Genomic DNA, 115,343 nt, shown 5'->3' on the forward strand with positions numbered 1-115,343 from the left:
GGCCGGCTACTCGCACTCCATCGCCAACATCATGACCACCGCCGCCGCCCACACGGGATTGAAGGCCACCTTCGATGAAAAAACACAAGAAGTCATGGTCGGTGGAAAAGTGTTCAAATATTAAATCGCAAAAAGGAGTGGTCAGTGGTGAACGAGACTTCAGGCTGATCACTCTTTCTTCATAATAAACAGTACTGATCTGACAGCCTGCGTCATGTGCCGCAGCCTGGATCAGAACTAAAAAAAGATCATCATACAAAGACATTTGCCTGTAACCGGTTTTGCCTGCCGGAGAACGCTGTTCCCCACTCATTTTTAAACAAACGTTTCCATTCAAAAGAGATGAATGAAGTTCTTTCTCTTATCTAATTATTTATCAAAATTCCACACGTTCAAATTTGATCAAAACTAAAATGTTATGAAAAATTTCTTGCGCTTCCGAAAGCGAGATTTTACCCGGGATAAGTATGCCCAGGAACAGCCAAGAAGCCTTGGTTTTCTGCTGGTTTTCTTTTTAGCGCTTTGCCTGCCGTTTGGGTTATTGGCGCAGGTTTCGTCCATGACTGTTTCCGGTCAGATCACCGATATGGCAAACAGCCCGCTTTCCGGCGCCAGCGTTGTTTTAAAGGGAACCAAACGAGGTGTCACCACCAACAATGAAGGAAAGTTTACGATGCCCCAGGTGCCCGGCAACGGTGTGCTCGTCATCAGTTACAGTGGCTATACCTCCCAGGAAGTTGCGGTCAATGGGCGATCGTCGATAAACATCAGCCTGGAAGGAGGGACGTCCAATATGAACGAGGTGGTGGTGATTGGCTATGGCCAGGCACGAAAGAAAGACCTCACGGGGTCGATCACCCAAATCCGCCCCGACAAAATTGCGGATGAAAACCCAAAGACGGTGCAGGATCTTCTTCGCGGAACGCCTGGATTGAGCGTGGGCTTCGACCCTTCGGCAAAAGGAGGGGGTACCATCCGCATTCGCGGGCAGCGTTCGGTGTATACGGATGGCGGACACAACGACCCGCTGATCATCCTGGATGGCACCATCTTCTACGGAGAATTATCGGAAGTCAATCCCGATGATATTGAGCAGATCGATGTGCTCAAAGACGCTTCGGCTGCGGCCATTTACGGAGCGAAATCGGCTAATGGTGTTTTGATCATCACCACCAAAAAAGGGAAAAAAGGCAAGCCAAAGATCAACCTGACGTCCAATCTCGGTATTTCTACCATGGCGAGCAATCGTAAGGTTTTCGGGCCGGAAGGCTACATGCAATACCGGCAGGATTGGTACAAGGCTCCAACGTACGGAATCAATCCGGCGACCGGTAAGTACGAAGCCTATCAAACGCCTGTTTCGGCGACGCAAAATAAAAACCTGCCCGGCTTCTACGACAGGCCGACAGACGAAAACCTGGCCCAATATGGGATTACCGTTGACCAATGGAAAGCCTATACGGCTGCCACAAACGGTACGGCTTCTGCGGAGGAAATCTGGGCCAAGCGACTGCTGCTGCAGGCAACGTCTTTGACGAATTTTTTGAATGGCCAGACCTTCGATTGGTACAACCAGAGCTTTCAAACGGGCATCAGCCAGGATCACAACATCAGCGTGTCGGGAGCCACCGACCAGTTGAATTATTACATGTCACTCGGTTACCTGTCGAATGAAGGGGTGGCCCGGGGCAACACCTACAGTGCCGTTCGTTCAAACCTGAAACTGGATGCCAAAATCACCAAATGGCTGGACATCGGTGCGAACATCAATTTCCAAAACCGTACGGACGGTGACCTTGCCGTGGATTGGGGAGCGCAAATCTTACGCAACTCTCCCTATGCCGCGTACAAGGACGCCAACGGAAACCTGACGGTTCACCCGATGGGTGATGGTTCGGTCGCCAACTACGGTTACAATTACGCGTTTAACCGCCAGTACCTCGACCTGGACAAAGGCTACATGGTACTGAACACCATCCTGAACGCCAAAGTGAAACTGCCGTTCAATATCACCTATTCCTTCAATGCGTCGCCGCGTTACCAGTTCTTCCACGACCGTTACTGGGAATCCTCGCAGCATCCCGACTGGAAGGGAACCAACGGGCTGGTGAACCGCGAACAAACCCAGCGTTTCGACTGGTCGCTGAACAATACCATCAACTGGGAACAGACCTTTGCCCGCAAGCACCGTGTAAATGTTACCCTTGTGCAGGAGTCGGAAAAACGGCAACGCTGGCAGGATAGAATTGAAGCCCGCAACATTCTGCCGAGTGATGTGCTGGGTTTCCACGAAACGTTTTACGGGGATAAGAACAAGAGTACGTACAATACCGACGATATTTTGGAAACCGCCGATGGGATGCTGGCCCGCCTGTTCTATGCGTACGACAGCCGCTATATGCTGACGACTTCTGTTCGTCGCGATGGCTATTCGGCATTTGGTTCGTCCAATCCGAGGGCCACGTTTTTCTCTGCGGCGCTTGCCTGGACCTTTACCAACGAAAAGTTCTTCCACTGGCAACCGTTGAGCACCGGTAAGCTACGTTTGTCGTGGGGACAAAACGGTAACCGGGCACTGGCCAACCCTTACCTGGCGCTGGCCAACCTGGGTATCGGCGCCGGGGCTACCATGGGTTACCTGGATCCCAGCGGCAACCTGCTGCAGTACCGGTACCTTTTGATGGATCGCCTGGCCAACCCGGACCTGAGCTGGGAAAAATCAGAAGCCTTCAATGCCGGTCTGGATTTCGGTTTCCTGAACAACCGCATCACCGGAACGTTTGATTACTTCATCACGCCAACGGTAGATATGATCATGAACCGGTCACTGCCCGGCTTCTCCGGATTTGGCAGTATCACCACCAACCTGGGTAAAGTGGAGAACAGGGGCTTTGAGCTTTCGGTGATTTCCCAGAACATCCGCCAAAAGAATTTCAACTGGAATACCACCTTCGGTTTTTCGAAATACAAAAACACGATCAAGCATCTTTACTACGATTATGTTGATGTGCTGGATGCGCAGGGAAATGTGATTGGATCAAAAGAAAGAGATGACGTTGGCAATGGCTGGTTTATTGGGCAGCCCATCGGTGTGATCTGGGATTACCGGGTTACCGGCATCTGGCAGCCCAACGAAGCGGCAGAAGCCGCCAAGTATGGCCAACGTCCAGGCGATCCGAAGGTGGCCAATAACAATACCGCCAACGATGTGAAAAATCCCAACGGCACCATTACACCCGTGTATGATAACAACGACAAAGAATTCCTGGGTCAGACCAATCCGCCCATCATGTGGTCGCTCAGAAACGAGTTCAATTATAAAAACCTGGACTTCTCGTTCAATATGTATTCGTATTGGGGACATAAAAGCCTGAGTGGTTCTTACCTGAACCAGGACAACGGCACCTCGCAGGTCACCTACATGCAGAATACGTATGAAAAAACTTATTGGACACCGGAAAATCCAACCAACGAGGTTGCACGGCTGGACTCCAGGGGACCGTCAAACCTCAATTCGCCGGGTAAGCTTTACGACCGCTCGTTTATCCGACTGGACAATGTCACGCTTGGCTATGCACCGACGTTAGGCTTTCTTGCCAAACGCGGGATCGAAAAACTGAAGCTATACGCCTCCGTGCGCAACGTGGCTGTCTGGAAAAAAGACAAGACCTGGAAATACTGGGATATCGAAACCGGTGGACTTGCACCGAGAATCTACACGTTTGGATTGAACGTAAGTTTTTAAAGAAAAAGAGTCATGAAAAAATATTATTCTAAGCATAGAACCTCTCCTCTATCACTCACTTTCCTGCTTTTGGCGGGAATGGCAATGAGCTTTTCGAGCTGTAAAAAAGATTTTTTGAAACCAGAGCCGCAATCGTTTTTCGAGCCCGACGCCACCTTTTCAACGAAGAGCGGCCTGGATGCGGCAATGGCTATTTGCGATCGCCACCTGCGGGGGTACTGGACGAATACGTCCTCGCAGGACATTGGTCTTCCGATCAATTCGGAATACATGTTTTCTGACGTGGCGGTGGCCGGTAAAACCGATGATGGTGCCATATTCGCGGATATTGCCACCCGGTTGTCGCCCACCAGTTTGCCGGAACAACTGGGTCATTTTTGGACAGAGACCTATAACGGGGTCAAATATGCGAATACCATTCTTCGGTACGTTGGGTCGGTAGACGGACTGGACGAGGCCACGAAGAACCAATACCGGGGCCGGGCCCTCTTTCACCGGGCCTTCCGGTACATGGCGCTTTGTTTTCAGTTCAAAGACGTGCCCCTGGTCACGAAAATCCTTGAATCCCCGAAAGTGAATTATCGCACCACCAGGCGTGAAGCGATTTTGCAGAAAATGACGGAGGATATGGAGCAGGCGGTGCAATGGGTGCCCGACCAGTCACAAATGAATATGGTTGGATTGGTGAACAAAGGCGCCTGCCGCCAATTGCTGATCAAATGTTACCTGGCAACAGGACAATTCGAGAAAGCGATCAAACAAGCCGATACCCTGATCAACCTCTCGGGCTACTCCCTGATGACAAATAATTTCGGAACCTTCATCAGCCCTTACGCAGGAACCTGGCCGATTACCCGCAACGTAGTTTGGGACCTGCACCGCCCCGAAAACAAAGCCATCGGTGCGAATAAGGAAACCATCCTGGTCATGATCAACCGGAACAATACCGATATGGGGGTCAAGATGAACTCCATGCGTAACTGGCTTCCCTTCCTGGACAATGGTTCTACCAAAGCTCCCGATGGGAAACAGGCTGTTCGGTTTTACCCGACGTCAAATGCAAGCTTTCGGGCACAATACGATTACGTTCATGCCATTGGCCGCGGGATTGCCCATATCCGCCCGACTTACTTTGCCCAAAAATCCGTGTGGTATGTAAACGGTGTGGATGACCAGGGCGATCTGCGCCACAACAGCGCAGTCGGCAACTGGGCACGTATGGACTCCATCAAGTACAATGATCCCAGCAGCACGGCGTGGTTTGGCAAAAACCTTCGCCTTTACAGTGCTTCCGGTGCCCTTTTGTGTACTGATACCGTTCGCAACTGGTTCGACTGGCCCCATTACAAGTATTACATCGAAGACCCGACTGAAACTCAAAACCCCAATGAAGCGAACCACCGCGGTGGTGCTGGCGACTGGTATTGTTACCGCCTGGCGGAAACCTACCTGCTGCGTGCCGAAGCCAAATATTATAGCGGCGATATTGCCGGTGCAACGGCCGATGTAAACGTGGTCAGACAGCGTGCAAAATGTGCCCAACTGTTCACAACCGTAACGATCGGCGACATCATGGATGAGCGTGCCCGCGAACTGAACATGGAAGAATGGCGGTTTACTGAGCTTAGCCGCGTTTCGTATTGTCTTGCCCTAAGCGGCAAATCCGATGAGTGGGGCAATACCTATTCAGTAGACAACCTGTCTGAAAACAGTTACTGGTTCCAGCGCATCCAGCATTACAGCGATTTTTACAACAAGGGAAGAGTAACGGTGAAAAACCGTTCCTATACCATGGCGCCGCACAATATCAACTGGCCGATCCCCCAGTCCGCTATCGACGCCAATAGTGGAGCCCGCATCCATCAAAATCCGGGTTACAGTGGTTACGATGCCGGCACAGCGATGTGGGAAAAATGGCAGGATGCCGTAGCCGACGAAGACACGCATTAAAGCGCAGATCTTTCTAACATATAGCAATCGGGAAAGGCCGGAAGAACTTTTCTTCCGGCCTTTCCCGATTGCCTGCTGGCGGCCCGGTAATGCGATAATTTGTTGCAATGCATCTGTTCTTTGTTTTCAACGTTTTTCCCCGCTGCCTATTCTTTGCCGGGCAGAAAGACCCAGCCGTCATTGCAGTATTACAATGACTTAAAACCACCGCCAGCGACAAAATGATCAAACGAACAAACAGCAAACCGACCATGACAAAACTTTGTCCCCAATTCTTGACCCTTTGGCTTTTAGGAATTTTCTTTCCGGCCAATGCCCAGGTAAAACGGGCACTGGCTTACCCGCTGATCACGCACAATCCTTATTCCAGTATCAGGTCCAACACCGATGAACTGGCGGCCCCCTCGACCCGCCACTGGACAGGAAAAGTCCAGTCGCTCATGGGTTGGATCAACGTGGATGGCAACGTGTATCGCTTTTTAGGAAAAGACCCAGATCGTTACCGGCCCATTGCACCGACGTCCGATCTCGAGTCCTACACGGTACGCTACACCGAACTCCCCCACCCGGGTGCCGCTGAGCGACTGGCACGAGACAACCAACGGACGACAGGTAGGCTTCCAGGCAAGAAGTGGTGGGCGGTTATTTCACCAAACTGCTCGAGCAAAAACAAAAAAAATAGACGGAGAGGACGCAAGGTGCAGCTCACACCAGCTTGGACGGTTTGCGGCAGGTTGCCTGCGAAGGAGAACAGAGGGAGAAAGGCTGCCCGCCACAGAATGCATTTCCCTTTTTTGGGGTCATCAATTGATACAAAAACCTCCGGCTTGCTCATCCGGTTGTAACATTGTAAAACCTGTTTATTTTTTTTGTAGAAATAAGAATACGCAATGTCTTTTCGTTTAAGCCTAACATTTATTCCTTCTAACAAGTTCAGCCTTTCGACCTATGGAAAACTGTTTCCGGTCGTTTGTGCGATCTTCTTCCTGGTAGCCTGCCATTCCGGCGAGCAAAGAACCGATCAGGCTTCTGTGGATACCGCAGCGATTAAAAATTCCATCGCGAATGCACCGGTCCTTTCCCCGGAAGAGTCCATCAAAAAGATGCGAATGGAAGAGGGCTTTGCCATAAAGCTGGTGGCGGCAGAACCGCTGGTCAATTCACCGGTTGCGATGACCTTTGATGAAAAAGGGCGCATCTGGGTTTGTGAAATGCAAAGCTATATGCCGGATACGTCGGGCACAGGTGAAGAGCAGCCAACCGGTACGATCGCTATCCTCGAAGACACGAACAAAGACGGCGTTATGGACAGCCGGAAAGTCTTCCTGGACCACCTGGTTTTACCAAGGGCTTTGAGCCTGATCGAAAACGGGCTGCTGGTTGCCGAACCGCCCAATCTTTGGTTTGTTGAAAACAACAACGATCAACCCGGCCGGAAAACACTGGTGGATTCAACCTATGCAGCCGGCGGCAATCCCGAGCACCAGGCCAATGGGTTGTTTCGCGGTCTGGACAATTGGATTTACAGCGCCAACTGCACGAAGCGTTACCGAAAACAAGGTGCAAAGTGGCTGGTTGAACGGACACATTCCAGAGGCCAATGGGGGATCTCGCAGGATAATGATGGCCGGCTGTTTTACAACAACAACTCCGAGAATTTATTGGGTGATTATTACCTGCCGGGTTTTGGAGCGACCAATCCGGCTCAAAAAAACATCGCCGGGTTTGAAGAAAAAATTATCCCCGATAACCGGGTTTATCCCATCCGGCCTACACCGGGTGTGAACAGGGGGTATATGAAGGGTGTGCTGGATGACAGCCTGCGACTACGAAATTTTACGGCGGCCTCCGGGCCAGTCATCTACCGGGGCGGCCTGTTTGGCAATGATCACCAGTTGAATGCTTTTGTTGGGGAACCGGCCGCGAACCTGATCAAGCGAAACATCTTAGACGAAAGTGGGTTTCGGGTAACCGGCAAGCAGGCCTATGAAAAGAAAGAGTTTTTGGCCAGCCTGGACGAACGCTTCCGCCCTGTGACCTTGTACAACGGGCCTGATGGCGCCCTGTATATTGTCGATATGTACCGGGGCATCATCCAGCACGAAACCTATTTGACAGACTATCTCAAAGGCGAGATCAAAAGCCGAAAACTGACACAACCGCTGAATTGCGGAAGAATTTACAAAATCGTACCGAAGGGGAAGGCTATTGCCGCAACAAACGTTCTGCCCTCCAATCCCGACAGCCTTGCCCTGCTGCTCAACCATCCGAATGGATGGCTGAGGGACAAAGCACAGCAGTTCATCGTGGACAACAAGCTGACGCAGTTGGCTCCTTTGCTCAGGCAAAATTTGCGGCAGGTAAACAATGCGGTTCTGGTCAATCATTCCTTATGGACATTGGAAGGATTGGGCTTACTGCAGGAGGAAGATATCTTCCCGCTCCTGCAGCAGGCAAACCGCCAGCTTCGTGTGCAGGCCCTCGGTGCCATGGCATCTCTGATCAGCAACGGGAAGATGCACAAAACCGGCCTTCCCGTTCTGAAACAGCTTGCCGGGCAAAAAGATACGCTGCTGGCGCCATACCTGGCCTTTGTCGCCAATTCGATAATGCCGTCTAACGGAGTTGCAGCAAATCAGCTTTTGCTTCAATTGGTGCGCCTCTATCCAAACAATATTTATGTTGCCGATGCGGTGATCAGCGCTATGAAGGGAAGGGAAGAGGTGTTTGCAAAACAGGTGAAATCAGTGATCGCCGATACAGCAATGGTGATCAATAAACGGTTGGCAACCGTCATCAACAACCGTAAAAATGCCCAGGGAAAAAACCCAGACATATTGAAAAAAACCTTTCCCAAAGGATATCAGCTTTTCAATGCAGTCTGCCAGACCTGTCATGGTGAGGACGGCAACGGGATCAAATCACTTGCCCCGCCACTCAACAAATCAGAATGGGTGGTAGGCAGCAAGAACAGGCTTATTCCGATTGTTCTGTATGGATTGACCGGGCCTATAAAAGTGAACGACAAAGTGTATAAGGCACCGGAGATCAACGGCGAAATGCCGGGGATTGGGAATAATAAGAGTTTCACGGATGAGGACATCGCACAGGTGCTCAGTTTCATCCGCTCTTCGTGGAGCAACAAAGCCGGGGAGATCAAGCCGGCAGAAGTCATGGAAATTAGAAAGAAGTACGCCGGCAGGCAAGCTGTATTGACTCAAGCGGAGCTGGACAGGCTGAAATAGATTGTTGGGGAACGGCAGGTTGGCCGGGGTACCCGCTGACGTGCGGCTGATTCAAATTGACAACTGAACGTCAAAAAAGAAAGGTGTAAGACCATACCCGGGAAAGCCAAGCCCTCGCAAAGACCCGGGTAAACGGAGAATCTTATTTTTGCATGCTAAACTATTTACCTGTTGTTTATATCCTCTACCGGAAGTACCCCAGTGCAGTTAATCAACCAGCAGGATACGCTACTGCAAAGCCTGCAGGAACTGGGGCGCTGCGATACCCTCAGCTTTGACATTGAATTTGATAACAACAGTTATGGTTATGGTGTGACCCTTTGCCTGGTGCAGGTGGCAACGCCCCAGGTCTGTTTTGTGTTCGATGGATTGAATAGCCTTGACCTCAGCGGACTGTATGCCCTGTTTGAATCGCCAGACATTCAAAAGATCGTGCATGCTCCCGGCGAGGACCTCCGGCTGCTGCACAGCCTCGGGTGCTTTCCTAAAAACCTGTTTGATACCGAAGTGGCGGCCCGTCTCCTGAATTATGAGCCCACTTCGCTAACCGTATTGCTGCAGGATAAGCTGAACTTCCGGATGGATAAAAAGCAACAACGGAGCAACTGGCTCCGCCGGCCGCTTTCGCCGGCGCAGGTGCAGTATGCGGCTGAAGACGTGATCTGGCTGCACCCGCTGAAAGCCATCTTGGAAGCCGAGGCCGCGGAACGGGCTCTTCTGCCCTTTGTTCGAGAAGAGCAGGAGATGCTAAGCACCATCGTTTACCCGGCACCAGCCAAAACAAATTTTTTGAAGCCGTCTGACCTGTATACCCTGAGTCCGCGGGAGCAATACATTGCCAATGAGCTGTTCCGCTATCGCGATGAGTTGGCCCGGTACATGAACCGGCCGGCTTACCAGGTAATGAGCGAAGAACTGGTTAGAGACCTGGCTACCGGCACCCGCCAGCCGGAAAGCATTTTACGGGAACCGGGGGTGCATCCCCGGTTCAAAAACAGCCGCTTTACCACCCAACTCCTGAAGCAGCTGGAACAGGCCGGAAGAGCAGCTACCGCCCAAAACCTTTCTCCCCAAAAACAACACCGGCCGAAACCGACACCTGCCCAACAGGCAGCCATGCGAAAAGCTGCAGAGGACCGGGAAAAAATATTTGTCCCCATCAAGCAGGCATTGGAGCAGCAATATGGGAGCCATGCCGCCAAATTCATACTTAGTAATAAAATGGTGAATAGCCTGGTGAATGGTGTCATCACCCTGCAGGAATTGCCCTCCTACCGGCAGGCGCTGATCCGTAACTATGCCGCAGCAGCAGGTATCAACCTGGATCGCTATGCCACCGGGACAGGAATGGGTTGATGAAGTCCTTCACAACGGCAATGCATATGTACCTGCTGAAGGTGGCGTCTTTTCCTTTCCCTTTTTGCCGCCCCTTTTTTTGAACAAAATCTGCCGGGACAAACCGGCCCCCGGCACCGCATTGAAGGGGCTCGCAACGATCGCCACACAATGCCAGCGAAGGCCCTGGGCGAAGAGGACGGCAAGGGAAGTGGTTGATCACCTGGCGAAAGGCTTTCATCTCCAGCTAATCACCTGGGAAACCAGTTAGCTAAAATGCGGCGTGTTGATCTATGTGAGGCGGGGAGTTTACTAACTAGCAACAGCGGGGGAAAAACGCTCCCATTTGGCGCAAGGCAATAGTGAGAATAGCATCAACAAACTGATCTATTATCTTCCTGTCAAATAAGTAAAAATACTTATCGTCTACTACAATACTTTGTTTAAGGTTTGAAGTTTTTTGAGAAAGTTTGATTATACCGAGCCAACGGAATTGTTTTTGTGGCGGTTTCCTGCCATGCAAAAACCTGGTTCGTATTTCAACAATCGAACGGGAATGGATTGATCATCTCATAAAAGCAGAAGTCTTATGAAAAGGGTTTGTTTAAAGTTCGAGACCATTCTTCGCCTTAGAGAGTTTTTAGATGTTGTTGCCCTTACAAAATACCAGCTCGACAGGATCAGCAACCGGATCATTGCAGAATTGAGCATAACAGATATAGAACTGGCCCAACGATGTTATCATGCGAAGGTTGTTCACTTGCAGCTGGCTTAGGTGTTTTCCTGATGAAAAACGATGAGTAGTTGTTATAGCTAAGATCGCCGGTTTGTGTACCAAAGGATAACTTCCGCATTGCCGTGTAAGGGATTGCCTGGAAGTGAAACAACATGTGCGGATCCTGAGGGACTCGGGCCTTTTTAGCGAAGTCGTTATTAAGTAACGACTCATTTCGCCGCGTCTTGACCTGGTTCAGGAACGGCATCAAAAGCAAAGGACAATTTCATCTTGGAAGGCTGGTTCGTTTTCATCTGCAACCACCAAATATGTCGAACGGCCTGCGTAATTGAGAGTTGCGCCAGCTTTTGGAAATAATCGTCATCCAGAAAAAAATACCTATGTCTGTGCAAGTACAATCATGCGACAGCAATTTCATTTGCCGCAGGCAATCGTAGCAGGCAGTCCATTTTCTGCGACTGCAAAAGAACCAGACTTGTTGTAGTGGATTGTTCCTCTGCATAAACGCCGGGATGATAAACGCTGCACTTCATTAAACGTAAGCAGGCTTGTGCGATTTCTCCATGGATTTTAAAAGGAGGGGACATTCAAATTTGCAGGCTACTACTTGCCTTTATTTCGAGATTGTTTTCTCCACGTGGATCATCTTTCCTTCGGCATTGATGCCCTCCATAATCAAGCGAAACCGCCTAGTGATGTCGCTGTTGTAAAATTGAAAGCGAAGATGCTTTCGACCTTTGTCCATGTAAATGGCCGGGTTCCAGTACAAGGTGATGCGTGCATCATCTGCTGCATCCCTTTCACCTGGCATGGCATAATCGGGTGAGTAAAATTCTTTCACGGGAGAGTACCCCATCAACTGCACGGCATTCAATCCTTTTGCAGTGGTGCTAGGCTGCACGTCGCCACCCTTGCGGGTATAAATAGCAATGACACCACCGCCGCCGCCCGACACAATGCTTTCACCCGGCCGGAAGACCTTTATATAGGCAATGTCGTTGACCGGCATGGAAGCGATCATGCTGATGTCGGTTTGCATTTCATTAAAGTAAAGAACCGGGGTACCGCCGCGCCAGCTAAGAGAAGTGTTGCTGCCGTTGCCCGTAATTTGCAAGCCGGCCACCTTTCCCTGCAGGTATTGAAAAATGTCCATGTAAGCGCCGGCCAGGGGATCGTTCACCAGGTCAAAGCTGTTGGCATTACCGGAGAATAGTCCACTCACATATTTTTCATCCATCATTTCCTTGGGCGTCCTGGCTTTTGCCCTGACGGTAACGTTTTCCAGCATGCCTTTTTGCGCCAATTGCTGCCTTGCCTGAACTGCCAGTCTGTTGCTGCTTTGGTTGCCGGCAAGGGCTGTGGTACTCACCTCCGGCAGGTTTAGCAGGACAGCGGAATCAAGTGCTGCTTTTTTGTAGCTTTTGTACAAACCATTGTCCAATAGCAGCATGCTCTTGTCGAACGAAAGGGATTTCTTGTTGAAATTAAAATAAAGCCTGGCCTTGTCATAAAACACCAAACCTTCGGTAAAGACATTCCCCTTGCGATCAATTGGCAGGTTGATAATGGTCTTGGCAGAGTCGGCCGTTTCTAAAATCCCGGTTAGTTGCAGGTCGGGACTGTAGCTGCCCGGTGGCATGCCGGCAACCTGCCCTTTCAGACTCAGGTAGTTGCTTTCTTTCCATCGCGGTACGGGCAGCGTGGCGGCAAACACATTATCCCAGTTGTAGCGCCGCCAGCCATGAGTCATCATCACCAGGTCGAGGTAAACGGAAACGCTGTCGTCGTTGCTGTAGAAATAATAATAGGGATCGTTGATTTTTCCCCGTAGCTCACCAGTCAGCAGCATGCGGCTGATGATGTTGTCGTCGAGACGGTTGGTTTCGTGCAGGTCTGCGTCTGTGATAGACAGCGAAAGATTGGCCGGCAAGGTATCCGACATGATCACTTCCACGCGGTTCAACTGCCGGCGGGCCAAACCTTTTTGCGAAAGGAATACATCGCCGTCAAATTCATAATCGTGGTTGTTGACAAAACTGATTCGTTCTGCCAGTGGCTTGTTGTTGCTGTCGAAAAGCGTAATGACCAATATGCCCGATGACAGGTCTTTTGTGGGAAACACGCCGGAGGCTGCATCTTTATTCCGCAGGTCCACATTGGCCTGAAAGGCCAAACGCTGGTTTATCATTGCCACCAGGTGCAGTTGCTGTTTTGCTTCGGGCACTTGCGCCGTGCGCTGGATGGTGAAGCGCTTGCCCGCTGCCGCATCGGTGATCCGCAACGCCACGCCTTGTGGCTGGGCGGCCGGCAGCGGTGTTTGAAAGGTTTTTCCGTCACTGGTTTTCCAGGTGGCGGTATAGGTCTTCCCTTCCTGTGGCATGAGAACAAAGCGGCCCATGCCATCGTGCAGTGTTACTAATTCAGCCACTTTGATGCCGGTGTTATCTGCCACGCTTCCGGTAACAGTAACCGGCCCGCCCGCCTGGCTAGCGGCAATAAAGGCCACTACCGTGGGAAGACCATTGGTCAGGTCACCGCCCTCCGGCAAAAACCGCAGCACTGGCTTTGTTTGCGAAAGGGGCGTGTTTGTTGCCGCAGCTTTTGGCGAGAGCACTCGCAGGGCTTTTGTAAACAGGAAAGCGGTATCGCTGTTCAGTTCGGAAATGGTGTAGCCTCTGAAGTAAATGGCCGCTTTGCGAAAATTGGAGTCGAGGTCGAAGCTGCCAGCCGCTCCTGAAAACCGGATGGGAGCGACTTTTTGCTGTAGCACATTGCCTTGAAAATCGATCAGCTCCGCATAAAAATTCCTGCTGACATCGGCAGGCTCGTTGCCCGTGAAAAAATAGGCTTTGTACCAGATGGTTTCGCCGGGATTGTAATAACTCTTGTCGAACTGAACATACACTTTCTCCTGTGGGTCGGCTTTGTGTTGCAGGTCCACCAGAGAGTCGAGTGCTTGCGACGATGCACTGAAAAATACGGTGCTCAGAAAAAGGAGAAAAGCGAGTTGTTTTGCCATGGTAGCGGGAATCACTTGCTAAGTAAAGCGGTTTTCATCTTCGAAGAACGACATTAACAAGCTTTTTGTTTTGTTGTCGCGGTTGGTGTGCCGGCGGACACTTATACTGTGGCTAAACCGCCAATAAGGGCAGCAAACGTAAAATAACCTACATTTCGGCAGCATAAACACCCAACAAGAGCATTATTCACTTTCCTGGCTCCGCCTTTGTTTTTCCCTTTACTAAAAATCAATTGCATGCGTCTGCGACCTGTTGAAGATCGACCCAGTTGCAGAAAAACGTTGTCGTTTATTGTGAAAGAATGAAATGCCAGGACCTGGCACTTTGACCAACGATACAGCATAGGTGTTCTTCGAATTGCTCTTTTCTGTTTTAAACATTTATCGCAAATCCAGGCAAATCTGCTGGAGGCTGCCATTTTTAAGAATTTTGGGAAGTTGTTTTCGAAGATCCGTTGTTCTGCAGCTTTCCTTGCTTCTTCTTTCATAACCTTGTGTACCTAGTCGCATCCATCGCTTTGCAGAGTGGGTTGGCCGCCCTGGATTCCAGCCCGTTTAGCACTTGCTTGCTATCGTCCTGTTTAGGCAATTGGCCGGGTAATTGCTTGGTTTTTGCTGCAGCTTTTTGCTTTGGCTAAATGCAGCTAAATGACCGGTTTAGCAAGTTTCATTTCAACAAGGATTTGCGCTGCTGGTTGTCAATAGTGATCTTATTTTGTTCATACCTTCAACTAGAGGAACGGGAGCATCGGGATTGTCGGGGTAAAAAGCAAAGAGGCTGCTAGGAAGAACAAATCTGTTTGAAGCGGTTCACCCACTAAATAAACCAGACATGAAAAAACTTACCAGTATCCGGGTTTTACAAGTTGCACTTCTTTTTTCTGCCTTGCTGATCGCCGGTATGGCCGGTGCCCAATCGGCAAAAGACAAAAAATTGATCAAGGACGCAGCCGCCGGAAAAGAAGCCTTTCTCAGCTCTGATGCGTTGATGAAAAATCTCTTTAATGAGGCCTATGGTTATGCCATTTTTCCCAATATCGGAAAGGGAGGGATTGGCATAGGGGGCGCTGCCGGCAATGGCATTGTCTACGAAAAAGGAGCGATGATCGGGAAAGCAAGTATGCGACAGGTCAACATCGGCTTTCAATTCGGCGGCCAGGCCTACAGGGAAGTGATTTTTTTTGAAAACAAAGAGACGCTTGATCGGTTTAAAGAAAACAAAGTGGAATTGTCTGCACAGGTCTCGGCTATCGCGGTGAAAACCGGTGCTGCAGCAACAGCAAAATATGCAGAAGGTGTTATGATCTTTACCCAGCAGAAAGGCGGGTTGATGTACGAGGCGACTGTTGGCGGACAGAAATTCGAGTTCAGTCCCTTCTAAACGTTTTTCATTGTCTTTCGCAAGTTGCCAGGCAATCGATCGTCTCTGCGACTGCTACTGGTGAAGGAGCCGTTTTCCTGTTTGGTTCAAATGGGTTTCCCGCCGTGGTGTTGAGCCCCTGGCGATGAGCTCACCCGGAATAAACTGGTGGGTGCTTTTTACAATTTCTGTCGTTGATTTCAGTTGATCGAATAAAATGGTCATTGCCGTTTTTCCGATTCTTTCAATGGGCTGGCGGATGGCAGAAATCCCGGGGGGTAGAAGTCAAAAGGTTCGCGGTCGTCAAAACACAAAACAGCCAAGTCAACCGGTATTTGCATATGGAGTTTTTGAAGGCTTTCCAGGCCGTCGATGCATAAATAGTAGGTAAAAAAAAGCATCCAGCCAGGGTCGCGGGGGCTTCGATTATTTCTATCCTTCTCTTCAGCAAGTACTTACCGGCCATTCGCTGAACGTTGTTATCAAAAAATCGACGTTACATGAACATGCTTCTTTGCGGTGCAGAAAGTTGCTGGTCGCCGCCGGTTGAAATAGTAACTGATTTTCTCACATAGCATCAATCAATCGATCATACCTCTTGTTTCGACAAGGGTTTTTTTGTGCAAGTGACATGTACTACCGGGAGCAGGCAATTTGCGTTGAGTCGAAACATAAAAGACGGGGTAATCTACTCCCGGAAGGTTGGTGATTGCGAAACGCCAATTCCTTGGTGTAGATGGGATGGTCAAATTCACGGGTAATCAGAGATTTTTGGTTCAGCCTGTGAAATATAATTACAAGACCAAGTGTTCTGCAAAGGGAAACCTAAAAACGGAACCGTGGATTTGCTTCACAAAAGGGACTTTATTTTTGCCGCAAGGGGCGGGAAAAACAACGACATAAAATTCTATCCTCTGCATGCATGCAGCTGGCTGAAACCGTCCTAGTAAAAGAGCGGCCGAAGTTGTAAATTGAGCTATAAACCAAAATGCAACGGTACTAAAAGGCGAAAAAACAATGAATGCCACTTCATCGCAGGCCTCACTTTGTTGAACGGCATAATTGACAAGTCATCATTCGGAAATAAATTCCTGGACTAATTTTTACAACCATAAAATTGGCAACAATGAAAAGTAAAAAGGGTAAGGGCATATTTCTTCTTTTCTTTATTGTCGCTGTGTCATGTGCAAATGCGCAATCTCCAATCAAGATTACTTTATTGGGAACCGGTGCGCCGGTTCCATCCATCGAACGGTTTGGCCCCAGCATATTGGTTGAAGCAGGCGGACAAAAACTTTTATTTGATTGTGGACGCGGGGCAGCTCAACGACTTTGGCAATTGAAAATTCCTTTGGGGCAGATAGATGCCTTGTTCCTCACGCATCTTCATTCAGATCATATCGTTGGCATTCCCGATGTGTGGCTTACCGGGTGGATACCGGCAGTGTACGGAAGAAGAGTATCGCCGTTCCAGGTTTTCGGACCCGATGGCACAAGGACAATGATGGCAAATCTTGTAGAAGCATTTTCCTGGGATATCAACACTCGCAGTAAAGAAAAAAATAAGGCTGACAGTGGCGTTTTTGTGAATGCTACCGATATTAAAGAAGGGTTCATTTGGGAAAGCAAAGGAATTAAAGTAACACCTTTCACTGTTCGTCATTCCGACATCATTGATTCGGCACTCGGTTACCGAATAGACTATGGGGGTCATTCAGTCATTCTTTCCGGTGATACGCGATACAGTGAAAACTTAATTAAGCATGCAAAAGGAGCAGACGTCGTTATTCATGAAGTAGCGGCTGCGCAGGCAGATTCTGTACGTAATTCACCGTTGGTTAAACAAATTCTCGGCTTCCATACATCGCCGGAAGATGCAGGAAAAGTGTTTGCACAAATAAAACCCAGGCTTGCAGTTTATTCGCATATTGTCCTGTTAACGTCCGATCCTTCCATTCCTCCACCGGCCATTTCTGAATTGGCCGTGCGTACGCAAAAAACTTATGGCGGACCCTTACAGATTGGCGAAGATCTTTTGACCATTGAAATTGGTGACAAAGTAAAAGTTTCCAGGTATACACCGACAGGTAACAAAGGCTCGGAAGGTATCAGGTAAAAAGCAAAATGGCTCCGCACAACGGGATCATATGTAAGAGGGGCGGCTAAAATCAATCAATGAACAACTGTACATTTGCCCGGCATTGCTTCCCGGCTGGACAAACAATGAATGCAGCCGTAGCGTCAATGCTTACACGATAACGTAGTTCAATCCCTATCTCAAAAAGTGGAAATGACCATTCGACACAACTTCAGGGGAAAATATATTATAAAGGCAGTTCTGTTTTGTTTTGTTTTTACCGCACTTTTGGTCGTTTTTTCATTTGCAAAAAACTGGATTCCGAATGAATTTGAAAGACTGGCTCACGGAATTATTGGAACACTTGCCGCTTTTTTAGCGACAGTTCTGTTTTTAAAATTTGACAGAAAACGGTTTTCAGACGTCGGGTTAACGTTTGAGCGAAATACTATCGTGAAGTTCTTTGGAGGCGTTATGGTCGGTGTCTTATTAATGGGGCTTTTGGCAGGAGGTGTTTTGTACTTTACTAACATGGAAATTGCTGTTAATCCTGGAAGCAATCTGTTGCATTTTCTCCTTGTGACAGCGCCATTGCTTCCCCTTGCGTTTATGGAAGAACTGGGTTTTCGGGCTTATCCTCTCCAAATCCTAAAAGAAAAAACCGGAATACGACTGTCGATTATCATTACATCCGTACTCTTTGCCGTCTACCACATTGCTAACGGCTGGACAATTGCAAGCTCATTTTATGGACCTGCCGTTTGGGGATTGGTGTTTGGATTGGCTGCAATCTATTCCAAAGGTATTGCCATGCCAACGGGAATTCATTATGCCGCTAATTTGACGACTTCTGCATTGGGGGCAGCAAATAGCACTGTTAGTATATGGACTGTAAAGCAATCTGGCAGCACCGCAGCAAAACAAGAAGGAATTGATTGGATTACCATCCTTCCCGCCTTCACTCTTTTCGTTTTCGCAATCGTTTGCATAGAGGCGTACATGGGAGAAAAGAATACCGCTAACTGTAATTTGGGAAAACCAGGAATGTCGAGGGGAAATGAGCACTAGCTCGTTATCACCACCAGTTACCTGCTGGACTTTTTGACTCAGCGTTGAACGATCATTGTATATCAAAATTCGAATTAGCATTTGCCTCAGCAGGCAAACAAAAAACCCGACTTTAACCAATACTCCATCGTGAGCAACATCCTTCAAGATTGAACGGCTTTTCATTGTTGCCTTTTCGACATGTTTCTCTTGCCAGCTAGAAATCAAGTGACACTTTTTGTTTTTCATTTTAAGAGGAAGGATTATAAAAAGTCATTGAAGTCCTATTCTGACAAATTCACTTGCCAAAACCCGAATCAGAGCCATCTACTCAACCTGCGTAAGCTGTCTGCATTGTGAACCGGTGCAAACACATCGACATACGGCAACGCGGCCTGCATACCGGCGGTTTCCGGCCGGTAGCCGGTAAAGCCCGCCAGCGGGTTTAACCAAATGATTTTTCGCGAAAGAGCCTTTATCGTTTCCATGCTTTGGCGGAGCAGTTCTGCATTACCAGTATCCCAGCCATCGCTGAGGATGATGACAATGGTGCGTTTATTCAGCACGCGGGAAGCAAATTCTTTCACGAAGCTGTTCAGGCTTTCGCCAATCCGGGTACCGCTGCTCCAGCTCTCACCCGCAGCACTGACCTGGCGCATGGCCTGTTCAAAATTGTTTTGCTTTAAAAGCGGCGAGATGTATTGCAGCGACGTGCCAAACACGAAGGTCTCCATCCGGCTGTACACTTGCTGAAAGGAATACATGAATTGCAAAAGGAAGGTGGCATAGAGTTCCATCGATTTACTCACATCGCAAAGAACCACCAAACGGGTGCGGTTGCGTTTTGGTTTTCGAAAAGCAAGTTCCAGCAACTCGCCGCCGCGACGCATATTTAACCGTAACGTCCTGCGCAGGTCCGGCAAGCCAGTTTTATTGGTTTGTTTGTATCGCCTGTTGACCTGCGCAGCCAGGCGCTTGGAAATGGCTTTGATGGTTCGCATCAATTCTTCCAGTTCGTCGGCAGGGACCAGCGAAAAATCTTTTTGCGACAGGTTCTCGTGAAAGCTGTACAAAGCCGTTTGTTCCTCTTCCTTGTTTTGGTGCGTATTCAGCCACGATTTCAATGATCGAAAGGACGGTGCCTTGCTTGCCGGTTTTACTGTCGCCTCTTCGTTGCTTTTGACTTTCGAGTCAACGGCCTTCGCCAGTTCTTTCCAGTATTGATTGAACAAGGGCTCGAATGCCTCTACCTGTGCCCGCGAACGGCACAAAACGGCTTGGAGTGCCAAACGGAATACCTGGTTATTGCTATAATCAACGGCCTGCAACGCGTTGAGTGCGGCGAGTTCTTCTTCCGCACCAACGGTAAAATTTTGCTTCCGCAGGAAGCGGCAGAACTGCACAACATTTTTCGAGAGGGAAGTCTCGCGGAAGATCATACGTCTATTTTTGAAATGACGCCGGTTTTTTCAAACAACTCGCTCAGGGAAAGTTGCGCCTGGCGGGTGTCTCTCCAGTCTTTCAGCACCACGCCCAGTGTTTGCTCAACAACGGTTTTATCCAGATGGTCGATGTGCAACGCCGACAAGGCCGTTGCCCAGTCAAGTGTTTCGGCTATGCCGGGTGTTTTCTCCAGTTTCATGTTCCGCAGGTTTTGCATGAAGCGGCAGATCTGTTGCCCCAGCTTTGCATCCACGCCGGGTAGTTTACGGGCAACAATCAACCATTCTTTTTCAAAGTCGGGATAGTCGATGTACAAATACAAACAACGCCTGCGCAGGGCTTCCGACAGCTCTCTTGTGCGGTTGCTGGTTAAAATGACCTGCGGAATGTGTGTGGCGTTGATGGTGCCGATTTCGGGAATGGTGATCTGCCAGTCGCTCAATACTTCGAGCAAAAAGCTTTCAAATTCCTCGTCCGAACGATCCACTTCATCAATGAGGAGCACCGGCTTCTGGTGGTGCGTGATGGCTTGCAACAGCGGCCGTTTCAGGAGGAAACTGTCACTAAAGATTGTTTTTTCTTTTTCGTCAACGGACTGCTGGTTGTGTTCCACCATTTTCAGGTGCAGGAGTTGGCGCTGGTAATTCCATTCGTACAGGGCATGCGTGGCATCGAGGCCTTCGTAGCACTGCAGGCGGATCAGGTCTGTTTGCAGGGCCCTTGCCATGACTTTGGCGATCTCCGTTTTTCCCACACCCGCCGGGCCTTCTACCAGCAGGGGTTTGTCCAGTTTCAGGGAGAGAAAAACAGACATGGAAACCGCATCATCGGATATATAGCCCTGTTCTGCCAGCAGGGAGCGGATGTCGCTAAGTTGAAATTCGTTTGTGTTGTGGGTGGACATTTATTGCGATTGCGGAAGTGACCGTTTTGAAAACATTGCCTGGTGCAACAGAAAAGCGGTATTTCTACCGCCTTCCATATGAATTCACCTTCGTTCAGGCAAGGGCCTGCAAGGCTCTTTTCAAATACACTTTTGCCAGGTGCCTGCGGTATTCAGACGACGCAAAATGATCGCTCAAAACATCCACCTCGCCGATGGCCGCATCCACTGCAGTATCGATCGTTGCGGTGTCCCAAGACTTGCCGTCAAACACCGCCTCGGCCCCACGGTCCCTGAACGGGGCTTCCGATACACCGGTAAAGGCAATGTTCACCCTGCCATCGGCTTTTCGTAAAACGGCACAACCCACAATGGCAAAGCGGGAAGCCGGTTGTTCAAAGCTCAAATACACCGACCGGGCACCTTCCTGAACTGGAATGCGAATGGCCACAATGATTTCATCCGGCAGCAACTGCGTCGAGAAAAGCCCGGTAAAGAAATCCGTTGCAGGAATGCTTCTGCCGCCCCCCGTGCCTTTTACATCAATGATCGCCTCGGCTGCCAGTACGGGTGCTGGCCAGTCGGCAGCCGGGTCGGCGTGGGCCAGGCTGCCGCCGATTGTGCCCCTGTTGCGTACCTGCACGTCACCGATAATACCCGCAGCTTGCGTGAAAAAAGGCAGGCGGTTTTTGATGAGGTCATTTGTCAGGATCTCGTAGTGGGTGGTACCGGCATTGATGACAATTTCACCGTCTTCCTCCTTTATTCCTTTTAAGGACGGGATGCCGGAGATGTCAACCAGTTTTGACGGCTGCGTCAGGCGCATTTTCATGGCGGGGATCAGGCTGTAGCCACCGGCTAAAAGTTTGCTGTCGCCGTCTGAAAGGGCTGCAATAGCTTCTTCCACCGTTGCGGGTTTTGTATAGTCGAATGCAGTGGGTATCATGTTGGAGATTTTAAAATGAAAGTTGTTACGCTGTTTGCATGGCCCGCCATACTTTTTCAGATGTGATGGGCATCCGGAGGTCTTTTACGATGTGGCCACCACTCCAGAGCGCATCGATCACGGCATTGACAACCGCCGGTGTGGATCCGATGGTTCCGGCTTCACCGGCTCCTTTCACGCCAAGCGGATTGTGTGGGCAAGGCGTGACCTGCCCGGCCGTTTCGATCATGGGCAGGTTGTCGGCCCGGGGCATGCAGTAGTCCATGTACGTCCCGTTGGTTAATTGTCCGTTCTCGTCGTACTCGGCACCTTCGAAAAGCGCCTGCCCAACGCCCTGCACCACGCCGCCGTGTATCTGGCCTTCTACGATCATGGGGTTGATGACATTGCCCACATCGTCAACGGCAATGAAACGCCTGAGTGCCAGGGTCCCGGTTTCCTTGTCCACTTCCACAACGGCGATGTGACAACCGAAGGGATAGGTAAAGTTGGCGGGATCGTAAAAACTGCTGAAGTCCAGTCCCGGTTCCAGGTCTTTCGGGTACACGTGCGGCACATAGGCTGTCAACGCCACATCCGCAAACGAAACCGATTTGTTGGTACCCTTTACAGTAAACCTTCCGCCTGCAAACTCCAGGTCCTCTGCGTTGGCCTCCAGTTTATGGGCCGCGATTTTCTTTCCTTTTTCAATGATCTTTTCCACACTCTTCATGATCGCAGAGCCTCCCACGGCAATGCTCCGTGAGCCGCAGGTGCCCATCCCGAAAGCAACGCTGTCGCTATCGCCGTGAATGACTTCCACATCTTCAAACGCAATCCCCAGTTTGTCGGCTACCACCTGGGCAAAGGTTGTTTCATGTCCCTGGCCATGCGAATGCGTACCGGTAAAAACACTGACCTTACCGGTTGGCTGCACCCTGACCTGTCCCACTTCGTACAGGCCGGCCCTTGCGCCCAGGGCACCCACAACGGCCGACGGTGCAATGCCGCAGGCTTCGATGTAGGTGGAAAAGCCAACACCCAACAGTTTGCCGTTTTGCGCCGCTTCTTTTTGCCGCTTGCGGAAATCTTCATACCCCAGCATCTCCAGGCCTTTCTTTAGCACGCCTTCGTAGTTGCCGCTGTCGTATTGCAAGGCAACCTGCGTTTGGTAGCCGGGTTGGTTGACTCCATCGAAGGGCGGAATAAAATTTTTAAAGCGCAGTGCTGCCGGGTCGATCCCCATTTCATGCGCAGCCAGATCCATCAACCGTTCCAGCAGGTAGGTGGCTTCGGGGCGACCTGCACCGCGGTAGGCATCCACCGGTGTGGTGTTGGTGAAAACCGCTGTGACGTCAACGTTGATCTTGGGCGTGGTGTACAGGCCTTGTAGCAGGGTGCCGTGCAGGTAGGTCGGAACACAGGTGGAAAACGTAGACAGGTAAGCACCAAGGTTGGCAAAGGTTTTTACCCGCAGGGCCACCGCTTTCCCTTCCTTGTCGAAACCCATTTCGGCTTTGGTGATGTGGTCGCGGCCGTGTGCATCGGTTAAAAAACTCTCCCGGCGGTCGGCCGTCCATTTTACCGGCCGGTTGATCTTGTGCGAAGCCCAGGTAAGCAGGGCTTCTTCGGTGTAATGGAAAATCTTGCTGCCAAAACCGCCACCCACATCCGGACCCACCACCCGCACTTTGTGCTCCGGGATACCCAGGACAAAGGCACTCATCAGCAGGCGGATCAGGTGCGGATTTTGGGTACTGGTGTACAGCGTGTACCGGCCGTTGGCCGCGTCGTACGACGCATTGTAGCTGCGGGGCTCAATGGCATTGGGGATCATGCGCTGGTTCACAAATTCTAGCATGGTCACGTGGGCGGCGGTGGCCATCGCCTGGTCCACTTCGGCTTTCGGATTGCCCAGTTCCCAATCGTAACACATATTGTTTGGCGCTTCATCGTGCACCTGCGGGGCTCCGGGCTTTACGGCTTCTGCTGCATTGACCACCACCGGCAGTTCCTCGTATTCCACCTGCACGGCTTCCGCCGCATCGCAGGCCTGCTCCCGTGTTCCGGCAATCACAATGGCAACGGCTTCCCCGGTATAACGAACCTTGCCTACGGCAAGCAGCGGATGCTTGGGCTCTTTCATGGTGTCGCCGTTCTTGAAGTTGACCTGCCAGCCGCAGGGCACGCCATTGATGGCGGCAACATCGGCACCGGTGTAAATGGCCACTACGCCGGGCATGGCCAAAGCCGCTGCCGTATCAATGCTGCCAATCTTTGCATGTGCATACGGCGTTCGTACAAAGGCAGCATAGGTTTGCCCGGGAAGAATGATGTCGTCCGTATAGTTTCCCTTACCGGTAATGAATCGATTGTCCTCGACCCGCTTTACCGATTTCCCGATCAGTCCATTTGTCGTGCTCATACAACCACCTCCTCTTTCTTTTCTTTTGTGACTGGTTTGGATTCGCTCATTTTTTCTGCCGCCAATTGCACTGATTTGACAATATTCTGGTAACCCGTGCAGCGGCAAAAGTTCCCTTCCAGGGCAGTGCGTATCTCTTCTTCCGTCGGATGGGGATTTTGCTTTAGATAGTCAGCTGCCGTCATGATCACGCCGGGTGTGCAGAAGCCACATTGCAGGCCGTGCATTTCTTTGAAGCTTGTTTGCAAGGGGTGCAGTTCGCCGTTTTGTGCGAGGCCTTCAATGGTGGTGATTTCGCAGTTGTCTGCCTGAACGGCAAAGAGGGTGCAACTTTTGGCAGCCTTGCCATTGACGTGAACCGTGCAGGCGCCGCAAATGCTGGTTTCGCAGCCGATGTGTGTACCGGTCAGCCGCAGCACATCCCGCAGGTAATGCACGAGCAGGAGCCGCGGCTCCACATCATGCTTATATTCCACTCCGTTGACCTTAACGTGAATTTGCATAATCAGGAAGTTTGGGTTTATAAAATAATATTGACTGGTAACCGTGTTGTTCATTTTGCATTCCTTGCCGGAATGCGCAGGGCTTCTCTTTCATGGGGTTTCCGTAAACAGGTTGTCAGGCAGAAACCGGCTTTTCCAGTTCTTTTTCGAGGTTGTGAAAAAACTGCTTTGTCAGCGTGTTGGCCACGCCGCCAATCACACGCTGGCCCATGGAGGCCAGCAGCCCGGATAATTTTACATCACCATCGAAATCGAGTTCCGTTTGCGAGTCGCCAACCGGCACCAATCCGATTTTCACAACGGCGCTGGCATTGCCGATTTTGCTGTTTTGTTGAAGTTTGAGCAAATAACCTTTGTTCTCCGTGATGTCCTCCAGTTGCAGATTGCCGGTAAAAGAACCGCGTACAGGTCCCAGCTTGATATCAAAAACCGATTTAAAACGGTTGTCGCCGACTTTTTCCAGGTTGGTAATACCCGGAACAAGGCGCACCAGTGTATCGGGGTCCATCAACAAAGCCCAGATCTTTGGCGGCGCTGCAGGTAAGACTTGTTTGCCGGAGAGTTGCATACAACTGAAATTATGGTCTGCGTAGAGTAGCGGTTGAATGAGCAAGCTTTTCGGCGTGGTAGGAATTGTATAGTAAGATAATAAAAAAGAAGACATCAAATACGGCAATAACCTGATTCTCTTTTACCCGAAAAAGGGTCAGGAAAAATCCGGGAGAATTGTCCTAATTTGAATTTTGTTCAGGCCTGCGCCGGTTGCCAGCGCTGCTCTGGCTGACAATTTCCATCCGGTAAGGGCAAAACGATTGCAAAAAAAGCCTGCTGCTATGATAACCGCCATCTTCCCTGAATGGCAAAGAAACGTACCATCCATTTCAGAACTTTATTTTCGTGAAGAATGACAAAAGAAATCAATGACATTCTCGCTGCATACGAAGCAGCCAGGGAGGCGGGCCGGCAGACGGCTCTTGCCACCGTTGTACATGTGGAAGGCTCATCTTACCGGCGGCCCGGTGCCCGCATGCTGGTGGAAGACAACGGCAAAATGACGGGGGCCATCAGTGGCGGCTGCCTGGAAGGCGATGCCTTGCGAAAAGCGCTACTGGCCATCAACCAACAACAAAACAAGATTGTGACCTATGACACGCTGCACGAAGATGATATTGAGTTCGGCGTGCAGTTGGGCTGCAACGGTATTGTACACATTTTGTTTGAACCCATCGACCCGGGGCAGGCCAACAACCCGGTTGTATTGCTGGAGAAATCGCATGCGCAACGAAAGGACTGTGTGCTGGTGACCTTGTTTTCGCTAAAAAATTATCATGGTCATCAGCCGGGAACCTGTTTTTTGTATGACAGCGAAACGACGTACAATAAACTCGAAGACAAAAATCTCGAAGCCGAAGTAAAAAGTGATGCAGCAAACGTACTTGCCAACAAGGATTCTTTTTTAAAGCCCTATGGCGATAATGGACTCATGGGCTTTGTTGAGTTGTTGCGGCCTGCGGTTTCGTTGGTCCTCGTTGGCGCCGGCAATGATGTGCTACCAATTGTCGACATGGCAAGCATTTTAGGATGGCCAACAACAATTGTCGATGGTCGGTCAACACATGCTAACACGCACCGGTTTCCGAAAGCAACCAGGATTATCGTTGCGAAACCGCCAGAAGCCATGGAACAAATCCCTTTCGATGAGCAAACCGTATTTGTGCTGATGACCCACAATTACAATTATGACCTGGACATGCTGCGGCTTTTGTTAAATAAAGACTGCCGGTATATCGGTACGTTGGGACCAAAGAAAAGACTGGAACGGATGCTTGCTGAATTAAAGGAACAGGGGATTGACGTCACCGCGGAACAAAGAGCAAAGATCTATGGTCCTACAGGCCTGGACATCGGCGCAGAAGCAGCCGAAGAAATTGCCTTGTCCTTGTTGGCTGAAATAAAAGCCGTGTTGACAGGGCGCCAGGGCAGCTTTTTGCGGGACAGAGCTGAAGGAATTCATGCCCGCTCAGCACTTTCGGTCCACAGGCTATAGACAAAAACGAAATCTTTTCATTATCGCAATGAAGTACGGCAAATAGTTGCACGCTGGTTCTTTGTTTCGCAATACCATTCAAAGCGGCGTTTTGGCACCGGATCTACGATCCATCCTGGGTCCCGGTCTTCTTGATTCTGCCATAACTGTATAATGATGGAGGTGCGATGAGCGTTGATGTCGGCACTTAACAAATTGCCGGGCAAGTAAAGGGGCTATTTTTTACAATAATGCAAAACGATTTTGCGCAACCTGCTAAACAAGTGCGGCAAGCAGTGTTTTTAAACAGGGGTTAAAACATGTACTTTTAGCCAGATGTGCCTGCTTGTATGGGTTAGCATTACTTGCATTCCAATTTTCGGACAAGAACTGTTGTAAAGAAACTTTCTCCCCAAAATGAATTTTGACAAGAGATCCAAATGAAAAGAAAATCGACTAAAATCTGTAACATGAAAACACATCGCTTTGCCCTCTTTTTTGCCAGTCTGCTTGTTGTTTGTTTTTTACAAGCGCAGCCGGTAAAAAAATGGGGACAATTGCAAGTGAAAGGAACGCAGTTGTGTGATGCAAAAGGCAAACCTGTGGTGCTGCGGGGCATGAGCTTTGGCTGGCACAATTTCTGGCCGCGTTTTTTCAACGAAGCCGCCGTAAGCTGGTTGCACAAGGACTGGAATGCAACCGTTGTGCGGGCTGCCATGGGCGTGGAGCCCAAAGGCGGCTATGTGCACGACTCCGCAGGTGCGGTACAAAAAGTAAAGGCTGTTATTGACGGCGCCATCAAAGAGGGTATTTATGTGATCATCGACTGGCATAGCCACAATATTCGGTTGAATGAGGCAAAAACATTTTTTACCCAAATGGCAAAAGCGTACGGCAGCTATCCCAACGTGATCTACGAAATCTTTAACGAGCCCGAACGGCAAAGTTGGGCGGATGTGAAAGCGTATTCAGAAGAACTGGTCAACGTGATCCGGGCTTATGACCCGGATAATGTAATTCTTGTCGGCAGCCCTCATTGGGACCAGGATGTGCACCTTGCCGCCGACCTGCCTTTGCAGGGATTCAGCAACATCATGTACACCCTGCATTTTTATGCAGCCACGCACAAGCAGTCGTTGCGAGACAGGGGTACGTATGCATTGCAAAAGAGCCTGCCGATCTTTATCTCGGAGTCGGCCGGTATGGAAGCAAGTGGCGATGGTCCGCTGAACGAATTAGAGTGGCTGAAATGGATTGACTGGGCGGAGCAAAACAGGATTAGTTGGGTGACCTGGTCGGTGTCTGATAAGGACGAAACCTGCTCGGTACTAAAGCAAACAGCCGCTTCGGAAGGCGGATGGAAAGAGACGGATCTGAAAGAATCTGGTATCAAAACAAGAGCGCTGCTCAGGAAATACAACAAGGGGAAAAACAAATGAAAATTCAACCTCAGACATGAAAAGTGTAAAACAACCTACGTTTCGACTGCTTGCAGCAACTGTGCTTTCGCTGGCTATGTTGTGCACGGCATCAGTTTGCAATGCCCAGGCAACGCCCCGCCGATCCTTGCTTGCCCTGTCAAAAGCCAATCATACACTGGCGATTGTAGACCCTGTAAATTTAGCGGTTGTTGCCCGCATCCCTGTTGGTGAAGACCCGCACGAATTGGTGGCCTCTTCCGACGGGCGGATGGCCTATGTCTGTATTTATGGCGGCGGCAGCTTCCATGAACTGAACGTCATTGATCTTGTTGCACAAAAACCTTTGGCGAACATTGATACGAGACCGCTGTATGGACCGCACGACATAACCTTTGTGAACGGGAAGGCATGGTTTACGGCGGAAGGTTCCAAAGCAATTGGTCGATTTGATCCCGCAACCGGCAAACTTGACTGGAGCATGGGTACGGGGCAGGACCGGACACACATGCTCTACGTGTCTCCCGATGGCAAAAAGATCTACACCACAAACGTTTCTTCCGGCACCGTCAGTATTCTCGTGGACACGTTGCTGCAGCCGGGACCCATGGCACCTCCCGGTGCAAAACCCCGGCAAGAGTGGATCCAGCAGGTCATTCCAACGGCAAGGGGGGCAGAAGGATTCGATGTGTCGCCGGATGGTCACGAATTGTGGACCGCCGCCAGTGACGATGGAACCATCGCTGTCATTGATCTCGATGCAAAAAAACTGGCCGTGAAAATAGAGGCGAAGGCCCTCGGCGCCAACCGGTTGAAGTTTACTCCCGATGGCAGGCTGGTGTTCATTTCCAGTCTGCGAACCGGCGAACTGATTGTTTATGATGCACGATTGCGTACCGAAAGAAAGCGGTTGAAACTTGGCCGGGGCGCAGCCGGCATTCTTATGGACCCCGAAGGTTCCCGTGCATTCGTGGCTTGTTCAGCCGATAATTACGTGGCCATTGTCGATCTGAAAACCCTTGAAGTGACGGGCCGCCTCGACGTGGGTGGGGTGCCCGACGGTCTTGCATGGGCAATCCGGCCTTAGCGCTTTGGCCACTGGAGAACTGGCGTAAGGGGTGTATTCGTGCAAAGCCTTCTTCTTGCCTGAATGGCGCGAATCAATCAAGCCAGGAATCGTCGGTGAAGGGCTTTACCGGGATGAGTTCTATCATGTTTGCCCGCCTTTTAAATCATTGCAACGCCGCTAACAGGGAAGATACCTTTATGCAAATGCATGCTAATGAACCCCTCAATCAACAGGTTGGGTTTCTGGTCGGGACTTTTCGCATTTACAGCAACCCTGGCCTACTGCGTTGTCCAGCTATTGCAGCTTTACGGCGTGCTGGCATACCCGGCCGATGAACGGTTTATTTACGGCACATCCCTCCTGATTGTTCTTCCTTTTTTGCTGGAAATGCTTGCCCTCCATTACGCAACGCCAGGGAACAAGCGGTTCTGGAGCCATGCTGCCCTGCTCTTTTCGGTCTTGTACTCGGTGTTTGTTACAGCGAATTACGTGGTGCAGTTGGCCACGGTTATTCCTTTTACGCTGAAGGGGTCATTGAATGAAATTCGTGTGCTCAGGCAAACTCCGCATTCGATGTTCTGGGACTTCGATGCATTGGGCTACATCTTTATGGGGCTGGCAACTTTTGCTGCGATCCCCGCCTTTGAAAAGCGTGGCTTTCAACGATGGGTGAGAAGGTCGTTTATCGCCAATGCGTGTGTTACCCCCCTGATTTCCGTTGTTTATTTCTATCCCGATTACTCTGACAAACTGTTGCTGCTTGGTTTCCCCTGGGCGATAACCGCACCGCTCTTTATGTTGCTGCTTGCGCTCCGGTTTCGAAAGGATGAACATCGCATTAAAAAGGAGAGCGGGCATAGTCGACCACAGAAGAAAACCGTCTCTGTTCCGGGTGCTACACGATCGATTTAAAAGAGAGCAAGACAGCCGGGGAAAAGCTACAGCGGAAGCTTTTTGTCAGCATTCGGTAATCGACAACAGTCGAACCAAACTAAGTGGAAAACAGAACCGCCATTCGTTTACTTGTACCGCCGATTGTTGTAGCGGCTCATATGGTAACAATGGATATTTGCTTTGCAAAAAGTTCCGGGCTGTCTGGGTGCCTGTCTATTCGTAGTAAAATGGTTGCCACCTATGGAAAAGAAAACCTGTACATAAACCGAGGAAGCCTAAACCTGCAGGTTGTTGCATTTTTTGCAACATGATCGTGTCAATATCCCAGAAATGTTTTGAGTAAGGCCCTGTTGCGGATGGCTAACCGCTTGCCATCGACGCGGATCACCTCCTCGCCGGTGTATTCGTTCAGTACCCGGAAAACCGTTTCGTATGTGGCGCCGACAAAAGAGGCGAGATCCTGGCGGCTGAGGTGAATGTTCAGATAACCGTCCGCTGTTGTTCCGAACTTCTCTTCGAGGGTGAAAATGGCCTGTGCAATCCGCCCCTTGACCGGCATGTGTGCAAGGTTGCGCATATTGCGTTCGCTTTCTTTCAGCTCGCTGGCAAAAAATTGCATCAGCGCATAAAGAAAATCATGATTGACTTTCAGTGATGCCTGGAAAAACGCCAGTTCTACAAAACAAACTGTCGTTGGTTCAATCGCTGTTCCCGATACAGGGTACACCAGCTCCTTTCCGAGTCCGCGGTGGCCAATGATATCTCCCTTCTTCGCAAAGCGTAGGATCAGTTCTTTCTCCTCGCCCCAATGTTTGTGTACCTTGACAGTGCCGTCATAAACAAAAAAGATTCCCTTCACTTCGTCGTCTTCCCGAAAGATCCTTTCGCCTTTTTCAGCCTTGAAAGTGGAACGGTTTGGCGCTACGGCAGGGATCCATTCTTTTTGACACAGGCGGCAGAGCAGGCAGGTTTTTAAATCGCACCCGGCTTTTGTTTTTTTCATACTCTTGTTTTCGCAGCTGAGTAGTAGTAAGCAAAGCAGTTGGTCATGCTTTCTGTCTTTCGCTGCTGGGGATAATGGAAATTGCGTCGGCCAGTGCTGGAGACAGCTTCACCACATCGCCGACGACGATGATAGCGGGGTTGCCTAAACCGGCATACTGGGCTTTAAAAACGATGTCTCTTACAGTGCCGGTTACCATCTTCGCTTTTGGCGTGGTGCCATCCTGGATGATTGCCACCGGGGTTTCGCTTTTCCCATAGCTGGCGAAAACCTCCATGATCTCTTCCAGTTTGCTCATGGCCATCAGGATGACAACGGTTGCCGAAGACCGGGCGGCCAGCCGGATATCATCCGAAATCCGGCCCGACTGCGTTGTGCCGGTTGTCACCCAGAAACTTTCGTTGATCCCTCTCGCCGTTAACGGGATCATCATGGAAGCCGGGACCGCCACTGCGCTCGATATGCCGGGAATAACCTCTACGGCAATGCCCTGTTGTTTTGCGGCTTCTATTTCCTCCAGTGCCCGGCCGAAAACAAAGGGGTCTCCGCCTTTTAACCGCACAATACGCCGGTGCGAAGAAGCGTACTCGATGATCAGTTGATTGATTTCCTGCTGCGAAAGGGCATGGCAGCCATAACGTTTTCCAACGAATTGTTTTATGCACGTGGACCTGGCGTGCAAAAGCAGATCTTCGTTTGCCAATGCATCATACAAAATGACGTCCGCTGCGGCAATCGCTTTAAGCGCCTTTAGCGTGATCAGCTCCGGGTCTCCCGGGCCTGCACCAACCAGTTGAAGGACAGAATTCATAAATTATAAAAAATAATATTTGAAATTTAATTCGCGAATCAGGAATAAAATCAAATTATGAGTCTAAATTTATGATATAAATGATAAAAATATATCTAACTAAATGATGTTTGGCTTAGTTTTTATTAGATATAATAAATAATAATACGATTGCTTGCCAATAATTGGTCATCAAAAAACAAGACGATGAGAATTGTAATTATTGGTAATGGCATGGTCGGTTATAAATTTTGCGAAAAGCTGGTTGGAAAAACGGCACAGGGTTTTGCGATTACTGTTTTTGGTGAAGAAATGCGCCCCGCATACGACCGGGTTCATCTAAGCGATTATTTCGCCGGCAAGTCTGCGCAGGATCTTTTGCTTGCGCCGGCCGAGTGGTATAAAGACAACCATATTACCTTTTATCCCGGCGATCCCGTCCGGTCGATCGATCGGGAGTGCAAAACGGTTTATTCCCATAACGGCATTACGGCAGCGTATGACTACCTGATCCTGGCAACGGGTTCGGCCGCTTTTGTCCCGCCCATTCCCGGTACCGAAAAAGAAGGCGTCTTTCTTTACCGCACAATCGAGGATCTGGAACTGATGACTGCCTGGGCAAAAAGGGCGAAAAAAGGGGCGGTCATCGGCGGCGGGCTTTTAGGCCTGGAAGCCGCCAAGGCCATGCTCGACCTGGGTATTACAGACACCCAGGTTATTGAATTTGCGCCCCGCCTCATGCCCCGGCAAATCGATAGTGCCGGTTCGGAGATCCTGCAAAACAAGTTGCAACGTTTAGGACTGCAGATCCACACCTCTACCAATACCACGGAAATTATCGGTGAACAAAGCATCCGGGCCATGCGTTTTGCGGACGGCACCGAGTTGGATGTGGACATGCTGGTCATCTCCGCCGGTATCAAGCCGAGAGACGAGTTGGCAAAAGCCTGCGGACTGGACGTTGGTCCCCGCGGCGGTATCGTCGTGAACGACCTGTTGCAAACGTCCGACAGGGCCATTTTCGCCATAGGCGAATGTGCTTTACACAACGAAATGATCTATGGCCTGGTGGCGCCGGGCTACGAGATGGCCGATGTCGTTGCTGCCAATCTTACCGGTGGTTCCAAAACCTTTACCGGCTTCGACATGAGTACCAAGCTGAAACTGATTGGCGTGGACGTGGCCAGTTTTGGCGATCCTTTCCTGCAAACCAGGGAAACAAGAACAGTCGTTTTTGAAGACCGGCATAAGGGAATCTACAAGCGCATCAACGTCAGCGAGGACGGGAAATATCTCCTGGGCGGGATTCTTGTTGGCGAAGCCTCGGCGTACAACATGCTGCTGCAAACCTGCAAGAATAAGGTCGTGCTGCCGCCCAATCCCGAAGACCTGATCCTGGGTGCCCGAGGCGGTGAAAGCGACAGTGGCGCCGGGATGACGGGCCTGCCGGATGAAGCCATGATCTGCAGTTGCGAAAACGTAAGCAAAGGCGACATCTGCAACGCGGTGAACGACGGCTGCGAAACCGTTGATGCCATTAAAAAATGCACGAAAGCCGGTACCGGCTGCGGCGGTTGTGTGCCGATGCTGAAAGACCTGATGGTGCATACCATGAAGTCGCAGGGCAAATACATCCGCAATGTTTTGTGTGAACACTTTGATTATGCTCGCCAGGAACTGTTCGACCTCGTTAAAGTAAAAGAATTAAAATCCTTTGATGCCGTTTTGGACACATTGGGCCACGGCGATGGCTGCGAAATTTGCAAGCCGGCCATCGCCTCCATCCTGGCCAGCCTTTGGAACGAGATGATCCTGAAAAAAGGCAACGATGTGGCGCAGGACAGCAACGACCGTTACCTCGCCAACATCCAGAAAGGCGGAACGTATTCGGTGGTTCCCCGCATACCCGGCGGCGAGATTACACCCGAAAAGCTCATTGTCATTGGCCAGATCGCCCAGAAATACAACCTCTATACAAAGATCACCGGCGGGCAGCGCATCGATATGTTTGGTGCGCATGTCAACGACCTTCCACAAATCTGGGAGGAATTGATTGCAGCTGGGTTCGAAAGCGGCCATGCCTACGGCAAAGCCCTGCGTACCGTGAAAAGTTGCGTGGGATCTACCTGGTGCCGTTTTGGCCTGCACGACAGCGTTAGTTTCGCTATCCGCGTGGAAGAGCGGTATCGCGGACTTCGTGCCCCGCACAAAATCAAATCGGCGGTTTCGGGTTGCATCCGCGAATGTGCCGAAGCGCAAAGCAAGGATTTTGGCATTATCGCCTCCGAAAAAGGCTGGAACCTGTACGTGTGCGGAAACGGCGGCTCCAAACCGCAACATGCGCTTTTGCTGGCGCAGGACCTGGATGATGAAACCTGCATCCGCTACATCGACCGCTTCCTGATGTTTTACATCAAAACGGCTGATCCACTGGCGAGAACGGCCACCTGGTTGAACAAAATGGAAGGCGGGATCGATTATCTCCGCAACGTGGTGGTGAACGACAGCCTGGGACTCGCCGAAAACCTGGAAAGAGAAATGCAGTCGCTCGTGGACAATTATACATGCGAGTGGAAAGAGGTGGTGGAAAATCCCGAACTCCGCAAACGCTTTAACCATTTTGTCAATGCTCCCGAGGAAAAAGATCCTACCGTGACGTTTGAACAGCTGCGAGAACAGAAAAAAGCCAGGGAATGGAAATGAGGATGTGAAACGTCAAACGTCAAACGTGAAACCAGTCAGGCAATAAAAAGCATCGTTCACTACTGGTTCTGGTTTCACGGTTCACATTGGACGTGCATTCCCGCATAACGATTCCTTGCTCATAGCGATGATGGAACAATGAACAAACACAGGGACATGCGCCTGCTTGTCTCTTTTGCGTAACCAACAAAAATTCTATCAATATGAGCAACACGCTGATCGCAAACATGACCTGGTTCGCCGCCTGTAAAATTTCCGATGTTCCGCGCAACGGCGGCGTCTGCGTCAAGTACAAAGACGAACAAATTGCACTCTACTATTTTGCCCGGAGGGAAGAATGGTATGCGACGCAAAACCTGTGTCCGCACCGGCAGCAAATGGTGCTGAGCCGCGGTATGATTGGCTCGCAGACCGGTGAGCCGAAAGTGGCCTGTCCCTTTCACAAGAAAACATTTTCGCTGGTCGACGGGCATTGCATGAATGACGATGAATGCGAGAGCATCAAGACGTTTCCCGTGAAAGTGGAGAACAACATTGTGTTTATTGGCGTAGAGGAAGACGACGAATATACTGTCAATAAGTAGGCCCGGGAGATGGCAGTCTCCACGGGCCGTTAGGTTTCAAACGAAGGCGTTCACTTTAAAACCCTCTCAAATCTACATGAAAAAAAGGACCAAAACCTTTCCCCTCGTGCTGCTCGTTAGCAGTGTTTTTTCCCTGCAGGCAACAGCACAGGTGACACTCTCCGGGCAGGTGCGTACTCGCACCGAGTTAAGGGACGGACAAGGCGCCCCGCTGGCCATCGGCGCCAGCCCGGCATTCTTTACATCGCAGCGCACCAGGCTGTCATTTGGCTACAATGCCTACCGGCTGAAGTTTGGCGTAACGGCGCAGGATGTCCGCGTATGGGGACAGGATGTTTCAACCATCAACCGCACAACCACCGCAGACCTGAATGGTTTGATGCTTCACGAGGCCTGGGCTGAGCTGGGCCTGACCGACACCGTTGTAAAAAACAAATCCCTGTGTTTGAAAATCGGACGGCAGGAACTGGTTTACGATGACCAGCGGCTGTTGGGAAACCTCGACTGGCTGCAGCAGGGCCGGCGTCACGATGCAGCTCTGCTGAAGTTCGAGACCGTTCAGTGGATGCTGCACCTGGCTGCTGCATTCAACCAGAACAAAGAAGGCGCATCCGGCACGCTGTACAATAACACGCCGCCCGGCCCCTATGCAGCAACAACCAACGGTGGCAGCATGTACAAAAGCCTTGTGTTTCTGTATGCTGCCAAAAAACTCGAAAAAGGGCATGCTTCGTTTTTATTCCTGAACGATGCGTTTACCGGCTATCACAGCGACCCGGTTACATCCACGAAGGTGTATGACAGCACCACCTGGAGCCGCGCCACGACCGGTTTTTATTTCAACAATAAGTTTAACCGCTTGCTGCTGACCGCGGCGGCCTATTATCAATTCGGCCACACGGCTACGGGGCAAAAACTACAGGCGGAACTCTTTAGCCTGGCAGCCCAATATGCTTTCGGCAAAACGTTCAGCAGCGGTGCCGGTGTTGATTACTACAGCGGCGGCACCAGCGGTAGCACCAGCAATGCCTTCGACCCGTTGTATGGAACGCCGCACAAGTTTGCCGGACTGATTGACTATTTCTATGCGGCCAACGCTTTTGGCAAAAACGGGTTGGTGAATTATTCTCTCAAAAGCCGGTACAGGCCCACAGACAGGCTAACGGTCACGGCTGATCTTCACCAGTTCAACAGTGCGGCAGCCGTAACCGGTTTTGCTACGAAAAACCTGGGGCAGGAAATTGATCTGGTGGGCACCTACGCACTCACCAGGCAAATTGGTCTGGAAGGCGGTTATGCCCGCTATTTTACAACGCCGTTGCTAACATCAGCCGCCGTAAAAAATATTCCCGACGCGAAGCCTTCGGCCAATTGGGCTTACCTGATGATTTCGGTAAAGCCCGAATTCCTTTTCAAATAGAATGCTGCGAATGTTTGCTAGCTGACGATTGCCTTGCCCATTTTCAAATTTCAAAAACACTTTTCATGTCAGCAACAACAAAACCACTTACGCGGTTAACGATATTCTCGCTCCAGGGTGTACAGATGAAAACCTTTCATACCACCTGGCTGATGTTCTTTGTTTGCTTCTTTGGATGGTTTGGCCTGGCACCGCTGATGCCCACCATTCGTGAAGACCTGCACCTGACCAAGTCCCAGATCGGTAACCTGGTCATTGTGTCGGTTTCTTCCACCATCATTGCCCGTTTGGTGATTGGCAAACTGTGCGACACGTGGGGGCCGCGGATCACAGCGATTCGCCTGTTGCTGGTAGGGGCCATCCCGGTTTTTCTCGTTGGCCTCGCCAAAGACTATACGACATTTTTATTGTTTCGTGCCGCCATCGGTTTAATCGGGGCATCGTTTGTGGTGACGCAGTTTCATACCTCGATGATGTTCGCCAAAAACATCAAGGGAACAGCCAACGCCGTTGCCGGTGGCTGGGGCAACCTGGGTGGCGGGGTCACCAACATGGTGATGCCCCTGATATTTGCAACCATTGTCGGAATGGGTTACACCAAAAGTGAGGCATGGCGCTATGCGATGATCGTTCCCGGTGTGATGATGCTCGCCGTTGCTTTCCTTTATTACAAATTCACCAAAGACACACCGGCCGGCAACTACAAGGAAATTGGCCATACAGAGTCCACGCAGGAAAAAACAGATTACCGCATCCTCGCCGACTGGCGAATCTGGTCTCTTGCACTGGCCTACGCCATGTGTTTTGGGATGGAAATCACCTTCGACAACGTGGCGTCTTTGCACTTCGTCGATACGTTTGGCCTGTCGCAATCATCTGCCGGTTTTTGGGCGGGGGTGTTTGGCTTCATGAACATTTTTGCCCGTGCCCTGGGCGGCATCGTTTCAGACAAGGCCGGCAGTCGCTTCGGAATGAAGGGAAAGGGCTTGTTGCTTGGTTTGATGCTGCTGCTCGAAGGCGTCGGGATCGTGTTGTTTGCAAGGGCTGGATCGTTTCCGCTGGCCATTGCGAGCATGTTGACGTTTGCGCTTTTCCTGAAGATGGCCAACGGCGCAACCTACGGGATCGTGCCGTTTATCAACGAAAAAAATGTTGGTCTTGTCAGCGGGATCGTGGGCGCCGGCGGAAATCTCGGCGGGATGATGTTTGGCTTTCTCTTCAAAAGTAAAGCGCTGACCTACGTCGACGCATTTACCTATATCGGTTTTGCTGCCATGCTTGTTTCCGGTGTAGTGTTGATCACCCGGTTTAAAAAGAGCGAGGCAGCCGAACTGGTGTTGGCGGAAAAAGAAGTGGCAGTGGCTTGAATGTCTGAACCTGGATTGGGTGGATTGATAGGATTAAAATGGAAATGGAACCAGCTTATAGCAGCAAAAGTTTTTTCAAGCAGAAGAGATTTATCGTTTCCTTTTCATCCAGCCGAATCCAGGTTCAGGAGAATATCCTTCCCAAAAGAACCAGTGTGCGACGCAACAGAAGCCTGATTGCAGCAATGCAGTTCGGTTCATTAATAAAAAAAGAAAGGAATGGCAGACGGAACAAATAAGGAACACACAAGTCCCGGCTCCCGCACAGGAGCGCAGGGGTTCAGGACCACCTGTTGTTATTGTGGTGTGGGATGCGGGATCATCGTGCACAAGGACCGCGACGGGAAACTGCGTGTCGAAGGTGACAAAGAACACCCGGTGAACAAGGGGATGCTGTGCAGCAAGGGAATGAACCTGCACTATACGGTCATGGATAAAAGCGACCGGCTGTGGTATCCCGAAATGCGCCTGAACAAAGGGCTGCAACGGCAACGGGTAAGCTGGGAACAAGCGCTGGACAGGACCGTTGCTGTTTTTAAAACGCTGATTGAAAAATACGGTCCGGAGAGTGTTGCCTTTTATGCATCGGGGCAATGCCTTACGGAAGAATACTATGTGCTGAACAAGCTGGTAAAAGGCTTTCTTGGAAGCAACAACATCGATACCAACTCCCGCCTGTGTATGAGCAGTGCCGTGGCGGCCTACAAAATGAGCCTCGGCGAAGACAGCGTGCCGGTTTGTTACGACGACGTGGAGTTGGCCGATTGCATTTTTGTGGCCGGTGCCAACCCTGCCTGGTGCCACCCGGTTATCTGGCGGCGTGTGGAAGCGGCAAGGGCTGCAAATCCAAACCTGAAAATTATCGTCAGCGACCCGCGCCGAACACAAACGGCATCGTATGCCAACGTCCATTTGCAGCTCAGGCCGGGAACCGACATCGTGCTGCACCATGCCATCGGACGGGTGTTGCTGGAAAATGGCGATATCGACGTAGAGTTCATCACCAACCACACCGAAGGTTTTGAAGCTTACCGAAAAAAACTCCTGCAACGCACCGTTGCGGAAGCCGCATCGATTTGCGCTGTGCCGGAAAAAAGCATTCGTGATGCTGCCGCCTATATTGGCGCGGCCAAGGGCTTTCTGACCCTCTGGACGATGGGACTGAACCAAAGCGTGGTGGGTGTCAACAAAAATCTTAGCCTGATCAACCTGAATTTGATTACGGGACAAATCGGTAAACCCGGGAGCGGGCCGTTCTCCCTGACCGGCCAGCCCAATGCGATGGGAGGAAGGGAAGTTGGCGGGCTGGCCAACCTGCTGCCGGCACACCGGAACCTGGCCAGCGAAGAAGACCGGAAATTCGTGCAGCAGTTTTGGAGCAGCCCGCCGATCTCCGAAAAGCCCGGCTACACGGCAACGGAAATGTTCGATGCCCTGCATGATGGCCGGTTAAAAGCCATCTGGATCATCGGCACAAACCCGCTGGTGAGTCTGCCCGATGTGCGCAAGGCGGAAGCAGCCTTGCAGAAAGCAAAATTCATCGTGGTGCAGGACGTCAGCAACAAGCCTGAAACAATGGCCTATGCCGATGTTGTTTTTCCGGCTGCGGCATGGGCCGAAAAAGAAGGAACGATGACGAATGCCGAACGTCGCATTACCCACCTTTCCAGGATCGTGGAGGCGCCGGGCGAAGCGTTACCCGATGCCGAAATTCTTTGTCGTTTTGCAAAGAAAATGGGATTTGCAGGTTTTGATTTCGAATCTCCTTCGGGTATTTATGCCGAGCATTGTGCGTTGACGAAGGGGACAAGCCTCGACATCAGCGGCTTGCACTACGATGCCTTGAAAAAGCGAAGAAGTGTGCAATGGCCCCTGTCGAAGGAAGGGAACGGCACGGCAAGATTGTTTACGGACGGCCTGTTTTACACGCCTTCGAAAAAGGCCATCATTCATGCGGTGGATGACGAGAATTTATCCGAGCCTACGACAGATGATCTGCCGCTCATTTTGACCACTGGCCGCATCCGCGACCACTGGCACACCATGACCAAAACAGGCAAGGTGAGTAAACTGAAACAGCACATCGCCAACGCCTTCCTGGAGTTGCACCCGGATGATGCGCGGGAAAGAGGCATTGCTGAAAACGACCTGGTCGAAGTTGGCAACGGGAGAGGCAGCGTCCGCGTCAGGGCGAAGGTTTCGGCCGACATCAAACAGGGTGTTGTGTTCCTGCCCATGCATTGGGGTAAGATTATAAACAGTGATTTAAACAGGGCCAATAACCTCACCAGCAATGTTGTTGATCCCACTTCCAAAGAACCGGATTTTAAGTTTTCGGCCGTTGACGTGAAGCGGTACGAAAAACCAGGGCAAAAAATTGTGGTGATTGGTGCCGGTGCCGGTGCGTTTGGTTTTGTCAAATCTTACCGTGCGCTCAATACGGAAGACGAGATCGTGGTATTCAGCAAAGAAAACTTCCCGTTTTACAACCGGGTGATGTTGCCCGATTATATCAGCGGCGTGCAGGAGTGGGGCAAGTTGGTAAAGATGAAAGATGAAGAAGAGCGGAGCTTCAACATCACGCTTCACCGTGGCGTCAGCATTGAGCACATCGACCGGGAGAAGAAGGTGGTGACGGACAGCCATGGCAGGCAACATCCCTACGACGTCCTGCTCCTTGCAACCGGGAGCCGTCCGTTTATGCTGAAAGATATTCCCGACCTCCGCGGCATTTTTACCATGCGCAGCCGGACGGATGCCGACAGCTTTAAACACCATGTCGATCCTGCGAAGGGAAAGGTGGTAATCGTTGGTGGCGGTTTGCTGGGCATCGAGCTGGCCGCGTCGCTGCGCGAAGTTGGTGTAGAAGTGTGCATCGTGCAACGCATTTCCCGGTTAATGGACAGGCAGCTCGATGTGCTTGGCAGCCAACTGCTGCACGAAGAACTGGAAGAGAAAGGCGTTGATATTTATTACAACGATGAACTCGAACGGTTTCTCGGGGTTGAAAATGTGACTGGCGTTAAACTGAAAAGTGGTTTGCAGGTCGACTGCCAGGCCATTGTCATTGCCATCGGTACGTTACCGAACATCGAACTGGCAAAGGCCTGCGGATTGGAGCACAAACGCGGCGTGGCGGTGAACGAATACCTGCTGACTTCTGATCCGGCTATTTATGCGGTGGGGGAAATCGCGGAGTTCCGTGGCTTTTTGTATGGGATCACCGCCGCCGCAGAACAACAGGCCGAGATTGTTGCCCGGCATCTCAGTGGCGACATTGCTTCTGTTTATGAAGGATCGCTGCTGATGAATATCCTGAAGATGCACGGCACCGATTTGTGTTCGTTGGGTTTGCCGGAAGCGCCGCCCAATGATCCGGCGTACGAAGAAGTGGTGTTCATCGACAAGGCCAAACGGTATTACAAAAAATGCGTCATACACAATGATCGCCTGGTGGGAGCCATCCTGATTGGAGACAAAACAGAATTTCTGGAGTTCCGCGATTTAATCCAAAACAAAATTGAATTGTCGGAAAAACGCCTGGAGCTGTTGCGCTCCAACAAGAAAGCAGAACCGGTAATGGGTAAGCTGGTCTGCTCGTGCGGCGGCGTTGGCGAAGGAAATATTCTCGCTAAAATCAGGGAGGGATGTACCGAATTGAAAGCACTGTGCGTTGCGTCCGGTGCCGGCCAGGGATGCGGCAGCTGCAAGCTGGAGGTGCAGGTTCTTTTGGAAAATGCCCTCGGGGAAAGACAGGCAAAGTCAGCAGTGGAGAAAGAGTTGACCGTTGTCAGAGCGTAGAATTCGATTAAACCAGTAAACCATGCAAACACAAACGTTCGTTATCAATTTCAGGGGTGGGATTGTATCGCCGGGGTATTTGAAAGACATTCTTGAACTGGCCAGGGAAGCGAGGGTAACGCATGTGCGCTTTGGTTTGCGACAGCAGTTGATCGTGGACGTGTCGGCTTCTTTTTGCGAGGCGTTCAGAAATGCATGTGAAGAAAAAGGCATTGCCGTTTACCGTAAAAAAAATGCCTTGCCCAATATTGTCAGTTCGTACCCGGCGGCTGATATTTTTACGACGGACAACTGGATGCGGCAGGGTGTTTACAAAGATATTTTTGATTCGTTTCAGTACACGCCAAAGCTGAAGATCAACATCTGCGACCGCCAACAAAGTTTCGTTCCTTTTTGCACCGGCCATATCAACTGGGTCTCGGCCGAAGCGCAGCATTTTTGGTCCCTGTTCATCCGCTTTCCCAAAACCAACACTGTTTTCAAATGGAAAGAACAGGTTTACACCAATGATGTTCCGGCCATGTCGCAGGCGATTGAAAAAGAAATTTTACAAAACAGGGACTTGTTCTATGGGAAGGAAGCAGCCGATGGCGATGCGCTGTTCCGTCGCGTAAAGGGCAACACTCCCGGCATTGCAAAAGAAGCAACCGTCACTTCCTTTCCGGAATTTGCGCTGCCCTACTACGAAGGGTTCAACAAGATGGGCAACCAGTTGTGGCTGGGCATCTACCGGCGCGACGAACTCTTCCCCGTTCCGTTTCTCCAGGACCTGTGCAACCTCTGTTTGGAAACAAGAATCGGGCAGTTGTATACAACGCCCTGGAAAAGTATTATCATTAAAAATATCGATGCAGGACAGCGCCGGCTGTGGGATGTTGTGCTTGGCCGCTATCGCATCAATGTTCGCCATGCAGCGAACGAACTCAATTGGCAGGTGGAAGACTATACAGACAAAGGCCTCCAGTTAAAGGGCCAGGTCATCCGGTATTTCGACAAAGAAGATGTGCGGACTTATGGATTGTGCTTTGCCATTCAAACAAAGCCTTCCTCCAGCATGTACGGCACCGTTGTGATTCGGAAACAGCAAAACAAGAACCCGCACCGGCTTAAAGCGCTGGAGCGCTACGATATTTTTTATAAAAAAAATTTCAACCCCAATGGGGAAGAATTGATCTTGTTTCGCGATGCCGTGCAAAAAGATCATATCGGAACTTACCTGGTGAGTCTCTGCAAAGACTTCTACGAACGGCAGAGCCGGAGTACCGCCACGGAAAAACCCGTTCCGCCGCAACCGGAAAAGAATGCGGTCCGGGAGGTTACGGTCATGCACCAATGCAGGCATTGTCAAACGGTCTATGTTCCTGCACTGGGTGATGCGCTGCAGGGTGTTGTTCCGGGAACCGGTTTTGACGCGTTGCCATCCCATTATTGTTGCCCGCTTTGTGAGGCGCCGAAAGAATCGTTTGCTGTGCTGGAAGAAGCCAGCAAGGAACAAACGGCAACTGCCGGGTAGAACCTTTTGCCATTTTTATTTGCTTACCTGTATTTGCCGACGGGGCAATGCCTTGGTATTATCCTTCCTGTGGACTGTTGTAGTTATTAAAAAAGGGCAGGTCTTCCTGGTTGACGGAAATGGAGTCGGTGGGCAGAAGTTCCAGAACATGCATCATGCTGAAGCGTTTTAAATTTCCCTCCCGGAACAGGCGATAGATCTTTCGCAAACCTTCGGCCGTATAAATGCTGCAGAGGGGCTGCGGCCTGTCGCCGGTTTGATAAACATAGCACTCATCTGTTCCCTGGTTATACCGGTCAAGCAAATGTCGGAGCAGGCGTTGGTCTATGTCCCTGATGTCGCAGGCTAAAACAAACAGGTCTTCCTGCGGCAATTCCAGGTGAGCGGATAAAAGGCCGAACAGGGGTGCTTTCGCATCGAACTGTTCGTGGTCGGGAACAAGTTGCCCATGGCGAAAAATCTGTTCGTAGGCGGGCAATTGCTGCCTGTTGATGGAAACGATCACCGGGAGGTGCAGGGCAGTCAGCTTTTGCGCAGCAAGTTCTGCCCAGGTCTGTTCGCCTTGCTTCAGAAGTCCCTTGTCGGTCCCCATGCGGGTGCTGTTTCCGCCGCATAAAACAACGCCAGTCATTGCTTTTCGTTTTGCCGGTCCGAATGTCCAAGGCTTTTTTGGGGAGCGACCACATCCCGTACAAGCTGTTTGATTTCTTTGATGTCGGTAAAACCGCCCTGCCGTTTGCGGTCGAAGATGATTTCACTGCCGACAGAAATCTGGTACCGGCCAGCAACCTCGCTCGGCTTTAAGGTGACGGCCCCGATTTCGTCTTCAAATGTTGTGAGAATTTCCTGCGCCATGTAAGCAGCCCGCAGAAGCCAACGGCATTTGGGGCAGTATTCAATCGTGATCGTTGGTTTCATCTTATCCTCCGATGGTGATCATGCTCCGGTTTTGGAGCGTTTCGGAATGAATGGCTTCCATCGTTGCGGCAAACTGGCCGCCATGGGAGGCGTGCTTGCGCAGGATCGTTTGCCGGATCAGTTCGGCCACGTCTTCACCGTTGCGCAAAGCGCTGAGCAGGTCCGTTTCTTCTTTTGAAAACAAGCAGTTTTTCATCTTGCCATCGGCTGTCAGGCGCATGCGGTTACAGGTGCTGCAAAACGCATCGGTCATGGTGCTGATCACGGCAAAGGTGCCCTGGTGCCCCGGGACGATATATTTTTTGGTTGTATCGTGCAGCTCATCTTTCAGCTTGACGACATCGTATTGCTGTTCGATCGTTTGCAGGATTTGCTTGTAGGTAACCACGTTTTTGCTGTCCCAGTGGTTGCCGTCAAACGGCATCAGTTCGATAAAGCGAACATGAACCGGCGTGTCTTTGGTCCAACGGACAAAAGCTGTGATTTCATCTTCATTGATGTTTTTCATCGCCACCACGTTCACCTTCACATGCATTCCGGCTGCAAGCGCGGCGTGAATGTTTTTCCAAACCGTTTCGAATTCATTGCGACGCGTAATGAGGGAAAATTTTTCGGGCTGCAAGGTGTCAAGACTGATGTTGAGCGAACGGACACCCGCTTCCTTCAGCAGCGGTAAGAATTGGTCCAGGCGGATGCCGTTGGTCGTGAGCGTCAGGGTTACCGGCAGTTGCGACAGGGCCTGTATGATCCGGGCTACATCTTTGCGCACCAGGGGCTCTCCACCCGTCAGCCGGATTTTATCGACACCCAAACCAACGAACAGTTTTGCCAGGGTTTCGATTTCTTCGGCCTGCATGACCTGTGACGAAGGCATGAAGGCATAGTCCTCTTCCGGCATGCAATAAAAGCAACGAAGGTTGCATTTATCGGTCAGCGAAATTCGCAGGTAATTGTGCTGCCTGTTGAAGGTGTCGAAAAGCATGGTATAAAAATAAACCATTGACGGCTGCAAACTGTCATGCCTTCCACATTTATCAGGCACTAATCATTTGAGTGCCGCATGCCTTCTGCTACGCGGAAGATGTGCAGCACGTAGGGGAAGAGGGCATCCATCGTTTCCTCCGCTCCCCGGGTAGAGCCGGGCAGTGTAAGCACCAGCGTACGATGGATAAAACCGGCAACACCCCGTGAAAGCATGGCATAGGGTGTTCGCTGCTGCCCATAGCTTCGCGCCGCTTCCATCAGTCCCGGGATATCACGGGAAAGCAACGGTGCAATCGCTTCCGGTGTCACGTCTCTCGGAGAGAGGCCGGTGCCACCGGTAAAAAGAACAAGGTCGTATCCTTCTTCGCTCAACTGCTTTGCCTTTGCCTGGATGGTTTCTTTTTCGTCCGGAATGATCAGGTAGGCAGCCGTGTTGAGCCCCTGTTGCTGCAGCTTTTGAATGATCGCCTTGCCTGCGCTGTCCTGTTTTGAACCGCCGGCTACGCTGTCGCTGCACACCACCACCGCGCAACGAAGCGGGGCGGCAACCTTGTCGCTGAAATCGGTCTTGCCGCCTTTTTTCTGCACCAGCCTGATGGTGGAAATTTCAATCTCCTTGTCGATGGGCTTGAGCATGTCATACATCGTTAGCGCCGTGATGGATGCGCCGTGCATGGCTTCCACCTCCACACCGGTGCGGTAGATGGTCTGCACTTCCACTTCCACGACAATGTTTAAGCCATCCACCGTGTGCCTGATGGCGGCAGACTCGATGGGCAGCGGATGGCAGTCCGGGATCACATCGCTGGTTTTTTTGATGGCCAGTAAACCGGCTGCCCGCGAAAATTCAAACACGTCGCCCTTCGGCACCGTTTTGTTCTGTATGGCCGCAATGGTTTGCTGGCTGGATGTTTTGACAATGGCTGTTGCAACTGCTTTGCGCAGTGAAGTGGGTTTATGCGTGATGTTCACCATGTTTCAGGGATGGTTTTCTTTCCATTGGTATGTTGTGTCTTCGAATACTTCCTTGCCCCAGACCGGGAGTTCTTTTTTGATGCGCTCCACCACTTCTTCGCAGGCGGCAATAGCGGGTTTCCGGTGCTTTGCGGACGTGAAAACAAAAAGCGAGATTTCGCCGGCCTTCACGGTGCCGAGGCTGTGATAAACATGCATACAGGTCAGCTCGTATTTTTCGAAAATGGCTTCGCGGATACCGTGCATCTGCTCCAGTGCCATTTCTTCATAAGTGGTGTAATCAATGGCGGTCACGGTCTTGCCGTTCACCACATCGTTCCGCACCTGGCCTAAAAAAATACTGTGGGCGCCGATCCCGGTTTGCGTGCTGTGTTTTTGAATGCTGTCGGCAATGAAAGCGGCTGCGACAGGTCCCCGCACGAAGATATTTTTAAGCTTCTTTTCCATTTGCTTTCCAGTTGAGAATGCCCCCTTTCAGGCTGTAAATTTTTTTTGTTTTGCCAAATGTAGCCGATAATAGCGCTGCAGCTTCGCGGCTTCGTTTGCCCGACTGGCAGAAAAGTACGACGGTGTTTGCGTCGATAGCCGGTATATTTTCTTTCAAGCGGGACAAAGGCAGTTTGCGGTGTGAGAACGAAGTGATTTCCGGTTGCTCTCCTTCTTCCCGCACATCGATGACGAGAGTTTTATCCTCGTGCAGGCAGGCATTGAACGCTGCCGTGTCCATTTCTTCAACAACGGAAACCGGTCCTTCGCACAGCCATTCGTAATCCAGGCGCTCATATTCCGCGGCCGTTTTTGGCAGTAAGGATGCTGTTTGCTTTTTTGTGGCCAGGTCAAATACAAAGCTTTCGTTGGTCAGTGCATTGTAGGTGAACAGTTGGTTGACCAGGGGTTTGCCAATACCCGTGAGCAATTTGATCACCTCCGTTGCCTGCAAGGTGCCAATGATTCCCGGCAATACACCCAACACACCGGCTTCGGCGCAATTCAAGACACTGCCCGGCGGCGGTGGCTCCGGAAACAGGTCACGGTAATTGACGCTGTTTTCTGCAGCCTGGAAAACAGCTACCTGGCCTTCAAACTGTGAAATGGCTCCATACACCAGGGGTTTGTGCAGCAACACACAGGCGTCGTTGATCAGGTAGCGGCTGGCAAAATTGTCGGTGGCGTCCAGCACGATGTCGAACTCCCCGATGATGGTCAATGCATTCTGGTTGGTGAGACGGAACGGAAAGGTAGCGAGCTCGATCTCCGGGTTCAGGCTTTCGAGCCGCTTTGCGGCCACGCCGGCCTTTGCCTTCCCGATATCTTCGGTTGTAAAAAGTACCTGCCGGTGAAGATTGTGCAGGGAAACAAGATCATCATCCACGATGCCGATTTTCCCGACACCGGCTGCCGCCAGGTATTGCAACGCAGGACAGCCTAGGCCGCCGGCACCAACAACCAGCACGCTTGCACCAAAAAGCTGTTGCTGGCCTTTTTCACCAAAGTCCCGGAGCAGGATTTGGCGCTGATACCGTTCGTATGATAAATCTTTTCTGCTCATGGTTAACCGCCACTAAACGGAGGAAGAAGGGCCACGATGGCATTGTGCTCCAAGCTGGCGGAGCCGGTCACCAGTTGTTTGTTTACGGCAATTGCATAGGGAATGTTTTTTAAAGCCGGGTATTCCTTTTCCAGTTGCTGCATCAATTCATCGGTTGATGACAGGTTTGACAGTTTGAGATTGCTTTGCCCTAAAATATCTGCCACAGCGCCAAATGATAACACGGTAATCTCTTTCATGGTTTATGCAGTTGTAAACAACAATTTGTAAGCGGCGACCAGCAGCACCGATGCCAGTACATTTTTTAAAATCGTTTGCCTGAATTTGAGCGCACCAAGGTAGGCACCGCACAAACCGCCAGCAAAGGCAATGACGACATAGGCATACATGTCGGTGGTGAACTGGATTCCCTTGGTAAACTGGCCGGCCAGTCCCGAAAGCGAGTTCACAAAAATGAACAGGGCGCTGATGGCCGCCGTTTGTTTTTGATCAGTCCATTTCAGCAGGAGAAGCACCGGCGAAAGCAGGATGCCGCCGCCGATTCCGATCAGCCCGGATAAAAAACCGATACTGCCGCCAACCAACAGGGACAGCGCCAGGTTGTTTTTTCTTTTCTCCTCCACTTTTGCATTGCCGAAAAAGAAAAACCGGACAATCGGGATCAGTAACAGCACGCCCAGGATTTTTTTATACACCACGGCATCCACCATCACCAGCCCGCCAAGGTAAGCCAGCGGGATGGATGCTGCCGCAAACGGCCAAAAGATACGCCAGCGAAAATGCCCGCCGCGGTAGAATTGAATAAAGGAGGTCAGCGAAACAAAGAGGTTAAGCAGCAGAGCCGTTGGTTTCATGACGGCAGGCGCCACATTGAAAAGCGCCATCAGGGCCAGGTAGCCGCTGGCACCGCCGTGGCCCACGGAGGCATAGAGAAACGCCACCAGAAACAACAAGCTAAAAAATAGAACCAGATTCTCCATTGGTCAGGTTTAGAAGGGTAGAAGATGGGTTGTTACCAGTGTTCCGCTTTTGCACGCTGACTGGTCTTCATCAATTTGTATCAGGCAGTTGGCCTGCGCAAACGAACGCATCCGGTAGGATTCCTGCGCACCCAGGTAGCGGGCTGTTTGCCCGTCGAAATACCCCTTTAAAAAATGGGTCATTCCTGCTGCTTTTTGATAACCTTCGGCAATGGGCGCCTGCACCGTGTAAAGACCGGAGGCTTGTCCGCCCAGTTGCCTGAGGGCCGGAAGCACATACAGGTAAAAACAGGTCATTACCGAAGAAGGGTTGCCGGGTAAGCCAAAAACCAGTTGCTCTTGCCGTTTACCAAAATACAGCGGTTTCCCCGGCTTTTGCCGCACTTTATAAAACAACTGTTCAACCTGGCAGCTGTTGGCGGCCTGCAGCACGAAGTCGTAATCACCGACACTGATGCCGCCTGTCAGCAGTACGGCATCGTTTTCGTTCAAAGCCTGTTGCAGTGTTGCGGTCAGTGTATCGGGATCATCTTTCACCCAGTGAACGTTTACATTTTGAATCTGAAGTTGCTGCAATGCCGCTTTCAGGGCGAATGAATTGGATTCGTATACCTTGCCGTACTCGAGTTGCCGGCCCGGCTGCTGTAATTCGTTACCGGTAATGATGATGGCAACAGACGGTGCGGGGTAAGCGGAAACGGTGGTGGTGCCGATCCCGGCCAAAAAGCCCATGGCCGCAGGTGTTAGCCGCATGCCCTTCTGCAGGGCCAGTTCACCGGCTTTTATTTCCGATGCCGGTGGCCGTACGTTGAGGCCCTGCTGCAGTTGCCTGTCTTCGATAATCAGTTTGTTGTTTTCTACCTGCACCTTTTCCTGCATGACGACGGTATCGGCACCCGGCGGAATGGCAGCCCCGGTAAAAATGCGAACCGCTTTTTGCGGTTCCACTTCCACCACGCGGTTACTGCCGGCAGCCATCTCACCTTCGATCAGCAGTTCTTTGTGCCGGTTCCACCCTTCAAACGAAAACGCATAGCCATCCATCGCCGACTGCGGATACGCAGGGATATCCGCCATGGCAAAAACGTCTGCTGCCAATACCAGCCCGGCGGCCTGGTGCAACGACAATTCCGCCGGTGCTGTCGGCCGGACAGAGTCCTGAATAATTGTTTTCGCTTCCGTTATACTTATCATTCGTTTGAGCGGTGATCCAAATACAAATTTAGTTGACGCCATCCGTTTCCGGCGCAGTATGAAAACCGGTCATCTACGGCATATGGAAAGAACGAGCATGCGTGGTACAGTTGATTATTTTGTTCCCGTGCTTTTTTCGTTCTGCAGTAAACGGTTGTAATCGGCCTCCGTGTCGATGTCAAACGATCCTTTCGGGAAAGGAATGATTTCTGCCGCGTCGATGTGCCGTCTGACGATGCCTCTTGCCCCGGTGTCGCCGGTTAACCGGAGCAATTCCGCAAAAACGGTATGATGGAAAAACACAGGCGGCCCAAAGGTGTTTTCATAGCCGCAGGCGACAATGGCTTTGCCGGTCTTTTGATGTGCGGTCACCAGGTCATTCAGCAAGGCGGCCGTTACAAAAGGCTGGTCGCAAACCATCAGGATGATTCCTTCCGCGGCAGGGGAGAGTTTGGTGAAGGCTTCAAGGCCGCAGCGTATCGAAGAAGCCATGCCTTCTTCCCACTGCGCATTTACAACAACATGAACATCGGTATCCTTTGTCTCCAGGACGTTTTCGCTGGCACCCAATACAACAACAACGGGGTGCGCAGGGGCGGCAAGCGCCGTCTCTATCGTGTGCTGCAACAGGCTTTTGCCGTTGTACGGCAACCATTGTTTGGGTCTGCCCAACCGCGAGGACGAACCGGCAGCAAGAACGATGACACCGGTGTTTGAAGATTTTTTTTCTGCTGGCATAGGCTGGTTTTACTGTCAGGTGCGTATGATGGAATCGGTGGCAGTCGCCGGCCGCGAAAGAAACACCTTTGTCCTGTCCCTGGAGGTGCCACGTCGGCACGGCTTTTATTTCAGAAAGAATGGCCAGGGCTATTTTCTCTGTGCCTGCTGCGCCGATATGCCAACCTGTTGGTCCGATGATCGGCAGGCTTTGCGAAAGCTACGAAAATCAAACCGTTTTTGCCGGCATTCCGTTTATGCAATCCTCCGGGCTCATTCCGTGAGGTATTGGAAAGACCAGGAAATCTTGCGGTGCTTAATTAGCCCACTCAACAGGAGAGGGTCCCTGTCTCCATTCATAAAGAAACTTCGCTTCAGCTTATTACCGGAAAGTAAATAAATTGTTGCGCAGGAGCCGAAGCCATGAGGGCTGTCTGTTCCGATCATTTTGTACAAAGGCAATTCATTGAAAAAATATGCAAAAACCAACCGCACTTGTTTCGTTACGCAAGAATTTATGCTGCTGTCTTATTGTTCTCCTGTTTTGTTCCGGCCCGCTGCACAGCCAGGACTTTTTACAGGCACACGGCCACGTGATTACAAACGGAAAAGGAGACACGGTCTTGCTCCGGGGCATTGGTCTTGGCGGCTGGATGCTGCAGGAGGGATACATGCTGCGCTTCCAGGGCGAGGGCCAGCAGCACCGCATCCGCGAAAAACTTACGAGTGTGGTGGGTGAAGAAAAGGTCGAACGGTTTTATACGGCCTGGCTCCGGAACCACATGCAAAAAGCGGATGTGGATTCTCTCGCTGCATGGGGCTTCAACTCCATTCGCCTGCCGATGCACTACGCTTTGTACACCCTGCCTGCTGAAGAGGAACCGGTCAAAGGAAAAGATACCTGGCTCGAACGCGGTTTTGCCCTGACCGACAGCCTGCTTTCCTGGTGCAAAGCCAACCGCATCTACCTGATTTTAGACCTGCATGCTGCCCCCGGCGGGCAAGGCAACGATTTGAATATTTCAGATCGCGACCCGGGCAAGCCATCGTTGTGGGAGAGCGAAGAAAACCGGCGCAAGACGATTGCCCTCTGGCGAAAACTGGCGGAGCGTTACAAGGACGAACCCTGGATGGGTGCTTACGATATCCTCAATGAACCCAACTGGGGATTTACGGATCCGAAAGACAAAAACGGCTTAAAAGAACAGGCTAATGCGCCGATCCGCGACTTGTATGTTGGGATCACACGAGCCATCCGCGAAGTGGACCCGAAGCACCTCATTGTGATTGAAGGCAATGGCTGGGGCAACAATTACAATGGTATGTTCCCGCTTTGGGACAACAACCTTGCACTCAGCTTTCACAAGTACTGGAACCGGAATGACCAGGCTTCCATCCGGCATTTTTTGGACCTGCGGAACCAATACAATGTGCCGCTTTGGCTGGGAGAAACTGGCGAGAACTCGAATGTTTGGTTTACCGAATGCATTCGACTGGCGGAAAGCAATGGAATTGGCTGGTCGTGGTGGCCCCTGAAAAAGCTGGGATTCAACAACCCGCTTCAGATCAGGGAACCCAGGGGTTACCAGAAACTCCTCGATTATTTTAACGGTAAGGTGCCAAAGCCGGGCGAAGAGGACGCCTTCTCAACGTTAATGGAACTGGCGGAGAACACCCGAATTCAAAACTGTCTTGTGCACCGCGATGTGATCGATGCCATGTTCCGGCAGGTCTATTCTGCTGATGCAAAGCCATTCAGGGCGAATGTCATAGGCAAGAGCACGAACCTTTCGGCGGTGGATTATGACCTTGGCCGAGTGGGCGTTGCGTATTTTGACCTGGATACGGCGGACTATCATATTTCTGCAGGCTCGGGCCGGATGGTTTGGAACACGGGCCGTGTCTACCGCAACGACGGCGTCGACATTGAAGGCGAACCGGGACATTACCATGTCAGTAAAATGGAAGCAGGCGAGTGGCTTCGCTATACGATCGACGTGACCAAAGCGGGCAAATATGATCTTGCGCTGGTTGTGCAGGAAGCCGGGGATGGAGGCGAAATTCAGGTAGAGGTAAATGGGGTCGTTTACACGGTTTCGGTTGCGCCGGGAAAAACGGAATGGAATGCCCTGCCTGTAAAAGGAGTTTCGCTTCGGACAGGCAAAAACAGCCTCCGGGTCATGGCATCCAAAGGCAGTTTTCAGTTCAGGGAGATTCAATTCCAGCGAAAGTAACCTGCGAAAAGGCAACCGTGGTAGAATTTTGGTACGACAGCGATGGAAACAGCGCAGTCAAACCAAAGAAACTGTAAAGGTCCACGAGCGGTGTGGCAGGATCACGGGTTGCGAAGAAAAAAGGTTTTGCCAATGCCAAATGTCAACCGTTTGATAGGGTTTACCTGGTTCATCCGTTGCGTTCCGTTTTTTGATACTTTTCATTGACAGCGTAACCCAACCGGGGCAGCAAGCAACCCAGGCTCCCGCTCAAAACTAAACCTGGGGCTCACAGGGAGACTGAGCCTGATATGAAAAGGCGAACAAAGCCGGTAAACAACGAACGAATCCTCGTGTTTGTGATCGGGAGCCATCAATAGCTGTTTGCAAGGAACCAGGCCGTTTTTTAGATAGAGCTTCTGATCGTTAACGTAAACGGAACTTCCACCTGTACCCTTTCTTTTTGCAGGATCATACGGGCAGCCATTTCGCCCATCTTCTTAAAGTCGGTTGACATGGTAGTGATCCCATCCAGAATAAATTTCTTCCACGGTGTTTCGTTGTAGGAAATGATACCGACATCTTTTCCGACCACCAGTTCGGTGCTTTGGATTTTTTCCAGCAAAACCACCAGGTCGTCTTCCATCAGGTTGATATAGGCTTCTCCCGTCCGGATCTCCTCCTGTTGGAGCTTGTGCACCACTTTGTAGTCAAAGGCAAATTCCTGGCAGAAAGACCGGAAGCCTTTTACAATCTCTTCGGGAAAATATGTGTAAGAGGGAAAAACAATCTTCAGCGTCTGGTATTTCAACAGGGAGGGCAAGGCCTCTTTCAGTGCCGTATAAATATCCTTTTCAAAATTTTCGTATACCGCTCCGTGTGCAAGCGTGACACCGGCAATCAATTTGTCAAGCAGAATCAACTGCCCTTTTGACAATTCGTTGATGATGTCGGCGGCATGTTCGCCACCTTCCAGGAAATGCGGGATGATCACATAGTAATGGTAGTCGTCTTTGCGTTGCTGCAGCAGTTTTTTAAACAGGCTGAAGTCATTGTTGTAAATATAAAAATCGATGGCTGCCGCATCGCAAAGCGTCGAAACAAAGGCGTCATAAATGATTTTTTTGTGTGCACTCAGCTTGTTGAAGAGAAGGAAGACTTTGATGATTGGTTGAACGGTCGATTTGCTGATAAAATAGCCTTTGCCAGGAAACGAGTTGACGATGCCCAGTTCTTTCAGGTGCCGGTATGCTTTTTCAACAGTATTTCGGCCCATGTCCAGTTCGTAGCTCAGGTCATTGATCGACGGCAGTACATAGTCCTTTTGAAGCTTTCCTTCCTGCACGGCTTTGATGATGCAGTTGGTCAACTGTAAATATTTTGGCGTGGCCGCGTGTTCGTCAAAATCAATCAGGCGGTATATGTTTTCAGAACTCATTCGATGTGGTAATTGAACAGAAGACGGAATTATGAACGGTGTCAGCAAAGTTAGAAAGCCAATTCGATTTCTTGCTTTAACGCCTTGTCGTAAGCCTGCCTGTTGAATTTATAAAGCGTTGGCGAACGGTGATGCGCAGCCCGATTCCAGGCAAAAGATCACCTACAACACGATGCCTTTTTACAACGCAAAGTCTCCTTTGCAGTCTTCGGGTTTGTTAGGGCCGGTAAAAATCGTTGCGGTAACTTCGAGATAATGCAAACCGCTTTTACCATTACTAAAAACGAGCCATGAAAAAAATAGTGATCGTACTCTTTTTGTTCGTTGCTGTTCATTCAACTGCACAAAAACGAATCCCGCTATACAACGGCGCAGCACCGGGATCGGAGGCCTGGAACTGGGATGAAAAAGTCGTCAACACTCCCCAGATTGGAACGATCGTTCTTGAAGTGTCGAAACCGAGCCTGGTGGCTTTCGTGCCCGCAAAACCAAACGGCACGGCGGTCATCATTGCACCGGGTGGGGCTTTTCATGCGCTGGCTTTCGATTTGGAAGGAGCGACCGTTGCCAAACGACTGACCGAAAAAGGCATCACGGCATTTGTACTGAAGTATCGCCTGGTGCGGGATGATCCCGCTCATCCCGAAAATGGTTTGATGGCACTGATGGCAAGGAAAGATTTCAAAAAACTTGACTCGATCAATGCGGCGATCGTGCCGCTCGCCATGCAGGATGGGCTAACTGCGGTGACCTACGTACGGAAACATGCAGCAGCGTATAAGATTGATCCGGCTAAAATTGGCTTCATGGGTTTTTCGGCAGGTGGTACGGTCACCATGTCGGTTGTGTACAACGCAACCAATGAGAGCCGTCCCAATTTTGTAGTACCGATTTATGCATATGAAGGAGCGATTATTGGTTCCGCGGTTCCGGCTGTAAAAACCCCCATCTTTCTTGCTGCTGCAAGCGATGATGATCTTGGCCTGGCCACACACAGTGTACACATTTACCTAAAATGGCTCGAAGCGAACCAGCCGGCAGAGTTGCACATGTATCAAAGCGGCAAACACGGTTTTGGTACAAAAAAACAGGGTCTTCCTGTTGATACCTGGATGGATCGGTTCAGCGACTGGATGATTCAGCAAGGGTTGCTCAAACGGGCGCCATAAGCCCCTGAAACCGGCGCACCAGAGGATTTGTCTTTCCCGTCTTTTTTGAAAAAACCGGCGATCGGTTCCGTTTCCAATTCCTGAGCAGGACAGTAGGGGACGGCGGAACCGGAAGGGTGCTCTATTTTTATCAGCGTAAATTTATCTCTAAAACGATTCTGTTATATGCAAGCGATTCTTGGTGTCATTTTCCATTTCATCGGCGGTTTCGCCTCGGGCAGTTTTTACATGCCGTACAAGAAAGTGAAGGGCTGGTCGTGGGAAAGCTACTGGATTGTCGGCGGGATTTTTTCCTGGCTGATCGTGCCGCCGCTGGCCGCGTTTTTAACCATCCCGAATTTCTGGGAGATCATTGCGCAAACGGATAGTTCCACCTTGTTTTACACCTATCTCTTTGGCCTGCTGTGGGGCATCGGCGGACTGACCTACGGCCTGGGTGTTCGCTACCTCGGCGTGTCGCTCGGCAGCAGCATCATTCTTGGGTTGTGCATGGTCTTTGGCTCGCTGGTGCCATCCTTCTATTACCAGTTTTCGCCGCAGGAAGGAAAAGACACCATCGGCGCCATCGCCGGCAGCACCTGGGGACTGACAGTGTTGACAGGCTTGCTGGTCTGCGTGGTGGGCATCATCATCTGCGGCAGGGCCGGTACGCTGAAAGAAAAAGAACTAAAAGAAGGATTGTCGGGCAGCAACCCCAGTGGCGGTAACGGGGTGGCGGTAAAGCAGCGCAGGAAAGTGCTGGTAGCCGAGGCCGTGGCCGCCGACAACGGGTCGCACACGCCGGTGTTTGAAGAAGTGGCCATTACACCGGAAGCGCCACCTTCGGCACATGGCGCACCGGCAAGCAACGCCATCGAATACAAGTTTGGCCTGGGGCTGACGCTGGCCATCATCTCCGGCCTGTTGAGCGCCTGTTTCAACTTTGGACTGGAGGCCGGCAAACCTATGTCGGTCGTGGCCAATACCTTGTGGAAGAGCGCCAACCCGGCCAGCACCACCGAGTTTCTTTTCCGCAACAACGTGACCTATGTGGTGGTGCTTTGGGGCGGCCTGACCACCAACCTGGTGTGGTGCGTCATCCTGAATGCCCGCAACCGTTCCTTTGGCGATTATGCCAATAAAAAAACACCGCTGCTGAAGAATTATATTTTTTCGGCGTTAGCGGGTACGACCTGGTTCCTGCAATTCTTTTTTTATGGGATGGGCGAGAGCAAACTCGGGAACGGCGCTTCCTCGTGGATCCTGCACATGTCGTTCATTATCCTGATCGCCAACATGTGGGGCCTTGTTTCCAACGAATGGAAAGGTGTTTCCAAAAAAACAAGAATGCTGCTTTTCGCCGGTGTCGCCGTCATTATTGCGGCCGTCCTGGTGGTGGGTTACGGCAATTACCTGAAGCAGTGAAGTTCACCAGTTCGCGAGTTCACCAGTTCACAAGTTGGTGGACGGTGACTGGTGAACTGGTGAACCGGTTTAACTAGATATTATCTCGCAAACAAATAATTATGAGCACAACGACAACAACGCAATTTAAACACGTGAGCTACCTGTGGGACGAGAAAAAAGCCGCCGAGCTGGAAGGCGATGAAGTAGCCCTGTTGGTTTACCGTTCCAATTTATTGGGTGCTGATTTGCGCCTCACCAACTACGGTGGCGGCAACACGTCCTGCAAGGCCATGGCCAAAGATCCGCTGACGGGAAAAGAAGTGGAAGTGATGTGGGTGAAAGGCTCCGGCGGCGACCTGGGCACCATGAAGCGCAGCGGCCTGGCGGCACTGTATGTCGATCGCCTGCGCAGCCTGAAGAATGTCTACCGTGGCATTGCTTATGAAGACGAGATGGTGGAACTATTCAACCACTCGATCTATGACCTTGCCTCCAAGGCACCATCCATCGATACGCCGCTGCATGGCTTTTTACCGTTCAAACATATCGATCACCTGCATCCCGATGCGGCCATCGCCATTGCCGCTGCTAAAGACGGCAAGCGCATCACCGAAGAACTGTTCAATGGGACCATCGGGTGGGTGGAGTGGCAGCGACCGGGTTTCGACCTTGGCCTGAAATTAAAGGAATGCCTCGACGCCAACCCCGGGATCCGCGGCATCATGCTGGGCTCTCACGGCCTGTTCACTTGGGGTGACACGGCGTACGAAAGCTATCTCAACACGCTGGACGTAATTGAACGTTGCGCCCAATACATTGAAGATAATTCAGGCAAAAAAGGCCCTGTGTTTGGTGGTGAAAAAAGAAAGTCGCTGCCGAAAGAAGAGCGCCTGAAACAGGCCGCGGCGCTGGCACCTGTGCTCCGTGGCTTTTGCTCCAGCAAAACAAAAATGATCGGTCATTTTACCGATGACGAACGGGTGCTGCAATTCATCAACTCCAACGATCTTGCCCGCCTGGCGCCGCTGGGTACGTCCTGTCCCGACCATTTCCTGCGGACAAAAATTTCGCCGCTGGTGCTGAACCTGGAAGCCGGTGAAGATTTGTCCAATGTGGAGGCGATCAAACAAAAACTGGCACCGCAATACGAAGCCTACCGCAAGATGTATGAAGACTATTATAACGGCTGCAAACACCCGAACAGCCCGTCCATCCGCGACGCCAATCCGGTTGTGCACCTGTTTCCCGGCGTGGGCCTCTTCACCTTTGCCAAGGACAAACAAACGGCAAGAGTGGCGGCTGAATTCTACATCAATGCCATCAACGTGATGCGGGGTGCCGAAGCGATTTCGGAATACACGTCGCTGCCGCGGCAGGAAGCGTTTGATATTGAATACTGGCTGCTGGAAGAAGCAAAGCTTCAGCGCATGCCCAAGCCCAAGCCGCTCAGCGGACGTATTGCCCTTGTGACGGGCAGCGCCGGCGGCATCGGCAAAGCCATCGCCAAAAAGTTTGCGGAAGAAGGCGCCTGTGTCGTGATCAATGATATTAACGAAGAAAGGCTGCAGGGTGCTATGGAAGAATTTCAAAAAACCTTTGGCCGCGACACGGCTGCTTCAGCCGTGCTGGATGTGACCAGTAACGAGACCATCGAAAAAGCCATTGATGCTACCGTGCTAGCTTTTGGTGGTGTGGACATCATCGTCAACAATGCCGGTATCTCCATTTCCAAAGGTTTGCTGGACCACAGCGAAGCCGACTGGGACAAGCTTTACGATATTCTCGTAAAAGGACAGTTCCTCGTTTCCAAAGCCGGCGTTAGCGTGATGCGCAAGCAGGGAATCGGTGGTGATATTGTAAACGTGGTGTCCAAGAACAGCGTGGTGGCAGGTCCCAACAACGCAGGTTATGGATCGGCAAAAGCGGCGCAGGCACACCTGACACGGCTGCTGGCTGCGGAACTTGGTCCCGACAGGATTCGTGTCAACACGGTCAACCCCGATGCGGTCATTGCCGACAGCAACATCTGGGCCGGCGGCTGGGCCGAAGGACGGGCAAAAGCCTACGGCATTACCGTGGCTGAATTGCCTGCCTATTATGCCAAGCGCACCTTGCTCAATGAAGCCATTTTGCCCGAAGACATTGCCAATGCCTGCTTTGCCTTTGTGGGTGGACTGCTGGGCAAGTCAACCGGCAATGCATTGAATGTGGATGGCGGCGTAGCAGCAGCGTTCCTGCGGTAAAAACAACGACTTTGACTGGCAAGCAATCATAGATACGGGAGGGATATATCGATATCGGCTCCTTTCTTTTTCCTTCTTTAACCTGATTTATTTTATGCAAGTAGAAAAATACAAACTGGAAGAATTCAACCAGGAGCAGGCGGACCTGCACAAGCGAAAGTTTGAGACCCTGGCAGCAGAAATAAAAAACGTCGACAGCATTTTGCAAAAGCTCATCGACTTTCAGATTGCCATTCCGTCCTGGGCCCTGGGAACAGGTGGCACCCGCTTTGGCCGTTTCTCGGGCGGAGGCGAGCCGCGCAGCCTGGAGGAAAAGATTGAAGACGTGGGCCTGTTGCATTCGCTGAACGCCTCCAGCGGTGCCATTTCGCTGCACATTCCCTGGGATATCCCCGAGAACGCCGCCTCCATCAAAGCGCTGGCCGCACAGCACGGGCTTCGCTTCGATGCCATGAACTCCAACACCTTCCAGGACCAGCCGGGACAAAAACTCAGTTACAAGTTTGGCTCCATGCAGCACACCGACAAAGCGGTGCGCCGCCAGGCCATTGAGCACAACATTGACGTGATCAAATACGGGATAGAACTGGGCTCCGAATCGCTGACCGTCTGGCTTTCGGACGGCTCGTCGTTTCCCGGCCAGTTGAATTTCCGCAAAGCGTTTCAGCGCACGCTGGAGTGCCTGCAGGAAGTGTACGCGGCGCTGCCGGAAAACTGGAAGATGTTTGTGGAATACAAGGCCTTTGAACCCAGTTTTTATTCGATGACCGTTGGCGATTGGGGGCAGTCGTTGACCTATGCCAACAAGCTGGGACCGAAAGCTTACACGCTGGTTGACCTGGGCCATCACCTGCCCAATGCCAACATCGAGCAGATCGTTTCGCTCCTGCTGATGGAAGGAAAGCTGGGCGGCTTTCACTTCAACGATTCAAAATACGGCGACGATGACCTGACGGTTGGTTCCATCAACCCTTACCAGCTCTTTTTGATTTTTAATGAACTGGTGGAAGGTATGGACGCCAGGGGTATGAACCATGCGTCCGATTTGGGCTGGATGATCGATGCCTCGCACAACATCAAGGACCCGCTGGAGGACTTGCTGCAGTCAGTGGAAGCCATCAAAATCGCGTATGCACAGGCGCTGCTCGTGGATGCGAAAGCACTGGAAGCTGCCAGGGAAAGCAACGACGTGGCGGCAGCGCAGGAGATCCTGCAAACCGCTTACCGTACCGATGTGCGGCCGCTGGTAGCCGAAGCCAGGCGCAAGGCCGGCGGTGCCCTGCAACCCCTGCAGGTCTATCGCAGCCTGAAGGTGCGGGAGAGCCTGGTAAAGGAAAGAGGCGCAAAAACGGTGGCCACCGGTCTCTGATCTGATTCCTTTGTCTATTGTTTATTGCCAATTGTTTATTGATATATGCAAGCCACGCCGGTCATAGCCATTTTTGATGTGGGAAAAACAAACAAAAAGGTGTTCCTGTTTGATGAATCCTACCGCATCGTTTACGAAGAAACGGTTTGCTGCCCTGAAACGGTGGATGAAGACGGCGACCCCTGCGAAAGCCTGGAACAGTTGCATGCTTTCGTGTTCAATTCGCTGCAAAAAATTTTTCAGGACAAGGCCTTCGTGGTCAAGGCGGTCAACTTTTCTACCTACGGCGCCAGCTTTGTTCACCTCGATGAAAAGGGCGTGCCCGTGGCACCGCTTTACAATTACCTGAAACGTTTTCCCGCGGACCTGCTGCATCAATTTTATGCAGCTTATGGCGGCGAGAAAGCTTTTTCCGTTACCACGGCATCGCCTGTTTTGGGACATCTCAACTCGGGCATGCAGCTCTACTGGCTGAAGCATTGCAAGCCCCATGTGTTCAAAAAGATCGCTCATTCCCTGCACCTGCCCCAATACATCAGTTACCTACTGTCGCGGCGGTATTTTAGCGAGCTGACAAGCATCGGCTGCCATACCAACCTGTGGGATTTTTCCAAACAAGCTTACCACGACTGGGTGTATAAAGAAGGCATCAGCAAAAAGCTGGCGCCGGTAGTTCCGTCCACGCATGTTGTGACTACTTCCGTTCGCAACGGCATGTACAATGTCGGTGTAGGCCTTCACGATAGTTCGGCGGCGCTGATCCCTTACCTGGCATCGTTTCACGAACCGTTTGTGCTGATCTCCACAGGGACCTGGTGCATCAGCTTTAATCCGTTCAACCAGTCGCCGCTGACCAGTACGGAGCTGGAGCAGGATTGCCTTTGCTACCTGACCTACGAAGGCCGGCCGGTAAAAGCGTCGCGCCTTTTTGCCGGCAACGAACACGAGCAGCAGGTGAAGCGGCTGGCGGTACATTTCGAAAAACCGGTTGATTATTATAAATCCGTTCGGCTGTCTGCGGACCTTGTTCGTCCTTCAGCTTTTGAGCCCGTACAGGAGGAAAAAAGCGGGACGATGGTTTCGCTGAAAAGTTCTCTTTTTGCAGAGCGGGAGCTATCGGCATTTGCCAGTTACGAAGAAGCCTATCACCGGTTGCTGCAGGATATTATCCTGCAGCAGGTTGGTTCCACGCAGCTGGTGCTGCAGGGAACCAACGTAAAACGCATTTTTGTTGACGGCGGGTTTAGCAATAACCCCATTTACATGCACCTGCTGACCCTGGCTTTTCCCGAAGTGGAAGTGTTTGCCGCGTCGATGGCACAGGCCTCGGCGCTGGGGGCAGCGCTGGCGATCCATTCATCCTGGAACAGCCGGCCACTGCCGGGCGATATTATTGAACTGAAATACTACGGCGTCGCACAAGGTGTTTAGTGAGTCGGAAAGAAAGGTGCGGCTGTATACAAACAGATAGTTGAGAACATGAGAGTTGGTCTTTTTATTCCGTGTTATGTGAACCAGTTTTACCCGCAGGTCGGCATTGCCACGCTGCAACTGTTGGAAAAGTTCGGCTGCGAAGTGGACTACCCACTGGCGCAAACCTGCTGCGGCCAGCCGATGGCCAATTCCGGTTATGAATCGCTGACGGGAAACTGCAACGAACTCTTTACAAAAAACTTTTCTTCCTTCGACTATATTGTTTGTCCCTCGGGCAGTTGTGTCCTGCACATCAAGGAACATTTGCATTCTGCAAAAGACAGAACGGCCGCAACCGCCATCCGGCGCAATGTCTACGAGCTGACCGAATTTCTCACCGATGTACTAAATGTCGATCGACTGCAGGCAGCGTTTCCGTACAAAGTGGGTCTTCACCAGAGCTGCCACGGGCAACGGGGCCTGCACCTTTCGCAAATGAGTGAGCTGGTGGCAAAGCCTTATTCCAAGCCCGAACGCCTGCTCAACATGGTCGAGGGACTGGAGCTGATTGAACTCGACCGCAAAGACGAGTGCTGCGGTTTTGGCGGCACTTTCTGCGTGACCGAAGAAGCCGTCTCAGTCAAGATGGGAAAGGACAGAGTGAGGGATCACGAAGCACACGGCGCCGACTACATCACCGGGGCCGATATGAGTTGCCTCATGCACCTGCAGGGCATTTTAAAAAGACAGGGAAGCAAGGTGCAGGTCAAGCACATTGCCGAAATACTGAACGCACAATGAGTAACAGCAACCACCATACAGATCATGCAACGCTGGCTGAAAAATTCAACCGCGATGAAGCCCGTGTGAACTGGCATGACGAAACCCTGTGGTTCATCCGGCAAAAGCGGGACAGGGCTGCCTGGTCGCTGGGCAACGAGTGGGAGCCGTTGCGGGAAACGGCTTCGGCCATCAAAGCGCATACGTTGTCCAACCTGAGCGACTACCTGCAACAGTTTGAAAAAGCGGCGCAGCAGAACGGCATCACCGTTCATTGGGCAGCCGATGGGGAGGAACACAACCGGATCGTTCACGGCATTCTTGCAAAACACAACGCCACGCAGCTGGTGAAAAGCAAGTCGATGCTCACGGAGGAGTGCCACCTAAACGACTACCTCAAAGAAAAAGGCGTAGAAGTGATTGACACGGATCTGGGTGAACGCATTGTGCAACTGGCAGAAGAGCATCCCAGCCATATTGTACTTCCCTGCATTCACTGGAAAAAAGAAGAGATCGGGGAATTGTTTCACAAACACCTGGGTTCTCCCGAAGGTGTCATCGACCCATCATTTCTTACTAATACGGCAAGGGTTCACCTGCGGGAAAAATTTCTGACACGGCGGGTAGCCATCACCGGTGTCAACTTCGCCATTGCGGAAACGGGTGAATTTGTAGTCTGCACCAACGAGGGTAATGCAGACATGGGTGCCCACCTGAGCGATGTGCACATTGCCTGCATGGGCATTGAAAAGCTCATTCCGAAACGGGAGCACCTGGGCGTCTTTCTTCGCCTGCTGGCAAGAAGCGCCACGGGCCAGCCCATCACCACCTATTCCAGCCATTTTAAAAAGCCGCGGGAAGGGCAGGAGATGCACCTGGTGCTGGTGGATAACGGCCGAAGCACGCAACTGGGAAGGGAGGATTTTCGCAACTCACTCAAGTGCATCCGGTGCGGTGCCTGTTTCAATACCTGTCCCGTGTACCGCCGGAGCGGTGGCCACAGTTATCACACCGCCATTGCAGGGCCGATCGGTTCCATCCTGGCACCGAACCTGGACATGCGGCAGTACAAAGACCTGCCGTTTGCCTCTACGCTGTGTGGCTCCTGCAGCAACGTGTGCCCGGTAAAAATCAACATTCACGAACAGCTTTACCAGTGGCGGCAGGTGCTGACCGAAGAAGGCTATCAGCCCAAATCAAAAACGGTGGCCATGAAGGCAATGGCGGCCACTTTATCCAAACCTTCTTTATTCTCCATTGCCGGCAAGTGGGGGAGAAAAGTGATGGGGCTTGTCCCCGGTCTCGTCAGCAATCGATTGAATCCATGGTACAAGCAACGCGAAATGCCGGCGCCGCCGGAGCAATCGTTTACCGAATGGTACAAGCAAAACAGGAAAGGAGGAAAATCATGAGCAGCCGCGATGCCATCCTACAAAAAGTAAAAGCAGCACAGCCTTCTTTACTACCGCTGCCTTCCATTGAAAAACAGCCGCGAGAGGTTGATGCGGTCAAGCAGTTTCAAGCGGTGCTGGAAAGCATCGGGGGAAAAGTAGTTTTTCTGAATGCAGAAGAATCAATTGCCGAAAAAACGGTCGCACTGTTCCCGGAAGCGAAACGCATTGTTTCTTCCATCACCGCAGTTCAAAACTATTTTTTCAGCGACTACAAAAGCCTCCGGCATCATTCCCTGCAGGATGTGGATGTCGCCATCATCGAGGCGCAGTTTGGCGTGGCGGAGAATGGCGCCGTGTGGGTAACGGAAGAGGACCTGAAAATCCGGGTGCTGCCGTTTATCTGTGAGCACCTGGTGGCGGTGGTGGATTCAACGACGATCGTCGCCACCCTGCACGAAGCCTATGAACGGATCGGTGCATCTGCTTATGGCTTTGGCGCTTTCATCGCCGGCCCTTCCAAAACGGCCGATATCGAGCAATCGCTGGTGCTGGGTGCACACGGCCCAAAAAGCATGACAGTTTTCCTGTTACACTAGCGCACTTTACTGTTTGGTTTTATTCCAATATTTGATCCACTTGCCGGCAATTCCCCGGCGAGTTTGAACGAACGTAGATTTTTCTTTGCTGGCTGGGTGTGTCAAACAACCAGCAAGATGAAACAGCAGGCTCTCTTTCCAAGCTGTTACCTGCCAGCGACGAAAAAGCTTTCCGGCAAAAGCTGTTTGCGTTTAATTTCGCCGGATGCCCCCTATCACCACAAAGAATCCATTGCCTGCTGTCGTATTCGTTGCCCTTGTATTTTTTGCAAATTCCGCCTTCGCACAAACCGCCAAACCAACTGTAGCCAACGCTCATTCGCACAACGATTACAACCAGCGATCCGCTTTTTATGGTGCGTACAAACAGGGTTTTGGTTCGATTGAGGCCGATATTTTTGCCGTGAACGAGCAATTGTTTGTAGCGCATGATAAAAAGAACATTCATGCGGATCGCACGCTGCAAGCACTCTACCTGGAACCTATCGCCAAAGGCTTGAAAAAAGATAGTGCCCGTCGCCTTCAATTGCTGGTTGATATCAAGGAAAATGGCGACAGTGTTCTTCCCCTTCTTATCCGGCAGTTGCTGCCGCTCCAACCGTTTTATTCCACCGGCCGGTTGTTGGTCCTGATCAGTGGAAACAGGCCACTGCCTTCCAGTTATAACCGGTACCCGGATTTTATTTTTTTCGATGACGACCTCGTGCACCAACATACACCGGAGCAATGGAAAAGAGTCGGGCTGGTGAGTTTGAAATTCAGCTTGTTTACAACCTGGAAAGGAACGGGTGTGATCCCGGAAGAAGACGAAGACCGTTTGCGACGAATCATAAACAGCGTGCATGCATCGGGCAAAGGCATTCGCTTTTGGGACGCTCCGGATACTGTAGCCGCCTGGCAGGAACTGGTAAAACTGGGCGTTGATTTTATCGGTACAGATTCTATTGAGAAGCTGGCGCATTTCCTGGAGCGATAGTCTGAGAAATGTGGGCTTGTTTTTAGTAAAGGGTTGGTCCGTATACTGTCCGTATCTGTTTCGATTCGTTATTCCTCTCCGCTTTTTTTTACCCGTACAGCATGCATCGTGCAACACCGGCAAACGTTGAGGGGCATCAAAGAGAGGTCGATATTCGTTCTTTCGTGTGCATCGCTGCCGGTATGTCATCCCGTTTTCCGGAACATCCTGGTGATTGTTTGTGCGTAACAATCCGACGCATGTAGCAGGAGGCGAAATAGAAAATAGTAATTTTAGCTGTCTTTTTCTGCTGCCTTACGATCGAGTCCTCCCGTGAAATGATTTTTTCTTTTACCAAAAACGGTGTTTATGCAAAAGGAAATTCATTTTCGACTGCTCTTCTTCGTGTTGTTTTTTAGTGGTTTTACCGTTGTTCATTCACAAGTCACAACCGCAACGCTAACCGGCATTGTCCGCGATGCCAACAACGCACCGCTGCCAGGTGCAACGGTCGTGGTGGAATATCCCGATGCGGGAATCAAGCGAACCGTTTTGACAAAAGGGGATGGCCGCTTTACCCTGAGCAACCAGCGTGTGGGTGGTCCCTACCGCATCACGGTGAGTTATGTAAATTACCAGCCGTCCACAACGGAGAATGTTTTTTTGGAACTGGGACAAAACAATTTTGTCGAAATCGCCCTGACTGAAAAAGCCGCTCAATTAGCCGGTGTGACAGTCAGCGCCACGGGCTCCCGGATATTCGACAACAAACGTACCGGTGCAAGCACTAATATCAACAGCACCGTTATCCGGAACCTGCCGACCATCAGCCGGTCGGCAGACGATTACCTGCGGCTGGCTCCGTCCGCGGCGCCGACCTATAACGGGCTTTCGTTTGCCGGACGAAACGGCCAGTACAACAACTTTTCGCTGGACGGCGCTGTTTTCAACAATCCCTTCGGACTGGATGCGCCAACACCCGGCGGACAAACCAATGCGCAACCGGTTTCACTCGACGCCATTGAGCAGATACAGGTAAACCTTGCGCCTTACGATGTAACGCAGGCAGGCTTTACCGGCGCCGGCATTAATACGGTAACCCGTTCGGGAAGCAATAAGTTTTATGCAACGGTCTACAGCTTTTACCGCAACCAATCCTTCACCGGCAATAAAGTCGAGAAGAACAAACTGGTCGTGCCCGATTTGAAACAGTACCAGGGAGGTGTATCGGTTGGCGGGCCAATTATCCGGAACAAGTTGTTTTATTTCGCCAATTTCGAAACGGAGCAACGCAAGGATGCGGCATCGGGCTATGTAGCACAGAACAGCGGCAATGCAGGTAAGACCAATACTTCCCGCGTACTCGAAGACGATTTGATTGCCGTGAGCAAGATCCTGAAAGACCGTTTTGGCTACGAAACCGGCCCCTACCAAAACTTCACGCATAACCAGAAAAATTATAAGTGGCTGTTCAAAACCGACTGGAACATCAGCAACCGGCATTCGCTTTCGTTTACCTACAACGGCCTCGATGCCAAAAAAGACAAGCCTGCACACCCGAGCGCCATCGGCCGGCGCGGTCCCGATTTTACCACGCTGCAGTTTCGCAATTCCGGCTACACGATCATCAACCGTTTGCATTCGTTCGGCACGGAGTTGAAGTCCAATTTCAGCAGCTCCTACGCCAACAAGCTACGAGTGGTTTACACCATCTTTCGCGACACCCGCGATCCGTTTTCCGCGCCATTCCCCGTCATCAACATCACCAAGAACCGCGTTCGGTATATCATCGCCGGGCACGAACCTTTCTCCATCAACAACCGCCTGAACCAGGATGCGTTCCAGGTGACCGACAATTTCAACGCCTATTACAAGAACCACACGCTGACGGCCGGTGCGTCTTACGAATCGTTCAAGTTTGGAAACTCGTTTAACCTGACCGGGTATGGCGCCACGCTTTTCGCCGATATCGACATCAACGATTTCCTGACGAAAGTGCCTACGGGTGGCAATGTTGTTTTTGGCGCTTACCCGCTCGATGTGGATGTGAACTATGCACGAAAAAGAGCACAGTTCAACGACTGGACCTGGTACTACCTGACGGTCGCCCAGCTATCGGCCTATGTCCAGGATGAATGGGCGGTATCGTCGCGTTTTCGCTTTACCTATGGCCTGCGGCTGGATAAACCTAATTACAGCAATGAGCGCTACCGCAGTCCGAATATCAATCCCGATGGAAGCTTTGCAGGCTCGTACACGGAAGGTTCGCCCACGGTTCCCAACAACGATAATTTGGTGCTGTTCGACGAATCCGGCAAACGCCTGTCCAATGGCGTTGGGAAGGATGTGGACAATACCCGACTGCCCAACAAAAAAATTCTCTTTTCGCCCCGTGCCGGATTTAACTGGGACATCAACGGCGATAAAACGGTGCAACTGCGGGGCGGATCGGGCCTGTTCACGGGACGTTTTCCATTTGTATGGATCGGCAATCATATTGGCAACCCGTTCAGCTTTTTTTACAACGTTACGAGTAAGGATTTTCAATGGCCGCAGGTATGGCGAAGCAACATCGGTGTCGATTACAGGATTCCGTTTGGGACCATCTTTACCACCGACATTGCCTATACCAAAGATGTGAACGCCATGATGGTGCGCAACTACAAACTGGGCACGCCTACCGGTACGCTCAACTCGGGCACGGGTGACCGCCGCAATGTGTACCTGGCCACCGACCAGGGCGGGGCCAATGCCTATGTTTTTACCAATACCAATGTCGGCTACCAGTTCAACTGGTCGTTCCAGGCACAGCAAAATTTCCGCAATGGCCTGTTTGCCATGTTTGCGTACAACTACCTTATTGCAAAGGATGCCAGTTCGATTTCTGCAGAAATTTCCAGCGATGCCTTCGACCGCAACCCGATCCTGAACAATGCCAATGAAGCGAAGGAGTCGAATTCCCTGTATGGCAATACACACCGGTTCTTTTTGGCAGGGTTTAAAAAATTTACCTACGGCGCCGGTAAAAACCTGGCAACGACCATTTCGCTTTTCAGCACTTGGACCTCGGGAAACCGTTTTGCGTATGTGTATGGCGGTGACATCAACAACGACGGCACCACGACCAACGATTTGCTTTATGTGCCTACCGATGCGGAAATCAATACGATGAGTTTTTCCACCCTGACCGACGTTTTTGGAAACGTGAAAACCCCGGCGCAGCAACGGGATGCTTTCAAAGCGTTCATTGCCCAGGATAAATACCTTCGTGGCCGCAGGGGACAGTACACCGAAAAATACGCCGGTGAAAATCCCTGGACCGGCGAGTTGGATCTTCGCCTCCTGCAGGATTTGATGCTTTCAGGCAAGGGGCCAACGCTGCAGTTCAGCTTTGATGTTGTAAACCTGGGCAATTTGATCAACAGTTCGTGGGGTGTGCGCAAATACGCAACAACGTCGGGTTATTACCAGCCGGTTTCCGTGACCGTCAGCAACAATGTGCCCACCTATCAGTTTGATCCGTCGTTGCAGTCGACGTTTACCACCAGTCCCGATCTTCCCTCGCGTTGGCAGATGCAATTTGGCCTGCGGCTGATCTTTTAAAAAACGTGGCAGGGCTTTAGGCGGGATGCGTGGCGAAATCTTCTCCGGAAACCATCCGGTTTCGTTCGGTGTGGAATAGTTTTGTTGGTTGATTCAGGTGTTTGCCGGCTCCGCAAGAGCGGCGCAAAGGGATAAGGAAACAAACTAAAATCGGACGTTTTATGAACGAGACCAAAAAAGTTGTTGTGGTAGGTGGCGGCTTTGCCGGCATCGAACTCATAAAAAAACTGGCGAAAGACAGGCGATTTCACATCACACTCGTCGACAGGAACAATTACCATTTTTTCCCGCCGCTGCTCTACCAGGTTTCTACGGCCTTTATCGAACCTTCAAATATCAGCTACCCGTTCCGGCGCCTGTTCCAGGAAAAAGAAAACATCCGCTTTCATATGGGATCGCTGGTGAAGGTGAACGCAGAGCAAAACGAAGTGGAAACCGATACCGGTGTGTTGCAGTACGACTACCTCGTGCTGGCACTGGGAACGGAAACCAATTATTTCGGCATGCAGAACGTCAAAGACAATGCACTGCCGATGAAAACGATTGATGAAGCGCTGAACCTGCGCAACACCATCCTGCTGAACATGGAAGAAGCCGTGCGAGCAAAAAGCAAAGAAGAAAGAGACCGGTATCTAAATATCGTCATAGCCGGTGGCGGACCCACGGGAGTGGAACTGGCCGGCATGCTGGCGGAACTGGGTCAAAACACGGCGCGGAAAGAATACCCGGAGATCCAGGATTTTGGTTCGCATATTTACCTCGTTGATGCCGGCCCGGTACTGCTGGCGCCCATGAGCAAAAAGGCGCAGGCGGAAGCAAAGGACGTCCTGGCGAAACTGGGAGTGAACATCATCCAGAATACGGCGGTGAAGGATTATGCGGACGGGAAAGTACTACTCTCCACCGGCCAAACGCTGGAAACCTGTGCGTTGATTTGGGCATCCGGCGTGGTGGCGCGGGAAGTTCCCGGTTTGCCCAAAGAAGTGATCGGCCGTGGCCGCAGGGTGATGGTGGACGAAGTCAACCGGGTGCAGGGCTTGCAAAACGTGTTTGTCCTGGGAGACCTGTGTTTGCAAACCACCGATAAACCCTTCCCGAATGGTCACCCGCAAGTGGCGCAGGTTGCCATCCAGCAGGGACAGTTGTTGGCAAAGAACCTGGTGCGCCTTCAAAACAACGAAGCGATGAAACCCTTTGCCTACAACGACAAAGGAAGCATGGCCATCATTTCCAAATACGAGGCCGTGGCCGACCTGCCGAAATTTTCATTCAAAGGGTTTTTTGCCTGGCTGGTCTGGCTGTTCATTCACATCATCCCCCTGATCGGTTTTCGAAATAAAGTAAAGCTGGCCTTTAGCTGGTTCTGGTCGTTTATCACCAACGATCCAACGCTGCGACTGATCATCCGGCCACAAAAAAAGAAAGCGGTTGAAAAAGAGGAAGTGAAGAGTCAATAGTGAATGGTGAGTCTGGAAATCTTCCATTCACCATAGCCAATTGCCTAACCTCAAACAGTCTCCAATACCCGTTTTTGTTTCGTTGCCGGTTTCAGCCCGGCCTTGTGTCCCCACACAGCAAAATAAAAGATGTACAGGTACGAGGGCAGCACGCATATAAAGAAGGAGGCGTCGTTGGATATCTGCGCATTTACTTTTAAGCCGGCGTACATAAGCGGCATCAGTGCGCCGCCGGCAATGCCCATGATGAGCAGGGCCGAACCAATTTTTGTAAACCGTCCGAGACCCCTGATCGCTAGCGGGAAAATGGCTGGCCACATCAGCGCATTGGACAATCCCAGCAGGGCAATGAATGTAATGGCAACATATCCCTTGCTCAGGAAGGCGCCGGTTGCAAAAACAACGCCTGTCACTGCCGAAATCGAAAGCGCTTTTTGTTGGGAGATGTATTTGGGAATCGTAAAAATCCCGATCACGTAGCCCACCAGCATGGCAAACAGGGTGAAGGATGTAAAGTACCGTGTTTCTGCCAGCGGCATGCCGAGTTCCTTTCCATAGATGCCAATGGCATCACCGGCCATGACCTCCACACCAACATAGAGAAAAAGACACAGCACGCCGAGCAGCAGGTGCGGGTAGTGAAAAACACTTTTCTTCTGACTGGCTGCAACCGGGTCGGCAGATTCCTCGCCATCCATGTCGATTTCGGGCAGCGAGGATTTGCGGATCATCAGCGCCAGCAACAACAGGATCGCTGTGATCACCAGGTAAGGGGCGATTACGCGGCCTGCCATTTCATCGAGCAAGGCATTTTTGGTGGCTGTATCCGTGGTATTCGCCAGTTGTGCTGTCAGTTGGTTGGTGTTCTTCAGTACAAGCGTTCCCAGCACAATCGGGCTGAGAATGCCCGCCACTTTGTTGCAAATGCCCATGATGCTGATTCGTTTGGCCGCACTTTCGATAGGACCCACGATGCTGATGTAGGGATTGCTGGCAGTTTGCAGCAGTGCAAGTCCTGCACCCTGGATAAACAAACCCGTTAAAAACAGGGAAAAGCTTCTTGCATTGGCCGCGGGGATAAACACCAGTGAGCCGAGCGCCATGACGGCAAGCCCCCATGCCATACCGTTTTTGAATCCTGTTTTCTTGAGCAGATATGAAGACGGAATGGCTAGGAAAAAATAGGCCATGTAAAAAGCGAACGTTACAAAAAAAGCCTGGATATCGTTTTCCAACTGGCAGGCGATTTTCAGAAAGGGAATGAGCGTGCCATTGAGCCACGTCACAAAGCCAAAGACAAAAAACAAAATGCCAATGATGACGATGGCGTAGCGGTTCGGGTTGGTAGACTTCTCCATAATGCGCAATTTACAGCGCTGAAAATAGCAAACTGTTTTTTCTGTTCAGCGGTCAAACGATTGCGCAAGTTCAAAGTTGCTCAATCGTTTGCACGTGTTTCCTGCCCCGATCGGGGCTAAGTTTGCCGTTTGAAAAGGGATTGCCATGTTGCGCAATCCCTGTTTGCACAGGTTGTATTTCCTAACAGTAAGGGCATCGTGGGCCGTGTTGCGGCAGCGGTGTGCTTACCTGAAAAATAAAAATCATGATGGTTACAGAAGTATTCTCGCCACACAAATTGATTTCGTATGAAAAAGTGCCCACGCAAATTTTCGCTTCGGCAGCAGAGGCCTCGCTTGCTGCGGCAACTGAAATTGCGGCGCTGGTAAAGTCCAAACAGGAAAAAGGTGAATATGCCGTGCTGGGCCTGGCCACGGGCTCCACACCCAAGCGGGTATACGCCGAACTGGTTCGCATGCACCGCGAAGAAGGACTGAGCTTCCGCAATGTCATTAGCTTCAATCTCGACGAGTATTATCCCATTGCCAGCGATGCCCTGCAAAGCTATCACCACTTCATGGCGGAAAATCTCTTCCGCCACATCGACATTCTCCCGGAGAACTGCTTTATCCCGAATGGCGCCACCACGCAGGAACTCGTAAAGATGGCGTGCGAAGAGTACGAGGAAAAAATCAACGAATTCGGGGGCATCGATTTTCAGCTCCTGGGCATCGGCCGCAACGGCCATATCGGGTTTAACGAACCTGGGTCGCACAGCAGCTCGGTTACCCGGCTAATCACCCTCGACCAAATGACCCGCTCCGATGCAACCCGGGATTTTGGCGGCCCGGCCCACGTGCCCCGCAAAGCCATCACAATGGGGGTTGGCACCATCATGAAAGCCAAGCGCATTGTGTTACTGGCCTGGGGCGAAAACAAGGCCGGCATTGTTAAACAGGCCATCGAAGGCCCAGTGATGGAGTTTGTGCCGGCATCGTACCTGCAGGGACACAACAATGTGTCATTTGTGCTGGATGAATCAGCCGCTTCTGAACTGACCCGGAAAAAAACGCCCTGGCTGACGGATACGGTTTTGTGGAGCCAGCAACTGATAAAAAAAGCGGTTACCCACCTTGCATTGACCGTTGGCAAGCCCATTCTGAAACTGACCAACAACGATTACAACGAAAACGGCCTTAGCGACCTGCTGGCCCTGTACGGCCAGGCTTACGATATCAACATCGAAGTGTTCAACTGGCTGCAGCATACCATCACCGGCTGGCCGGGCGGCAAGCCGGCTGCCGACGACACGAACCGGCCGGAGAGGGCCGAACCCGCACGTAAACGGGTGCTGATTTTTAGCCCGCATCCCGACGACGATATTATTTCCATGGGTGGAACGTTTCAGCGCCTGGTGGACCAGGGACACGATGTGCATGTAGCCTACCAAACCAGCGGCAACATTGCAGTGGCCGATGATGAAGCGTTTCGCTTTATTGAATTTGTCAGGGAATACAACGAAAAATTTGGCATTGAAAGTCCGAAAGCCGAACAGGTTTACAACGACGCACTGGCTTTTTTGCAGGTGAAAAAAAACGGCGAAAAAGATATTCCTGCTTTGCGCTATGTCAAAGGCCTGATCCGCCGCGGCGAGGCGAAAAACACCTGCCGCTACGTTGGTGTGCCGATGGAGCGGGTGCACTTCCTGGACCTGCCGTTTTACGAAACCGGCACCATCGATAAAAAGCCGATCGGCGCAGAAGACATCGCCCTCATCGCGGCGTTGATTGAAGTGGTGCAGCCGCACCAGGTTTATGCAGCCGGCGACCTGGCCGATCCGCACGGCACCCACAAGGTTTGTCTCGATGGCATTTTTGCCGCTATGGACTCCCTGAAGAACAAGCCCTTTATGAAGGACTGCTGGCTCTGGCTTTACAAAGGCGCCTGGGCCGAGTGGGATATCGACCTGATTGAAATGGCGGTGCCGATGAGTCCCGACCAGGTATTGAAAAAACGCAACGGTATTTTTAAGCACCAGTCGCAAAAAGACGGCGTCGTGTTTCAGGGTACGGACAGCCGTGAGTTCTGGCAGCGGGCCGAAGACCGCAACCGCACCACGGCCGAACTGTACAACAAACTGGGCCTGGCCGAATACGAGGCAATGGAGGCCTTTGTTCGGTGGAAAGTTTAGGCCACACAAACTGTTATTTCAAGGGCTGTTGTTTTTGCAATAGCCCTTTATCTTTAGCAAGAAAGAATGGCTGGTGGACCATCCGAAACATTGATCGCAAAAGAAAATGAGTCATGAAGCAATTGCGTGCAATTCGCCTGCCTGAACCTGCGCAGCCGATGGCAATAAAAGACATCGCAGCCCGGTTGACTGAAACCGAAAAACATTCCCTGTCGTTTGCTCCCTGGCCGGCCTTTCCCTACAGGCCGGATGTGCAGTTTTCCATCGCTTACCGCGAAGGCAGCATTTGCCTGCAGTACACCGTCAGCGAAAAGGATCTGCAGGCGGCTTATGGAAAGATCAACGAGCCGGTTTACCAAGATAGCTGCGTGGAGTTTTTCATCAGTTTCGATGAGGGGGCCACGTACTATAATTTCGAATTCAATTGTATCGGGACCGTGCTCGCCGGTTACGGAAAGGGGCGTGGCGACCGCCAGGTGTTGCCCGAATCTGTCCTGCGAAAAATAGATTTTCTCGTGTCGATCCAAAAAGGGGGGGAAGGTATTGTGCGCTGGGAGCTGACGGTTGATTTGCCGTTGGAATGCTTCGTGTTTCAGCCATTACGGTCGCTGCAGGGACAACAGTGCCGGGCAAATTTTTACAAATGTGGCGATGCCCTCCCGCAGCCGCATTTTTTAACCTGGTCGATGGTACAAAGTGAAAGTCCGGATTTTCACCGGCCCGAATTTTTCGGCTCCCTGTGGTTTGACTAAATTATAGCGAAAGCATCGACCACCGTCTATCCGCCGCATGAAAAGCAGGCCCGATACGGCGTTTGGCCTGTGCCGGCTTCCGCTGTACCAGGGCGGGTAAGTAAATCAATCTGTATCTTGCTGCGGCATGGAGAACAAGCTGCCCACCATAAAGGAAATTGCCAAACAACTCAATGTTTCCGTTTCCACAGTTTCCCGTGCCTTAAGCGATCATCCCCGGATAGGGCTTCGCACAAAAATGCAGGTGCAGCAACTGGCCAAGGACTTGGGTTACGAACCCAATGCAAAGGCAATTTCCTTCAAGCAAAAAAAATCCTTTGTTGTTGGTGTTGTGCTTCCGTTCATCCGCGAGGAGTTTTTTTCACAGGCGATCAGCGGTATCGAGGCCGCTGCGATGGAGTCGAATTATACCATTCTTTTCGGGCAGAGCTACGATGATGTGGAAAGAGAAAAGACGGTGGTGGAAGCCATGCGGAAGCAGCAGGTCGATGGACTGCTGATTTCGTTGTCCAAGGAAACAAATACATACGATCACCTGCGCTTGCTGGAAAAGTATAACATACCGGTGGTCTATTTCGACCGTGTGCCCCCGTTTGAAAATGCCAACAAAGTGTATTGCAATTTGTACAAAGGCACCGTGGAAATGATTGGCTGGCTGGTGAGCCGGGGCTACAAGCGCATTGCACTGTTAAACGGGCCGGAAAAGCTGGGTGCCAGCAAAGAACGGTTGAAAGGATACATTGAAGGACATTCCCGCAAAAAACTGAAAGTGGACATGCAATTGGTCGAGGTGACCGACCTGTCGAAGGAGGGCACCTATGCGGCGATGGAAAACCTGTTGCGTGCAAAACATCAACCCCAGGCCATCATTACATTTAACGAGTATGTGCACATGGATGCCGTGCAGTATGCGCAGTTGCAAAACAAACAGGTGAACAAAGAAATTGTTTTTGCCAGTTATGCCAACCTGCCGATCACCACGTACACGGCGCACCCACCGCTGGTTTCGGTGGAGCAATATCCCTACGGGCAGGGCGAAAAGGCCATGGAAATTATGATTACCCTTTTACAGGAAAAAAAGGAGGAAGGGTTGAGGTTGGACCACTGCTATACGGAAGAAATACCCGCCACGCTGGTGATGCACCCCGCTGTAAGAGGACAGCTCTAACTGCTGCCATTTTAAAAGAAGTAAAGTATTGAGTTGGCAGTCAATTCTTCTGCTTATTTCTGGTCTATGTTATCCGGACCATACGCATTTAAGCAGCAGCAAACACGCAGCAACCTGTTATGCTTTTTTTCTACGCTGTGGTAAGCGGTAACGTCCGCAGCGGTGCTTCAAGAGCAACGTACAGGCAGACACAAGCGTTTGCAGTTGCACCTGGTTCTTGCAGTACATGCAAACGGTGGACGTGGATCTAGTAAAAAAAATCCTATCCATCTATTTCCAAAAAATCAGCGAGGTTTTTAGGCCTAGTCAAACAGCCGGGCAAAATGATTTTCCAGGTGGTTGCGCATGGCGTTGCGGAAGAGTTCCGGTGAGCCGTTTTCGAGGATGTCCACCAGTCCTTTGTGTGAAACGAATTTGCGCAGCATGGGTTGCTTTTTCAGCAGGCCGCTGTTGTGCACATAGTCGAAGATGGGCAGCAGCAGTTTCTGGAATTTTTTCAGGGTTTGGTTACCCGTGATCTCGTATAATTTACCGTGAAAGGCTATTTCGTGTTCGATGTTGAAAAGGTGGTAATCGGTAACGGGCGGTTCTTTGCTTACGATCTCCTTGAGTTCATCCAGGTCTTCTTTTTTGATGCGCTGAAACAGGAAATCGGCCATGCCGATCTCCAGCACCAGGCGAATCTCAAACATCTCCCGTAGCGTATCCTGGTCCAGCACGTGGGGGTTCATGCTTTTGCTCATGATGCCAAACAGGTCGGGGCTGGTAATGACGGCACCCTTTTTCTTTTTTGACTCAATGAGTCCCATCATGCGCAACCGCAGCAGGGCTTCCCGGATGACGGTGCGGCTGACGCCCAGCGCCTCAGCCAGTTCAATTTCTTTGGGGATGGCATCGCCAACTTTCAGCTTCCGCTCCTGCAGTAATTCTACCAGGCTGCCTTCCACTTTATCCACCAGTGAAGCCGTGTCTACGGCTTTGAGGTTATTTTTCAAGGATGCGATATTCATATTATGTTAGACTTAATAGTTGAAGAATGTATTGACTGCCAAAGGTATACTAATCCGGTGTTACGGAATTTGTAAGGAAGATAAAAATATTTTTTGGCAGAATGGAAAATTCTTCTACTTTTATTATGTCATACATAATACATCATTTAATTAAACTGCCTTTCATGAAATCTGCTTGCTTAAGAGCCGGGTTGTTTCTAACCTGCTTTTTACTGACCACGCTTACATGGGCCCAAAACCGACCTGTTTCGGGGTCGGTCATTTCGGACGAGGACAAAAAACCGCTGGCCGGCGTCAGCATCCAGTTGAGGGGAAAAGCCGCCGGTACCCAAACCAATTCCAATGGCGAATTCACGATAGCGGCAGCCGACGGTGACCTGCTGGTGTTTTCCTATACCGGCTACACGCCGCAGGAAGTGAAGGTGAGCGGCACTTCCGGCCTCCAGGTAATGCTGCGGGCCGATGCATCCAAACTGGGTGAAGTGGTGGTTGTGGGCTATGGCACACAGAGCCGCCGCAACGTCACCAGTTCGATTGCCAAACTGGATAACAAGGTCCTGGAAAATGTGCCCAGGGGCAACGTGGGCAGCGCCCTGCAAGGAACCGTGTCGGGGCTGCAGGTGGTGAATGCAACCGGGCATCCCGGTGCTTCGCCCATGATCTTGTTAAGAGGTGGCGCATCCATCAACAGTCCCGGGGCACCGCTTGTCGTGGTTGACGGGATTATCCGGTCGTACAATGACGTGGCATCGGAAGACATCGCATCGATCGAAGTGTTGAAGGATGCGGCAGCAACGGCAATCTACGGGGCCAGGGCCAACAACGGTGTGATCCTGATTACCACCAAGCAGGGCAAGGCAGGCGTTGCGCAAATAACCTATAAGTTCACCGGCGGTTATAACAAAAGGCGCGACGGGTATACCTACCTCAACGCAAAAGATTACATCTACTACAACCGTTTGGGTAATCTCAACTCTGGCCGGACCCTGTCCCAGGTGAACAGTTCGAGAGGATACGGCTTGTTGACAGGTGCTGCCGATTTAGCGGTATTTGACATTCGGAAGTACGACGCAACCACGTCCAATCTTTTGGGCATGGGTTGGGACACCGTTGGTGATCCCTATGGCGGTACCATTATCTTCAAAGACCACGGCGGGGAAATCGAAAATCTTGTCTTCAGAAACACGTACACGCAGGATCATTACATCAATGTTACCGGCGGAAACGACAAGGGGCGGTATTTTGCCAGCTTCGGCTACTACAACGAGGAAGGTGTGATTGTAGGCTCTACGTACAAACGTTATTCCGGTGTGCTGAATGGCTCTTACAAAGTAAAACCTAATGTGGAAGTCAGCACGGGAGTCAATCTCTCCACCTCATCCCAGTTAGGGGTCAACGGCTCTGAAGTCAATAATCTCTACCGGAATCTGGCGATCTGGCCGACCATGAATCCCTGGCTGGATTCTGCGAAAACGGTGCCTAACCCGGGCAACGGCATCAATGATGGCAACCCGCTGTACTGGCTCGGCAAAACCGACAGAAGCAACGAAGTCAACAGGGTCACCGTGAACGGTTCTGTGAAATGGGATTTCCTGCCGGGATTTTATCTGAAGGCCACGGGTTCGGCCTACCTGTCGGAAGAAATCAACCAGGGTTTTCAACGGGCCACGCAAACCTATTCCAACATCTTTGCCAACCCGCCTTCGTTCAGCAACACCAGCCGCACATCCTATGCGGCGTATTCAAGGGCTTTCCAGCAACAGTACAATGCCATCATCAATTACGACAAACGGTTTGGCAACCATCATATCAACCCGATGGTCGGCGCGGAGTATTTCGGTACAAAAGCCCTCGATATGCAGGTGCTGGGTTCCAACGCCCCAACAGATGATATTCCAACCGTGAACGCGGCCACGACGTTTACAGCCGGTAATAACTTTTCTTCCAAATCGGAATATCGCATCGTTTCCACCTTCGGACGCCTGAACTACGATTACGACCAGCGCTACCTGTTCACGGCCGTTTTCCGGCGGGATGGGGTGTCGAGCCTTGCAGAAGAAAACCGCTTTGGCTTTTTTCCCGGTATGTCGGGCGGCTGGAACGTACACAATGAAGCGTTTTTCCAGAAGTCGGGCCTGGGCAATTATATTTCGACGTTGAAACCGCGGGTAAGCTATGGCCAGAATGGTAACGTGGCTGGCCTGGGCCGGTACGAAGTGCAGGGCGGATATGGAAGCGTGGGCCTGTACAACGGCGGTGCCGGTTTCCTGAACACAGGAGTCATTAACTCCAGCTTACGGTGGGAAAAAAGCAAGACCACGGATGTAGGGGTAGACCTCGGCTTTTTGCACAACAAAGTTTCCGTCATCTTCGATTATTTCGACCGGAAAACAGAAGACCTGTTAACAAACCTCGCTCTTCCCAGCTACACGGGCTTTGGTTCGGTAAGAACGAATTTGGGAACATTCCAGAACAAGGGCTACGAATTTGCCGTGAATGCCAATGTGCTGAACCAGCCAAACGGGCTGCGGCTTGATGTTGGCGCCAATGCGTCTTTTGTGAAGAACAAAATCCTGAAGCTGCCCTTCAACGGCAACGACCGCAACCGGCAGGGCGGCATGCAGGTGTATGATCCTGCATCCGGCAAAGTGATTTGGGTGGGCGGTTTACAGGAAGGTGGCACGCTGGGCGATATTTACGCCTTTAAGCAAGTGTCCATTTTTGGCAGCGATGCGGAGATCGCGAAAGAGGCGGCAAACAGGGTAGACCTGGTGGCACAGATCAGCGGCCCGGGAGTAACTTATGGTTCCGGTAAAATCACACCGGGTGACGTGAACTGGCTGGATGTTGACAGGAATGACACCATTGATTCAAGAGACCAGGTCTATATCGGGAACATCAATCCAAAGTGGACAGGTGGTTTCAATGCCAACCTTGCCTATAAGAATTTCTCCCTGTACACACGCTTTGAATTTGCGTTGGGTCACACGATTTACAATGATCTTATTGCACGGACACTGGGTAACTACCAGGGCACGTTCAACTACATTGACTGGCAAAAAAATGCCTGGTCGCCAACCAACACCAGCACCGACATCCCCAAAGTGTATTATGCCGACCAGGTAGCCGCACCGCTGGGAAAGAAAAATTACACCCGGATCAATAACGCAAATGCGAATTTGAACAGCAACAACTCGCGGTTTTACGAGAAAGGCGATTACCTGGCGATGCGGGAGATTACCCTTTCCTACGATTTCTCCAGGTCGTTACTGGCGAGGACGAAAGTGTTGTCACAGTCGAGGATCTATGTCAGTGCCAACAACCTGTTTTACGTGACGAAGTTCAGTGGTCCGACACCTGAACCACCGGTAGTTCCGGGTACGAGCACGGTGACGGGTGTCTATGCAGGTACCTATCCAACACCACGCACCTTTGTTTTAGGCGTACAGATTTCATTTTAAATTTCTAACGATTACCATCATGAAAAAAACAATCCTATACTTCATCGCTGGCGCGGCCATGCTGACGGTGATGAACTCTTGTTCCAAGCAGCTCGACCTGGCGCCTGTCAGCAGCATCAGCGATGCGAATTTCTGGCAAACACCCGACCAGGTGGATGCCTTTGTATCGGGCCTCCACAACAGGTTTCGGAGCAATACGTCTGCCATTCAATTCCTGGGCGAAATGCGGGCCGACATCTTTGGCACTGATCCGAATACCAATTCAACGTTTACAGGTGAAGCCACGCAGGGTACAGAGCGTTTGTGGACCAACAACCTTGACCTGGATAATCCCGGTGTTTCCAATTATGGTGGCTTTTACAACAATATCAACCAGCTCAATTTACTCATCAGCAAATTGAACGGTGGTGTTGCCGTTGCCGAAGCCAACAAAAATTATTACCTGGGCATCGGTTATGGCATGCGGGCCTTCTATTATTTTCAGCTATACAAAAGCTGGGGCAAAACAATTATTCAAACTGAGCCCACGACTTCGATCGATATTTCAACGCTTGCAAAACCGGCCTCCAGCGAAGAAGAGGTAATGAAGCTGATAAAAGAGGATGTTGATAAATCGGTGACGGCCTTTGGAAATGACTATAGCTTTCGCAATCAAAAAGGATACTGGTCAAAAGCCGCAACGCTGATGTTGAAAGCGGAAGTGTACTTGTGGACAAGCTACAGAGGTGGCGGCGCGGCCGATGCGGCCATAGCAAAAACAGCCTTGGCCGATATTCAGACCAATGTGCCGGGGCTAAGTCTGCTTCCATCCTTTGCGAATGTATTTGCATACAACAACAAGGGCAATAGCGAAATCATTTTTGCCATCCGCAACAAACTGGATGAAGCGCAATTGCCGTTTGCCGGGACGTTCCTGCCGCAAACGGGTTTGCTGGCCAATTTTTACGACTCCGTCGGCAACCGCAAGTTCAACGTCACCACGGATAATTGGGGCGGATTGTTACGGGCACCGGTGATGATTTCAACCTTCCGGAAATTTGACAACAAAGACTCAAGAAAGTGGGCATCCATCACAGCAGCGTATAACCTGGCAGGCGGCAACTATCAAATTGCAGGGGCCTTTGCAAGCAAATACCAGGGCGAACAAACACCCGCCGGCCGCCAGTATTCGAATGACTTCCCGGTTTACCGCTATGCCGACCTGCTTTTATTGCTGGCGGAAGCAAAAGTTGTTTTGGGCGAAAGTCCGGCTGCGGAAATCAACCTTGTGCGGCAAAGGGCTTATGGCGCAACTTATGACGCGGCAACCACCGGTTATCCAAACCAGCCTGTTGACGCCGATCCCAAAGAAGCCATTCTGCAGGAGCGCTACTTCGAATTTGTTTTCGAAGGAAAGCGGTGGTATGATTTGAGAAGGATGGACCCGGCAGGTGCGTATGTATTTAAGTACACCACCGTTCCGTCCAGCCAGGCGTACAAACTGCTCTGGCCTGTCGACAGAAATACGCTGACCAATAACAGGGCGTTGGAGCAAACACCCGGATACCCGAAGTTTTGATTCTTCCTTTGAACCGAAAAATTGTTTTTCTCACACAGCATAGCAATCGTTCCGGGGGTAATCTTGCCCCTGGTTTTTTCAAACGCTTAGATATTTACTTCCATGCATACACAAAAACTAAAAGGACTGATCGCGGCGCCGTTTACCCCGATGCGGGAAGATGGCTCGCTGAATCTCTCCCTTATTCCACCATACTATGAAATGCTGGTCGCCAACGGTGTGACCGGTGCATTTATCTGCGGTTCCACCGGCGAAGGCGTTTCCCTGACCACGGCCGAAAAAAAGGCGGTGTCGGAAGCCTGGGCCTCGTGTACCCAATCCAATCCCGGTTTCAAGGTAATGACACTCCTGGGCGGTACCAGTATCGCCGATTGCATCGACCTGGCAAAGCATGCCCGGAAACTGGAGCTCTACGCCGTATCGTTTACCGCGCCGTTTTATTTCAAGCCGGCCACGGTACAGCAACTTGCCGACTGCTGCAAGGTCATCGCCGCCGAAGTGCCCGACATGCCCTTTTATTATTACCACATCCCGGTTTTAACGGGAGTCAATTTTGCCATGTATGATTTGCTGCAGGCGGTGGACGGATCGATTCCCAACTTCGCGGGCATCAAGTACACCCACGAAGATTTCATGGACTTTCTTTCCTGCCTGCATTTCCAGGGCGGCAAATACGACATGCTGTGGGGACGGGACGAAAACATGCTGCCGGCACTTTCGCTGGGCACGCAGGGCGCCGTGGGTAGCACGTTCAATTATGCGGCACCGCTTTATTATGAGTTGATGGAGGCGTTCAACAACGGTGATTTGCTAAGGGCCCAAAAGCTGCAGCAGCAGTCCATCGATATGATCCGCCTGCTGGGCAAATACGGCGGCATCGCCACCGGCAAGGCCTACATGAAAGTGCTGGGCGTAGACTGTGGTCGCTTTCGCCTGCCGGTGCGCAACATGAGCGAAGAACAATTCAACGCCTTTCAAAAAGAGGTGGAAGCGCTGAATTTCCGTAGCTTTTGTTCCCGCATGCCGTCGGCCGTGAACACCTGAACCAAATGATAAAACACATTCCTTTTTACCTGATGCTCATGTTGACGATACCTGCCTTTGGCCAGGCGCAAAAACGTTCATTGCCCATCAACTGGAAAATTGCCGGTGCATTACCACCTGCGCAGGGGCAATCACAGGCTCTCGGTGTGGCTGGCCCTGTTGCGGGCCTGCACGACGACATGTTGCTCGTAGCAGGCGGCTCCAATTTTCCCGAAGGCATGCCCTGGCTTGGCGGTAAGAAAACATACTATAGTGAAGGCATTGTTTTTCGCCGCGATGAAAACAGTGCAGTGCATTCATGCAAAACATTTCGGCTCCCGTTTTCACTGGCCTATGCCGCCAGTTGTTCAACACCGCAGGGAATTGTTGCTGCCGGCGGGGAAAACGGGCAGGGACTGAGCAACAAGGTGATTTTGCTGCAATGGCAGGCTGCTGATTCAACCGTGGTATTGCGGCAACTGCCGGAACTTCCGTTTGCCGTAACCAATGCCGCCCTTGCCCTTCATCAAAACAAGCTTTATCTCGCCGGCGGCGAAAGGGCAACCGATGTTTCCAATGAACTCTTGGTGCTCGACCTGCTTGATACGGCAGCAGGGTGGAAGAAACTGGCGTTGCTTCCCAGGCCGGTTTCCCATACGGTGCTCGTTGTTCAGTCAAATGGCAAAGAAGACGGCCTTTACCTGCTCGGCGGACGGAAACGAAATCCAGGTGACCTGAGCGACCTGTATTCGTCCGTATACCGGTTCGACTGGCAAAAAAGTGAGTGGGCCGAAGAATCGCCTTTGCCCTACGCCATGTCTGCCGGAACGGGTGTGGCTGCCGGTTCACACGCTATCCTGCTTTTTGGCGGCGACACGGGAGAGACCTTTCATAAAACGGAAGCACTGATCGCTGCCATCGGCAAAGAAACCAGTGACGACAAAAAGAATCAATTGACCAAAGAAAAAATGGCGGTGCAGTCCTCTCATCCCGGCTTTTGCAGGCAGGTGCTCCTTTACGATACAAAAATGAAGAAGTGGATGCCGCAGGATTGCATTCCGTTTGCCGCACCGGTAACAACGACAGCGGTGCACTGGAACAATATGGTGTACCTGCCGGGCGGCGAGATCAAAGCCGGCGTTCGCACGCCGCAAATTTTGGGTGCAGACGTTGGAGGTTTTTAAAACCTCCGATGTCTGCCGATGCTAATAGACTTAACAGGTTTTTAAAACCTGATAAGTCTTTCGTTCGCAACCGTAAAAACAGACCGTGAAGAAATCGAAAACATATCCCTGGATTGTGGTGGCCCTGTTGTGGTTTGTGGCGCTGCTCAATTACATGGACCGGCAGATGCTGGCCACCATGCGGCCGTCCATGCAGGCGGACATCCACGAACTGCAATCGGCGACCAACTTTGGTTACCTCATGGGAATCTTTCTGTGGATCTACGGCCTTATGAGCCCCGTATCAGGGATTGCGGCCGACAAATTCAACCGCAAGTGGCTGATCGTGGGAAGCCTGGCCGTGTGGAGCGGCGTAACCTGGATGATGGGCTATGCCGATACGTTCAATCAGCTTTACTGGCTGCGGGCCGTGATGGGCGTCAGCGAAGCGCTGTACATACCGGCCGGCCTTTCGCTGATTGCCGATTACCATACCGACAAAACCCGTTCGCTGGCAGTGGGCATCCACATGACGGGCCTTTACATGGGACAGGCGTTGGGCGGATTTGGCGCCACGCTGGCGGCACGGTTCTCCTGGCATACGGCCTTTCATTATTTCGGCTTGGTAGGCGTGGCCTACGCAGTGGTCCTGCTGCTGTTTTTGCGGGAGAAAAAACACCCGGCAGATACTGCAGCCACGGCCTCTCTCGCCGGCCGCTCCTCCTTGTGGAAAGGCCTTGGCATCCTGTTCACCAACCTTTCGTTCTGGGTGATCCTCTTTTACTTCGCCATTCCCAGCCTGCCCGGCTGGGGGGTGAAAAACTGGCTGCCGACATTGTTTGCCCAAAACCTGAACATCGACATGGCAACGGCAGGACCGTTGTCCACGATCACGGTAGCTGCTTCTTCGTTCCTGGGCGTCATCTTCGGCGGGATTCTTTCGGACCGCTGGGTGCAGAAAAATATTCGCGGCCGCATTTATACCAGCGCCATTGGCCTGGGACTGACCATCCCAGCCCTTTTGCTGATTGGCTTTGGCCATTCCCTTTTTAACGTGATTGGTGCCGCCTTTTGCTTTGGCTTTGGTTACGGCATGTTCGACGCCAACAACATGCCGATTCTTTGCCAGATCGTATCGGCAAAATACCGGGCAACGGCCTATGGCCTGATGAACATGGCCGGCGTTTTTGCCGGTGCTTTTATCACCGATTTATTGGGCAAATCCACCGATGCCGGCAGCCTGGGAAAAAGCTTTGCCATGCTGTCGGTGATTGTCTTGCTGGCCCTGCTGGTACAGTTGTATTTTTTACGACCAAAGGCGAACGATTTTAAAGATGCAGTGAACGGAACAACCGGTTAACTGATTAAAAGAGATTGACGTCACAATAAACTATGCAATGAAAAAAATAAGCGTAACCCTTGTCCTTTTTTTCCATTTGATCGTCTGTTTCTGTCAGGGGAAAATTCCGGTTTTTGTGTCGGGAAGGGAAGGCCACAAAAGCTATCGCATTCCGGCTATAGTTGGTTTAACGAACGATGATCTTCTTGCCTTTTGCGAAGGCCGGGTAAACGGCGCCGGTGATTTTGGCGATATCAATATTGTCATGAAACGCAGCAGCGATGGCGGCAAAACCTGGACAGCTTTGCAAACCATTGTTGATGCCGATTCCCTGCAAGCCGGCAACCCGGCCCCGGTAGTTGATTTGACCGATCCGGCCTATCCGAGCGGGCGGATTTTTTTATTCTACAATACCGGTAACAACCACGAAGGGGAAGTGCGCAAGGGCGCCGGCTTACGCGAAGCCTGGTACAAAATCTCAACGGATAACGGACACACCTGGAGCGAAGCCGTAAACATTACGGCACAGGTGCACCGCCCCAAACAACCCCAGTTAAATCCGGCTTACAATTTTACTGAAGACTGGCGCAGCTACGCCAACACGCCGGGTCATGCGATGCAGTTTCAAAAAGGAAAATACAGGGGCCGGATTTTTGTAGCTGCCAATCATTCAGCTGGCGATCCGCAAAAAGGGTTTACCGATTATGTGGCCCACGGCTATTACACCGACGATCACGGGAAGAGTTTTCACCTTTCCACGACGGTTGCAGCGCCCGGCAGCAATGAATCAACGGCCGCCGAATTAAGCAATGATAAATTGATGATGAACAGCCGCAACCAAAAAGGCGATGTCCGTGCACGTATTGTTTCCATCAGCAGCACCGGCGGCGCCACCTGGGATACAACTTATTTTGATCAAACACTCATTGATCCGGTGAACGAAGGAAGCCTCTTAACAGTAGGACAAAAAGGCGGCAAAAACATCCTTGCGTTTTGCAACGCAGCCGATGCAAGACGCCGCGATAACCTTACGTTGCGCATCAGCAACGACGACGGTCATACCTGGAAGAAAACCTTCGTCATTGATAAAAGCTCCGACGGTACACACGGCGATTACACGGCCTATTCTGACCTGGTAAAACTGGGCAGGAAAAAGATCGGCGTGCTGTATGAAAAAGACGGTTATAAACAGATTGTTTTTACCGCGGTGAAATGGAAATGAACAGCAGCGCACCGCGACCTTCCCCACGATGGTCGCGGTGCGCTAAAAACAGAATCTTATGAATTATTCGAAGCAAGACTTACTTGCGCTAAATGATTTTTATTCCAGCCAGTTGCTGAACGATACCGTTCCGTTCTGGTTCCCGCGGTCGTACGATCACGAATACGGTGGGTTTTTACTGATGCGGGATGCGGACGGTTCTTTGCTTGACGATGATAAAGCCGTGTGGATACAGGGACGGGCCACCTGGCTGCTGTCAACCTTGTACAACACGGTAGAACAAAAGCCTGAATGGCTCGAAGGGGCAAAGCTGGGATACGAGTTTTTAAACAGCCATTGCTTTGACAGTGACGGACGCATGTTTTTTCATGTGACGAGAGAAGGAAAACCCCTTCGCAAGCGGCGATATTATTTCTCCGAAACCTTTTATGTCATAGCGGCGGCCGCCTATGCCAAGGCCAGTGGCGATGCGGAAGCCGCGGCGAATGCACGGCGTGTCTTTGGAGACTGTCTTGCCTACGCTTCCGGCGAAAAGAGACTGGAACCGAAGTTTACCGACACCCGCCCGGCAAAGGGCATCGGTGTGCCGATGATCATGTTGAACACGGCACAGCAACTACGGGACACCATCGGAGATGAGCGGTGCGACGAATGGATCACCAAATGGATAGAAGAAATCGAAACGTTTTTTGTGAAGGACGACATCCGTTGCGTTATGGAGCAGGTGGGGCCTGATGGAAGCATCATCAATCACATCGACGGGCGAACGCTCAACCCCGGCCACGCCATTGAAGGCGCCTGGTTTATCCTGCACGAGGCAAAGTATCGCAACAACGACCCGCACCTGGTTGATCTCGGCTGCCGCATGCTCGACTACATGTGGGAGCGGGGGTGGGACAAGGAGTTCGGTGGTATCCTGTACTTTCGGGATGTGTACAACAAACCCGTCCAGGAATACTGGCAGGACATGAAGTTTTGGTGGCCGCACAACGAAACCATCATCGCCACGCTGCTCGCTTACCTTACGACCGGCAACGAAAAATATGCGCAGTGGCACCGGATGGTGCACGACTGGGCCTACCGGCATTTTCACGATCCGCACCGCGGGGAGTGGTTTGGTTACCTGCACCAGGACGGCCGCCTGGCGCAAACGGCCAAAGGCAATTTGTTCAAAGGGCCGTTTCACCTGCCACGGCAGGAGTGGTATTGCGCAAAAATTCTCAGCGAACATTTTTCTGTAAACCAAGGCTCCGGTTCTACGCATGCAGCGCACGTTTAAAAATACAGGCTGGTTTGCCGCCGGGTTTTTCTTTGCCGCCCTGTGGGCCTCCGCATCCACCGCTACCAAGATTGGCCTCGCGGTAGCGCAGCCGCTGGTGATAGCCCTGGTGCGTTTCGGATTGGCGTCGGTAATCCTTTTGTGCCTGGCGCATGTCGTAATGCGGCAGCCGTTACCTACCCGACGTTATTGGAAGCCCTTGGCCCTTTATGGCTTTTTGAACATCACCGTCTACTTGGGTCTTTACGTGATGGCTATGCAAACGGTTACCGCCGGCATTGGTGCACTGGCCGTGGCGTCCAACCCGGTGTTCATCAGCTTTCTTTCGGTGTTCTTTCTGAAAAAACACATGACCCTGGCAGTAGTCGCCTCCATTTTCGTTTGCACCATCGGTGTGCTTTGTGCTGCCTGGCCTTTATTGGGAACGACAGCCGTGACAGCAAAGGGGCTATTGCTGTTGCTGGCCAGCATGCTATCGTATTCGGTAGGTGCCCTTTATTTTTCCTCCAGGGACTGGAACGGCCTTTCCTTACTGGCGATTAACGGCTGGCAAACCTTGTTGGGCGGTCTCTTTTTATTGCCGGTAGCGCTGATTTTCTACCAGCCGTCTGCTAACCGGTTCAACGCGACGTTCTGGCTGTCAGTGAGCTGGTTGGCGTTGCCCGTTTCCATCGTGGCCGTGCAGTTGTGGTTATGGCTGTTGCAAAAAAATGCGGTGCAGGCGGGGCTCTGGTTATTCCTTTGCCCGCTGTTTGGCTTTGCGCTGGCCGCCTGGCTGGTGCATGACCCCCTCAGCCTTTATACGCTGGCCGGTATCCTCCTGGTGATAATTGGACTGTTGCTGTCGAAAGTCAATGCAAGAAAAAATGAAGTGGTATTTGACTGAACCTTTGCAATGCGTTTTTCGCGGCCGTATTTTGTCCGCTCAGGTAGTATCGGCCATGCCGGATCGCCGTGGCCTTCGACTGTTCCCGCTTTCGCTCTTGCTCCTGCCGATCCTTTCTTTCGGGCAGTTGCAGCTGTCCAATATTTTTTCCGCCAACATGGTGCTGCAACGAAATGCACCCATTCACATCTGGGGCAAAGCCGTTCCCGGCAGGATGGTCACCGTGTCCTTTGCACGGCAGTGCCGGCAGGCTACGGTGCAACAGGACTCTGCCTGGAGCGTTTCGTTTCAAAAGCAAAAAGAAAATGCCAGACCGCAATCGCTTTTTATCGCCTGTGGAGATGAAAAAATTGAATTGCAAAACATCCTGGTCGGCGATGTGTGGCTTTGCTCAGGACAGTCGAATATGGAGTGGCCGGTACAGCGGGAAATGCACTGGAAGGAAGAAAGCAGAAACGCCCATCAGTCACTGGTGCGCCTGAACAATCCACCGCCAGCCGGCCGGAATGTTTATGGCGTGGCGTATACCGATTCATTGAACAGGCGCCTCACCACAGACAGCTTTTACGCATGGCATGGCTGGGACACCTGCGACAGCAACACGGTAAAAGACATGAGCGCCGTCGGCTATTATTTCGCCAAAAGAATCGTGGAAAAAGAAGGTATTCCTATTGGCCTGATTAACCTGTCCATTGGCGGGGCGCCGCTGGAAACCTTCATCAGCAGGGACGCCTTGCAAAATGACAAACGCTTTGCCGCCAAGGTCCGGGGCGACTGGCTTCGGAACGAACAACTCCCCGGATGGATCCGGGAAAGAGGAAAGCAAAACGTTGGCAACCACCCCGAGGGCTACAAGGATGACCTGGGATTGAACCACGCTTACAAACCCGGCTTTGCCTACGAAAGTGGTGTGAAGCCCCTGCTCAACTTTCCCATTAAAGGCGTGCTTTGGTATCAGGGTGAAAGCAATTCGCTGGAAAAAGAGCGGGTGGATGAGTACAAAGACCTCCTGCATTTACTGATCGACGATTACCGCAGAAAGTGGAAGCAACCGGACATGCCTTTTTACTGGGTGCAACTTTCTTCCATTGACACAGCAACCTATTCATCGCAATACTGGCCGCAGTTTCGCGATGGGCAACGCCGCTTATTGAACGAAGTGAAACGGGGCGGCATGGCGGTGTGCAGCGACATCGGCTTTCAAAACAACGTGCATCCGACAAACAAAAAAGACGTTGGCGAACGGCTGGCCCGCTGGGCCTTGCAGCAGGTGTATGGCGAAGACATTGTTCCCTCGGGGCCCCTGCCGTTGAATGCCGTTTATCACAAGGGAAAAATCATTGTGACATTTCGCTATGCCAGGCAGCTGCGAACCGCTGATGGCAATGGACTGCGCGGCTTTTCGCTGGACGGGAAGACCGGCGCGGCAGCCACTATCGTAAATGACCGGGTAGTGATTCGGTCTGAACAAACGCCGGCTTTTCTTTATTATGGATGGAAGCCATTCACGGATGCTAACTTAGTCAACGACGAAGGCCTCCCTGCGTCTACGTTCAAACTAAAAATCAACGACCGATGACAAAAAAAATTTTCCTTTCGTTTTTGCTGTTTTGCCAGCTGGCAATTGCGTTTGCACAATCCTACCGTCCGGCCGCCGAAAACCTGGCCGCCCGCCGAAGTTTTCAGGACAACAAGTTTGGCATGTTTATTCACTGGGGGCTGTCGAGCACTCTCGGCGCCAACGAATGGGTGATGAACAACCGAAGCATCAACAAAACCAATTACGCACGGCTGCTGCAGGTCTTCGACCCGGTGCATTTTGACGCGGCCAAATGGGTGGCAGCGGCCAAAAGCGCCGGTATGAACTACATCGTCTTTATCACCCGTCACCACGACGGCTTTTCCAACTGGGATACGAAATACTCCGACTGGAAAATCACCAACACACCCTATGGCAAGGACGTGCTGAAACAACTGGCCGATGAATGTAAAAAGCAGGACATGAAGCTGGGGCTTTATTACTCCCTGCTCGACTGGTACCGCGATGATTATCCCTACGAAACCGGTCGCACAGGCAAGGGCAGCGGCCGGACGGCCAAAAGCAACTACGCCTCCTACCTCCAGTTTATGAAGAATCAGTTGACGGAGCTGCTCACCAATTACGGTCCCATCATGTCCGTCTGGTTCGACGGCCACTGGGACCAGACCAATCCTGAAGGCAGCGCCGACCTTCGCTCACGGATCGACTGGAAGTACGACGAGATTTATTCACTTATTCACCAATTGCAGCCGGCCTGTCTGATCGGCAACAACCACCACCAGACGCCTTTCGATGGCGAAGATTTCCAGATGTTCGAAAAAGACCTGCCTGGCCAGAACAAGTCGGGGCTGAGCTACCAGCGGCCCTCCAACGAAATACCGCTCGAAACCTGCGAAACCATGAACAATTCCTGGGGCTACAACATTACCGACACGCAATACAAGTCGGTAAAAAGCCTGGTGCACTACCTGGTGAACGCGGCAGCCAACAACGCCAATTTTCTCCTGAACATTGGTCCCATGGCTGACGGCAGCGTCCAGCCCGAATTCACCGATACGCTGAAGGCCATCGGCCAGTGGATGAAGCGCAACGGCGAAAGCATTTACGGTACCCGCGGCAATGTGTTTCCGGCGCAGGACTGGGGTGTGGTAACGGCCAAAGACAACACCCTGTTTGTGCATGTGCTGAACAGGCCAAATGCCGGCTACATTTTTCTGCCCGGCCTCAACGAAAAAATCGCCGGCGCCAGGTTATTCGACGGGAAGCGCAAACTGTCCTTTCGCCAGCAGCCCGAAGGCGTGTTTGTGTACACCGAAAAGCTTTCGCAACCTGACATCGACACGATCATCGAATTAACCCTTTCGAAATAAACATGCAGACCAGCCGGCCATTGTTTTTTCTCCCGTTTTTCATCCTTTTTTTGGCAGCCGTACACGCGACGGCACAGGTTCGCCTGCCGCATTTCCCCGACACCCTTTTCTCCACCTATTACCACCAGCGGGTGACGCATTTCAGGAGTCTGCCGCAAACAAAAAATGACATTGTTTTCCTGGGTAACAGCATCACCGATGGCGGCGAGTGGAGCGAATTGTTTGGCGACCTGCGGCTCAAAAACCGCGGCATCAGCGGCGATGTTTCCACCGGGGTATTGAAACGTTTGGATGAAGTAGCGAAGCGAAAACCGGCTAAAGTTTTTTTGCTGATCGGTGTCAATGACCTGGCCGGAAATATTCCACCCGACAGCGTGGTAAAAAATATTCTTTTGATCGCCGACTACCTGAAGCAGGAAACGCCGGTCACGAAGCTGTTTGTGCAAAGCCTCCTGCCGGTGAACGACGGGTTGAAGAAATTTGCCGGTCATACCAGCAAGGCCGTACAAATAAAAGAGGTGAACGAACGCCTGCAGCAGGAAGCTGCAACGCATCACTACAGTTACATCAACCTGCACGATTCGTTTTGCAACCCGAACGGAAAATTGAAAGAGGAGCTGACAAACGATGGCCTGCACCTGACCGGCAAGGGCTACCTGTTGTGGAAACACCTGGTTTATCCCTGGGTGTACGACCTGCAAAAACAGCCCGCCATGTTGCCGCTGCCGCAAAAGACACAATGGAAGGAAGGCGTTTTTTCGCTGGCAGACTGCCGCGCAATTGTTTTCAGCGAAAAACAAAGCCAGCAAGAAGCGCTATTGCTCCAGGAGGCGTTGAGAAAGAAAGGCCTTGACATCCCGGTGCAAAATCAGCAAAAGGGAGCGAATAACATCGTGCTGCAAACAGGCAGGGTCATAGCGCCGGTGCAGCAGGAAGAAGCTTACCAGCTAGACATAACCGAAAATGGGGTGGTGCTGATCGCCAATACACCGCACGGTCTTTTCAACGGCATACAAACGCTGCTGCAACTGGCCAGGGATGGTGTGCTACTGGATGCCTGTTCCATTAAGGACTGGCCTTCATTTTCCTGGCGGGGCTACATGATCGATGTGGGCAGAAATTACATGTCGCTGAAATTGCTGAAAGAACAGATTGACGTCATGGCGCACTACAAGCTCAACGTGTTTCACTTCCATCCCACCGAAGACATCGCCTGGCGCATAGCCAGCAAACAATACCCGCAACTGACGGCACCCGAAACGATGCTGCGCAACAAGGGGCAGTATTACACGGAGGCCGAGATCAAGGAACTGATCAGCTATTGCCGGCAACGGTACATCACCTTCGTTCCCGAGATTGATATGCCGGGCCATAGTGCAGCATTCCGGCGTGCCATGCATACCGATATGCAAAGTGATTCGGGACTGGCCATTGTCAAAAACATTTTAAAAGAATTTTGCAAAACCTATGATGTTCCTTTTATTCATATCGGTGCGGACGAGGTAAAAATCACGAACGAGAAATTCGTTCCCGAAGTCACCACGCTGCTGAAAAGCCTTGGTAAAAAAGTCATCGGCTGGGAGCCGGGCGGCAATTTTTCACCGGAAGTCATTCGCCAGTTGTGGATGGACGATAACGGGAAAATCGCCGCCAACAAAAACATTCGCTACATCGACTCCAGGCATCTTTATGTCAATCACATGGACCCGCTGGAAAGCGTGGTGACCATTTTCAACCGGCAGATCTGCAACAAAAATGCTGGCGACGCTGCTGCACTGGGGGGCACATTGTGTACCTGGCACGACAGGGCGGCAGGAAACGAGGAAGACATCCTGCGCATGAACCCCGTTTACCCGGGCCTGCTGGCCTTTGCCGAACGTTGCTGGCAGGGCGGCGGAAAGGCCGGTTGGATCGCAAATGTGAGTGACGGCGATGAATCCCGTTTCCGCGAATTTGAAAGCCGCTTGCTGGATCAAAAGCAACTGTTTTTCCCCGGCAAACCGTTTCCCTATGTAAAGCAATCCAACATTACCTGGCAGTTGGTCGGACCCTATGCAAATGGTGGTGATGTAAAGAAAGCCTTTGCACCCGAAACCGCATCGACGAGCCAACTGAAACCGGTGAAGCAGGTGTCAGGCGGCACGGTGGTATTGCGTCACTGGTGGGCGCCGTTGATCAAGGGTGCAATCGACCAGCCGGAAGACAGCACGACCTGGTATGCCACGACACAATTCTGGAGCGATGAAGAAGGAGTGCAGTCGTTTTGGATCGGCTTCAACAATCTTTCCCGTTCGCCGGCCACCGACTCGCCACCGGCCGGAGCTTGGGATAACAAAGAGAGCAATGTGTGGGTGAACGGAAGCCGGGTGGCACCGCCACTGTGGCGCCGCGGCGGGCAAAAAGGGCTTTCGGAAATTCCATTGATCGATGAAGGCTATGAATACCGCCAACCAGCAAGGATTGCTGTTAAGAAAGGCTGGAATACGGTATTGATCAAGGCGCCGGTTGGCAGCTTCAAAGGCAGGGACTGGCACAACCCGGTTAAATGGGAGTTTACGTTTGTGCCCGTGGAAGACTAGTGGTATCACACAGAATTAGCCGTGTGACCGTTCGCAGAAAAAAGTGCGTACTGTTCGTAGCGTTTTACCCACATGTCTGAAAGAATCGAAGCGCAAATCCTGCTCTCAATCTGCACAAACGTTTGCACAATTGTTCGTGCGATGTTCTTCGTAAGTTGGGTCGGCGAAAGAAAAGCCTGGTCAATTGAATGATCAGAAAACTGCTTTCTCCCAATGGCCTCATAAATCAAGACAAATGATGAAAAAACTCGTGTTGCTATTCACGCTATCGTTTCCCTTGTTGTTAATCGCACAGCAGGTCAGCATCATTCCGCAACCTGTCAGCCTGCAAATGGGCAAGGGCAGTTTTGTGATTGACAACAACACTGCACTGCAGTACAATCCAGCCAGCAAAGACTTGAAAGCGGCGGCGGCCTTCTTCTCCTCCGCCATCAAAAATATTTCGGGTGTCAACCTGCCTGCACAGGCAAAAAAGCCAAAAGCCATCACGCTTAGCCTGGCCAAAACGGCGGACCTTGGAGACGAAGGATACCTGCTGAATGTGACTCCTGCTTCTGTCGTCATAACGGCCAATACCAGGGCGGGAATTGTGTACGGCCTGCAAACAGTGCTGCAAACGCTGCCGGCCGTTCGCACCAATGCGGCCCTGCAAATTCCGACCATGCAGGTGAAAGATTACCCACGTTTCAAATGGCGCGGCATGCACCTCGACGTCAGCCGTCACTTCTTTTCGCCGGACCTGGTAAAACAGTACATCGACCTGATGGCTACCTACAAGATGAACACCTTTCACTGGCACCTCACCGACGATCAGGGCTGGCGCATCGAGATCAAAAAATACCCGAAGCTGACGCAGGTTGGCGCATGGCGGGTCGATCAAAACGACAAGGTGTGGGGACAGCGGCCGCAGGCAACCGAAAACGAAACGCCAACCTACGGTGGCTATTACACGCAGGACCAGGTCAAAGAAATTGTCCGTTATGCGGCAGAGCGAAACATTACGATCGTACCGGAAATTGAAATGCCGGGCCACAGTGCGGCGGCCGTGGCATCGTACCCGTTTTTGAGTTGTACGCAACGTCCGCAATTGCCAATGACCGGTGGCAACTACCAACATATTTCGTCCAACTATTGCGCAGGCAACGACAGTGTGTTTCATTTTCTGGAAGATGTTCTTTCAGAAGTGATCAACCTGTTCCCATCCCCTTACATTCACGTCGGCGGCGATGAGGTGGACAAAGGGCCGTGGAAGGCCTGCCCGAAATGCCAGGCGAGGATCAAAGCCGAGGGCTTGAAAAACGAAGAGGAATTACAGAGTTATTTTATCCGGCGCATGGAGGCCTTCGTGATTCGCAAAAAGCGAAAGATGATCGGCTGGGATGAAATCCTGGAAGGCGGCCTGGCACCGGAGGCGACTGTCATGAGCTGGCGGGGCGAGGCAGGTGGCATTGAAGCGGCGAAGATGAACCACGACGTGGTGATGACGCCGGGCAATCCCGTGTACTTCGACCACTACCAGGGCGACCCCGCATCGGAGCCGCTGGCCATCGGCGGCTTTAATACCCTGAAACGGGTGTACGAATACGAGCCGATACCCAAAGAACTGAACGAAGAACAGGCGAAACACGTACTGGGTGCGCAGGCCAATTTGTGGACCGAATTCGTGACCACGCCTTCGCATGTTTTATACATGGTGCTGCCCCGGATGCTGGCCCTGGCCGAAGTGGTATGGAGCCCGAAAGAGGCCAAGAACTGGAGCAGCTTTAATGACCGCCTGCAACACCACTTCAAAACGTTTGACCAAAAGGCGCTGCCTTACGGCAAGGGAAATTTTAAAGTGGACATCAGGCCCGCTTCGCAGGCCGGGCAGCTGTTGGTGACGTTGGGTACCGAAGCGTACAAAGGAGAGATTTATTACACCACGGATGGCTCGCAACCCACGCTCCAAAGCCGGAAATACACGAATCCGGTTCGCATCGATTCTTCACTGGTGCTGAAAGCCGTAACGGTGGTAAACGGAAATGTGATGAGCCTCATACCGGCGCAACAGGCCTTTGTGCTGCACAAAGCCATCGGCAGGAACGTGGTTTATGCCAATCCCGTAAGCCAATACTACCTGGCCGATGGTCCGAACTCGCTGACGGACGGTGTTCGTGGCACGACGACCGTGGGCAAATACTGGCATGGCTTCTCGGGAAAAGACTTGATTGCCACGATCGACCTGGGTGAAGAGCAAAACATTCACAGCCTGGCATTGGGTTGCCTGCAGGCCTACCGCGACTGGATCATGCTACCGCAGTGGGTAAAGTTTGAAGTTTCCAGCGATGGGAAAAATTTTACCGAAGTGAAAACCGTTTCAAACGATGTTTCCGTCAACGAGCAGGCGGCCGTGATCAAAGATTTTACAGCCCGTTTCCCGCAACAGAAAGCCCGCTTTGTGCGGGTTACGGCAAAAGTGCTGGATCAATTACCCAAAGGACATGCCGGTGAAGGAAAACCCGCCTGGATTTTTGCGGATGAAATTGTGGTCAATTGACCGGGTTGTGCGCAGCAGGTTTTGTAGATTCGCAACAGTGCCAGGATGGGCTGCGGCAGGTGATCAACTGAGTCCGAATTAAAACAAGAGCAATGAAATTTCTTCAGCGGTTATTCGTTTGCGTGGGCCTGGCAATTGCGATTGATCTGCCGGCGCAACAACGGCCCAATATCCTGCTCATCGTTTCCGACGACCATGCCTACCAAGCCATCAGCGCCTATGGCAGCAGGTTGACGCAAACACCCGCCATCGACCGCATCGCCAAAGAAGGTGTTTTGTTTAAAAAAGCCTACGTCACCAATTCGATTTGCGGTCCCAGCCGCGCTGTGATCCTGACAGGAAAATACAGCCATAAGAACGGGTTTAAAGACAACGAGAATTCCCGTTTCGACGGATCGCAAAATACCTTTATCAAGGAGCTGACAAAAAGCGGCTATCAAACTGCGTGGATCGGGAAATGGCACCTGGAAACGGTGCCGCAGGGATTTACCTACTGGCAAATTCTTCCGGGCCAGGGACAGTATTACAATCCTGATTTCATCGGGATGGACAGCAGCCGCAAACGAATGGATGGCTATGTGTCGAACGTGATCGAAGATGTGGCCGAACAGTGGCTGGATCAAAGAGACACCTCCCGGCCGTTTTGCCTTGTCATCGGTCACAAGGCAACGCACCGAACCTGGATGCCCGATACGACTGACCTTGGCCGGTTTGATAACGTTACTTTTCCCTTGCCGCACAATTTCTACGACAACTACGAAAGCCGCCCGGCTGCAGCCGTACAGGACATGACGATTGCCAAGACAATGCGGATGGATTACGACCTGAAAATGTTTGCCATCGAAGCAGCCGAAAACAAGGAAGGAAGTATCAGCCGGATGAATGCCGCGCAGCGGGCAAAATTTGATGCGTATTACAAACCGGTTTACGAAGACCTGCAACGCCGCAATCTCTCGGGGAATGCGCTGACGGAATGGAAATACCAACGCTACCTGCGGGATTATTTAAGTACCGCCGCTTCGCTCGATCGCAATATCGGGCGGACCTTGGACTACCTCGATAAACACGGGTTAACCGGCAATACAGTGGTGATTTATATGTCCGACCAGGGGTTTTACATGGGCGAGCACGGCTGGTTTGACAAGCGTTGGATGTACGAGGAATCGTTCCGCACACCAATGATGATGCGTTACCCCGGCGTGGTAAAACCCGGCACCGTCAACGAGAACTTCGTGATGAACCTGGATATTGCCCCAACGGTTTTACAGGTGGCCGGTGTTGCCATCCCGCACGACATGCAGGGCAAATCGTTTTTACCCCTTTTGAAAAACAGAAAGGCGAAAGGCCGCGAAGTGATGTACTACCATTACTATGAAAACGGCGAGCATTCCGTTTCGCCGCATTTTGGCATCCGCACGGCGCGGTATAAACTGATTCGGTTTTACACCCGAGTCAATGGCTGGGAATTGTATGATCTGCAAAAAGATCCGGCTGAAACACACAACCGGTTTGGACAAAAAGGATACGAAAAAATTACAGGCGTGCTGATGAAGCAATTGACTGCGCAGGTCAAAGAATACGAAGACCAAGATGCCGCAGCGATCCTTGGTCAATCCGGCAAAAAAGCATTTTAACCCGAACCATGCACAGAACAATCTTTTTAACCGTTACAATATTCCTGTTTCATTCCCTGGCTTTTTTTTCTGCAGGCGCACAGGACGCTGCCACAGGACGCAGTGCCGTTGTACTAAACCCGACCGACACGGAAACGGACATCATCCGCAAGGCTGCCACTGTTGTTCCGGCGCCACGGCAGTTGCGCTGGCAGCAGTTGGAACTGACCGGATTTTTTCATTTCGGGGTGAACACATTTACCAACCGCGAATGGGGCGATGGCAAAGAAGATCCCCGTCTTTTCAATCCCACGGAACTGGACGCAGGCCAGTGGGTGAAAGCGGCGAAGGATGCAGGGATCCGGCAGGTGATTCTTACCGCAAAGCACCACGATGGTTTCTGCCTTTGGCCCACGGCAACCACGACCCATTCGGTGAAAAGCAGTCCGTGGAAAGGGGGCAAGGGTGATGTGGTGAAGGAAGTGGCCGAAGCCTGTCGCCGTTATCAAATGGGTTTTGGCGTTTACCTCTCGCCGTGGGACCGCAACTCTTCGGTCTACGGAACCGATGCCTACAATGATTTTTTTGTACAACAGCTAACCGAACTGCTGACGCGTTACGGTCGTGTGGATGAAGTGTGGTTTGATGGGGCCAATGGGGAAGGACCCAATGGGAAAAAGCAGGTCTATGATTTTGAGCGTTGGTACAAACTCATACGCCAACTGCAGCCCGGGGCCGTGATTGCTATCATGGGTCCTGACGTTCGCTGGGTTGGTACCGAATCGGGTTACGGGAGGGAACAGGAGTGGAGCGTGGTGCCGGCCAACAATCTTGACCAGTCGGCCGTTGCTGCCAACTCGCAACGGGGGATTGCGTTTAAGCCCGAAGGCGATATGCGGGGCGATGACCTCGGAAGCCGGCAGCAGATCCTGAAGGCAAAAGGCCTGGTGTGGTACCCGGCAGAAACGGACGTGTCCATCCGGCCGGGTTGGTTTTTTCACGAGAGCGAAAATGGCAAGGTGAAAACACCGGAAAAACTGCTTGACATTTATTTTCATTCGGTGGGCCGGAACGGTGTGCTGTTGTTGAATATTCCACCGGATAAACGTGGCCTTGTGCACGAAAACGACGTGCGGCAGTTGAAAGAGTGGAAGCAATTGCGGGACGAAGTTTTTAAAACCAACCTGGTGAAAACGGCTGCCATCCAGGCCTCCAACGGCAGCCGCACCGGCGTGCTGACCGATGAGAAAACGGGTACCGATCTTGCAACACGGGCCCCCGATTCTGTCGTCACGGTGAACCTTTCGTGGAAAACGCCACAAACGTTCAGTGTTTTATGCCTGCAGGAGAACATCCGCAAAGGGCAGCGTATCGAACAGTTTGTGCTGGACTATTGGGATGGAAAAGACTGGAGAAAAGCTGCCGGTGGAACAACGGTTGGGTACAAGCGACTGGTACAGTTTGAAGCGGTTCGGGCAAGCAAGGTCCGCCTGCGCATTTTGTCATCGCGACTGAATCCCTGCCTGGCTGAACTGGGCCTGTACAATTACACCGCGAAATAAATTTATCTGTTGCAGGGTAGAGAAAAATCCTGCGTACAAACAGTCAGGCATGAACAAGACAACCGGCTTGCTTTTCAGTTTTTTGCTCTTTGCCTTGGTGGCGATGGCGCAACGGAAGCCCAACGTTGTCTTTATTCTGGCCGATGACCTGGGCTATGGCGACCTCGGTTGTTACGGGCAAAAGCTGATTAAAACACCCAACCTGGATTCCATGGCCGCAAGGGGAATTCGGTTTACGCAATTTTATGCAGGCACCGCTGTTTGTGCACCGTCCCGTGCATCACTGATGACGGGCTTGCATACCGGCCACACGCCGGTACGGGGCAATTTTGAAATCCTTCCCGAAGGACAGTTCCCGCTGCCCGATTCCAGTGCCACCATGGCCGAATTGTTTCGAAAGGCCGGCTACGTCACCGGCGCCTTTGGCAAGTGGGGACTGGGCTACCCGGGTTCGGAAGGAGAGCCGCTGAACCAGGGTTTCGACCAGTTTTTTGGTTATAACTGCCAGCGCCAGTCGCACAATTATTTTCCCGATCATTTGTGGCAAAACCGTCATCGCGTTGAGCTGGAGAACACGCCGGCACACCAGGTGCAGTATGCGCCTGACCTGATACAGGCCAGGGCCGTTTCGTTTATCGACAGCAACAAACAGCGACCGTTCTTTCTTTACCTCGCTTATACTTTGCCGCACGCCGGTCTGCAACTGCCCGCCGGTGATTCGCTGTTTGCTTTTTATAAAAAACAATTCAACGAGTCTCCGAAACAAGTGCCGGCATCCTGGGACGGAGTGGGTTACCAGCCACAGGCCTATCCCGTGGCTGCCTATGCGGCGATGGTGTCGAAGCTGGACGCTTACGTGGGAGAGGTGCTGGCAAAACTTAAATCCCTGGGCCTGGAGGAGAATACGCTTGTGGTGTTTACCAGCGACAACGGCCCGCACCGCGAAGGAGGCAATAAGCCGGAAGCATTTGCAAGCAGTGGGGGATTGAACGGTGTCAAACGGGATTTGTATGAAGGCGGTATTCGCGAACCGGTGCTCATTACCTGGCCGGCGGTCATCAGGAAAAGCCGCACATCGGATTTCGTGGGAGCGGCCCGGGATTTCCTGCCCACGTTTGCTGCGTTGACAGGCCAGCGGCTGACTGTAAAAACAGATGGTTTATCGCTGTTGCCTCTCCTTCTGAAAAAAGGAAAACAGCGTGAGCATGCTTTCCTGTATTGGGAGTTCCACGAAGACGGTGGCCGCCAGGCCGTGCGCATGGGCAAATGGAAAGGCGTAAAGCTGAATGTGATGAAGAACGGCAGCGCGCCGCTGCAGTTGTTTGACTTATCTGCCGATCCCGGCGAAACAAAAGACCTGAGCGCCGTCCATCCGGACGTGGTTCGCAGGGTTTTACAGGTGATGAAACGAGAACATGTCGAAAACAAAAATTTCCCCTTACTGGTCGATTCGCAGCAATGATGCCATGCGCAATGCCTCACCGGAATAATGAATAGTAGATGGTAGATGGCGGAGGACTTTCCAGCTCCTTGTATTATTCCTGCACAAAAGTGGAAGCATAAGGTGCCCAACCGCTATCAAGTTGGAGAAAAATGGCGAAGCGGTCACCGGTTGATAGCCGGTGAAACCGGCGGTAAAAGAACGTGTGACTGGCAACGACCCCGAAGGGTTTTCCTGTGAAGGCGGGTTTTCGCACAGAAACCATCTCTCTTGCTGATGGCGGTTTTGCATTGGCAACCCATGAGGGGGTAAATCCAGCTGTGGCCGAACAAAGGAAAAGGAAAAAAAGATGATTGCGGTAAATGCAAGGTTATTTTTCCTTGAAGGCTTTTGGCGTTACGCCGAATTTCGACTTGAACACGGTTGAAAAATACGCCGGCGAAGAAAAGCCGACTTTGAAAGATATTTCCGAGATGCTCAGTTCTTCATGCTGCAGGAGATACCGGGCTTTCTGCAGCCGGGTGGAAAGGATGTAATCGTTCACATTCACATTCATCAGGGCTTTTACTTTACGGTAAAGCTGCACCCGCGAAATGCCCAGGTCTTTGCAGATATCTTCAATGGTGAAGTCTTCGTTGGCCAGGTTGCTTTCCACAATGGCCGTAAAGTCACTGATAAACTTGCGGTCGATTTTTGCAACCGTCTGCGTTTTCAGGTTCGATGGCAGTTCGGCGGAATAATGCTCTTTCAGCATGACCCTGTTTGCCAGCATGCATTCAATGGTTGTTTCCAGGAACTCGATGTTGAACGGTTTTGTTATGTAGGCGTCGGCCCGGTTTTTCAGTCCCTCGAGCTGGCTCTCCATGTTGGTCTTGCCTGTCAGCATCACGACGGGGATGTGCGAGGTCCTGATATCCGATTTCAGGATATTGGTCAGGGCCATTCCGTCTTTACCCGGAATGATCACGTCTGTGACAATCAGGTCGGGCACTACGTCGAAAGCCTGTTGCAAAGCGCTCTGGCCATCGAAGGCTTCAACGACTTCGTAATGGCTTTGCAGGCGCTGTTTTAAAAATTTGCGCAGGTCTTCGTTGTCTTCAATTAACAGGAGGGTATGCTCTTTTTCCAGCTTCAGTCCTTCCGGTTCCTGCTTCGCCGATTCGTTGACGAGATCCGTGGTGTACACTTTTTCGTCCTCATAAAGAACAAAGGGTGCGCTGGCTGCTTCGATGATTTCTTCCGGCTTCAAATGGTCCTTGCCGAGCGGCAACCGGATGGTGAACGTCGTGCCCTGTCGTTTCCTGCTTTCTACCGCGATTGACCCCTTGTGCAGCGTAATGAGTTCTTTGGAAAGCGCAAGACCCAGGCCGGAGCCTTTTTGATTTTCAAATTCGCCCTGGTAGAAAACATTGAACACATTTTTTACCGCATCTTCTGTCATGCCCACACCGTTGTCTTCCACTTTGATGACGACCTCTTTGTTATCGGCGCTGCGGTTCACATACACATGAATCAACCCGCCATCGCGGGTAAATTTGAACGCATTGGATAGCAGGTTGAACAGGACCTTGTCGAGCATGTTCACGTCAAACCAGACAGGCAGGCTTCGTTCGTTCGTCAGCAGGCGCAGGTCGATGCCGCGTTTCTGGGCGATCCGTTCGTACGACTGGAGGATTTCATTCGTAAACAGGATCAGATCGTTTTCGGAAGCCCGCAGGCGCATTTTCTCCACTTCAATTTTGCGAAAGTCCATCAGCTGGTTAACCAGCCGCAAAAGGCGAATGACGTTCTTGTGCACGAGCTGCAGGTTACGGCTCCATCGCTGGTTGTTTTTGGCGTCGGCCAGCATTTCTTCCAGCGGTGCAAGAATCAGCGTAAGCGGCGTACGGAATTCGTGCGAAATGTTGGTGAAGAAGCTCACCTTGGCTTCGTTGGCCACCTGTGCTTTTGCCGACATGTCTTCCAGTTCCTCCTTTTGCAAAAGGATCGCTTTGTTTTGCTCTTGCAGCTTTTGGTTGATCTTCCTGTTTTGCCGGAAAAGATAAAACAGCACGCCTCCGAACGTAAGTGCCAGCACAAGCGACGAGATCAGGATATATAAAAAGGTACGCTGGTGATTGGTGATGGTCTTCATTTCATCCAGCAGGGTGCGCTGCCGTTCGATCGATCGCTGCTGGCTGCTCATCTTGTCGGCCTGCAGCTTCATGTAGCGCACATTGGTGGAATCAATCACCGTGGTTTGAATCACGTTTTCTTTTTCGAAATTTTCCTTGTTGAGAATTTTCAGCGCGGTCTGGATCGCGTCTTCGCCGCCGGTTGGATAGAGCATGGTAGCCGTGACCAGTTTGTTGCCGACAAATTCCATCCCGCAACCGCTGCAGGGAAGGCCGTCCACACCGATGATTTTGGGCACAGGCAGTCCCTTGCTTTGAAAGACTTCGTAGGTTCCCGACGCCATCATATCGTTTTGTGCAAATACCAGGTCAACCGGCGCCTTGCCGGCAATTTCAGCCAGTCTTTCTTTCGCCTTTGTCTTGTACCATTCGCCGTTCAGCCGTTCTACCTGTATCGACGGATAGGGCCGCAGCGCATCCGAAAAGCCCCGGTCGCGTTCCATGGCCGGCGTGGATTTGGGCAGACCGGTGATTTCAACAACGCTGCCCCTGCCTTTCAACAGGTTAACGGTGTATTCACCCGCCATCCGACCGATGTTGTAATTGTCGCCTCCCACATAAGCCGTATACGAGGGCGACGAAATCTTCCTGTCGACCACGATAACCGGCGTGCCTTTGCGAAAGGTTTCTTCAACAACGGGTGTGAGCGGTGCCGCTTCGTTGGGCGAAATGATCAGCAGGTCGATGCCTTTGCGAACCAGTTCTTTCACCTGGCTGATTTGCCGCTCGCTGTTCCCATCGGCGTCGCGGTAGAGAAAGGTGACGTTAGGGTAAAACGAAAGTTCCCGCTTCATTTCTTCGAGCATGGTTTTCCGCCAGGCGTCCGACTCGACGCACTGCGAGAATCCAATCACAAACTCCTTTGACTTTGGCTCTTTGTTACACGACCAGAGAGAGAAGAAAAGAAGGACCTGAAAAACGGCCAGGACAACGCGATAGCTGTTACGATGCTGCACAGGATAAAGCAATCATTTGGTGGAAAAGCTTTCTGCAAGTTAAGGAAGTTCAATAGAAATCAGGTGGCGCAATTCTGTCATGCTGCGAAAAAAACAAAACTGCGATAGCGAAGCCGGGTACTTTATTTTCCGATCGGGAAGAGCAGAGGTGAGAACGGACTTGTTGTATTTAGATGTTCAAACACCGGTTTGAGCACCAGAAATTTTTGGAAACAAATTCGAAACAAGCCGTTACAAATTTGAAATAGTGTAAAAAGGGATCATATTTAATCGGCTGATGGAAAATCGATTGTTGTTCGTTGGATTTTTTTTCCGTTTAAAAGCAATTGAAACAAAATCCAAAGGCTGGCGGTACCCGGCATTGGTATATTGGGTGAAATTGCTTGCGATATGAAACTGCGCAAATTCACACCGGGATATTTTTTTTACGTTGACAGGAATTTTCCGAACGCTCCTGCTCCTGTCATTCTTGCAGGTATACCAGCGCTCCCCGGTGTGGTTTTATCGTCCGAAACCCCGGCCCCTTTTTTCGAACCGGCAACGGCATTTACCTGTCTGTATCCTGTCCTGTTGCCTGCTTTCCGTATCCCGTCTATAACCGGTATATCTTAATTGTGCGGTCGCCTCCGAAAGAGTGCGGCCTTTTGTACTTCCGTCCATTGAAACTGCTTTCATCCATCACATAAAACAATACAAATGGAACGAACCTCTCTACACCAGGTGGTGTGTTTTGGCGAAGTGCTGTGGGACCTGCTGCCCACCAAAGCGCTGCCGGGTGGTGCGCCGATGAACGTTGCCTATCATCTGCAAAAGCTGGGTTCCCACCCCGCCCTGATTTCAAAAATTGGCACCGACGACTATGGGAAAGGACTGGTAGACATGCTTGCCAGCAACGGCCTCACTACGGATTTTCTGCAGGTTGATTACACCCATCCAACGGGACTGGTATACGCCAAACCCAACGAGCACAACGAAGTGGTCTACGATATTGTGTTCCCGTCCGCCTGGGATTTTATTACCTGGCAGGACGACTTTGCGCCGCTTGTGGCAGAAGCCGGGTTCTTCGTCTACGGCAGCCTTACCTCGCGGAACAAGGTATCGAGGGAAACGCTTTACCGCTTGCTCGAAATTGCAAAGACCAAAGTGCTCGACATCAACCTTCGTCCGCCGCATTTTAACCGCACCCACGTGGAGTCCCTGCTCCGGCATGCGGACATTCTGAAGATGAATATTGCGGAACTGGAACTGATCACGGGCTGGTTCAGTCAGTTTGCGAACACCGAAGACCGGATGAAGCTTATCCAGGACCGTTTTCACATCGACACTATTATTGTCACCATGGGTGGTGAGGGTGCAATTGTAAGCAACAAGGGAATTGTCTATCGCCACGAAGGCTTTCATGTAACGGTGGCCGACACCATCGGCAGTGGCGATGCCTTTCTTGCGGGCTTTATTTATCGCCTGTTGAACGGAGCCGGTATGGAGGACGCATTAACGTTCGCGTCGGGAACAGGTGCTTTCATCGCCACCCAATCGGGTGCCTGTCCCTCCTACGAAGTCTCTCAAATTACAGCGTTGATGCAGGCTGCTACGCACAAAAACGCCAATCTATTTTATAACAATTAAAAACGACAAATTATGAGAAAGCTTGTCTACTTTCTTTCTTTTCTTCTGTTGACCATGCAGGCGCTGGCACAGGAAAAAAAAGTGAGCGGTAAGGTCACCAACAAAGGTGAAAACGATAAACCGCTGGTGAATGCGACGGTGCAGGTCAAGGGCACGACCATCGCAACACAAACCAATGCTGAAGGACGCTACACGATTTCCGTGCCCAATGATTCAAGTATCCTGGTGGTTTCCTTTGTCGGCTTCCAGGCCGCCGAAATGCCGACTTCCGGGGCCACCGTTGTCGACGTTTCATTGAATCAACTTCCCCTGGAAATGAACCAGGTGGTGGTGGTGGGTTATACCTCGCAACGGAAGAAAGACATGACCGGCGCCGTGGCTGTTGTGGATTTAACTCCTGTTAAAAACAACAGCTCGGGCAATACCATGCAGGCCTTGCAGGGCAGGGTGGCCGGTTTGTACATCGAAAAAGACGGCTCACCCAATGGCGCCAACGGCAAGATCCTGATCCGCGGCGCCAATACGCTGGGCAATAACGATCCACTTTATATTATCGACGGAATCCCGACAACAAGGCCGGAAGTATTTCAAACCATGAACCCTGCCAACATCGCTTCCGTACAGGTTTTGAAAGATGCGTCGGCCGCGTCGATTTATGGTTCCCGCGCCTCGAACGGGGTTATTATTGTAACCACTAAAAACGGCGGAAACACGAACAGTAAAGTCGTTTTCCAGTTCGACAACAGTGTTTCGGTACAATCGGAAAAATATTCGCGGTTCAAAGTGCTCACTGCGGAAGAAAGAGGCCGCGCCTTGTGGCAGGCATCGGTCAACGACAGGCAAGACCCGGCGGCCGGCTATGGCGAGATTTACAATTTTGACTGGAACGGTGATTTCAATAACCCGGTACTCCGTTCGGTGACCGCCAAGCCCTTTGTCGGTGGCGACCCGAATACACCCGCCGGCAACACGGATTGGCAGGATGTGATGTACAAGAAGGCTTTCGTGACCAACAACAGCCTGACCGTTTCGGCCGGTAACCGGACCTCGTCCTTGGAAATCAACCTGGGTTATTATAACAATTCCGGGATGTTGCGCTACACGGGCTACCAGCGGTACAACGGCAGCATCAATGCCATCACCCGTGCCTTTAACGACAGGGTGACCTTTGGTGCGAATCTACGTATGTCCAACTCCGATGAAAGGCTGGTTGCCAAAGACCTGGGCGGTGAATCAACGACGTACCTGGCCGTTACCTTGGCTCCTACGATTCCCGTTTACCAGAAAGACGGCCAAACCTTTGCCGGTGAGTTGGGCGCCGGTTATTCCGACCGTAACAACCCCTTGCACATGCAGTACCTGGCCCGGTGGAACAATACCAACCGCCTGAGCACATTCGGAAATGTTTTCGCCGAAATACAGCCGATTAAGAATTTATTCTTCAAATCGAACATCGGTGCCGACAAGGCTGACTATCTCAACAAGGTGATTGCTCCCACGTTTACGGAAGGCGCACTAAGCCGCTCAACGAACAGCCTGACCTATGACCAGAACCGCTTTTTGAGCCTGACCTTTTCCAATACCCTGCGTTACAACTGGAACCTTCATGCCGACCATCGTTTTAATTTCCTCGTCGGTACCGAATACATCAAAACGGATCTGAACTTTCAAACGACGAAGAAAGAAGGCTTTGCCCTGCAAACAAAGGAATATTTTACCCTCAATGCCGCCACCGGCAACACCAACGTTTCCGGCGGTTCAACCGGCAACCGCCTGTTCTCGCAGTTTGGACGGGTGGACTACAATTTTGCCGACAGGTACCTGGCGGCCGTTACTGTCCGGCGTGATGGTTCCTCCCGCTTTGGTACCGAAAACCAATACGGTATTTTCCCGGCCGCTTCCGTTGGCTGGCGGATCGACAAAGAAGGGTTCATGAAGAACAACCGTTTCGTTTCCGAATTGAAACTGAGAGCCGGTGTCGGTCGTGTGGGAAACCAGCAAATCGGCGACCTGGCACGTTTTGGATTGTTTGATACCCGCTATGGAACCACCCTTGCGCAACTGGTGGGCGGCTTCTGGGAACAGTACATGAACATTGGTACGGCCTACTCGCTGAACGGTGCCAACACTGGTACGCTGCCGTCGGGATTTGTACAGATCCAGGCGGCAAACCCGGGACTGAAATGGGAAAGCACGGAAGAAATCAATACGGGTGTAGACTTTACCGTTTTCCAGAATAAAATTTTTGGATCGTTCGACTATTTCTCCAGAAAGACCACCGGCATCCTGATTACGCCGCCGGTAGCCTCGGCTTTGGGCGAAGGACAATCAAAGGCAGTCAATGGTGCTTCAAAGACCAACCAAGGATGGGAATTTGTGATTGGCTACCGCGGCGACAGGGTGGGTCAGTTGAAATACAATGTACAGGCAAATTTTGCGCACTTCCGTGACAAGATTACGGATCTGCCGGAAGCGGTACGTCCGGCCTACCCGGGCAACCTTGTCAACACCATCATCGGCCATTCGCAGTTTGATATTTTCGGCTACAAAACGGCTGGCCTTTTCCAATCGCAGGACGAAGTGACAAAAGCACCTACGCAGATTGGTGCTGCTCCCGGCCGCATTCGTTATGTGGACATCAACAACGATGGGGTGATCAATGACCTTGACCGCACCTGGATCGGTACCACGCTGCCGAAACTGGAATACGGAATCAGGGTTGACCTGACCTACAAGCAATTTGATGCCTCCCTGTTTGGATCAGGTGTGGCGGGCAGAAATGGTTTTGATGCCTACACCTTCTTCAATAACCTTATGCATAGCAGGGAAAATGTAGGCCCCGGCGTATTCGATGCATGGACGCCGCAAAACACTTCTACACATGTGCCGGCATTGACACTCAAAGACAACAACAACGAGGGACGCACGTCTGATTATTTCATTGTGAGCACGGCTTATTTCAAGATGCGCAACATCCAACTGGGGTATAGCCTGACGCCAAAGGCTGTCTTTTCACGGTTACGGTTCTTTGCCATGGGCGAGAATTTATTCCTGGTCAAGAGCAAAGACTACCAGGGCCCGGATCCCGAGCGGATCGATATCCGTCCGATCCCGATCCCCAAAACACTGACGCTTGGACTCAATGCATCGTTCTAATCCTTTTCGGCTTTTAATTCACCTTGTTTCACGATGATGGTATCATCAAAAAATAAAAACAAAATGAAAAATCGAATCATACTTGCTTTGTTTACGTCAGGACTGCTGTTCCTCAGCTCCTGCAAAAAAGCACTGGACTATACACCAACCGGTGTGTTGGCTTCGACGGATTTAACATCGCCAACCGCTGTTGAAGGCCTGGTAACGGCGGCCTATGCGGCCATCGGCAACGGCGACATGATTGGACCCATTTACAGCAAATGGGCGTACGGAAGTGTGCGTTCGGACGACGCGTACAAAGGCGGTGGTGGCACCGGCGACGTGGGTGAAATCGACGCCATGGAACACTATAATCTGGTGACGCCGTCGATGGATGCCTTCGTGTCCCGCACCTGGAAGAATTTGTTCAAATCCATTTCAAGAGCCAATGTGGCCATGCGTGCCGTGAACGGAATTTCTGATGCGGCCTTTCCCAACAAGAAAAGCCGGTTGGCTGAACTGCATTTTCTGCGGGCACACAGCTATTTTACCATGAAACTCCTGTACAAGAACATTCCCATCTTTGATGAGAATGCATCGGAAGCAGACATCCTGAAAACGTCGAACACCCTGTCGAATGAGGAGGCATGGAACAAGATTGCAGCCGATTTCCAGTATGCCATTGACAACCTGCCCGAAAAACAAGCGGAACTCGGCCGGGCAAACAAGCTGGCGGCACAGGCTTACCTGGCGAAGCTGCGACTCTACCAGGCTTACGAGCAGGATGCCAACCATCACGTAACAAACATCAACCGCACTCGCCTGCAGGAAGTGGTGAACCTGACACAAGCCGTGATTTCGTCCGGACGTTATTCGCTGAGCAAAGACATCGCCGATAACTTTTTGCCGGAAACGGAAAACGGACCCGAGTCGGTCTTTGCCATCCAGTTTTCCATCAACGACGGAACCACCGCCGGCCGGTTGAACTTTGAAGACGGGTTGAACTATCCGCACGGTGCACCGCAGTACGGTTGCTGCGGTTTTCATGCCGCCAGCCAGAACCTGGTAAATGCACACACAACGGACGCCAACGGATTGCCCAATTTTGAAACCTTCAACAACAGCATTGCCGACCTGAACACACAAACCGTTGACCCACGGTTGGATCACACGGTTGGTATCGACGGACATCCGTACAAATACGACAACACAAAGCCGTTCAGCAATAGCTGGGTGCGGGATGCGGGTGTGTACGGAAATTTTCACACCATGCGCAACCAGCAACTGGCAACAAGCAGCTCGTATTTGAAGCTCGGGCCTTTCATGGGTTCGGCAAAGAACTATGACATACTTCGCTACGATGATATTTTGCTGATGCAAGCCGAGGCGTATATCGAACTGGATCAACCAGAGAAGGCGCTGCCCCTGATCAATCAAATCAGAACAAGAGCTGCGGCGAGCACCGGCCGGTTGAAAAAAGCCGATGGAACATTCCCATCGAAATACAATATCAAGGAATATCCTGCCGCCGGATGGACAAAAGACTATGCCCGCAAAGCCTTGCAGTGGGAGAGAAGGCTGGAGTTTGCAACCGAAGGCGAACGCTTTTTTGACCTGGTGCGGTGGGGTATAGCAGAACAAGTATTGAATGCGTACATCGCCGTGGAAAAAGGGCGAAGAACGTTTTTGGCAACGGCAAAATTCACGGCAGGACGGGACGAGTATCTGCCCATTCCACAGTCAGAAATTACATTCACCAAGGGGTTGTACAAACAAAATCCCGGTTATTAAAACGAATGTATTTTTATAGAGCAGGCCTGTTGATGCCTGCTCTATATTTCCTGCTTTCAAAATTTTGTTTACATGAATCGATTGCTAAGCCGTTTTCTTGTAGTCATGTTCTTGCAGTTGTTTGCAGCTTCCGTGCTCCTTGCACAATCGGGTAAGGTGCCGCCGTTTCAGATGGTGCAGGCAAACGGTAAGATTTTCAGGGCGCAGGACCTGCCGGTCGGCAAGCCGATCCTGCTCGTTTATTTTTCACCCGAATGCGACCACTGCGAAAAAATGCTGAAGGCATTTTTTAGCCAGGCAAATCATTTTCAAAAAGCGTCTGTTGCCCTGATCACGTATTTGCCGGTTGACAAGGTTTCGAAATTTACAAAGGACTATAACCTGGCTAAGCACGCAAACATGTACACCGGCACGGAAGGAAGCACCTTTTTTGTGCGGAATTATTACCGGATAAAAGAGCTGCCCTTTGTTGCCCTGTATACAAAGAATGGAGACTTAGTTACATCCTATGAAAAGGACGTTGACCTTGCATCGCTTGCAGAAAAGCTGAAACGGTTACAGTAAGAATTCGACTCATTTGCAAAAGGGATGCTGGCTTCGCGTCGGTAGTCGATCTTTCACTCATAAATTTAAAAACATGTTTATAGAAGCAAATAAAACCGGGACAACCGTTGTGCGGGGAAAAGCAGCAACGAGTGCTGCTGCCGGTTATGTATTGCGCATTTCCCTGACGGCTGCGCTGGCGGGTTTCATCTTTGGTTTTGATACGGTGGTGATTTCCGGCGCCAATCTTCCCATCAAGGAACTGTGGCACACTTCCCCCTGGTTTCATGGCTTTTTTATAATGTCCATGGCTTTATGGGGAACTGTGATCGGTGCCATGTTTGGCGGCATCCCAACGGAGAAATGGGGGCGAAGAAAGGTGCTGATCTGGATCGGTATTTTGTTCTCGCTGTCGGCCATCGGAACCGCCTTCGCTCCGGAGCCGTACACTTTTTCTTTCTTCCGGTTTATTGGCGGCCTGGGCATCGGTGTGTCATCGGTGGCGGCGCCAACCTATATCTCCGAAATTTCAACACCAGCCAACAGGGGCAAACTCGTTGCCTTGTATCAATTCAATATTGTATTTGGAATCCTGGTCGCTTTTCTCTCCAACTATTTTCTGAAAGGTGTGGGCGGCGCCAATGACTGGCGCTGGATGCTGGGCGCACTGGCGGTTCCTTCCATCATCTATTCTGCCATGGTGGTTGGGGTACCCGAAAGCCCGAGGTGGCTGATCACCAAAAAGAACAACACGACGCTGGCCACGAGCATCCTGTCGAAGCTGGGTATTGTTGATGTCGAAGATGAAGTGGCGACGATCGTCAAAAGCTACCAGCACGAAACCTCTTCGGGTCACCGCAGTCCCAATCTCCTCGATAGGAAATACCGCATGATCATGTGGCTGGCATTCCTGGTGGCTTTCTTCAACCAATGGTCGGGAATTAACTTCCTGCTTTACTATGCACCTGAAATTTTAGAAAGGGCCGGGCTGGCAGCAAAAGAAAGTTTGTTCAACTCCATCGCCATCGGCGGAACCAATCTCGTGTTCACGTTTGTAGGCCTGCGGCTGATTGATAAACTAGGCAGAAAGACCTTGCTCACGATCGGTTCGTTGGGTTACATCATCAGTCTTTCCGCTGTTGCCTGGTGTTTTTCTGCGCATGCCAATGCAGGCGTGCTGATGGCGTTTCTCTTGCTGTTTATTGCTTCGCACGCCATCGGGCAGGGTGCTGTCATCTGGGTATTTATCTCCGAAATTTTTCCGAATAATGTTAGGGCCCTCGGGCAATCATTTGGCGCCTCCGTGCATTGGGTTTTTGCAGCGCTGATCACCCTGATCATCCCTGTTTTTTTAGATGCGCAAAACGGCATTTTCAAAGACAATCCCTGGCCCATTTTTGCCTTCTTTGCTTTTATGATGGCCCTGCAACTGGTGTGGGTGCTCACGAAAGTGCCCGAAACAAAAGGCGTATCGCTGGAAGAGTTGGAGAAACAGTTAGTAAAACCCTGAACTGGAAACGGCCGTTCAATTCGTTTTCGGTAAAGATGAATTTTGTAACAATGCTTAATCAAAAAACCATGTTCGTTTACCTGAAATACATTCCTGTCATCGCACTTCTTGCTTCTTGCACAGCCACAAAAAAAATGGCATCGCAGGACAGTTCGTTCGCTACCGAACAACATCGCCCCCAAATCCATTTTTCGCCAAAAACCGGTTGGATGAATGATCCCAACGGAATGGTGTATTACAACGGTACATACCATTTGTTTTACCAGTACTACCCTGACAGCACCGTGTGGGGACCCATGCACTGGGGACATGCGACCAGTAAAGACATGATGCACTGGCAGCACCAGCCCATTGCGCTGTATCCGGACAGCCTTGGTTATATTTTTTCCGGCAGTGCCGTAGCGGACGTGAACAATACCTCGGGCTTTGGTAAAAGCGGGCACGTGCCGCTGGTGGCCATCTTTACCAGCCATGATCCCAAGCGGGAAAAAGAACACCGAAACGATGTGGAAAATCAAAGCATCGCTTATAGCCTGGATGAAGGAAAAACCTGGACGAAATACAGCGGCAACCCCGTGCTGAAAAACCCGGGCATCCGGGATTTTCGTGACCCGAAAGTTTCCTGGTTTGAAGAAGGTAAAAAATGGATCATGACGCTGGCGACACAGGACCGCATCACGTTTTTTTCATCGCCCAACCTGAAAGACTGGACAAAGGAAAGTGAGTTCGGTAAAGATCTCGGTGCGCATGGCGGCGTGTGGGAATGCCCGGATTTGTTCCCGTTGAATTACGAAGGAAAAAAGCAGTGGGTGCTGGTGGTAAACCTCAATCCCGGCGGGCCAAACGGCGGTTCCGCAACACAGTATTTTGTTGGAAATTTCGATGGACACCAGTTCACCCCTTACCAGACGGAAACGAAATGGATCGACTACGGACCGGATGAATATGCAGGAATAACCTGGTCGAACACGGGGGATCGCAAGATCTTTTTGGGCTGGATGAGCAACTGGCAATATGCAAACCTTGTCCCGACAAAAAAATGGCGCAGTGCCATGACTGTGCCAAGAGAGCTCCGGTTGGAGAAGGTGGGAGAGAATTTCCTTGTTGCATCAAAGCCGGCAGAAGAAGTGACCCGACTTGCTGCGCAAACAATGAATTTGGAAAGCGGGACAACGGGCAAACTGAATGGTCCCGCGACAGTGCATATAGCCACCAGCAAGGCCGCAGACTTTGCCATTACACTTTCGAACGACAAAGGGCAGAAAGTTGTGCTTGGCTACGACAAAGCGTCCAACAGTTATTTTATCGACCGTACGCAGTCCGGCAAAGTGTCTTTTGAAAAGGGCTTTGCAGCGAGGCATACAGCACCGCGTTTTTCAACCAGTGAAAGCATTGATCTTACGTTAATCATTGACAATGCATCGGCAGAGCTCTTTGCAGACAATGGCTTAACCGTGATGACGGAAATCTTTTTTCCCGACAGTGATTATTCGGATTTTACCGTTCAGGCACCCGATCGCTCAACCATCCGTTCGGTTCAGATGAGCCGCCTTAAATCCATTTACGAAGGCAATTCGCTTGCACAGCAGTAGCGCCATCGCTTTCAGTTTTTCTCATGTTAGCTAATCAATCGACAGCCTGTTGTTTCTACAACAGGCTTTTTTTTGGAATGGGTTGGGTTACGGTAACCGTCTTGCAGCATGTTCTGCAAGGCGGTGCGAAGTCGCCAGTTCCTGGTGGAACCGGTAGAAATTGTTTTGTGAAAAAGCAGGGCACGTTTAACTTCTCCGTATTTTCAAAATTCAAATCAATCGTCCCTGCGGATGATCTGCAGGAAAATCAGTTTGCCTGTACATGAAAAGAAAAACATTCTGGGTCCTACTGCCCATTTTTGCCCTTGGTATTTTCTGGATGCGAATCACCCGGCTTCCACAGCCCGATCCTGCAAAAGGAGAGTGGACAA

82 protein-coding genes (1 of these 82 running past the window's edge) are annotated in these 115,343 nt (G+C 51.4%); 57 read left to right on the forward strand and 25 right to left on the reverse strand.

All coding sequences use genetic code 11. The annotated features are described in order from the left end of the window. The first annotated feature begins 418 nt into the window (after positions 1-418). The 7 genes from D6024_RS20180 (at position 419) to D6024_RS20210 (ending at position 11,050) form a co-directional block, all read left to right on the forward strand. Positions 419-3,745, forward strand: coding sequence for a SusC/RagA family TonB-linked outer membrane protein (locus D6024_RS20180; protein ID WP_121356579.1), 3,327 nt, complete (start codon positions 419-421; stop codon positions 3,743-3,745). 114 nt (positions 3,746-3,859) lie between these two features. Then, on the forward strand, positions 3,860-5,695 hold the full coding sequence (locus D6024_RS20185) for a RagB/SusD family nutrient uptake outer membrane protein (protein ID WP_240410104.1): 1,836 nt from the start codon (positions 3,860-3,862) through the stop codon (positions 5,693-5,695). Between the two features lie 251 nt (positions 5,696-5,946). Continuing rightward, entirely contained in the window at positions 5,947-6,540 is a 594-nt protein-coding gene (locus tag D6024_RS20190; RefSeq protein ID WP_121356727.1) for a DUF4964 domain-containing protein, read from the forward strand. Positions 6,541-6,585: 45 nt separating this feature from the next. Then, positions 6,586-8,940, forward strand: a complete 2,355-nt coding sequence (locus D6024_RS20195) for a DUF7133 domain-containing protein (RefSeq protein WP_121356581.1) — start codon at positions 6,586-6,588, stop codon at positions 8,938-8,940. A gap of 201 nt (positions 8,941-9,141) precedes the next feature. Continuing rightward, the gene (locus tag D6024_RS20200; RefSeq protein WP_162944903.1) at positions 9,142-10,296 is read left to right on the forward strand and encodes a ribonuclease D; all 1,155 of its coding nucleotides are present in this window, start codon (positions 9,142-9,144) and stop codon (positions 10,294-10,296) included. Then, positions 10,271-10,546: a hypothetical protein gene (locus tag D6024_RS20205; protein WP_121356583.1), complete on the forward strand. Its 276-nt coding sequence runs from the start codon at positions 10,271-10,273 to the stop codon at positions 10,544-10,546. Before D6024_RS20200 ends, D6024_RS20205 begins: the two co-directional genes overlap by 26 nt. Before the next feature lie 318 nt (positions 10,547-10,864). Beyond that, positions 10,865-11,050 (forward strand): hypothetical protein, encoded by a 186-nt coding sequence (locus D6024_RS20210; protein ID WP_121356584.1) that lies wholly within the window; start codon positions 10,865-10,867, stop codon positions 11,048-11,050. A 574-nt stretch (positions 11,051-11,624) separates the two neighbouring features. Here the strand turns inward: D6024_RS20210 and D6024_RS20220 are convergent. Next, a complete protein-coding gene (locus D6024_RS20220) occupies positions 11,625-14,030 on the reverse strand; it encodes a hypothetical protein (protein ID WP_121356586.1) in 2,406 nt (801 codons plus the stop codon). A gap of 101 nt (positions 14,031-14,131) precedes the next feature. Continuing rightward, positions 14,132-14,518, reverse strand: coding sequence for a hypothetical protein (locus tag D6024_RS20225; protein ID WP_121356587.1), 387 nt, complete (start codon positions 14,516-14,518; stop codon positions 14,132-14,134). 344 nt (positions 14,519-14,862) lie between these two features. Between D6024_RS20225 and D6024_RS20230 the strand changes: the two genes are divergently transcribed. Further along, complete coding sequence (locus D6024_RS20230) at positions 14,863-15,411, forward strand: lipid-binding SYLF domain-containing protein (RefSeq protein ID WP_121356588.1); 549 nt, start codon at positions 14,863-14,865, stop codon at positions 15,409-15,411. A 54-nt stretch (positions 15,412-15,465) separates the two neighbouring features. On the opposite strand, the gene D6024_RS20235 is transcribed toward D6024_RS20230, so the two are convergent. After that, positions 15,466-15,660 (reverse strand): substrate-binding domain-containing protein, encoded by a 195-nt coding sequence (locus tag D6024_RS20235; protein WP_121356589.1) that lies wholly within the window; start codon positions 15,658-15,660, stop codon positions 15,466-15,468. Between the two features lie 856 nt (positions 15,661-16,516). Here D6024_RS20235 and D6024_RS20245 point away from each other — a divergent pair. Together D6024_RS20245 and D6024_RS20250 are read left to right on the forward strand one after the other, a co-directional pair. Beyond that, positions 16,517-17,506 (forward strand): MBL fold metallo-hydrolase, encoded by a 990-nt coding sequence (locus D6024_RS20245; protein ID WP_121356591.1) that lies wholly within the window; start codon positions 16,517-16,519, stop codon positions 17,504-17,506. A gap of 174 nt (positions 17,507-17,680) precedes the next feature. Continuing rightward, on the forward strand, positions 17,681-18,535 hold the full coding sequence (locus tag D6024_RS20250) for a CPBP family intramembrane glutamic endopeptidase (RefSeq protein WP_121356592.1): 855 nt from the start codon (positions 17,681-17,683) through the stop codon (positions 18,533-18,535). A 296-nt stretch (positions 18,536-18,831) separates the two neighbouring features. On the opposite strand, the gene D6024_RS20255 is transcribed toward D6024_RS20250, so the two are convergent. From D6024_RS20255 to D6024_RS20280, 6 genes are all read right to left on the reverse strand, one after another. Further along, complete coding sequence (locus D6024_RS20255) at positions 18,832-19,953, reverse strand: vWA domain-containing protein (protein ID WP_121356593.1); 1,122 nt, start codon at positions 19,951-19,953, stop codon at positions 18,832-18,834. Further along, the gene (locus D6024_RS20260) at positions 19,950-20,861 is read right to left on the reverse strand and encodes an AAA family ATPase (protein ID WP_121356594.1); all 912 of its coding nucleotides are present in this window, start codon (positions 20,859-20,861) and stop codon (positions 19,950-19,952) included. Before D6024_RS20260 ends, D6024_RS20255 begins: the two co-directional genes overlap by 4 nt. Positions 20,862-20,955: 94 nt before the next feature. After that, positions 20,956-21,786 carry an FAD binding domain-containing protein gene (locus D6024_RS20265; protein ID WP_121356595.1) on the reverse strand — a complete coding sequence of 277 codons (831 nt, stop codon included), beginning with the start codon at positions 21,784-21,786 and terminating at the stop codon, positions 20,956-20,958. A gap of 25 nt (positions 21,787-21,811) precedes the next feature. Beyond that, a complete protein-coding gene (locus tag D6024_RS20270) occupies positions 21,812-24,190 on the reverse strand; it encodes a xanthine dehydrogenase family protein molybdopterin-binding subunit (protein WP_121356596.1) in 2,379 nt (792 codons plus the stop codon). Then, the gene (locus tag D6024_RS20275) at positions 24,187-24,693 is read right to left on the reverse strand and encodes a (2Fe-2S)-binding protein (RefSeq protein ID WP_121356729.1); all 507 of its coding nucleotides are present in this window, start codon (positions 24,691-24,693) and stop codon (positions 24,187-24,189) included. Before D6024_RS20275 ends, D6024_RS20270 begins: the two co-directional genes overlap by 4 nt. 115 nt (positions 24,694-24,808) lie before the next feature. Continuing rightward, the gene (locus D6024_RS20280; RefSeq protein ID WP_121356597.1) at positions 24,809-25,261 is read right to left on the reverse strand and encodes a CoxG family protein; all 453 of its coding nucleotides are present in this window, start codon (positions 25,259-25,261) and stop codon (positions 24,809-24,811) included. Positions 25,262-25,597: 336 nt separating this feature from the next. Here D6024_RS20280 and D6024_RS20285 point away from each other — a divergent pair, with 336 nt between their 5' ends. From D6024_RS20285 to D6024_RS20300, 4 genes are all read left to right on the forward strand, one after another. Next, entirely contained in the window at positions 25,598-26,740 is a 1,143-nt protein-coding gene (locus D6024_RS20285; protein WP_121356598.1) for an XdhC family protein, read from the forward strand. 449 nt (positions 26,741-27,189) lie between these two features. After that, a complete protein-coding gene (locus D6024_RS20290) occupies positions 27,190-28,158 on the forward strand; it encodes a glycoside hydrolase family 5 protein (protein WP_121356599.1) in 969 nt (322 codons plus the stop codon). Between the two features lie 16 nt (positions 28,159-28,174). Further along, positions 28,175-29,224, forward strand: a complete 1,050-nt coding sequence (locus D6024_RS20295) for a YncE family protein (RefSeq protein ID WP_121356600.1) — start codon at positions 28,175-28,177, stop codon at positions 29,222-29,224. A 195-nt stretch (positions 29,225-29,419) separates the two neighbouring features. Continuing rightward, positions 29,420-30,118, forward strand: coding sequence for a hypothetical protein (locus D6024_RS20300; RefSeq protein WP_205573333.1), 699 nt, complete (start codon positions 29,420-29,422; stop codon positions 30,116-30,118). A gap of 298 nt (positions 30,119-30,416) precedes the next feature. On the opposite strand, the gene D6024_RS20305 is transcribed toward D6024_RS20300, so the two are convergent. Both D6024_RS20305 and cobA read right to left on the reverse strand, forming a co-directional pair. Further along, positions 30,417-31,103 (reverse strand): Crp/Fnr family transcriptional regulator, encoded by a 687-nt coding sequence (locus tag D6024_RS20305; protein WP_121356601.1) that lies wholly within the window; start codon positions 31,101-31,103, stop codon positions 30,417-30,419. 43 nt (positions 31,104-31,146) lie between these two features. Then, positions 31,147-31,914, reverse strand: coding sequence for a uroporphyrinogen-III C-methyltransferase (cobA, locus tag D6024_RS20310; RefSeq protein ID WP_121356602.1), 768 nt, complete (start codon positions 31,912-31,914; stop codon positions 31,147-31,149). A 186-nt stretch (positions 31,915-32,100) separates the two neighbouring features. Between cobA and nirB the strand changes: the two genes are divergently transcribed. The 6 genes from nirB to D6024_RS20345 all read left to right on the forward strand — a co-directional run bounded on the left by nirB (position 32,101) and on the right by D6024_RS20345 (position 43,281). Further along, the gene (gene nirB / locus D6024_RS20315; protein WP_121356603.1) at positions 32,101-34,596 is read left to right on the forward strand and encodes a nitrite reductase large subunit NirB; all 2,496 of its coding nucleotides are present in this window, start codon (positions 32,101-32,103) and stop codon (positions 34,594-34,596) included. 203 nt (positions 34,597-34,799) lie between these two features. After that, positions 34,800-35,180, forward strand: a complete 381-nt coding sequence (nirD, locus tag D6024_RS20320; protein ID WP_121356604.1) for a nitrite reductase small subunit NirD — start codon at positions 34,800-34,802, stop codon at positions 35,178-35,180. A 76-nt stretch (positions 35,181-35,256) separates the two neighbouring features. Then, positions 35,257-36,600, forward strand: a complete 1,344-nt coding sequence (locus D6024_RS20325; RefSeq protein WP_121356605.1) for an alginate export family protein — start codon at positions 35,257-35,259, stop codon at positions 36,598-36,600. A 65-nt stretch (positions 36,601-36,665) separates the two neighbouring features. Then, complete coding sequence (locus tag D6024_RS20330; RefSeq protein ID WP_121356606.1) at positions 36,666-37,967, forward strand: NarK family nitrate/nitrite MFS transporter; 1,302 nt, start codon at positions 36,666-36,668, stop codon at positions 37,965-37,967. A 219-nt stretch (positions 37,968-38,186) separates the two neighbouring features. Beyond that, the gene (locus tag D6024_RS20340; protein ID WP_121356608.1) at positions 38,187-41,768 is read left to right on the forward strand and encodes a nitrate reductase; all 3,582 of its coding nucleotides are present in this window, start codon (positions 38,187-38,189) and stop codon (positions 41,766-41,768) included. A 22-nt stretch (positions 41,769-41,790) separates the two neighbouring features. Further along, a complete protein-coding gene (locus D6024_RS20345) occupies positions 41,791-43,281 on the forward strand; it encodes a rubredoxin (protein WP_121356609.1) in 1,491 nt (496 codons plus the stop codon). A gap of 58 nt (positions 43,282-43,339) precedes the next feature. Here D6024_RS20345 and D6024_RS20350 read toward each other — a convergent pair whose 3' ends face one another. From D6024_RS20350 to D6024_RS20395, 10 genes are all read right to left on the reverse strand, one after another. Further along, on the reverse strand, positions 43,340-43,912 hold the full coding sequence (locus D6024_RS20350; RefSeq protein WP_121356610.1) for a molybdenum cofactor guanylyltransferase: 573 nt from the start codon (positions 43,910-43,912) through the stop codon (positions 43,340-43,342). Then, a complete protein-coding gene (locus D6024_RS20355) occupies positions 43,909-44,199 on the reverse strand; it encodes a SelT/SelW/SelH family protein (protein WP_121356611.1) in 291 nt (96 codons plus the stop codon). The genes D6024_RS20350 and D6024_RS20355 overlap by 4 nt, the downstream gene beginning before the upstream one ends. Position 44,200: 1 nt before the next feature. Next, positions 44,201-45,181, reverse strand: coding sequence for a GTP 3',8-cyclase MoaA (gene moaA / locus D6024_RS20360; protein ID WP_121356731.1), 981 nt, complete (start codon positions 45,179-45,181; stop codon positions 44,201-44,203). Positions 45,182-45,240: 59 nt separating this feature from the next. Next, on the reverse strand, positions 45,241-46,158 hold the full coding sequence (gene moaCB, locus D6024_RS20365; protein ID WP_121356612.1) for a bifunctional molybdenum cofactor biosynthesis protein MoaC/MoaB: 918 nt from the start codon (positions 46,156-46,158) through the stop codon (positions 45,241-45,243). A gap of 3 nt (positions 46,159-46,161) precedes the next feature. Continuing rightward, positions 46,162-46,605 (reverse strand): molybdenum cofactor biosynthesis protein MoaE, encoded by a 444-nt coding sequence (locus D6024_RS20370; protein ID WP_121356613.1) that lies wholly within the window; start codon positions 46,603-46,605, stop codon positions 46,162-46,164. After that, positions 46,589-47,707, reverse strand: a complete 1,119-nt coding sequence (gene moeB, locus D6024_RS20375; protein ID WP_121356614.1) for a HesA/MoeB/ThiF family protein — start codon at positions 47,705-47,707, stop codon at positions 46,589-46,591. The genes D6024_RS20370 and moeB overlap by 17 nt, the downstream gene beginning before the upstream one ends. A gap of 2 nt (positions 47,708-47,709) precedes the next feature. Beyond that, positions 47,710-47,946: a MoaD/ThiS family protein gene (locus D6024_RS20380; RefSeq protein ID WP_121356615.1), complete on the reverse strand. Its 237-nt coding sequence runs from the start codon at positions 47,944-47,946 to the stop codon at positions 47,710-47,712. 3 nt (positions 47,947-47,949) lie between these two features. After that, on the reverse strand, positions 47,950-48,687 hold the full coding sequence (locus D6024_RS20385; protein WP_121356616.1) for a sulfite exporter TauE/SafE family protein: 738 nt from the start codon (positions 48,685-48,687) through the stop codon (positions 47,950-47,952). A 9-nt stretch (positions 48,688-48,696) separates the two neighbouring features. Beyond that, positions 48,697-49,881, reverse strand: coding sequence for a molybdopterin molybdotransferase MoeA (locus D6024_RS20390; RefSeq protein ID WP_121356617.1), 1,185 nt, complete (start codon positions 49,879-49,881; stop codon positions 48,697-48,699). A gap of 114 nt (positions 49,882-49,995) precedes the next feature. Then, on the reverse strand, positions 49,996-50,619 hold the full coding sequence (locus D6024_RS20395) for a nucleotidyltransferase family protein (RefSeq protein WP_121356619.1): 624 nt from the start codon (positions 50,617-50,619) through the stop codon (positions 49,996-49,998). 455 nt (positions 50,620-51,074) lie between these two features. Between D6024_RS20395 and D6024_RS20400 the strand changes: the two genes are divergently transcribed. After that, positions 51,075-52,832 carry a cellulase family glycosylhydrolase gene (locus D6024_RS20400; RefSeq protein ID WP_121356620.1) on the forward strand — a complete coding sequence of 586 codons (1,758 nt, stop codon included), beginning with the start codon at positions 51,075-51,077 and terminating at the stop codon, positions 52,830-52,832. 385 nt (positions 52,833-53,217) lie between these two features. Here the strand turns inward: D6024_RS20400 and D6024_RS20405 are convergent, their stop codons facing one another. Beyond that, positions 53,218-54,249, reverse strand: a complete 1,032-nt coding sequence (locus D6024_RS20405; protein WP_121356621.1) for a GntR family transcriptional regulator — start codon at positions 54,247-54,249, stop codon at positions 53,218-53,220. Between the two features lie 290 nt (positions 54,250-54,539). Between D6024_RS20405 and D6024_RS20410 the strand changes: the two genes are divergently transcribed. The 11 genes from D6024_RS20410 (at position 54,540) to D6024_RS20460 (ending at position 70,614) form a co-directional block, all read left to right on the forward strand. After that, positions 54,540-55,418, forward strand: a complete 879-nt coding sequence (locus D6024_RS20410) for an alpha/beta hydrolase (RefSeq protein ID WP_121356623.1) — start codon at positions 54,540-54,542, stop codon at positions 55,416-55,418. Positions 55,419-55,583: 165 nt separating this feature from the next. Continuing rightward, positions 55,584-56,822, forward strand: coding sequence for an L-rhamnose/proton symporter RhaT (locus tag D6024_RS20415; protein ID WP_240410106.1), 1,239 nt, complete (start codon positions 55,584-55,586; stop codon positions 56,820-56,822). 101 nt (positions 56,823-56,923) lie between these two features. Continuing rightward, positions 56,924-59,047: a bifunctional aldolase/short-chain dehydrogenase gene (locus D6024_RS20420; protein WP_121356625.1), complete on the forward strand. Its 2,124-nt coding sequence runs from the start codon at positions 56,924-56,926 to the stop codon at positions 59,045-59,047. A 94-nt stretch (positions 59,048-59,141) separates the two neighbouring features. Next, the gene (locus tag D6024_RS20425) at positions 59,142-60,416 is read left to right on the forward strand and encodes a TIM barrel protein (protein WP_121356626.1); all 1,275 of its coding nucleotides are present in this window, start codon (positions 59,142-59,144) and stop codon (positions 60,414-60,416) included. Positions 60,417-60,461: 45 nt separating this feature from the next. Beyond that, positions 60,462-61,847, forward strand: coding sequence for an FGGY-family carbohydrate kinase (locus D6024_RS20430; protein WP_121356628.1), 1,386 nt, complete (start codon positions 60,462-60,464; stop codon positions 61,845-61,847). 48 nt (positions 61,848-61,895) lie between these two features. Next, the gene (locus tag D6024_RS20435) at positions 61,896-62,630 is read left to right on the forward strand and encodes a (Fe-S)-binding protein (RefSeq protein WP_121356629.1); all 735 of its coding nucleotides are present in this window, start codon (positions 61,896-61,898) and stop codon (positions 62,628-62,630) included. Continuing rightward, a complete protein-coding gene (locus tag D6024_RS20440) occupies positions 62,627-64,021 on the forward strand; it encodes a lactate utilization protein B (RefSeq protein ID WP_121356630.1) in 1,395 nt (464 codons plus the stop codon). The genes D6024_RS20435 and D6024_RS20440 overlap by 4 nt, the downstream gene beginning before the upstream one ends. Further along, entirely contained in the window at positions 63,985-64,599 is a 615-nt protein-coding gene (locus D6024_RS20445) for a LutC/YkgG family protein (protein ID WP_205573334.1), read from the forward strand. Before D6024_RS20440 ends, D6024_RS20445 begins: the two co-directional genes overlap by 37 nt. 205 nt (positions 64,600-64,804) lie before the next feature. After that, positions 64,805-65,575 (forward strand): phosphatidylinositol-specific phospholipase C/glycerophosphodiester phosphodiesterase family protein, encoded by a 771-nt coding sequence (locus tag D6024_RS20450; RefSeq protein ID WP_121356634.1) that lies wholly within the window; start codon positions 64,805-64,807, stop codon positions 65,573-65,575. Positions 65,576-65,923: 348 nt separating this feature from the next. Further along, entirely contained in the window at positions 65,924-69,157 is a 3,234-nt protein-coding gene (locus tag D6024_RS20455; protein WP_121356636.1) for a TonB-dependent receptor, read from the forward strand. Between the two features lie 161 nt (positions 69,158-69,318). Beyond that, a complete protein-coding gene (locus tag D6024_RS20460; protein WP_121356637.1) occupies positions 69,319-70,614 on the forward strand; it encodes an NAD(P)/FAD-dependent oxidoreductase in 1,296 nt (431 codons plus the stop codon). 50 nt (positions 70,615-70,664) lie between these two features. Here the strand turns inward: D6024_RS20460 and D6024_RS20465 are convergent, their stop codons facing one another. After that, positions 70,665-71,972 carry a sugar MFS transporter gene (locus tag D6024_RS20465; protein WP_121356638.1) on the reverse strand — a complete coding sequence of 436 codons (1,308 nt, stop codon included), beginning with the start codon at positions 71,970-71,972 and terminating at the stop codon, positions 70,665-70,667. A 245-nt stretch (positions 71,973-72,217) separates the two neighbouring features. Between D6024_RS20465 and nagB the strand changes: the two genes are divergently transcribed. The 3 genes from nagB to D6024_RS20480 all read left to right on the forward strand — a co-directional run bounded on the left by nagB (position 72,218) and on the right by D6024_RS20480 (position 76,063). Then, positions 72,218-74,143, forward strand: a complete 1,926-nt coding sequence (gene nagB, locus D6024_RS20470; protein WP_240410107.1) for a glucosamine-6-phosphate deaminase — start codon at positions 72,218-72,220, stop codon at positions 74,141-74,143. 113 nt (positions 74,144-74,256) lie between these two features. Next, positions 74,257-74,895 carry a carbohydrate-binding family 9-like protein gene (locus D6024_RS20475; protein WP_121356640.1) on the forward strand — a complete coding sequence of 213 codons (639 nt, stop codon included), beginning with the start codon at positions 74,257-74,259 and terminating at the stop codon, positions 74,893-74,895. 127 nt (positions 74,896-75,022) lie between these two features. Next, positions 75,023-76,063, forward strand: a complete 1,041-nt coding sequence (locus D6024_RS20480) for a LacI family DNA-binding transcriptional regulator (protein ID WP_121356642.1) — start codon at positions 75,023-75,025, stop codon at positions 76,061-76,063. Between the two features lie 302 nt (positions 76,064-76,365). On the opposite strand, the gene D6024_RS20485 is transcribed toward D6024_RS20480, so the two are convergent. Beyond that, entirely contained in the window at positions 76,366-77,073 is a 708-nt protein-coding gene (locus tag D6024_RS20485) for a FadR/GntR family transcriptional regulator (RefSeq protein WP_121356644.1), read from the reverse strand. Between the two features lie 164 nt (positions 77,074-77,237). On the opposite strand from D6024_RS20485, the gene D6024_RS20490 reads away from it, so the two are divergent. The 15 genes from D6024_RS20490 to D6024_RS20565 all read left to right on the forward strand — a co-directional run bounded on the left by D6024_RS20490 (position 77,238) and on the right by D6024_RS20565 (position 101,666). Then, a complete protein-coding gene (locus D6024_RS20490; protein WP_121356645.1) occupies positions 77,238-80,534 on the forward strand; it encodes a SusC/RagA family TonB-linked outer membrane protein in 3,297 nt (1,098 codons plus the stop codon). Between the two features lie 19 nt (positions 80,535-80,553). Next, positions 80,554-82,092, forward strand: coding sequence for a SusD family outer membrane lipoprotein NanU (nanU, locus tag D6024_RS20495; RefSeq protein WP_121356646.1), 1,539 nt, complete (start codon positions 80,554-80,556; stop codon positions 82,090-82,092). A gap of 102 nt (positions 82,093-82,194) precedes the next feature. Further along, positions 82,195-83,136, forward strand: a complete 942-nt coding sequence (locus D6024_RS20500; protein ID WP_121356648.1) for a dihydrodipicolinate synthase family protein — start codon at positions 82,195-82,197, stop codon at positions 83,134-83,136. A gap of 5 nt (positions 83,137-83,141) precedes the next feature. Continuing rightward, on the forward strand, positions 83,142-84,299 hold the full coding sequence (locus tag D6024_RS20505; protein WP_162944904.1) for a hypothetical protein: 1,158 nt from the start codon (positions 83,142-83,144) through the stop codon (positions 84,297-84,299). Between the two features lie 85 nt (positions 84,300-84,384). After that, entirely contained in the window at positions 84,385-85,638 is a 1,254-nt protein-coding gene (locus tag D6024_RS20510) for an MFS transporter (protein WP_121356650.1), read from the forward strand. A 37-nt stretch (positions 85,639-85,675) separates the two neighbouring features. Then, positions 85,676-86,839 (forward strand): sialidase family protein, encoded by a 1,164-nt coding sequence (locus tag D6024_RS20515; protein WP_121356652.1) that lies wholly within the window; start codon positions 85,676-85,678, stop codon positions 86,837-86,839. A gap of 58 nt (positions 86,840-86,897) precedes the next feature. Beyond that, a complete protein-coding gene (locus D6024_RS20520; protein ID WP_121356653.1) occupies positions 86,898-88,118 on the forward strand; it encodes an AGE family epimerase/isomerase in 1,221 nt (406 codons plus the stop codon). Beyond that, the gene (locus tag D6024_RS20525) at positions 88,102-89,004 is read left to right on the forward strand and encodes a DMT family transporter (protein WP_121356654.1); all 903 of its coding nucleotides are present in this window, start codon (positions 88,102-88,104) and stop codon (positions 89,002-89,004) included. Before D6024_RS20520 ends, D6024_RS20525 begins: the two co-directional genes overlap by 17 nt. Further along, positions 88,985-90,583 (forward strand): sialate O-acetylesterase, encoded by a 1,599-nt coding sequence (locus tag D6024_RS20530; RefSeq protein WP_205573335.1) that lies wholly within the window; start codon positions 88,985-88,987, stop codon positions 90,581-90,583. Before D6024_RS20525 ends, D6024_RS20530 begins: the two co-directional genes overlap by 20 nt. Continuing rightward, entirely contained in the window at positions 90,580-91,914 is a 1,335-nt protein-coding gene (locus tag D6024_RS20535; RefSeq protein ID WP_121356656.1) for an alpha-L-fucosidase, read from the forward strand. Before D6024_RS20530 ends, D6024_RS20535 begins: the two co-directional genes overlap by 4 nt. 2 nt (positions 91,915-91,916) lie before the next feature. Beyond that, positions 91,917-94,493 (forward strand): family 20 glycosylhydrolase, encoded by a 2,577-nt coding sequence (locus D6024_RS20540; protein WP_121356658.1) that lies wholly within the window; start codon positions 91,917-91,919, stop codon positions 94,491-94,493. 235 nt (positions 94,494-94,728) lie between these two features. Further along, positions 94,729-97,029, forward strand: coding sequence for a glycoside hydrolase family 20 protein (locus tag D6024_RS20550; RefSeq protein WP_121356661.1), 2,301 nt, complete (start codon positions 94,729-94,731; stop codon positions 97,027-97,029). Between the two features lie 92 nt (positions 97,030-97,121). Beyond that, entirely contained in the window at positions 97,122-98,663 is a 1,542-nt protein-coding gene (locus D6024_RS20555) for a sulfatase family protein (RefSeq protein WP_121356662.1), read from the forward strand. A gap of 8 nt (positions 98,664-98,671) precedes the next feature. Beyond that, positions 98,672-100,204, forward strand: a complete 1,533-nt coding sequence (locus D6024_RS20560) for an alpha-L-fucosidase (RefSeq protein WP_121356664.1) — start codon at positions 98,672-98,674, stop codon at positions 100,202-100,204. A gap of 49 nt (positions 100,205-100,253) precedes the next feature. Beyond that, positions 100,254-101,666: an arylsulfatase gene (locus tag D6024_RS20565; RefSeq protein ID WP_121356665.1), complete on the forward strand. Its 1,413-nt coding sequence runs from the start codon at positions 100,254-100,256 to the stop codon at positions 101,664-101,666. Between the two features lie 349 nt (positions 101,667-102,015). Here the strand turns inward: D6024_RS20565 and D6024_RS20570 are convergent, their stop codons facing one another. Further along, the gene (locus tag D6024_RS20570; protein WP_240410108.1) at positions 102,016-104,775 is read right to left on the reverse strand and encodes a substrate-binding domain-containing protein; all 2,760 of its coding nucleotides are present in this window, start codon (positions 104,773-104,775) and stop codon (positions 102,016-102,018) included. Positions 104,776-105,471: 696 nt separating this feature from the next. On the opposite strand from D6024_RS20570, the gene D6024_RS20575 reads away from it, so the two are divergent. The 7 genes from D6024_RS20575 to D6024_RS20610 form a co-directional block, all read left to right on the forward strand. Further along, positions 105,472-106,401 carry a carbohydrate kinase family protein gene (locus tag D6024_RS20575; RefSeq protein ID WP_121356667.1) on the forward strand — a complete coding sequence of 310 codons (930 nt, stop codon included), beginning with the start codon at positions 105,472-105,474 and terminating at the stop codon, positions 106,399-106,401. Between the two features lie 12 nt (positions 106,402-106,413). After that, positions 106,414-109,557 (forward strand): SusC/RagA family TonB-linked outer membrane protein, encoded by a 3,144-nt coding sequence (locus D6024_RS20580; protein WP_121356669.1) that lies wholly within the window; start codon positions 106,414-106,416, stop codon positions 109,555-109,557. Between the two features lie 63 nt (positions 109,558-109,620). Next, positions 109,621-111,327 (forward strand): RagB/SusD family nutrient uptake outer membrane protein, encoded by a 1,707-nt coding sequence (locus D6024_RS20585; protein WP_121356671.1) that lies wholly within the window; start codon positions 109,621-109,623, stop codon positions 111,325-111,327. 72 nt (positions 111,328-111,399) lie between these two features. Beyond that, a complete protein-coding gene (locus D6024_RS20590) occupies positions 111,400-111,891 on the forward strand; it encodes a redoxin domain-containing protein (RefSeq protein WP_121356673.1) in 492 nt (163 codons plus the stop codon). A 73-nt stretch (positions 111,892-111,964) separates the two neighbouring features. Continuing rightward, complete coding sequence (locus D6024_RS20595) at positions 111,965-113,380, forward strand: sugar porter family MFS transporter (RefSeq protein WP_121356675.1); 1,416 nt, start codon at positions 111,965-111,967, stop codon at positions 113,378-113,380. A 50-nt stretch (positions 113,381-113,430) separates the two neighbouring features. Continuing rightward, positions 113,431-114,972 (forward strand): glycoside hydrolase family 32 protein, encoded by a 1,542-nt coding sequence (locus D6024_RS20600; RefSeq protein ID WP_121356737.1) that lies wholly within the window; start codon positions 113,431-113,433, stop codon positions 114,970-114,972. Between the two features lie 262 nt (positions 114,973-115,234). Beyond that, positions 115,235-115,343, forward strand: partial view of an outer membrane protein assembly factor BamB family protein gene (locus D6024_RS20610; RefSeq protein ID WP_121356679.1) — the start only. Its footprint extends 2,195 nt past the window's final position; 109 of the gene's 2,304 nt are visible here — the first part of the coding sequence; the start codon lies at positions 115,235-115,237; the stop codon falls past the right edge of the window.

Origin of the sequence: Flavisolibacter nicotianae, assembly GCF_003628535.1 — a bacterium.
Classification (GTDB): domain Bacteria; phylum Bacteroidota; class Bacteroidia; order Chitinophagales; family Chitinophagaceae; genus Flavisolibacter; species Flavisolibacter nicotianae.

What these genes read in the sequence shown, in the direction of transcription:
- D6024_RS20180 (WP_121356579.1), top strand. Translation starts at nt 419, where the DNA reads ATGAAAAATTTCTTGCGCTTCCGAAAGCGAGATTTTACCCGGGATAAG.
- D6024_RS20190 (WP_121356727.1), top strand. Translation starts at nt 5,947, where the DNA reads ATGACAAAACTTTGTCCCCAATTCTTGACCCTTTGGCTTTTAGGAATT.
- D6024_RS20195 (WP_121356581.1), top strand. Translation starts at nt 6,586, where the DNA reads ATGTCTTTTCGTTTAAGCCTAACATTTATTCCTTCTAACAAGTTCAGC.
- D6024_RS20205 (WP_121356583.1), top strand. Translation starts at nt 10,271, where the DNA reads ATGCCACCGGGACAGGAATGGGTTGATGAAGTCCTTCACAACGGCAAT.
- D6024_RS20210 (WP_121356584.1), top strand. Translation starts at nt 10,865, where the DNA reads ATGAAAAGGGTTTGTTTAAAGTTCGAGACCATTCTTCGCCTTAGAGAG.
- D6024_RS20220 (WP_121356586.1), bottom strand. Translation starts at nt 14,030, where the DNA reads ATGGCAAAACAACTCGCTTTTCTCCTTTTTCTGAGCACCGTATTTTTC.
- D6024_RS20225 (WP_121356587.1), bottom strand. Translation starts at nt 14,518, where the DNA reads ATGAAAGAAGAAGCAAGGAAAGCTGCAGAACAACGGATCTTCGAAAAC.
- D6024_RS20230 (WP_121356588.1), top strand. Translation starts at nt 14,863, where the DNA reads ATGAAAAAACTTACCAGTATCCGGGTTTTACAAGTTGCACTTCTTTTT.
- D6024_RS20245 (WP_121356591.1), top strand. Translation starts at nt 16,517, where the DNA reads ATGAAAAGTAAAAAGGGTAAGGGCATATTTCTTCTTTTCTTTATTGTC.
- D6024_RS20250 (WP_121356592.1), top strand. Translation starts at nt 17,681, where the DNA reads ATGACCATTCGACACAACTTCAGGGGAAAATATATTATAAAGGCAGTT.
- D6024_RS20255 (WP_121356593.1), bottom strand. Translation starts at nt 19,953, where the DNA reads ATGATCTTCCGCGAGACTTCCCTCTCGAAAAATGTTGTGCAGTTCTGC.
- D6024_RS20260 (WP_121356594.1), bottom strand. Translation starts at nt 20,861, where the DNA reads ATGTCCACCCACAACACAAACGAATTTCAACTTAGCGACATCCGCTCC.
- D6024_RS20265 (WP_121356595.1), bottom strand. Translation starts at nt 21,786, where the DNA reads ATGATACCCACTGCATTCGACTATACAAAACCCGCAACGGTGGAAGAA.
- D6024_RS20270 (WP_121356596.1), bottom strand. Translation starts at nt 24,190, where the DNA reads ATGAGCACGACAAATGGACTGATCGGGAAATCGGTAAAGCGGGTCGAG.
- D6024_RS20275 (WP_121356729.1), bottom strand. Translation starts at nt 24,693, where the DNA reads ATGCAAATTCACGTTAAGGTCAACGGAGTGGAATATAAGCATGATGTG.
- D6024_RS20280 (WP_121356597.1), bottom strand. Translation starts at nt 25,261, where the DNA reads ATGCAACTCTCCGGCAAACAAGTCTTACCTGCAGCGCCGCCAAAGATC.
- D6024_RS20285 (WP_121356598.1), top strand. Translation starts at nt 25,598, where the DNA reads ATGACAAAAGAAATCAATGACATTCTCGCTGCATACGAAGCAGCCAGG.
- D6024_RS20290 (WP_121356599.1), top strand. Translation starts at nt 27,190, where the DNA reads ATGAAAACACATCGCTTTGCCCTCTTTTTTGCCAGTCTGCTTGTTGTT.
- D6024_RS20295 (WP_121356600.1), top strand. Translation starts at nt 28,175, where the DNA reads ATGAAAAGTGTAAAACAACCTACGTTTCGACTGCTTGCAGCAACTGTG.
- D6024_RS20300 (WP_205573333.1), top strand. Translation starts at nt 29,420, where the DNA reads ATGAACCCCTCAATCAACAGGTTGGGTTTCTGGTCGGGACTTTTCGCA.
- D6024_RS20305 (WP_121356601.1), bottom strand. Translation starts at nt 31,103, where the DNA reads ATGAAAAAAACAAAAGCCGGGTGCGATTTAAAAACCTGCCTGCTCTGC.
- cobA (WP_121356602.1), bottom strand. Translation starts at nt 31,914, where the DNA reads ATGAATTCTGTCCTTCAACTGGTTGGTGCAGGCCCGGGAGACCCGGAG.
- nirB (WP_121356603.1), top strand. Translation starts at nt 32,101, where the DNA reads ATGAGAATTGTAATTATTGGTAATGGCATGGTCGGTTATAAATTTTGC.
- nirD (WP_121356604.1), top strand. Translation starts at nt 34,800, where the DNA reads ATGAGCAACACGCTGATCGCAAACATGACCTGGTTCGCCGCCTGTAAA.
- D6024_RS20325 (WP_121356605.1), top strand. Translation starts at nt 35,257, where the DNA reads ATGAAAAAAAGGACCAAAACCTTTCCCCTCGTGCTGCTCGTTAGCAGT.
- D6024_RS20330 (WP_121356606.1), top strand. Translation starts at nt 36,666, where the DNA reads ATGTCAGCAACAACAAAACCACTTACGCGGTTAACGATATTCTCGCTC.
- D6024_RS20340 (WP_121356608.1), top strand. Translation starts at nt 38,187, where the DNA reads ATGGCAGACGGAACAAATAAGGAACACACAAGTCCCGGCTCCCGCACA.
- D6024_RS20345 (WP_121356609.1), top strand. Translation starts at nt 41,791, where the DNA reads ATGCAAACACAAACGTTCGTTATCAATTTCAGGGGTGGGATTGTATCG.
- D6024_RS20350 (WP_121356610.1), bottom strand. Translation starts at nt 43,912, where the DNA reads ATGACTGGCGTTGTTTTATGCGGCGGAAACAGCACCCGCATGGGGACC.
- D6024_RS20355 (WP_121356611.1), bottom strand. Translation starts at nt 44,199, where the DNA reads ATGAAACCAACGATCACGATTGAATACTGCCCCAAATGCCGTTGGCTT.
- moaA (WP_121356731.1), bottom strand. Translation starts at nt 45,181, where the DNA reads ATGCTTTTCGACACCTTCAACAGGCAGCACAATTACCTGCGAATTTCG.
- moaCB (WP_121356612.1), bottom strand. Translation starts at nt 46,158, where the DNA reads ATGGTGAACATCACGCATAAACCCACTTCACTGCGCAAAGCAGTTGCA.
- D6024_RS20370 (WP_121356613.1), bottom strand. Translation starts at nt 46,605, where the DNA reads ATGGAAAAGAAGCTTAAAAATATCTTCGTGCGGGGACCTGTCGCAGCC.
- moeB (WP_121356614.1), bottom strand. Translation starts at nt 47,707, where the DNA reads ATGAGCAGAAAAGATTTATCATACGAACGGTATCAGCGCCAAATCCTG.
- D6024_RS20380 (WP_121356615.1), bottom strand. Translation starts at nt 47,946, where the DNA reads ATGAAAGAGATTACCGTGTTATCATTTGGCGCTGTGGCAGATATTTTA.
- D6024_RS20385 (WP_121356616.1), bottom strand. Translation starts at nt 48,687, where the DNA reads ATGGAGAATCTGGTTCTATTTTTTAGCTTGTTGTTTCTGGTGGCGTTT.
- D6024_RS20390 (WP_121356617.1), bottom strand. Translation starts at nt 49,881, where the DNA reads ATGATAAGTATAACGGAAGCGAAAACAATTATTCAGGACTCTGTCCGG.
- D6024_RS20395 (WP_121356619.1), bottom strand. Translation starts at nt 50,619, where the DNA reads ATGCCAGCAGAAAAAAAATCTTCAAACACCGGTGTCATCGTTCTTGCT.
- D6024_RS20400 (WP_121356620.1), top strand. Translation starts at nt 51,075, where the DNA reads ATGCAAAAACCAACCGCACTTGTTTCGTTACGCAAGAATTTATGCTGC.
- D6024_RS20405 (WP_121356621.1), bottom strand. Translation starts at nt 54,249, where the DNA reads ATGAGTTCTGAAAACATATACCGCCTGATTGATTTTGACGAACACGCG.
- D6024_RS20410 (WP_121356623.1), top strand. Translation starts at nt 54,540, where the DNA reads ATGAAAAAAATAGTGATCGTACTCTTTTTGTTCGTTGCTGTTCATTCA.
- D6024_RS20415 (WP_240410106.1), top strand. Translation starts at nt 55,584, where the DNA reads ATGCAAGCGATTCTTGGTGTCATTTTCCATTTCATCGGCGGTTTCGCC.
- D6024_RS20420 (WP_121356625.1), top strand. Translation starts at nt 56,924, where the DNA reads ATGAGCACAACGACAACAACGCAATTTAAACACGTGAGCTACCTGTGG.
- D6024_RS20425 (WP_121356626.1), top strand. Translation starts at nt 59,142, where the DNA reads ATGCAAGTAGAAAAATACAAACTGGAAGAATTCAACCAGGAGCAGGCG.
- D6024_RS20430 (WP_121356628.1), top strand. Translation starts at nt 60,462, where the DNA reads ATGCAAGCCACGCCGGTCATAGCCATTTTTGATGTGGGAAAAACAAAC.
- D6024_RS20435 (WP_121356629.1), top strand. Translation starts at nt 61,896, where the DNA reads ATGAGAGTTGGTCTTTTTATTCCGTGTTATGTGAACCAGTTTTACCCG.
- D6024_RS20440 (WP_121356630.1), top strand. Translation starts at nt 62,627, where the DNA reads ATGAGTAACAGCAACCACCATACAGATCATGCAACGCTGGCTGAAAAA.
- D6024_RS20445 (WP_205573334.1), top strand. Translation starts at nt 63,985, where the DNA reads ATGGTACAAGCAAAACAGGAAAGGAGGAAAATCATGAGCAGCCGCGAT.
- D6024_RS20450 (WP_121356634.1), top strand. Translation starts at nt 64,805, where the DNA reads ATGCCCCCTATCACCACAAAGAATCCATTGCCTGCTGTCGTATTCGTT.
- D6024_RS20455 (WP_121356636.1), top strand. Translation starts at nt 65,924, where the DNA reads ATGCAAAAGGAAATTCATTTTCGACTGCTCTTCTTCGTGTTGTTTTTT.
- D6024_RS20460 (WP_121356637.1), top strand. Translation starts at nt 69,319, where the DNA reads ATGAACGAGACCAAAAAAGTTGTTGTGGTAGGTGGCGGCTTTGCCGGC.
- D6024_RS20465 (WP_121356638.1), bottom strand. Translation starts at nt 71,972, where the DNA reads ATGGAGAAGTCTACCAACCCGAACCGCTACGCCATCGTCATCATTGGC.
- nagB (WP_240410107.1), top strand. Translation starts at nt 72,218, where the DNA reads ATGATGGTTACAGAAGTATTCTCGCCACACAAATTGATTTCGTATGAA.
- D6024_RS20475 (WP_121356640.1), top strand. Translation starts at nt 74,257, where the DNA reads ATGAAGCAATTGCGTGCAATTCGCCTGCCTGAACCTGCGCAGCCGATG.
- D6024_RS20480 (WP_121356642.1), top strand. Translation starts at nt 75,023, where the DNA reads ATGGAGAACAAGCTGCCCACCATAAAGGAAATTGCCAAACAACTCAAT.
- D6024_RS20485 (WP_121356644.1), bottom strand. Translation starts at nt 77,073, where the DNA reads ATGAATATCGCATCCTTGAAAAATAACCTCAAAGCCGTAGACACGGCT.
- D6024_RS20490 (WP_121356645.1), top strand. Translation starts at nt 77,238, where the DNA reads ATGAAATCTGCTTGCTTAAGAGCCGGGTTGTTTCTAACCTGCTTTTTA.
- nanU (WP_121356646.1), top strand. Translation starts at nt 80,554, where the DNA reads ATGAAAAAAACAATCCTATACTTCATCGCTGGCGCGGCCATGCTGACG.
- D6024_RS20500 (WP_121356648.1), top strand. Translation starts at nt 82,195, where the DNA reads ATGCATACACAAAAACTAAAAGGACTGATCGCGGCGCCGTTTACCCCG.
- D6024_RS20505 (WP_162944904.1), top strand. Translation starts at nt 83,142, where the DNA reads ATGATAAAACACATTCCTTTTTACCTGATGCTCATGTTGACGATACCT.
- D6024_RS20515 (WP_121356652.1), top strand. Translation starts at nt 85,676, where the DNA reads ATGAAAAAAATAAGCGTAACCCTTGTCCTTTTTTTCCATTTGATCGTC.
- D6024_RS20520 (WP_121356653.1), top strand. Translation starts at nt 86,898, where the DNA reads ATGAATTATTCGAAGCAAGACTTACTTGCGCTAAATGATTTTTATTCC.
- D6024_RS20525 (WP_121356654.1), top strand. Translation starts at nt 88,102, where the DNA reads ATGCAGCGCACGTTTAAAAATACAGGCTGGTTTGCCGCCGGGTTTTTC.
- D6024_RS20530 (WP_205573335.1), top strand. Translation starts at nt 88,985, where the DNA reads ATGAAGTGGTATTTGACTGAACCTTTGCAATGCGTTTTTCGCGGCCGT.
- D6024_RS20535 (WP_121356656.1), top strand. Translation starts at nt 90,580, where the DNA reads ATGACAAAAAAAATTTTCCTTTCGTTTTTGCTGTTTTGCCAGCTGGCA.
- D6024_RS20540 (WP_121356658.1), top strand. Translation starts at nt 91,917, where the DNA reads ATGCAGACCAGCCGGCCATTGTTTTTTCTCCCGTTTTTCATCCTTTTT.
- D6024_RS20550 (WP_121356661.1), top strand. Translation starts at nt 94,729, where the DNA reads ATGATGAAAAAACTCGTGTTGCTATTCACGCTATCGTTTCCCTTGTTG.
- D6024_RS20555 (WP_121356662.1), top strand. Translation starts at nt 97,122, where the DNA reads ATGAAATTTCTTCAGCGGTTATTCGTTTGCGTGGGCCTGGCAATTGCG.
- D6024_RS20560 (WP_121356664.1), top strand. Translation starts at nt 98,672, where the DNA reads ATGCACAGAACAATCTTTTTAACCGTTACAATATTCCTGTTTCATTCC.
- D6024_RS20565 (WP_121356665.1), top strand. Translation starts at nt 100,254, where the DNA reads ATGAACAAGACAACCGGCTTGCTTTTCAGTTTTTTGCTCTTTGCCTTG.
- D6024_RS20575 (WP_121356667.1), top strand. Translation starts at nt 105,472, where the DNA reads ATGGAACGAACCTCTCTACACCAGGTGGTGTGTTTTGGCGAAGTGCTG.
- D6024_RS20580 (WP_121356669.1), top strand. Translation starts at nt 106,414, where the DNA reads ATGAGAAAGCTTGTCTACTTTCTTTCTTTTCTTCTGTTGACCATGCAG.
- D6024_RS20585 (WP_121356671.1), top strand. Translation starts at nt 109,621, where the DNA reads ATGAAAAATCGAATCATACTTGCTTTGTTTACGTCAGGACTGCTGTTC.
- D6024_RS20590 (WP_121356673.1), top strand. Translation starts at nt 111,400, where the DNA reads ATGAATCGATTGCTAAGCCGTTTTCTTGTAGTCATGTTCTTGCAGTTG.
- D6024_RS20595 (WP_121356675.1), top strand. Translation starts at nt 111,965, where the DNA reads ATGTTTATAGAAGCAAATAAAACCGGGACAACCGTTGTGCGGGGAAAA.
- D6024_RS20600 (WP_121356737.1), top strand. Translation starts at nt 113,431, where the DNA reads ATGCTTAATCAAAAAACCATGTTCGTTTACCTGAAATACATTCCTGTC.